This is a genomic window from Pseudoflavonifractor gallinarum, from assembly GCF_014982855.1.
GTDB lineage: Bacteria > Bacillota > Clostridia > Oscillospirales > Oscillospiraceae > Pseudoflavonifractor_A > Pseudoflavonifractor_A gallinarum.
Window position 1 is genome coordinate 229,226 of the sequence record NZ_JADCKF010000001.1, and the last position, 111,283, is coordinate 340,508.

Sequence of the window (111,283 nt, forward strand, 5' to 3'; positions counted from 1 at the left end):
CACCAGGCCGTGCCGCCCGATCATGCCCAGCCCAGCCAGGCGGGCGGCCTCCCGCTCCGGGAGGGGGGAGTTGTCCGCACCGGGCACAAAACGATACGATCCGTATTTTTCCTCCAGCATATGACAGATTGTGGTCAGTGCCTCGGTAATCACCAGATGGTAATCCCGCCCCCGGGCGTAGAGGGAGAGATTGCCCGGCGTCCGCCCGGCGTAGTACGGGAAAGCGGCCACCAGAACGCTTTGAGCGCCGGGACACAGGTTTTCTGCCCGGTCCCGCGCCTCCCGGCTCATGGCGGGGAGCAGCCGCTCATAGGCCACATGGCCCCAGCCCGCCGCACCGGCCGCCGCAAAGGCGGCGCTCAGCTCAGCCCCGGTCATAGCGGTCCAGCACCTGCTGGGCCAGCAGGCCGTCCGGGACGCAGGGCTCCGGGCCGTTGCGCCGCTTTTGCAGGTGCTCGCAGCCCTTTCCGGCCAGGACCACCACCGCCGGGGTATGGCAGTTCAGGATGGCCCGGGAGATGGCCTCCCCCCGGTCGGGGATGACCTCCCCCACCTTGCCGAAGGGGGTGAGATAGCGCTGGATGTCGGCGCAGATGTCGGTGACCTCCTCGGGGCCGGGATCGTCCTCGGTGAGCAGGATACGGTCGGCCAGGGCTCCGGCGGCCGTCCCCATGCCCTCCCGGCGGTCGATGCCTTTGCCGCCGGTGCAGCCGAAGAGGACGGTGAGCTCCCGCCCCGGATACTCGGTCCGGGCGGAGCGGAGGAGGTACTCCAGACTCATGCCGTTGTGGGCATAGTCCACGATGACCGAGACCTGCCCGTCTGCCGAGACATAGTGCTCCATCCGGCCGGGCACGGCGGCCTGGCGGAGACCCTGCTCCACCGCCTCCATGGGGATGTCGTAGGCCTCGGCCACCGCCACGGCGGCCAGAGCGTTCTCCACATTGAAGAGGCCGGGCATGCCCAGGGTGAGCTCCCCCTCGTACCGGGGAGTGCGCACGTGGAAGCGGATGGTGTGGCCCACCTTGCGCACGTCGCCGGCATAGACGTCGGCGTCAGCGGAGCGCTGGGAGAAGGTCACCACCCGCTGGCAGACGGAGGCGGCCTCCTGCACGTCCGCGGCGTGGTCACAGTCCAGGTTGATACAGGCGGTACGGGCCTGCCGGAAGATGAGAAGTTTGGAGGCAAAATAGTCCGCCCAATCGGGGTGCTCCACCGGGGAGATGTGGTCCTCACCGATGTTGAGGAACACCGCGCAGGCCAGATCCACCCCGATGACCCGGCCGTATTTGAGGGCCTGGCTGGAGAACTCCATGGTCACATACTCGCTCCCGGCGGTCACCGCGTTGAGGAGGTGCCGCTGGAGATCCAGAGGCTCCGGAGTGGTGAGCTTGGCGGGGCGGCGCTCCAGCCCGTCGTCGGTGACGATGGTGGAGAGGATGGCGCTCTCCCGCAGGCCCTGCCCGGTCCGCCAGGCGTCCACAATGGATTTGATATAGTAGGCCGTGGTGGTCTTGCCCTTGGTACCGGTGATCCCGGTGATGGTAAGGCGGCCGGAGGGATGGCCGTGGGAGTGGTCGGCCAGCAGGCCCATGGCGGTGCGGATGTCCCGGACCAGAATGCAGGGGACATCTCCCCCCTCCTCATAGGGGCGCTCGCTCACATAGGCAAAGGCCCCGCGCTGTATGGCGTCGGCCAGATATTGTCCCTTGAAGGCCGCACCCTTGCAGAGAAAGAGGGTGCCTGGAATCACCTTCTGGGAGTCGCAGGAGACCAGTTCCACCGTGCGCTCCAGAACGGTGGGAAGAGGCGCGTCGCCGGCCAGCAGGCCGTGCTGAAGAAGAAGCTGATAGTAATCGCCCAGCGGAAGGCGGGGTCGTTGCATATCGGTCACCACCCGTGTAGATTCGGTATCTGTATATCTTAGCATACCCACCGGCAAAAGAAAAGGCGAAGCCGTCCCGGCTCCGCCTGTTATATCAGTCGATTTTGTAGCCCACGCCCCACACCGTCTTGATGAAACGGGGATTGCGGGAGGGCTCCCCCATCTTCTCCCGAAGGCGGCGGATGTGGACCATGACCGTGTTGTTCCGGTCCAGATACTTCTCCTTCCAGACCGACTCAAAGAGTTTTTCCGCTGAGATGACTTGTCCCCGGTTCTCACAGAGCATCCAAAGGATGTCAAACTCGATGGGGGTGAGCACCAGAGGCTGGTCGTAGAGCCAGCACTCATGGGTGGAGCGGTTGATGACCAGACCGTTGAAGTCGATGACCTCCCCGGCGCTCTTGTCGGTCTCGTTGTAACGGGTATAGCGCCGGAGCTGGGCCTTGACCCGGGCGATGAGCTCCAGGGGGTTAAAGGGCTTGGTGATGTAGTCGTCCGCGCCGATGGTCAGCCCGGTGATCTTGTCCGAGTCCTCCACCTTGGCCGTGAGCATGAGCACGGGGAAATGGTGTTCCTTGCGGATCTCGCTGCAAAGGGTAAAGCCGGAGATATCGGGGAGCATCACGTCCAGAATAGCCAGATCCAGGGGGACGGAGCGCACCACCTCCAGCGCGGCGGTGCCGCTGCCGCATTTGTGGATGGTAAAGCCCTCGCTCTGGAGATAGACCTCCACCAGATCGGCAATCTCCGGCTCGTCGTCCACCACCAGAATATGGGTTTCCATGGGCACTCCCCCTTCTCAGAAATCGTATCGACATTATACCCGTCTGCCGGGACACAAGTCAAGAAGTGGGGGGAAACGTAAGAAAAAGTTAATGGTAGAGCAGAGCCAGACCCAAAAGAAACACCACCAGTCCGGGCAGGATCCGTTCTGCCTGCCGGGGTGTGCGGAGCAGGCCCAAAAGCAGCATGACCGCCCCCACCGGCAGCAGCGCCAGGGGAAGCAGTGCAAAAAAGAGGACCGCAAAGGGCAGGCCTACCGCCACAAGGACCAGACCGATCAGGGCCAGAAGAAAGAGGGCCGCCGTACATAGTGTGAGTGTCAACATCGCTATCGCTCCTTTCTCGGGTTGGGTCCAGTATACCGCGCAAGCCTGAAAGGGCGGTAAAGAAAGGATTAAAAAAGTCTAAAACCGGAACATGCGTGTCAGAGTCCGGTTTAATGGACTGTAGGAGGCGTATGCTAAAGACAACTTCTCAGAACAGAAAGGGGCGTCTCCTGATGTATTACGAATTTCGATGGGTCTGCGGACATGTGGAGGTATATGACCATGCCGGGCGATTCTGTTTCTCGGCGGACAGTGAACAGGAGGCGCGGGAGGAGCTGTCTGACGCGGCGTAATGGGCGGAAGCTCTGCCGCTTGCGGGGGAAGAAAAAAAGGCCTATAATGGACCCCGCCGGGCCAACCGGCAGACAACAGAACGACCGAGTTAATATGGGGCGGAAGGAGCGATATGCGATGAAGCTGATGGTGTTGGAACCTCTGGGGATTGAGCAGGAAAAGCTGCTGGACATGGTAGAAAAAGCGGTGGACGGCCGGATGGAGGTCGTGGCCTACGATACCCGTGCGGAGGACGTGCCCACCCTGATCGAGCGGTCCAGAGAGGCCGACGCGGTGATCCTGTCCAATTTTCCATACCGCAGGGAGGTCATGGAGCACTGCCCCAACCTGAAATACATCAATGTGGCCTTTACCGGTGTGGACCATGTGGATCTCGCCTATTGCCGGGAGCGGGGGATCACCGTGTCCAACTGTGCCGGCTATTCGACGGTGGCCGTGGCGGACCTGGTGTTCGGTATGGTGATCGCGCTGGGCCGGAACCTGGGCGCCTGTGACGAGGTGGTCCGCCGGGGCGGGACCAAGAACGGACTGGTGGGCTTTGAGCTGGAGGGAAAGAAGTTCGGCGTGGTCGGCCTGGGTGCCATCGGCAGCCGGGTGGCCGCCATCGCCAACGCCTTTGGCTGTGAGGTATACGGCTACAACCGCTCCCCCAAGACACTGCCGGGGGTCAAACAGGTGGATCTGGATACCCTGCTGTCCGAGTGCGACATCGTCTCCCTCCACGTCCCGGCTACAGAGGAGACAAAAGGACTGATGGACGCCGAGCGCATCGGCCGGATGAAATCCAACGCGCTGCTGATCAATACCGCCCGGGGAAGCGTGGTGGACTCCCAGGCCCTGGCCGACGCCCTGAACGAGGGACGCATTGCCGGCGCGGGCATCGATGTGTTTGAGATGGAGCCGCCGGTACCCGAGGATCATCCCCTCCTGCGCGCCAGACATGTGCTGGCCACGCCCCATGTGGCCTTTGCCACCGGGCAGTCTATGGAGAAGCGGGCCGCCCTGGTCTGTGAAAACCTGCGGGCCTGGCTGGCCGGCAGCCCCATTCATGTGGTCTGCTGAGAAAATCAAATGGACCGGCGCGGCTCAGAGGGCCACGCCGGTCCATGTCAAATCATGGGCTTGGATGGGGAACAGATACGATCAGGCGCGCTTGGAGGAGGCCAGTGCCTTGCCGTTTCGGTCGGTCATGGTATCCAGAGAGGTCTGGATGGAGTGGGCGGCATAGCCGGAGGAACGGCTGAACTGCCCCCAGGCCAGCCAGCTGCCAAAGACCCAGACGAGCAGCTCTTTGAGCAGCTCACCCAGGCCATAGCGGGCGGACCAGAGCTCCAGCAGCTGTGCGGGGGCGGAGAGGCCCTGCGCCGCATAGGCACAGTGCCCCAGTCCCAGGAGCAGGGTGGCGGCCAGGGAGAAGAGGGCGGCGGTCACCAGCGGGGCGTGGCGGTCCATCCGCCCATGCAGAAGCTTATACCCCTGGAAAGCGCACAGCGGCGGGATGGCATAGGCCAGCAGAAAGACCCGGTCCAGGAGCACAATGGTGAATATGGACGGGATCAGTCCGACCAGAGTGCCGAGAAGAGCGCCGATCAAGCCGAGAGCACGGCTCCCGGAGGCGCGTACCGGACGGAGCGTCTTTTCCGCCTTGCGCAGACAGGCGCGATGGACGGGACCAAAGCCAAAGTCCTGTACTTTGGCCAGGGCGTCACAGCTCGCTTTCTGGCAGAGGGGACAGGTATCGGGGACTGGGATGCGGTCCGCCTGGAGGGCCTTGGCCATGTGCTCCACGGCCCCGGCAAAATCAGGACTTTCACTCTGCTCCCGGGTGGGCTTGTAGGTGAGACTGTATGTGCCGGAAGAGACCACGCCGATGGTCCAGCCCTGGCCCAGAGTCTCCCGCAGAGATTTCAGCCGATCGGTGGATAAAATGCCGTTGATCCGAAAGAAAAAGCACACGGCGCCCCGGCCGTGGGAGGCCAGTGCGGCCTCAAAGGGATACCGGCGGCAGGCGCCGTAGATCCGGTTGTCCCGGAGCAGATAACCGCCCTCCCGCGCAAAGGCGGAAAAGGCGGCGGTAAGTGAACTGGTTGCAGCAGACATGACAGATTCGCTCCCTTGCATTCGAGTAAAAATCATTGTATCATAAACAAAGGTAAAAAACACTAGACGCCCCCGTATGATTTTTGACAAGAGAGGTCGGAGAACATGTATTTTGACACTCATGCCCATTATGACAGCGATGCGTTTGACGCCGACCGTCACCAGGTCCTGGAGGGCCTTGCAGAGCGGGGGGTAGAGCTGGTGGTCAATCCGGGCTGTGATCTGGAGACATCTCGCTTTGCGGTGGAGTTGGCGGAGCGCTATCCCTTCCTCTACGCCGCGGTGGGGTACCACCCGGAAAATCTGGAGGGGGTCTCCCTGGCGGATCTGGATGCCATCCGCACCCTGGCGGCCCATCCCCGGGTGAAGGCCATCGGCGAGATCGGACTGGACTACTACTGGGTGAAGGACCCGGAGGGACGGGCCAAGGAGCGGGAGTTCTATGACGCGCAGCTCTCCCTGGCGGAGGAGCTGGACCTCCCCGCCATCGTACACGACCGGGACGCCCACCAGGACTGCCTGGATATTGCCCGGGCCCACCCCAATGCCCGGGGCGTGTTCCACTGCTATGCGGGCAGCGTGGAGGAGGCCAAGATCCTGGTCCGGATGGGGTGGATGCTCTCCTTCACCGGGAACATCACCTTTAAAAAGGCCCGGCGTGCGCTGGAGGTGCTGGAGTGGCTGCCTCTGGAGCACATCATGCTGGAGACCGACGCGCCCTATATGACGCCGGAGCCCTTCCGGGGGCGGCGGTGCGACTCGGGCTACCTCTACCGCATGGCGGAGACCGTGGCCCAGATCAAGGGTTTGAGCACCGAAGAAGTGGCCCGCATCACAACGGAAAACGGAAGACGCTTTTTCCGTCTCGAGGCATAAGAGGCACCATGACGGCCCCAGGGGCCGGATCGAAGGGAGTTAATCTGTATGATGACCATATCTTATGAATATGAAGGCGCGCTCTACGTCAACCTTACCAACCGCTGCGACTGCGCCTGTGTCTTCTGCCTGCGCCACAACGGGCACAAGGGGAGCATCTACGCCGACGACCTGTGGCTGGAGCACGAGCCCACCCGGGAGGAGGCTCTGGATGACCTGCGGAAACGGGATCTCCCCTCCTATCGGGAGCTGGTATTCTGCGGCTTTGGAGAGCCCATGTTCCGCACCGACGATATCCTGTGGCTGGTGGACCGGCTGAAGGAGGAGGTCCCCGGACTTCCCCCGGTGCGCATCAACACGAATGGACATGCCAACCTGATCCAGGGCCGGGATGTGACGGCGGATCTGGCGGGGCGGATCGACACGGTATCCATCTCCCTCAACGGCTCCACGGCGGAGGAGTACTGTGCCGTGACCCAGCCCAAGGATGGAGTGCAGGGCTGGGAGGCCATGCTGGACTTCACCCGCCGGGCTACGGCGTATGTGCCCCATGTAGTCATGACCATTGTGGATAAGGACAAGACGCCGGAGGAGATCCAGCGCTGCCGCACGCTGGCCGAGAGTCTGGGCGCCCGGCTCCGGGTCAGAGCGTACATCCCTGAGTAAGGGTATACCGCCATATTTTGGCGTTTTAAAGTGGGAAAAGCACTACCTTTTTCGGGGAAAAGCTGATATAATGATAGTTGTATCATGCCACGCGTGTGTGTGAATGGAACGAATCATACGTACATACAAGAGAAGAAAGAGGATATGTCAGCCGCACGCTTTGTCCCAAAGTAAGGGAGGAACGTCACATGAAACAGCCAGCCGCCGTACCGAAACGGATGTCTGTCTCGGTCTCTATGCTGGGCGGTTTCGGTATAGAGGTAGATGGAAATCTCCTGACCGATGAGATCAATCGCTCGCAGAAACCTTGGAATGTCCTTTGCTATCTGATCATACACCGGGATCGGAATGTATCCCAGTCGGAGCTGATCGAACTGTTCTGGCCGGAAGAGAACAGCTCCAATCCCGTCAATGCGCTGAAAACCCTGCTCTACCGGGTTCGTGCCATGCTCGAGCCCCTGTTTCCCAGCGATATGCCCCCGATCCTGTCCCAGCGCGGCTCTTACTCCTGGAACCGGGAGATCGAGTGCGTGGTGGACGCCGACCGCTTTGAAGAACTGTGCCTGCGCGCCCAGGAGAAAGACCGGAGCGATGAGGAGCGGATGGCCTGTTACCGGGAGGCTGCCGAACTGTACAAAGGGGATTTCCTGCCCAAGCAGGAAAACCATATGTGGGTGATCCCCCTGTCCACCCACTACCACGCCCTTTTTGTCCGGGCGGTGAAGGAGTATGCCGCCCTTCTGGAAAAGCACGAGCAGTTTGAAGAGATGACCGCCCTGTGCAGCCGTGCCAGCGAGCTGGATCCCCTGGACGAGGGGCTTCACATCCTGGTGGTGCGCTCTCTGGTGAAGCAGGGACGGGATGCCGCCGCGCTGGAGCGCTATGAGATGGCCACCGATCTGCTCTACCGGAGTTTGGGCGTCACGCCCTCGGCCGAGCTGCGGGATCTCTATACCGCCATTATGGACACGGAAAAGAGCCTGGAGACCGATCTGGCGGTCATTCAGCAGAGCCTGAAGGAGACTGCCATCCGTCCCGGTGCCTTTGTGTGCGAATACGGCTTCTTCCGGGAGGCCTACCGTCTGGAGGCCCGCCGGGCTGCCCGCAACGGGACCTGCGTCCATCTGGCGCTTCTGACGGTCTCTCTGCCTGGAGGCGGAATGCCGGAACTGGGGGCGCTCAACAACACGATGGATCAGCTTCTTGCCATCCTCACCAATGGCCTGCGGCGGGGGGACGTGGTCTCCCGGTACAGCGGGGCACAGTATGTCGTGATGCTGCCTGCGGCCAATTTTGAGGATTCCACCATGGTTATGGAGCGGATCGTCGCTGCCTTCTACCGGCAGCACCGGCGCAGCTTCCTCAAGATCTCCTACCGCATCCGGGAGCTGGAGATGGCGTGAGCGAAAAAGGAGCCGGGTTTTCCATGAAACAACGCAAACTCTGGGCGGTGCTCTGTTTTGCCGCCGCCGCTGTGCTGCTGGTGCTGGCCGGCGCTGCTGTGTGGAAAAGCAGCCGGCCGGCCCCACTGCCCACACCGCGGTATACGGCACAGTCCCAGCCCACTCCGGAGGTCCTCCCCTCCCCCTCTGCCACACCCATGCCCTGGCCGGAGGCGGATGACGGGGGACTCCCTCAGGATAAAGTATTTGTCAGCGAAAAGCGCAAGGCCTATGTGAGCGGCAGTATGCGCCTGGTGATTCCAAAGCTTGATGTGGACGTCCCGGTCCTGGACGGTGTGGACGAGCAGACCCTTCTCCAGGGGGAGGGCCTGTATGATTATGCCCAGATGCCGGATGAGGTTGGGGGCAATGTGTCCATTGCGGGTCATCGGAACTGGGTGCGCAACGGCCAGATCACGGACGACGTTCCCTTTTACTACCTGCACACCATCGGGCCGGGCGACTGCCTCTATCTGGTGGATGAGACGCACATCTACCAGTATGTCTGGGATCAGACCAAGATCATTGAGCCGGATGACTGGAGCGTTATTTACTGCCAGGGCTTTTCCTGCCTGACCCTGACCACCTGTACGCCCATTGGCGTGGCGGACCACCGCTATGTGGTGCGCGCCCGGCAGGTGGATATCCTGCCCTATGACGAAAACTACGATTTCCCCGCCTGGCTGGACATCGGCACGGCGGACCCTTCCCCTATTCCAACTGAGGAGGTAACACCTTGAATCTACCCATCAAAAAGCGCGTTGGTGCCGCAGTTCTCGCCCTGGTGTTGACGGCGGGCGTTGCCGGCACGGTATTTCAGACCTGGGCGGAGGCTTCCAACATTCCGTCCAAGACCGTTATGCAGAGCGGCGTCACCGTCCTCTCCAACGCGAAAGCCGCCGTGGATACGTCCAATCTGAGCGAGGGATTTATCCAGGTCAAGTACACAGGCGGAAAAAATGTCCGCATCAAAGTGCAGATCACCAAGAGCGGCGGCACGACCTATACCTATAACCTGAACAATACCGGCAGCTATGAGACCTTTCCTCTGACCGAGGGAGACGGAAGCTACACCGTCAAGGTGTTTGAGAACACCTCCGGCACGAAGTATGCCCAGGCGTACAGCACCAGCGTCTCTCTGAAGCTGCGCAACCAGTTTCTGCCCTTCCTCTACCCCAACCAGTATGTGAACTTTACGGAAAAGAGCACCACGGTGGCCAAGGGAAAAGAGATCGTGCAGAATGCCGGCGCCACCGATGATCTGGCCAAGGTAAGCGCGATCTTCAACTGGGTGACCAGCAACTTCAGCTACGACTACGATCTGGCGGCCAATCCGCCCACGGGCTATCTGCCCGATGTGGATAAGGTGCTGGCTGCGCGCAAGGGTATCTGCTTTGACTATGCGGCGGTCATGGCCACCATGCTCCGCTCTCAGGATATCCCCTGCAAGCTGGTCGTGGGCTATGCGGGCAAGATCTACCACGCCTGGATCGACGTCTATGTGGAGGGCGTGGGCTGGATCAAGAATGCCATCTACTTTGACGGCAAGAGCTGGACCATGATGGACCCCACCTTTGTCTCCACCGGCAAGGGGAGCGCCTCCATCATGAAGTACGTGACCACCCCCAGCAATTATTCCCAGAAATACGCCTATTAAAGGAGCGGAAAGGGAGCGAAAAGAATGAAAAAGACGGCAAAGCCCCAGGTGCTTGGCCCGGATGAGCTCTCTGTATTCTGTTATGAGCTCTCTCTGATGGTCCAGGCCGGCATCGGCTCGGAGGAGAGTGTGGGCATCCTGGCCCAGGACGCCCGATCCCCCCGTGAGAAGGAACTGCTGGAGCGGATGCACGCCGTTCTGCTGGAAGGACGTGCGCTCTCCGCGGCGCTGGAGGAGACCGGAGTATTCCCCCACTATATGCTGCGCATGGTGGAGATCGGGCAGGCCTCCGGCCGGCTGGACCAGGTGCTCTCGGCCCTCTCCGCGTACTACCGCCGGGAGGCGGATACTCAGCAGTCCCTCCGGCGGGCCATCGCCTATCCGGCGGCCATGGCGGTGCTCATCGCGGTGGTTTTTCTGGCCCTGGTATCCCGGGTACTGCCCGTGTTCCAGCAGGTATTCAGCCAGCTGGGTGTGAGTCTGTCCCCCGTTGCCCGGGGTCTGATGACCTTTGGCGCGGTGAGTAAATATGTGGCTGCCGCCTTTGCGGTGGTGCTGGTGGCTGCTGCGGTGTGGGTGCTCTGGATGTTTCGCACCGCCAAGGGGCAGGCTGCCCTGAGCCGTCTGCTCTCCGGTACCGCGCCCTATCGGGCGGTGGACCGCAGCCGCTTTGCCTCTGCCATGGCGCTGATGCTCTCCAGTGGTCTCCCGCTGGATGAGGCCATGGACCGCTCCTGTGACCTGTTGGACGGAACGGGGATCGCCCCCGCCCTGAAGGATTGCCGGGACCGGATGGCGGCAGGGACGGCCTTTGCTGACGCGGTGGAGAGCTGCGGGCTCTTTACCGGTCTTCAGGCGGGGCTTCTGAGTGCCGGTTTCCGGGCCGGCGTGTCCGAGCAGGCCATGGAAGAGCTCTCCCGCCGCTGTCAGGCTGACGCCGATGAGCGGCTCTCGCTGCTCCTCAGCCGCTTTGAGTATGGCCTGGTCATCATCCTCTGTCTGGCGGTGGGACTGGTGCTCCTGTCCGTGATGCTGCCCCTGCTGGGCGTGCTCTCCGCCATCGGCGGTTGATAAAGACCGTTTTTGGGAGGTGTTTTTTTGTTCCAGTCCAGACATACCATGCGCCGGGCCCTGCCCCTGGTGCTGTTGGTCGTTGTACTGCCTGTATTTCTCTTTGCTGCGGCGGGAGGACTGGGCGGAAAGGCAGACCAGGAGAGCCTGGTCATGACAGAACGTGCGGTCCGGCGTGCGGCAGTCCAGTGCTATGCGCTGGAGGGAAGCTACCCGGCCAGTCTGGCCGATCTGGAGGAGCGCTATGGCGTATCCATTGATGAGAGCCGGATCTTTGTGGACTATCAGTACATCGCCTCCAACCTGATGCCCGACATCACGGTTTTGCCCGCGGCAGGGCAGGGGGATCCCGTTCTGGAATGAGCGGGCGGCCCATTTTGGAAGGAGCGTGACCAGTTATGAAACTCTCAAGTGAAGGGCGCGGACTGCGTTCCGCTCTGGTCGTGGTGTTGTGCGCCCTCTTTTTTATCCTGGCCATGGGGATCACCCTGCTGGGCAGCGGAGTCTATCGGGACGTGGTAGCGGTCTCCGACGGGAACGAGACGGAGCGCACGGCACTGTCCTATCTGATCAATCAGGTTCGCCGGTCCTGGAGTGTGGGGGTAGGCTCCTTTGAGTACCTGCCAGCCCTGGAGCTGACCGATTCCGGCGAGAGCGACTACCACACGGTCCTGTATGTCTATGACGGACAGCTGCGGGAGCTCTACGCCGAGAAGGACAGCGGCATGAAGGCCGAGGACGGCGTAGCCATTCTGCCTCTGGATCGTATGGAGTTGACGCTGGAGGGAGATCTTCTCACCATCACCGTGACGGCGGAGGATGGCGAGGTCTGTTCCGCCAGCGTCACGTCCCGGATGGGCGTGAACACGGTACCCGGCGGGGAGGTGTTGGGATGAGTTACGGACCGAAAAAAGCCAACCTCTTTCTCATCGAGCTGGTGTGCAATCTCTTGATCTTCGCCCTGTGCGCGGCGGTCTGCGTGGGTCTTCTGGTCCATGCCCGCCGTATCAGCCAGGAGAGCACGCGTCTCACCCAGGCGGTCTATCTCGCCCAATCCATCGCCGAGGAGTGGAAGGCCACCGGGGAGGAGCCCGCGCAGCGCAGGGAAGAGGACAATGGATTTAGTGCCCAGTGCGCGGTGCGTGGGAACGAGTTGGATATCGCCATCTATCAAGACGATATCCAGGTTTATGAGCTGGAAGGGGTGACCTACCTTGGATAGACGGCAGGAATCTCCCTTTGGAGTGGGGATCATCACCATCATTACGGTGCTGCTGGTGCTCACTCTGTCTATTTTTGCGGCACTGACTTTGACGACCGCCAAGGCGGACCTGGCCCTCTCGGAGATCAATGCAGAGACGGTGCAGTCCTACTATGCTGCCGACCGGGAGGCAGCCCAGCGGTATGCCGCCTTTGCCTCCGGGAATGAGACCGAGCTGGACGAGTGGATCCCCATGGAGGGGAATCAGTCTCTTCACATCACGCTGGGACGCATTCCGTCGGGCGCGATGGAGGGCGGCGTTACCATTGAACACTGGGAAGTGGTGGCCAGCGGGCCCGACGAGAGTGAGATCCAAGACCAGTGGAACCTGTGGGATGGCGGCCTGGGCGAGTGAACCGGCCCCACCCGCTGAAAGAAGGAAAAAGCATGACCATTCTGGAGATCCTGGAGGGGGCCGTGGCCCGCTCTGCCTCAGATATTCTCATCATTGCCGGTATGCCGGCAGCCTATAAGATCCATGGCCTGATCCGGCGAGAGGGGGAACGCCTCCTCCCCCCTGACATTCAGGCCCTGGTGGAAGAGCTCTACCACCTGGCGGGAGAGCGGGATATGAAGCGCCTGCTGGAGGTGGGGGACGATGATTTCTCCTTTGCCGTGCGGGGCCTTTCCCGCTTCCGGGTCAACGCCCTCAAGCAGCGCGGCTCCCTGGGACTGGTGATCCGAGTGGTCTCCTTTGCGCTGCCTGACCGGGAGGCCATGGGAATCCCGGACAATGTGATGGCCTTTTCCCGCTACACCCGGGGTATGGTGCTCTTCACTGGCCCGGCGGGCAGCGGCAAGACCACCACACTGGCCTGTCTGGTGGACGCAGTCAACTCCACCCGCAACAGCCACATTATCACCATTGAAGACCCCATTGAATACCTCCACCACCACAAGGAGAGCGTGGTGACCCAGCGGGAGCTGTCCACCGACACGGCATCCTACGATGCCGCGCTGCGGGCCGCCCTGCGGGAGGCCCCCGATATCATCCTTCTGGGCGAGATGCGGGACGCCGACACCATCCGGGCGGCGGTCACCGCCGCCGAGACCGGCCATCTGGTCATCTCCACGCTGCACACGGTGGGGGCGTCCAGTACGATTGACCGGATCGTGGATTCCTTCCCGCCGGAGCAGCAGCAGCAGATCCGCACCCAGCTGTCCATGGTGCTGGAAGGCGTGGTCTCACAGCAGCTGGTGCCCACCGTGGATGGGGGGCTGACCCCGGCCTTTGAGGTGATGGTGGTCAACAGCGCCATCCGCAATATGATCCGGGAGTCCAAGGCCCATCAGATCGACAATGTGATCTCCCAGGGTGCGGCGGAGGGCATGGTCTCCATGGACCAGAGCCTGCTGCGCCTGGTGCAGAATGGACGCATCAGCCAAGAGGAGGCCCTGCGCCACAGCATCAACAGCGAATGGATGCAAAAACGGCTTGCCGCAGTACGGTGAGGAGGAGAAGCTATGCCGGCAAATATGAACCACTATGACGCAGCCATCCGGATCTGTGTGGATCAGGTGACGGACGGGCGTATCTGCGGCCGGGTCGTGAGCCGCCGCCTGCTGCGTCCCTTTTCCTTTTCCGATATCGGCGGACTTCTGCTCCAGCTGGAGGAAGTGCTTGATACACAGAATTTTCCTCAGGCCTTTGAGCGCACCCGTACCTTCTGCCCCGGACGGGGAGAGGGGTGCAGCGACTTGGTCGCCAAAGATCTGAACAGCGGCATGTCCCGGGAAGAGGTGGAGGCCGCCCGGGGCGAATCAGCCACCTTTCAGCTGTATGTCATCACCCGGCGGAATACCACCTGGCAGGGATTTCTGGACTGGCTGGATGGGACGCCGCGGCAGGAGTATGCCAGCGTACTGGAGCTCATCAAATGTGTGGATGAACGGTTGAGCGGAAAAGCGTAATAGAGAGCAGCCCGCCGGGCCCGGTTTTTCCGGGTGCCCGGCGGGATTTTTGCAGCCAGAAAAGAAAAAGTGTGCGACCAAGTTCCCGATGAAGCGGCGTAATTTGACAAATGTCGCGGTTGACGGTCGTGGAATTGGGGGAAATGTGTGGAAAAATGGCAGTTCCGTGGGAAAATTGCGAACGATTTTTCTTTCCGTGCCGTAGGAAATACAATATAATTGCATTGGAAGTGATCTGATATAAGGAGGGGAAGGCGCAAGATGAGGGAATTGTACGTCGGGCAGCGCACTGAGGAGGGTGAGGACGGTCAAAAGTACTGCTTCGACTATTACATCTTGGTGGACCAAATGTGTGTGAGTGATGGGTTCGCCTGTGAAAGCTACGGCGTAAAGATCGCGGCTGCGGATGGAAGTGAGGGAGCACAGCTCCCCCATGTCACCGTAAGCGTTTCCCGCATTGATGAATTAATGGAACTCCTGCTGCGCAACACGGTAACTCCTTCCACCCTGCGAGATGTGGTCCTGGATTGGCTCGCATAAGCATGGATACCGGAGGCCGGATCGATGATCCGGCCTCCGGTATTTTTATGGAAACAGGGTGTGCAAAGGGAAAGAAGCAAGGTTGACAGTTGATGGGAAAACGGGGTAAAATGTCAACATATGTGTGGGCGTTGTGCCCAAAAGAGGCAAGGAGGAAACGGATGTGAAAGAGAGAGAGACCTTTGCGTCCCGGCTGGGCTTTGTGCTCATCTCAGCCGGGTGCGCCATTGGCCTGGGAAATGTGTGGCGCTTCCCCTATATTGTGGGACAGTATGGCGGCGCAGCCTTTGTGCTGATCTACCTGGCCTTCCTGGTGGTGATGGGTCTGCCCATCATGGCCATGGAGTTTGCGGTGGGGCGAGCCAGCCGGAAGAGTGTGATCGTCTCCTTCCAGCAGCTGGAGCCCAAGGGCAGCAAGTGGCACTGGTACGGCTGGTTCGGTATGGCGGGCAACTACCTGCTCATGATGTTCTATACCACCATTGCCGGCTGGCTTCTGCTGTACTTCTGCAAGATGGTGCTGGGTCGCTTTGAGGGTCTGGATACCGCCGGTGTGGCGGATGCCTATGGACAGATGGTGGCCACCCCTGGTATCCAGCTGCTCTTTATGGCCATTGTGGTGGTGCTGGGCATGCTGGTGTGCAGCCGGGGACTGCAAAATGGCGTGGAGAAGATCAACAAGGCCATGATGCTCTGCCTGCTGGCGCTCTTGGTGGTGCTGGCGGTGCGCGCCGTCACCCTTCCTGGGGCGATAGAGGGCCTGAAGTTCTATCTGGTGCCCAATTTCCACAACCTGATGTACGACGGCGAGGGGAACTTCCGCCTGTTCCGTGCCATCTATGACGCTATGGGTCAGGCCTTCTTTACCCTGAGCCTGGGCATCGGCGCCATGGCCATCTTCGGCAGCTACATCGGCAAGGAGCGCCGCCTGTTCGGCGAGGCCATCAGCGTGGGTATCCTGGATACCTGTGTGGCCTTCATCTCGGGTCTGATCATCTTCCCCTCGGCCTTTGCCTTCGGGGTGCAGCCCGACGCGGGCCCCAATCTGATCTTTGTCACCCTACCCAATGTCTTTAACGCCATGCCCGGCGGCCGGCTGTGGGGCGCCATGTTCTTTGTGTTCCTCTTCTTTGCGGCCCTCTCCACCGTGACGGCGGTCTTTGAGAACATTCTGGCCTGCTGGATGGACAAGTGGGCCATTTCCCGGCGCAAGGCGGTGCTGGCCAACCTGGTGCTCATCTTCCTGCTGAGCCTGCCCTGCCTGCTGGGCAACAACCTGTGGAGCGGCGTGAAGGTGCTGGGCATGGGAATCATGGACCTGGAGGATTTCCTGGTCAGCAACAATCTGCTGCCTCTGGGCTCGGTGGTCTATCTGCTCTTCTGCTGTGTCTCCGACAAATACGGCTGGGGCTATGAGAACTTCCTGAAGGAGGCCAACCAGGGTGAGGGCGCCCGCTTCCCCGGAAAGCTGCGCGTTTACTTTACCTTTGTCCTTCCTGTGATCGTGCTCATCATCTTCTTCATGGGCTACTGGGATAAGTTTGCCCCCAAGGGCTGATTGCCTGTATCCCCGGAAATAGGGATTGACAGAAGGTTTCGTTCGTCCTACAATAAAACACGCAAGGGAGCTCCCGCGAGGGGGCTGAGAGGAGGGGCGAGTCCCTCGACCTTACCTGATGTGGGTAATGCCAACGTAGGGACGCGGCACAGACTTCGTGCGGTTCTCCTTCGTACGGAGGAGCATAGAGAAACGCTTGAGGCGGGATGTCCCAACTGGGACATCCCGCCTTTTTTGGTCTGCCCCACAGAAATCCAAACGAAAAAAGGAGAGGCAAGCAGATGAGACGAGTTTTGACTATCGCGGGCAGTGATTCCAGCGGCGGCGCCGGGATCCAGGCCGACCTGAAGACTATGACCTGCCTGGGGGTGTATGGCATGAGCGCCATCACCGCCCTGACGGCCCAGAATACCACCGGCGTGCGGGAGGTATTGGAGGCGACCCCGGCTTTTGTGGGCGCACAGCTGGACTGCGTGTTTGAGGATATCCGGCCCGATGCGGTAAAGATCGGCATGGTCTCCAACGCCGACATCATCCGCGTCATTGCCGCCAAGCTGCGGGAATACCGGGCAGAGCGTATTGTGGTGGACCCGGTGATGGTGGCCACCAGCGGCAGCGCGCTCATGCAGGACACTGCCCTCACTGCGCTGATGGAGGAGCTCTTCCCCCTGGCGGCGGTGATCACGCCCAATCTCCCCGAGACCCAGCGGCTGTGCGGCTTTGCGGTGGAGAGCGAAGCGGACATGCTCCGTGCCGCCCGCACCATTGGAGAGCGGCTCCCCGGGGGCGTACTGGTCAAGGGCGGCCATCGGAGCGATACGGCGGACGATCTCCTCTGGTGGAAGGGCGAGGCCATCTGGTTCCGCTCCCCCCGGGTGGACAATCCCAACAACCACGGCTCGGGCTGCACCCTCTCCTCCGCCATCGCCTCCTTCTTGGCCCTGGGGGAGGAGCTGCCCGAGGCAGTGCGGAAGGGCAAGACCTATATTACCGCCGCCATGGAGGCCCAGCTGGATCTGGGCCAGGGCAGCGGCCCGCTCAAGCACAACTACGCCATTGCAGAAGGAGGAAGCGTACAATGAACGCAAGCATTGCCATTCAGGTCCTGCCCAAGGTGATGGAGCAGGAGGAGACCCGGCGGATCGTGGACGAGGTCATCGCCTATCTGGCCTCCACAGGGCTGCACTATGTGGTGGGGCCCTTCGAGACCACGCTGGAGGGCGATCTGGAGGAGCTTCTGGACATCGTCAAACAGTGCTGCCGCATCTGCGTGGAAGCCGGTGCCCCCAGCGTGATGAGCTATGTGAAGATCAGCTATAAGCCCGACGGCGTGTGGACCATCGACGACAAGACGGGCAAATATCAGAATCGTTGAGGAGGCTGCCGAAATGAAAGTGACTGCGGATACCCATACCATGACCCGTGCCAACAGCCTTTCCGTGCGCCGGATGGTACTGGCCGCCATGCTGGCGGGCCTGGGCTTTGTACTCTCCACCTTTGTCTACTTCCCCTCCATGGCGCCCTTCCAGCACTTCTGCAACATCCTGGGCGCGGTGTTCCTGGGACCCTGGTACGGCTTTGCGGCGGCCCTGCTCACGGGACTGCTGCGGATGCTCACCGGGCGGACCATCCAGGCGGTGGTGGGCGCCGTGTTCGGCGCGTTCCTCTCGGGGCTGCTCTATCAGAAGACCCAGAAGCTGTGGATGGGCTATGTGGGTGAGGTCATCGGCACCGGCTTTATCAGCGCCATGGTGGCCTATCCCCTGATGAAGCAGTTCTACGGACTGGACGCCCAGTCCCCCTTCTTCTACATCCCGGCTTACCTGCCCTCCTCCGCTGTGGGCGGCTTGATGGGCTGCGCCGTTATCCTGCTCCTCAAGCGTTCCGGTGCACTGGATCGGATGCTGGAGCAGCTCAAGCGCTGAGGTGAAGCATGGAGAGAACGGAACTTGCCTCCTGCCTGGGGGCGGTGCGGGAGCGTACCCCCTTGGTCCAGTGCATTACCAATTTTGTGACCGTCAACGACTGCGCCAATATCCTGCTGGCCGCCGGCGGCTCTCCCACCATGGCCCACGACATCCGTGAGGTGGAGGAGGCCGTAGCGGGGGTCCAGGCCCTGGTCCTGAACCTGGGCGCCATCGGGGATGTGGAGGCCATGCTCCTGGCCGGAAAGCGGGCCAACCAGCTGGGCATCCCGGTGGTGCTGGACCCGGTGGCGGCGGGGGTCACCTCCCTGCGGCGGGAGGCCTGCCGCCGCCTCCTCGCCGAGCTGCGCTTCACCGTGATCCGGGGCAATGCCTCCGAGATCCGCGCCCTGGCCCTGGGCGCAGAGGGCGGGAGCGGCGTGGATGTGTCGGCCGGCGACGCGGTCACCGAGGAGAATCTCTCCCGGGGCGTGGAGCTGTGCCGCCGTCTGGCGGAGTCTACGGGGGCGGTGACCGCCCTCTCGGGCCAGGTGGACATCCTGTCCGACGGAACACAGACCGTTCTGATCCGGGGCGGCGTGCCCACCATGAGCCGGGTGACGGGGAGCGGGTGTATGCTCACCGCCCTGCTGGGGGCTTTCTGCGGGGCCAACCCGGAGCGCCCGCTGGCGGCAGCGGCTGCCGCCGTGGCCGCCATGGATCTGGCGGGAGAGAGGGCCGAGGCCCGCCGCCTCCAAAACGGCACCGGAAACGCCACCTTCCGCACCGATCTGATCGACGCGGTGTTCAATCTGACCGAGGACGAACTGAGAGAAGGAGTACGCTATGAAATTTACCAGGGATGAGATCCGCAGCGCCATGCTGCTCTATGCCGTGACCGACCGGAGCTGGCTGGGGGAGCGCACCCTCCCCGAGATGACCGAGGAGGTGCTGCGCAGCGGCGCCACTTTCCTTCAGGTCCGGGAGAAGGGGATGGACCACGACGCCTTTTTGGCTGAGGCCGAGATCCTCAAAGAGCAGGCCGGGCGCTATCACGTGCCCTTTGTGGTCAACGACTCCATTGAAGTGGCCCTGGAGTGCGATGCCGACGGCGTCCATGTGGGCCAGAGCGACATCGTAGGCAAGGATGTGCGCGCCATGATCGGCCCGGATAAGATCCTGGGCATCTCGGCCAACACGGTGGAGACCGCCCTGGCCGCCCAGCAGGCGGGGGCCGACTACATCGGCGTGGGCGCGGTCTTCGGTACCACCACCAAGAAGGACGCCAAGAGCCTGACGGTGGAGGCGCTGCGGGCCATCTGCGACGCGGTGGACATCCCCGTGGTGGCCATCGGCGGCATCAGCGCGGACAACCTCCTCCAGCTCCAGGGGAGCGGGGTGGATGGCGTGGCCGTGGTCTCCGCCATCTTTGCCCAGCCTGATCCCGGCGCGGCCACCGCCCATCTGCGCACCCTGGCCGAGGAGCTGGTGGCGGACCATGGATAAGGGCTTTTGCATTTTCGACATGGACGGCACCCTGGTGGACTCCATGGGATACTGGCGGCGATTGGGCCGGGATTATCTGGAACAGCGGGGCGTATCTCCCACGGCGGAGCAGCTGGCCCCCATCGGCCCCATGACCATGCTGGAGTCGGCCGCCTATTTTATGGAGACCTTCCACATCCCGGGCCCACCTGCGGCCATTGTGGAGGAGATGCACGCCGTCATGGAAGACCACTACCGCCGGGACATCCCACTCAAGGGGGGCGTGAAGGCATATCTGGAGGGACTCCGGGACCGGGGGGTCCGCCTCTGTGTGGCCACCGCCACGGCTGAGCCCCTCTCCCACGCCTGCCTGGAACGGCTGGAGGTGGACGGATGCTTTGACTTCCTCCTCAGCTGCGAGACCCTGGGGGTGGGAAAGTCCCGACCGGACATCTATCTGGAGGCCGCCCGCCGTCTGGGGGCGGCGCCGGGCGAGATCGCCGTCTTTGAGGATGCGCTCTACGCCGTACGCACCGCCCGGGAGGCGGGATTTTACGTGGTGGGCGTGGCCGAGGAGGCCTACGCCGGGGACTGGCCCCAGGTGTGCGCCCTCGCCCATGAGACCATCACCGATTGGAGGAACTGCGTTCTATGACTGTGACCCAGCGTCTTTATGAGGCCGCCCGACCCATTTGGGAGGCCTGCCATGCCCATCCCTTTGTCACCGGGATCGGGGACGGCACCCTGGAGGTGGAAAAATTCCGGTACTTCCTGCTCCAGGACTATCTGTACCTCTTTGATTACGCCCGCGTCTTTGCCTGGGGCGTGGTAAAGGCCCGCAGCCCCGAGCTGATGCGCTTTTTTTCGGCCAACGTGGACGCCATCCTGGGGGGCGAGATGAAGATCCACCGGGCCTACATGGCCCGCCTGGGCATCACGGAGGAGCAGGTCTTCGCGGTGCGTCCCGCTCTGCCCAACCTCTCCTACACCAATTACATGCTCTCGGCTGCTGCCGCGGGCGGTCCGGCAGAGATCGTGGCCGCCATTCTGGCCTGCTCCTGGAGCTATGCGGAGATCGGAACACGTCTGGCCGCACGGCCCGGCGCGCTGGAGCATCCCTTCTACGGTGAGTGGGTCCAGGGTTATTCCTCGGAGGAGTATCAGGAGACCAACCGCGCCCTGGTGGAGCGGATGGACGCCCTGGCAGCAGGGTGCAGTGAGGAGGAGTACCGCCGGCTGGAGGAGATCTTTGTGGCGTGCAGCCGGTATGAGCTGGGCTTCTGGGAGATGGCATGGAAACTGGAAGCATGAGCGCGCTGGCCTTTGAGGAGGTCTCCTACCAGTACCCCAGCGAGGATTTTGACATCATCGACCGACTCTCCTTTCAGGTGGAGCCCGGTTCTTTCCACTGCATCATCGGGGCCAGCGGCTGCGGAAAGAGCACCATTTTCCGTATGACCAACGGTCTGCTTGCCCCCAAGGGTGGGACCATCCGGGTAGACGGCACGCCCATTGCCGGACGCAAGGGCTACTGCGGCTATATGCCCCAGAAGGACCTGCTCTTCCCCTGGCGGAGCGTGGGGGAGAATGTGGCCCTTCCTCTGGAGATCCAGGGCGGGTACAGCCGGAAGGAGCGGCGGGAGCGGGCGGAGGAGGCACTGGCCGATGTGGGCCTGCCCGGCTGCGGGGATAAGATGCCCCAGGAGCTCTCCGGGGGGATGCGCCAGCGGGCCGCCTTCGCCCGCACCATGCTCACGGGCAGCGATCTACTCCTTCTGGACGAGCCCTTCTCGGCTCTGGACTTCCTGACCCGCATCTCCATGCAGGAGTGGCTCCTGGACCAGTGGCGGCGGCACCACAAGACCATCCTCTTTATTACCCACGATGTGGAGGAGGCCCTCTTTCTCTCCCAGAGCGTGCTGGTGGTGGAGTCCACCCCCATCCGTGCCCTGACCGAGATCCCGGTGCCCGCCTCCGATCCCCGGGACCGGTCCTGCCTGAAGGACCCGGCCATGGTGGAGCTGAAAGAGCAGCTCATTGCGCTGCTGAGAAAGCAGGTGGCGGTATGAAACGTGCGTGCAGGACCAATCTCCCGGCCCTGATCTTTCTCTTTGCCCTGCTGTTGCTGTGGCAGGCGGGGGCCATGGGACTGGATGCGGCCTATATCCTCCCCTCTCCCGTTCAGATCCTCCAGACGCTGTGGGAGCTGCGGGGCCCCCTCTTTACGGTCCATCTGCCCGCCACCATAGGAGTGACCGCCATCGGCCTTGCCATCTCCCTGGTGCTGGGCCTGGCTCTGGCGGTGGCCATGGACGCCAGCGCCCTGGTGCGCCGGATGCTCTATCCCCTGGTGGTGATCTCCCAGACTATCCCCACCACCGCCATTGCCCCCCTCTTCGTGCTGTGGTTCGGGTATGGGATCTGGAGCAAGGTGCTGGTGACGGTGCTCATCACCTTTTTCCCCATCACCATCACGGTGTATGACGGCCTGCGCTCGGCCCAGACCGAGATGGCCGAGCTTCTCCTCACCTACGGGGCCACCCGGCGGGATATCTTTCTGCGCATCAAGGTGCCCTGTGCCCTGCCCTACTTCTTCTCCGCAGTGAAGATGGCTGTGCCCATGAGCGTCATCGGCGCGGCCATCGGCGAGTGGCTGGGAGCCAAGAGCGGGCTGGGCTATTTCTCCCGGCGGATGATGACCCAGCTCAACGGCGCGGGAGTCTTTGCCCCCATCGTGCTGCTCTCCCTGGCCGCCATGCTGGCGGTGGGGGTGGTGGCTCTGCTGGAAAAGAAGATCGTCCGCTGGCGAGGCGAATCCTGAGACACAGAAAGGAAATGGAACCATGAGACGACGCAAACTGGCCCTGGGCCTGAGCGCCCTGCTGCTGTGGAGCGGCACGGGCTGCGGGGCCCAGGGAGAGACTCCCGCCCCCTCTGCCGGCGGGGAAGAACTGGAGACCGTGGATGTAGTGCTGGACTGGTACCCCAACGCGGTCCACGCCTTCCTCTATGAGGCGGAGGAAAAGGGATATTTTGCCCAGGAGGGCCTGCAGGTGAACATCCTCTTCCCCTCCAACACCAGCGACCCTCTCACCATGACGGCGGCAGGCAAGGCCGACATCGGTTTTTACTATCAGGAAGACACCATCATCGCCAAGGCCAACGAGGACGTGCCTGTGAAGGTGCTGGGCGCGGTGGTGCAGGAGCCGGTGGCCGTGGTCTGCTCCCTGGCGGAGCAGGGGATCCACAGCGCCTCCGATCTGGTGGGTAAGACCATCGGCTACTCGGGCACCCGCTTCGGCGAGGTGGCGGTGGAGCAGATGCTCCAGAGCGTGGGGGCGTCCCTGGATGACGTGGAGATGATCGACGTGGGCTTCGATCTGATGAGCGCCATGACCACCGGCAATGTGGACGCCACCTATGGGTGCTTCCTCAACCACGAGATCCCCGCCCTGGAGGAGCAGGGCTTCCCCATGGATGTGATGAAGGTCACCGACTACGGGGTGCCAAACTACTACTCCCTGATGCTGGTCACCGGAGAGAAACAGCTGGAGGAGAAGCGGGACACCTACACCCGCTTCCTGCGGGCCTGCGAGAAGGGCTTTGCCGACATGCAGGCCGACCCGGAGGAGGCTCTCCAGCTGCTGCTGGCCAATCAGGACGAGGAGAACTTCCCCCTCACCGAGTCGGTGGAGCGCAAGAGCTTTGATGTGCTTCTGCCCCTGATGGACCGGGAGGGCGGCGCCTTCCTTTCCCAGGACGAGGCGGTCTGGCAGGAGAACATCGACTGGCTCCAGTCGGTGGGCATGATCCAGGAGGGCTTTGACCCGGCGGAGGTCATGGTGGACCTCCTGGGCGAATAGGAGCGGCCATGGACGAGCGGGAAAAGCAAACGCTTCTCCGTCTGGCCCTGACCGGGGCGGAGGAGGTCCTCCCACGGCAGCTTGCTCTCCTGGGTGAACTGTGTGCTCAGGACAGCGGCACCGGACTGGAGGCAGGAAACGAGGCGGTGCGGCAGCTTCTGCGCCCCCTGCTGGAGGAGCTGGGGGCACAGATCGAGGAGGTTCCGGCCCCCGGCCTTGGAAAGCATCTGGTGGCCCGGGTGCGGCCGGAGGGACCGGTCCAGGGGCGTGTCCTTCTGGCGGCCCATCTGGACACGGTGTTCGGACTGGGCGCGGCGGCGGAATACCCCTTCCATGTGGAGGGGGAGTGGGCCTGGGGCCTGGGCGCGGGAGACTGCAAGAGCGGGGTGCTCATCTCCCTGTTCGGCGCCCTGATCCTGCAAAAGGCGGGGCTGCTCCCGCCCTGGGAATTGACATACCTCTTTACCTGTGATGAGGAGACCGGTTCTCAATCCGGCCGGGAGCTCTACCGCCGGGAGGCGGAGGGAGCCGACTGTGCCCTGGTCTTTGAGGGGGGACGGGAGCGGGAGGGACAGCCCTGCTTTGTCACCGGCCGCCGGGGCGTGATCCTGGGCTCCATCCAGGTGGAGGGCCGGGAGGCCCACGCCGGGAAGGCCTATCTGGAGGGGCGCAGCGCGGTGCTGGAGCTGGCCCATCAGATCATCCGGCTCTATGGGTTCAACGACCTGGAGCGGGGGATCTATTTCAATGTGGCCCCCATCTCAGGCGGCCGCCCCAACGGTGTGGTGGCCGGAGAGGCCCGGGGAGAGTTCTGCTGTGCGGGCATTCCGGAGAACCGGGATTTTGCCGCCATCCAGGAAAAGCTGGATGCCATGGCGGGACAGGTCACGGTAGATGGGTGCCGGGTGAAGGTGGAGTACCGCACTCTCTTCCCCGCCATGGAGCCGGGGGAGGCCAACCACCGGGCCTGGACGCTCCTGGAGGAGCCCTGCCGCCTTCTGGGTCTCACCGCTCGGGAGATCAGCGATCCCTCCGCCACCGACGGGGCCTACCTGAGCACCTTCGGGGTGCCCACGGTGGACGCCCTCTCCGCCCTGGCCGAGGATATCCACACCACCCGGGAGCGGGTGTCCATCCCATCCATCCGCCAGCGCACCGCCCTGTGCGCGCTGACCCTGGGGCTGCTGCCCCGGCAGAAGGGGGCGCTCCGGAACCCCTGCGCGTAGAAATAGAGGGAAAACAGAATATATTCGCAAAAATGATTGACAATACAAAGAGGCATTGATATACTATTAGAGCCGCTTTGACTGGGTTTGCAAGCGGAAGCGGGGTCCCCCCTCTTCCCGCCCCTGAGAGCGAGTCCGTTATGAAGGAGTGAAATCAGAATGCAGGCAATCATTGTGACCGGCGGCAAGCAGTACAAGGTGGCGGAGGGCGATACCATTTTCGTCGAGAAGCTGCCCAACGAGGCTGGCGACGCCATCGTGTTTGATCAGGTCCTGGCTGTCATCGACGGCGAGAAGGCTACTTTCGGCACCCCCGTGGTGGCTGGCGCCAAGGTGGACGCTTCCGTGGTGAAGAACGGCAAGGGCAAGAAGATCATGGTCTTCAAGTACAAGCCCAAGAAGGGCTATCACAAGCGCCAGGGTCATCGTCAGCCCTACACCAAGGTGACCATCGGCAAGATCTCCGTGTAATCCGGATATGACTACCATATCCTTTCGCATGGAAGGCGACCGCGTGGTGGGCTTTACCGCCCAGGGCCACAGCGGCTACGCTGAAGCGGGAAGCGACATCGTCTGCGCGGCGGTGACCAGCGCCATCCGCATGACAGAGTGCGCCGTCAACGACGTACTCGGTCTGGAGGCCTCGGTCAAGGTCCGGGAGGACAGCGTTTCCCTTAGGCTCCCCGGCGGCCTGAGCCAGAGCAACGAGAGCACCTGTCAGACCCTTCTGACAGCGCTGATGCTCTACCTCACCGAGCTGCACGAGGAGTATCCGCAACACATTCTCGTGGTGGAGGAGGACTGACCTTCTCCATCGCGCATCATCGACACACATGTCTGGAGGTGTACGACAATGCTGAAAATCGGTCTTCAGTTCTTCGCCCACAAGAAGGGCGTCGGCTCCACCCGTAACGGCCGTGATTCCGAGTCCAAGCGTCTCGGCGTCAAGCGCGGCGACGGTCAGTTCGTTCTGGCTGGCAACATCCTCGTCCGTCAGCGCGGCACCCACATCCACCCCGGCGTCAATGTGGGCAAGGGCAGCGACGATACTCTGTTCGCTCTGAAGGACGGCAAGGTCAAGTTCGAGCGTCTGGGTAAGGATCGCAAGCAGGTCTCCATCGTGGAGATCGCCCAGTAACAATCGGGTATGAGAGAGCCTCGGACGGAAACCGTTCGGGGCTCTTTTTGTAAGATAGGACCGTGGGCGCACAATGTGCGCCCCTACCGAAGAGAAACCGTGTAGGGGCGGACATTGTCCGCCCACTGATAGAACAGGAGGATTTTACGATGCCTCAATTTATTGATACCGCGAAGATCACCGTCCGCTCCGGCAACGGCGGAAACGGCGCGGTGGCCTTCCACCGGGAGAAGTATGTGGCGGCCGGCGGACCCGACGGCGGCGACGGCGGCCGGGGCGGCAACATCATCCTTCAGGTGGACGGGCATATGTCCACGCTGATGGACTTCCGCTACAAGAGAAAGTACAGCGCCGGAAACGGCATGGACGGCTCCGGCAAGCGCTGCACCGGCAAGGACGGCGAGGACCTCATCATCAAGGTCCCCCGCGGCACCGTGGTCCGGGACGCTGAGACCCGGGAGATCATCTGCGATATGTCCGGGGACGAGCCCTTTGTGCTGGCCCGGGGCGGCAAGGGCGGCTGGGGCAACAAGCATTTTGCCACCCCCACCCGCCAGGTGCCCAACTTTGCCAAGGCGGGCCTGCCCGGTCAGACCCGGGACGTGATTCTGGAGCTCAAGCTCCTGGCCGATGTGGGCCTGGTGGGATTCCCCAACGTGGGCAAGTCCACCCTCCTCTCGGTGGTGTCCAAGGCCCAGCCCAAGATCGCCAACTACCACTTTACCACCCTCTTCCCCAACCTGGGCGTGGTGTATGTGGACGAGGGGGTGTCCTTCATCCTGGCCGACATCCCCGGTATCATCGAGGGCGCCAGTGAGGGCGCCGGCCTGGGCCATGATTTCCTGCGGCATGTGGACCGCTGCCGCCTGCTCATCCACGTGGTGGATGTATCGGGCAGCGAGGGCCGTGATCCGGTGGCCGACTTTGAGGCCATCCAGACCGAGCTCCAGGAGTACTCCCCCGAGCTGGCCTCCCGCCGGATGATCGTGGCGGGCAACAAGGTGGACATCGCCGCCGACCGTACCGGCCTGGAGGCCCTCAAGGCCCATGTGGAGGGGCTGGGCATGCCCTTCTTTGAGATCTCGGCGGCCGCCCACCAGGGCACCCGGGAGCTGATGTTCGCCGCAGCCAAGGAGCTGCAGGACCTGCCCCCCATTACGGTCTATGAGCCCACCTATGTGGAGCGGCCCACCCAGGTGGATACCAGCGCGCCGCTGGACATCCGCCATGAGGACGACACCTGGATCGTGGAGGGCCCCTGGCTCCAGCGCCTGATGGCCAACACCAACTTTGGGGACTTCGAATCCAGAAGCTGGTTTGACAAGATGCTCCGCCAGTCTGGCCTCTATGACCGGCTGGAGGAGATGGGGATTCAGGACGGGGATATCGTCTCCCTCTACAACCTGGAATTTGAATATCAGAAATAAAAAACGGAGCCGGGCGGCATTTGCCGCCCGGCTCCATCTATGACAGGTCCGTATCTGGGGAAAGATTACTTCATGGAGTTCTCGTAGGCCTGGATCATCTTTTTGACCATCTGGCCGCCCACGGAACCGGCCTCACGGCTGGTCAGGTCGCCATTATAGCCCTGCTTCAGGTTGACGCCGACTTCGGAAGCGGCCTCCATCTTGAACTTGTTGAGGGCCTCGCGGGCATTGGGGACAGAAGGCTGATTAGAATTGGTAGACATAACATGCATCTCCTTACGTGTTGTTTGTTTGGATTGAGAATCCGAACATAGCTTTGCCCCGAAGGCGATTTCTATGTGTTTTTCGTGATTGCTAATTCATAGTAAAACTGGAAACAGCCTCAAGCCGTCACTAATTGCTTTCATTTGGACGCGTAGCATAAAAAGCGTTTCTATGGGGCATGTTTTTGGTATAGTTATAAAGAGAAGGGTTCAGACTCTTTTTGTTTTTGAAGAAAATTGTTTTGATTTTACAGGGGTATGATGCTATAATATTTTAGCATTGAGATGGGCGGCCTTTCGGCCGCCGGGAACATGACATAATGATGGGTCCGGGCGCAATTCGTCCGGCCGTTTTACTGCCGGGTCCTCCCGGACTGGAGAATAGAAGGTGCGGTCTTGACAAAGTATGTGATTCACGGCGGGAAACCGCTTTTTGGTGAGATTTCCATCAGCGGCGCGAAGAACGCGGCCGTTGCCATTATCCCGGCCACCCTGCTGGTGGACGGCGTCTGCCGGATCGAGAATATCCCGCAGATCAGCGACGTTACGCTGATCCTGAATATCCTTCAGGATCTGGGCGCCGATGTGCGCACCGTCAACCGGACGACGGTGGACATTGATTGCAGCCATATCCACAATTCCAAGGTCCCGGAGGAGCTGGCCCGCAAGATCCGGGCCTCTTACTACCTGATCGGGGCCCTCCTCAGCCGCTTCGGCAGCGCGGAGGTTCCCCCGCCGGGCGGATGTGATCTGGGCGGCCGTCCCATCGACCAGCATATCAAGGGCTTTGTGGCCATGGGGGCCGATGTGGACGTAAAGGGCGGCTATATCCACGCCAAGGCCAAGGGCGGCCGGCTGACCGGTACCACTGTCTATATGGATATCGTCTCGGTGGGCGCCACCATGAACATCATGCTGGCGGCTACTCTGGCCGAGGGCCTGACGGTCATTGAAAATGCCGCCAAGGAGCCCCACATCGTGGACCTGGCCAACTTCCTCAACTCCATGGGCGCCGACATCATGGGCGCCGGTACCGACGTCATCAAGATCCGCGGCGTGGAGCGTCTGGGCGGCGGGATGTACTCCATCATCCCCGACCAGATCGAGGCGGGCACCTATATGGCCGCCGTGGCGGCCGCGGGCGGTGAGGTTCTCATTAAGAACGTCATCCCCAAGCATCTGGAGTGCATCACCGCTAAGCTGGTAGAGATGGGCGTGGACGTGGAGGAGCGGGACGACGCAGTGCTGGTCCGCCGCACCGGCAAGCTGACCCGTACCAACGTCAAGACCCTGCCCTATCCGGGCTTCCCCACCGACATGCAGCCCCAGATTGCCGCAGTGCTCTGCCTGGCCCAGGGGACCAGCGTGGTCACCGAGGGCGTGTGGGACAACCGTTACCGCTATGTGGACGAGTTCCGCCGTATGGGCGCACAGATCCAGGTGGACGGCAAGATCGCGGTCATCGAGGGTGTGGAGAAGCTCACCGGAGCCCGGCTGCGCGCCTGTGACCTGCGGGCGGGTGCCGCCATGATCATCACCGCTCTGGCGGCCCAGGGCACCTCTGAGATCAGCAACATCCACCACATTGAGCGGGGCTATGAGGACATTGTCCGCAAGCTCTCCGGGGTGGGCGCGGATATCCGCGTGGTGATCACTCCCGATGAGGAGCAGAGCGAGGCCACTGCGGGCTGACCGGCCTTTTTCCAACGAGAATGCTGACGCACTGAGGGGCGGCGGATTTCCGCCGCCCCTTTTTTCGGATTTTGGACCATAGAAAGTAGGAGCGATTTTTTTGCTGACACTGACGACACTGGCCAGCGGCTCCAGCGGCAACTGCACGCTGGTCTCGGATGGCACAACCCATATCCTTGTGGACGCAGGGATCTCGGCCCGGCGAATCACAACGGCCCTCAAAGGGCTGGGGATCGATCCCGGGAGTCTGTCCGGCGTGCTGGTCACCCATGAGCACTCCGACCACATCTGCGGCCTGACCACGCTGGCCAAACAGCTCTCCTTCCCTGTCTATGCCAGCCACGGCACGGCGGGGGCGCTGTGCTGCCGCATCCCCACATTGGAGGCCCGGATGCACGCCTTTACCCCGGGGGTATCCTTTGAGGTGGGCGGCGTGGCCGTGGAGACCTTTGCCACCCCCCACGACACGGCTCAGAGCAATGGCTATGCCCTCTCGGCGGGCGGGCGGAAGGCGGCAGTGGTCACCGACCTGGGCTGTCCCACCGAGGAGGTGCGCCGGGGGATCAAGGGCAGCCACCTGCTGGTGGCTGAGACCAACCACGAGGTGGAGTGGGTACAGTCGGGCCCCTATCCCTATTTTCTGAAAGCACGGGTGCTGGGTGAGCGGGGCCACCTGTCCAACCAGGCGGGCGCCGAGCTCATCTGTTCCGCCGTGCGGGAGGGAGCAAATACCATACTGCTGGCCCACCTCTCCAAGGAGAACAACACCCCTGCCCGGGCCTATGAGACGGTCTCGGCCGCGCTGGAGCGGCAGGGGGCGGCCGTGGGCCGGGATGTGCGGCTGGAAGTGGCCCCCCGGGCCGAAGTGGGACAGACCTATGTGGTCTGAGTACATACTGTGCCAAGAGGAGAAGAGAACATGCTGAGTGTGCACCTCATCTGTGTGGGGAAATTGAAGGAAAAATTCTACCTGGAGGCCTGCGCCGAGTATGTCAAGCGCCTGTCCGGGTACTGTAAGCTCCAGGTGGTGGAATTACCCGAGGAGCGCCTGCCCCAGAACCCCTCCCAGGGACAGATCGACGCCGCGCTGGAAAAGGAGGCCGACGCCATTCGCGCCAAGCTCCCCCCCAGCGCCAGCCTGGTTGCCCTGTGCGTGGAGGGAAAGCTCCGCTCCAGCGAGGAGGTGGCCCGGCTTCTGGCCGACTGGAGCCAGAACAGCGCCAAGCATCTGGTCTTTCTCATCGGCGGCTCCTATGGCCTGCATCCCTCCATCAAGGCCCAGGCGTGGGTCAAGCTCTCCATGTCACCCATGACCTTCCCCCATCACCTGGCCCGGGTCATGCTGCTGGAGCAGATCTACCGCGGCTTCAAGATCAATGAGGGGTCCAGCTATCATAAATAAGGACCTTTCTGGAGAAAGTCCTAAAATTCGGCTGGAATTTGCGGCCTTTTTGCGCTATAATAACCATGTCAGAGCCCGTCTATACTTGTGAATCAATGGATTGGAGGTCCTTCCCATGTCCTATCGTGAACGATATGAGCAGTGGCTGAACAGCCCCGCCCTCTCCCAGGAGGAGAAGGCTGAGCTCCAGAGCATTGCCAATGATGAAAAAGAGATCGAGTCCCGCTTCTTTGCCCCCCTGGAATTCGGCACCGCCGGCCTGCGGGGCACCATGTGCGTGGGCCTGCATCAGATGAATATCCACGTGATCCGCCACGCCACCCAGGCCTTTGCCGAGGTCATCCTGGCCGAGGGGAGCGAGGCCGTGGAGCGTGGCGTAGCAGTGTGCTTTGACTGCCGCAACCACTCCCAGGAGTTTGCCCGGGAGACCGCCTGCGTCATGGCGGGCAACGGCATCAAGGTGCGCCTGTTCGAGTCCCTGCGCCCCACCCCGGAGCTGTCCTTCGCGGTGCGGGAGTACGGCTGCATTGCCGGCGTGAACGTCACGGCCAGCCACAACCCCAAGGAGTACAACGGCTATAAGGTCTACTGGGCCGACGGCGCCCAGCTGCCCCCCCACCACGCCGCGGCCATTGCGAAAAAGATGGAGGAGCTGGATCTCTTCACCTCCATCCGGCGCATGGACTACGATGAGGCGGTGGCCAAGGGCATGATCACCCTGATGGGAGAGGAGACCGACGAGAAATTCCTCGCCAATGTCATGGGCCAGATGAACGACAAGGCCGCCGTGGAGAAGGTGGCGGACACCTTCAAGATGGTCTACACCCCCTTCCATGGGACAGGCTACAAGCTCATTCCCGAGACGCTGCGCCGTCTGGGCATGAAGCATGTGCTCTGCGTACCGGAGCAGATGGTGGTGGACGGAAACTTCCCCACCGTGGTCTCCCCCAACCCGGAGAATCCCGAGGGATTCTACCTGGCGGTGGAGCTGGCCAAGAAGGAAGGCGCCGACTTTATCCTGGGCTCCGACCCCGACGCCGACCGGGTGGGCATCATGGTCCGCAACGACCAGGGCGAGTATATCGTCATCTCCGGCAACCAGACCGGCGTGCTGCTGCTGGATTACCTCATCGGGGCCCGGAAGCGCGCGGGTACGCTGCCCGCCAATGCGGTGGCCCTCAAGACCATCGTCACTACCGAGATGGCACGCAAGGTGGCCGAGACCAACGGCGTGAAGTGCTTTGATACCTTTACCGGTTTCAAGTTCATGGCCGAGAAGAAGAACAAGCTGGAGGCCTCCGGCGAGGGGAAGGTCATCTTCTCCTACGAGGAGAGCTACGGCTATATGCTGGGCGACTATGTCCGGGACAAGGACGCTGTCACCGCCGCCCTGCTCCTCACCGAGATGGCGGCCTGGTACGCCGGACAGGGCATGACCCTGTACGACGCCCTCCAGAAATGCTTTGAGAAGTACGGCTATTACGGGGAGAAGACCCTCAACCTGGTCATGCCCGGCCTGGACGGCCTGAAGAAGATGGCTGACCTGATGGCCGGCCTGCGGGAGCATCCCCCGGTGGAGATCGCCGGTGTGGCCGTGGAGCAGCAGAAGGACTACAAGGACGGCAGCGTGGTCCGGGTCTCCGACGGTGCCAAGAGCACCATGGAGCTCTCCGGTTCCAACGTGCTGCGCTATGAGATGGCCGACGGCACCAGCATCATCGTCCGTCCCTCCGGCACCGAGCCCAAGGTCAAGGTCTATATCCTGGCCAACGGCGCGGACAAGGCCGTGTGTGACGAGAAGGTGGCCAAGTATGCCGCCTGGGCCGAGAGCCTGAAGGGCTAAGAGTCACAGAAACAAAGGGACCCGGGGCAGAAGTATCGCTTCTGCCCCGGGTCCTTCCCTGTGTGTTCAGCCCATGCTGATGCCCATGCGGCGGGCCACCTCCAGCATGCCGTGGCTCTCTGGGACCAGGCGGCTCTTGCCAGCCACATCCTTGAGCTTATTTTCACCCACATGGTTGTTTTTCATGGCGATGGTAATGCCGTAGTTTTCGTCCTCCACCATTTTGGCGGCGTAGGAGCCGAACTGAGTGGCCAGCACCCGGTCATAGGGGGAGGGAGTGCCGCCCCGCTGCATGTGTCCGGGGACGCAGACCCGGGTCTCAAACCCGGTCAGCTCCTCGATCTGCTTGGCGATGCGGTTGGTGGCGGTGGTATAGCCCGCCTCTGCCCGCTTGGCCGCGCGCTCCTTTTTCTTCATGCGGGCCTCGCAGGCATCCATAGCGCCCTCGGCCACGGCCAGAATGGAAAAGGTCTTTCCCTGAGCGGCCCGGCGCTCGATGGCGGCGCAGACATTTTCGATGGTATAGGGCAGCTCGGGAATGAGGATGATATCCGCGCCGCCGGCGATGCCGGCATAGAGGGTGAGCCAGCCGGCCTTGTTGCCCATCAGCTCCACCACCATGCAGCGGCTGTGGCTGCCGGCGGTGGTGTGCACCCGGTCGATGGCCTCAGTGGCGATGTCCACCGCGGAGTGGAACCCGAAGGTGACGTCGGTGCCGTAGATGTCATTGTCGATGGTCTTGGGGAGGCCGATGATGTTGAGCCCCTCCTCCGCCAGGAGGTTGGCGGTCTTGTGGGTGCCGTTTCCGCCCAGGCAGAGCAGACAGTCCAGCTTCATCTCCTGATAGTGCTGCTTCATGGCGGCGACCTTGTCCACCTGGTCCTCCCCCACCACCCGCATGAGCTTGAAGGGGGTGCGCCGGGTGCCCAGGATGGTGCCGCCCACGGTGAGGATGCCCGAGAACTCCCGGGGCTCCATGACCCGCCAGTCTCCATGGATCAGGCCGTGATAGCCGTTTGCAATGCCGATGATCTCCACCTGATCTCCCATGCGCTGGTAGAGCGCTTTGGCAACACCCCGCAGTGTGGCGTTGAGACCCGGACAGTCCCCGCCGGAGGTGAGGATACCCACTCGTTTTTTCATTGGCTGTATGCCTCCTTTTCTGTATCGCTCCATCCGCTTTTCTTCAGCATAGGAGTCTGGTCGTTTCCTGTCAAGCCCCGAAGGGGGATTATGGCGGGAAATGCACGGAAATCCCCGGCTTTAGTTGCATAAAATCGCCTTATATGTTACAATTAAAAAATTGCAGGAATGCAAATGAGCCGGGGGAGAAACCTTCCCTGTGATTTGAGGTCGCGCCGGGAAAACGGCGTTCCGGACGTGTGTGCCGATGGATGGGGACCTTGAATCGGGCACAGCGAAAGGAAGGAACGTATTATGATGGAAATCAACGGCGAACAGGTGGAAGGCCTGTCCAACTATGCCGACCTCGGGCTCTCCGAGGCCGTAATGAAGGCCATTGAGAAGAAGGGCTATGTGCAGGCCACACAGGTGCAGTCGGGCGCTATCCCCTACTTCATGCAGTGGAGAGACGTGATCGCCAAGGCCCCCACGGGAACGGGCAAGACCTTTGCCTTCGGCATTCCCATGGTGGAGCATATCGACCCGGAATCCACCGATGTGCAGGGACTGATCCTGGCCCCCACCCGGGAGCTGGCCATTCAGATCCAGGATGAGCTGCGGGATCTGTGTGCCTTCAAGGAGGGCGTGCGGGTGGCCTGCCTCTACGGCGGACAGCCCATTGAAAAGCAGATCACCCAGCTCAAGAAGCGGCCCCAGATCGTGGTGGCCACTCCGGGCCGACTCATGGACCATATGAAGCGGCGCACCGTGCGGCTGGACAAGGTGGAGACCGTGGTGCTGGATGAGGCCGACCGGATGCTGGACATGGGCTTTGTGCGGGATGTGACCCGCATCCTGGATCAGATCAAGCACCGGAAGAATATGGGCATGTTCTCGGCCACCATCTCCCGAGAGGTCATGGACATCTCTTGGGTCTACCAGCGCGACCCGGTGGAGATCACCGTCCGCCCGGTGGAGGACTCCAAGCCCGACATCCAGCAGTACCGGATCGATCTGGACAACCGGGAGCAGAAGCTGGATACCATCGCCGCTCTCATTACCCACGGCGGGTATGAGCGGGCCATCGCCTTCTGCAATACCAAGAACATGACCGACCGCCTGGCGGGGCTTCTGAAGATGCGCGGGATCTCCTGTGAGGCCATCCACGGGGACATTCAGCAGCGGGTGCGGGAGCGTACCCTGGACAAGTTCAAGAAGGGCGAGCTGCGGGTACTGGTGGCCACCGATGTGGCGGCCCGGGGACTGGACATCGACGATGTGGATGCGGTCTTTAACTATGATGTGCCCGATGAGATGGAGAATTATACACACCGCATCGGCCGGACCGGCCGCGCCAAGCGCCACGGAGTGGCCTATACCTTTGTGGCCAACATCACCGAGGGGATCCGGATGGACAGTATTGTCAGCAATACCAAGGCCGAGATCCAGCGCCTGCGCTATGACCAGGACGGATGCCTGATGCTGGTGGAGGAAAAGGCGTAAGCCGCCTTTCGAGGAAGCAGAGCTGCCCGCGGCGATGCCGCGGGCACAGCCATTTTGCTTAGGATTCCGAATTACGGAAAAAGATTTGCTTTTTCAGAGATTTTACCGCTTTGTGTCAACTTCTATGAAGAAATTCTTTACACCGTTCGGCGTTCTGTGGTAAAATACCAAATAGCTAGAACTCCAAGTTTACTTTTCAATATATTCCACGAAGCGGAGGTCTTTTTATGCAACTGCATCAGGTTAAGGAGGTCCTCAATGCCATTGTTCTCTGTGGAGAGGACCGGTTAGATCAGGAGGTCGTTTCTGCCTGCGGAAGCGACTTTCTCAGCGATGTGCTGGCCTTTGTCCATAACCAAAATCTGCTGCTGACCGGTCTGGTCAACCCGCAGGTGGTGCGTACGGCAGAGATGACGGACATCAAGTGCATCGTTTTTGTCCGGGGCAAGCGCCCGGATGAGGACATTATTCAGATGGCGCAGGAGCGTGGCATTGTGGTCATGACCTGCGGCGAGCGTATGTACAGCGCCTGCGGGCTGCTTTACAGCAATGGATTAAGGGGGAATTAGATCCGATGGAACCTGTTAAATTGGTATACCCTGTGGAGGGAGGCGACTTCATCGAGGCTGGTGAGGCTTCCAGCAAGATGAAGATGACGTTGAAGAAGCTGGGCCTTCCGTCCGATGTCATCCGCAAGGCAGCGATCTGCATGTATGAGGGTGAGATCAACATGGTCATCCACGCCAACGGCGGGCGCGCCGAGGTGGAGGTTACGCTGGACCAGATCGTCCTGAAAATGATCGACGAGGGTCCGGGCATCCCCGACGTGGCAAAGGCCATGGAGGAGGGGTATTCCACCGCCGGCCCCGAGGTGCGCAGTCTGGGCTTTGGCGCCGGTATGGGCCTGCCCAATATGAAGCGCTACTCTGACGAGATGAACATTGAGACCGAGGTGGGCAAAGGGACCGTGGTCACCATGAAGCTCAAGATCGGATGATGCCTGCGTGGAACCTGGAGTTGATACTGCGATGAAGCACTCTGTTGTCCTGGACCGGAACCGCTGCCGGGGCTGCACGACCTGCATCAAGAACTGCCCGACCGAGGCCATCCGGGTCCGGCGGGGAAAGGCTCTGATCTTGTCGGACCGGTGTATCGATTGTGGGCGCTGCATCCAGGTGTGCCCCCACCGCGCCATTAAATCGGTGAGCGATAATTTGGAGCGGCTGCGTGACTACCGTTACTGTGTAGCAATCCCGGAACCTGCCCTCTATGGTCAGTTTCAGCACATGTGGGACATCGACCTGGTGCTGAACGGACTGAAAAAAATCGGTTTTCATAAAGTGTTTGAGGCCGCCAAAGCAGCGGAGCTGCTGGCGGAATACACCTCCCGCCGGGGGACGGAGGAAAAAAGCCCCGTGCCCCTGATCTCGGCCAACTGTCCCACCATCCTGCGGCTGATCCGCATCCGTTTCCCGCGGCTCATTGAGCACATTGACCCCCTCATCCTGCCCATGGAGCTGGCGGCCACCCTGGCCCGCCGGGAGGCGGAGAAGGAAACGGGACTGCCGCCGGAGGAAATCGGGGTCTTTGCCATCGTCCCCTGTCCGGCCAAGGCCACGGCCTGCCACCGGCCGGAGGGACTGGAGTCCCCGGTGCTGGACGGCGCTTTTGCGATCCGTGACATCTATATCCCGCTGCTGCGGGCCATGGAGCTGCTGGAAGAGCCGGAGCCTATGCTCTCGGCCGGTGCAACCGGAATCGGCGTGGCCATCTGCAGCGGGGAATGTCATGCGCGGGGGTCCAATAAGTATCTGGCGGTGGATGGAATTGAGAATTCCATCCAGATGCTGGAGGAGATTGAAGACGGCCGCCAGCCCGAGGTGGAGTTCATCGAGCTTTCGGCCTGTACCCAGGGGTGTGTGGGCGGCTGTCTGACTGTGGAGAACCCATATGCCGCCCGTATGCGGATCCGCCGGATGATGAAGCAGCAGCCGGTGGACCGATGTGTCCAGCCTTTGAGTCAGGAGGAGGAGAAGGATCTGCAATTCAGCCGGATCCTTCAGTATAGTCCTGCCTTCCGTCTGGATGAAGACCGGGCGGAGGCCATGGCCAAGCACCTGCGGATCGAGGCGCTGGAGTCCCGCCTGCCGGGACTGCACTGCGGCTCCTGCGGCGCACCCAACTGCCATGCCTTTGCGGAGGATGTGGTGCTGGGGCGGGCCTCTCTGGACGACTGCATTTTCCGGGTACGGGAGCGTATGCGGGATGTGGCAGGACCGGGCGGGACGGATGTCTATCTCCCTCCCCCCTTCCGGCAGAAAAAGGCGGAAACAGAATAAAGGCAAAAAAGGCGCTTACCCAACTGGGTAAGCGCCTTTTTGATTAACCGATACCGCCCATGGCAATACCGCAGATCACAACTACGGCGGAAACCAGGACGTAGAAATAGCCGATGACCGGGAAGGAACGGCCCAGCGGCTTCAAACGGCCGCGGTTGAGCTCCTCCCGCAGGGGCTCGATCCCCAGCAGGAAATAGATGAACACCGCGCACAGTACTGCGCCAAAGGGGGAGATATAGATGGTGACCACATCCAGCCAAGAGCCCATCTTGGGCAGGGACTCCAGGAAGACCGATACGCCGAAGACGATGACCGAGATGGTGATCACAGCGGCGGTACGGGAGAAGTGCAGCCGGTTGGACAGGGCCTCGCTGCACGCCTCCATCATGTTCACCAGAGAGGTGATTCCGGCAAAAAAGACCGAGATGAAGAAGATGATGGCAAAGAGCTGTCCGGCGGGCATCTTCTGAAAGACCTGGGGCAGGGTGACGAACATGAGGGAGGGGCCGCTGGTGGGGTCGATGCCGAAGGCAAAGACCGCGGGAAGGATGGCAAAGCCGGCCAGCAGCGCGGCAATGGTATCCAGAATAGCGGTGTAGCCCGAGTGCTTGATGATGTCCTCATCCTTGCGCATATAGCTGCCGTAGATCAGCATTCCGGCTCCGTTGATGGACAGGGAGAAAAAGGCCTGTCCCATGGCGTAGATCCAGGTCTTGGGATTGGCCAGATAGCTCCAGTCCGGCTTGAGGAGGTAGGCATATCCGCCTGCCGAGCCGGGCAGGAAGAAGACCCGGATCGCGATGATGACAAAGAGGACGAAGAAGGTGGGCATCATGAATTTGCTGATCTTCTCAATACCGCCCTCGACGCCCAGGATCAGGATGAGCGCGGTGAGAGCCACGGCGATGATGTGCCAGGGGACCGAGCCGAAGTCCACGGCTAGGGTGTCGAAATAGGCCTGGGCGTCTCCCTGCAGAACCGAGCCGGTGATAGCCCCGGCGCAGTAGCGCAGGACCCAGCCCACGACCACCGAGTAGCCGATGGCGATGCCCAGCACACCGGCCAGCGGCATGATACCGATGATGGAGCCGCCCCGCAGTCCCCGGCGCTTGAGGATATAGTCGAAGGAGCCGGAGGTACCGGTGCCGGTCAGACGGCCCAGAGCAAACTCGGCGGACAGGCCCGCATAGCTGAACAGGGCCACGAACAGGAAATAGGGGATGAGAAAGGCGCCGCCGCCATATTGGCCCACGCGGTAGGGGAAGAGCCAGATGTTCCCCATGCCCACGGCGGAGCCTACCGCCGCCAGCACGAAGCCGACGGAGCTGGTAAACTGGCCGGATTTTGTCTGTTTACTCATGAGTGAAAGCCTCCTGGGAAGTGTTTGGGGTCCAAAGCTCGGTCAGGGCGTGGACAGTCTTGCCCTGACTGCCTGTGACGGTGCGGGCGGTAAAGAGCACGTTGAGCACCGCCTCTTCCGCACATTCGGCCACAGCCTGGAAGGGAAGGTCCATGGAGTCCTCCCGGAAGGCAGAGACCGTGCGGATTTTTTCCTCCGCGCGGGGATCGTAGGCGTTGGCGGTGGAGAAGGCCAAAAAGACCTCCCCGCTACCGTGGCCGATGTAGGAGCCCAGCCGGGCCAACCCCACACTGACCCGCTTGGCGACCCGCTCCAGCTGGCGGGCATCCAGGGGAAGATCGGTGGCCACGATGGCGATGCAGGAACCCTGGTCCTCGGTCTGGCCCACGCGCAGGCGCTCCTCCAGCTGGGGGCCGATATGCTCCCCCGCGATGGTCAGATCCCGCAGGTTGCCGTGGTTGGCCAGGACCAGGACGCCCAGGGTATAGGTCTTTCCATCCACCTCCAGGCAGCGGGAGGCGGTGCCGATCCCGCCCTTGAGATCGTGGCAGACCATGCCCTTGCCTGCGCCCACGTCGCCCTCGGCAAAGTCGGCCCCGGCGGCCTCCATGGCCGCAAAGACCTCCTTCTCCCCCACGGCCCGGTGCAGGATGTCATTGAGGGTGGAATCGTTGCACTCACACACCACCGGATTGAGCGAGCGCATGGACACCCCCTCGCGGTCACAGCGGCGGACCATGTACTCCACCAGCGCATCGTGGACCAGGCCCACGTTGAGGGTATTGGTCAGGGCAATGGGAGATTCCAGGGTGCCCAGCTCCTGGATCTGCATAAGTCCCGCGCTCTTTCCAAAGCCGTTGAGGACAAAGGCGGCGGCGGGCAACTTGTGGACAAAGGGATTTTCCGGACAGGGAAAGAGGACGGTCACCCCCGTCTTATGGGCGGGCGTATCCACCGTACAGTGCCCCACCGTGACGCCGGGCACATCGGTGATGCGGTTGTGGGGGCCCTTGGGAAGCGAGCCCACACACAGGCCGTAGTCGGCCGCACGGAGCTGATGCAAGGTCGGTTCCTCCTTTGGTAAAGCAAATGGGGTGTTGCCTCCCCTATTATCCCGGAAAGGATGCGGAAAGTCAATCGAAGATTTTAGCAGCGCAAAACATAAATACATAGGTGTGCTACTGTGTAAAAGTGCTGTGGAAAGAGGGATTGGGCTTTCCATTGCTTTTTCTCCCACAGATAGGGTAAAATGGGGACGTATCCGATGGAGAAATTTAAAGGCTTCTTAAAAGACTTCCGTTCCGTCTCTTAAAAAAGGGGCGGTATACTACAATCAGGAGAAAGGAACTGCGCCATGTATAACATTCTCATCTGCGATGACGACCGCGACATCGTCTCGGCCCTGGATATTTATCTGACCAGCGAGGGATATGCCACCGTAAAGGCCTATGATGGACTGGAGGCTCTGGAGATGGTGAAGGAGCATGACATCCATCTGATTCTCATGGACGTTATGATGCCCAATCTAGACGGCATCCGGGCCACCGCCAAGCTGCGGGAGAGCACGAATATCCCCATCATCCTCCTCACCGCCAAGAGCGAGGATACGGATAAGATCCTGGGCCTCAACATCGGCGCCGATGACTATATCACCAAGCCCTTCAATCCGGTGGAGGTCATCGCCCGGGTCAAGAGCCAGCTGCGGCGGTACACGACCTTGGGGGGACGCAGCAAGGTGGCGGAGGACAACAGCGCCGTTTTTTCCAACGGCGGCATTACGATGGACGATAATGCCAAGTCGGTCACCGTGGATGGGGAACGGGTCTCCCTCACCCCCATCGAGTACAACATCCTTCTTCTGCTGATGAAGCACCCCGGGCGGGTCTTTTCCACCGGGCAGATCTATGAACAGGTGTGGAACGACCCCTCGCTGGGCTCGGAGAACACGGTGGCGGTACACATCCGGCACCTGCGCGAGAAGGTAGAGATCGACCCGGCCAACCCACGGTACATCAAAGTGGTGTGGGGACTGGGCTATAAAATGGAAAAAATCTAAACGTGAACGGGAGGGGCGCCCATGGGGGCAAAGCATAACAGAGGATTTCGGAAGGGCTGTGCCGCTGCACTGTGTATCGTGTGCGGCGCACTGGCCTTCTGGTCCAGTATTTTGCTGGTGTCCCGGTGGGACGATCTGTGGTCCGCCGGTGATTTTTATCAGAGCGGCAGCCTGTATAGCGCCCTGTGGCCCTACCGGGCAACGGTGGAGCAGGGCATGATGCTGCGCCTTCGGGAGACCTGGGGACAGGACCTGGAATATCTGGAAGAGCTCCAGCTGCAGCAGATCGAGAAAAAGCTCCGGGCGGAGCAGACCAACTACCGCTTCCGGGTACGGCTGGACGACGGGACCATCCTGTGGAGCAATCTGGATCAGGAGCAGACCCTGGACGATCTGGCCAGACAGGATACCTACTCCTTTACGGTGACCCAGGGGGATGAGCTGTACAATGAGGATCAAAGCCGCTGGGACAATACCGACAGTTATGAGATCCTCCAGGTTTGGACCGGAGAAAAGTATGTGGAATTCAGTCCCGTGGTCCCGGCAGACGCAGCCGGAGCGGGACAATATGGTTATTCCTACGACACAGACATGGAGCGGTGGATCTGGACCGAGGACCAGGACAGCCGCGTCCACACCGCGAGCCTGGTGGTGGAGAGCGGTGTGACCGATCCCCTGACCGTGCGGGACTCCATCTGGACGGCGAAGGAGAATTATGACGGGATCCAGAACTGGCTGGGACCGGTCACGGTGCTGTGTCTCATCTCCCTGACACTGACCCTGGTGGGGCTGGTGTGGCTCTGGAGGAGCATCGCATTCTGTTCCGAGGAAAGTCAAATGCTGCCCCTCTCCTGGCAGGACAGGATCCCCTATGAGCTCTACCTGTTGGGGGCGAGCTTCCTTTTCTGCATCCCGCAGGCGGCGGGAGATCCCATCACCACCAACATCAACCAGCACGGGCTTTCTCTCCGGGCGGTCATTGGCCTGGGCGTGCTGACCATGGCCGAAGTGGGCCTGGTTTTGGCGGCGCTTATGAGCACCATGAAGCGGTGGAAAAACGGGATTCTGCTGCGCAATACCCTGTGCTGGCATCTGTGCGCCAGGGTGGGGCATTTCTTCCGGGAGGTAACGCTCCACTGGCCCATCACCCGGCGGGCCGTGTGGATTTTCCTGCTCTATTTGGTGGGCACTGTGCTGACCGGAGCGACCATCATTCTGATTCCGGTCTATCAGGGACTGGTGCTCTGGGGCATCTGCCGGTGGGTGCGCCAGTGGAAGGAGATCCGGAGCGCGGCGGAGGAGATCGTCAGCGGAGGCAGCGAGGTGCAGATCGACACCAGGGGGATGTACCGGGACCTGAAAGAGCACGCCCAACAGCTCAACGCCCTGGGGGTCTCCATCACCCATGCGGTGGAGGAACGGCTGCGGAGCGAGCGGTTCAAGGCCGAGCTTATCACCAATGTCTCCCACGACCTCAAGACCCCGCTCACCTCCATCATCAACTATGTGGATCTGCTCAAAAAGGTGGGGATCACCGAGCCCAAGGCCCTGGAGTACCTGGAGGTGCTGGACCGGAAGTCCCAGCGGCTGAAAAAGCTGACGGAGGACCTAGTGGAGGCGTCCAAGGCCTCCACGGGGACACTGCCCGTGTCGCTGGAGCGGCTGGACTTTGGACAGCTGGTGCAGCAGGCCATGGGAGAATATGAGGAGAAATTTGCCCAGGCCGGATTGACCCCTGTACTGGACCAGGGCGATGGCAGCCGGGTCATTCTGGCCGACGGCCGCCACCTGTGGCGGGTCATTGACAATCTGCTGGGGAACTGCTGTAAATATGCCCTGAGCGGCACCCGGGTCTACCTGGATTTGTCGGCACGGGATGGGCGGGTATTTCTGACGGTGAAGAATATTTCCCGGGCAGCCCTCAATCTCCCGCCGGAACAGCTGATGGAGCGGTTTGTGCGGGGCGACACCGCCCGCAGTACGGAGGGCTCCGGACTGGGACTCTCCATTGCACGGAGCCTGACGGAGCTTCAGGGCGGTTCCTTCCGGCTGGATATTGACGGCGATCTCTTCAAAGCGGAGGTCTCGCTGCCGGCCGCGCCGGAGGAGCCCCTTTCCCCGCCGGAACAGAGTGGGGAATCCGAGATGCTTTTGTGAGGCATCAGAGATTCTTTATCTCCTTTTTATCCAATTTTAAGACAGGACGAACGATCCTTTAACGCTCGTCTGGTATCTTAGAGACAAGGAAAACGGTGCGGAAGGGCGGATGTGTCCCTGCACCCTATGGAAGGAGAGCAAGCTCATGGAAAAGAAGCTCTATCGGACAGAGGGCCGGGAGGCCCTGCTGTTTGGCGTGTGCGGCGGCATTGCCGAGTATTTTAACTTGGACCCCACCCTGGTACGGGTGGTGATGGTACTGCTGATGTGGTTCAAGGGGGCGGCGCTGATCCTCTATCTCATTGCGGCGTTCCTCCTGCCCCGTAAAAGCACCCTCTACCCGGGAAGCTGAGCGGGAGGAATTTGGATCCAAATCAAATACGGCTGCCAGCATTTTTGGATGGATATGCCAAGGCCCCCGCTCCGTTAGGAGCGGGGGCCAAATTTTTTGCAGAACAGTGTGCTTCTTTATCCGGAGGTAACGGTGCGGACAATGCTCTGGGTCTCCTCTTCCGTAAAGAGCTGGAATTTTACGGAGGCGGCCAGGAAAAGCGATTCACTCTCCAGACTCATGTATTCCGACTTGGTGGCGCCCCAGGACATTTCCACCCGCTCATGGGCCCAATTTTCAAAGTCATAGATCGTTTTTCCGGTGGTCAGGTCAAACAGGAATACATAGGTATCCGTGACCAGGGCGCCCAGGGAGTTGGCGGCCTGAAGCGTTACTTTGACCACATAGTAATCATGGTTCAGGCTGAGAATATTTCCGCTGGGCTTGGTCCGATCGGGCAGATTGGCATAGTAGGCAACACGGTCATAGGGACCATAGCGCATCTCCACCACGTTCATCGTGCTGGGGAATTTCAGACGGTCATAGATATACTGAAGAGATATGGTGCCGAAGGAAATGGGATCCGCCTGTACCGGTTCTTCCGGCGTCTCCGGCTCGGGATTTGGGGTGGGAACGGGAGTGGCGAGAAGTGCGTCCAGATTTTTGATCTGGCTTTCCGCACCGGTACGCAGATCGGAGACCGGCTCGGTGGAGACACGCTCATAGCGGCGATATGTGGGAGAGACATAGGCCATGTCTACCAAAACCAGATACCCCTCCTCCAAATTGAGTTCCGATACATAGTCGCTGATCCGCCCAGTAAGGCGTTTGGCGTCACCGCTGCCCCGCCAGTCCACAAAATCATTGGTAAAGATACCCCACTGCGCATAGGCGGCGGCCGAGGCATTCGGATTGGTGAAGGTGGCCTTCTCTTCTGTGGTTACCCGGCCGCGGCTATACAGATCATAGCCGGTTTTAGGGACGGTGTAATCTATGCCGCTGTAATTTTCGTGATAGAAAATGCGGATGGACTCTTCTCCGTCAAAGATCAGCTCCCGGTATTCCACGTAGTCGGAATCGGGGTCCCGCTCCTCATAGCGCCAAACACCCTGCAGGGCCTGCGGTGTGAGCTTGAAGTCCAGCGTGAAGGATGTGCGCATGGAAGGGTCGGCCATGAGCGTGACGATCGTGGCCGCCTCGGCGCGCTGGATTGAGCTTTCCGGCGCAAAGGTCCCGTAGCGGTCTTTTCCTTTGATGATGCCGACATTGTAGAGGCGATAGACGGCGTCGGCATAGCTGTCCGCAGCGGAGACATCGGGGATGGAAGTAATGTCATTGATGGGGGCGAGGGCAGATTCCGGCAGCGCAGCGGCCAGAATGGATGCAAATTGGGCGCGGGTCGCATTTGCATTGTAGTCGGAATAGGTGCCGGCAGTCAGGATCCCATTCTGAATGGCATAGTCAATATAAGGCTGATACCAGGTGGCTCCGTTTGAGAATACGGCCTGGTCCGCATAGTAAATACTATGAAGACGACAGGCCAGGGCAATGGCCTGGGCAAGACTCACATTTCCGGAGGGCGTAAACGTGGTTGCACTGCTGCCGTAGAGCAGGCCAAATTCACAGGCAGAGCGTACACTTTCGGCGTACCACGCATCGGACGATACGTCTGTGAATTGTCCGCTGGTATAGGGAATGGTACGTTTAAAATTGGACAGGCTTCCCTCCGCGGCCAGTGCGGTTGCGGGGAAAAGAGAGAGACACAGGGCACCGGCGAGTATGGATGCCCAAATGGATGAGGCGCCTTTTTTTCATAGAAAAATACCTCCTTCTAAATTTATTTCATTATATTGAATGGAGGACTTCGATACAATATGCAGGCTGCATAGTGGTGTGCTTAAAACAATACCGGGACAGTCGACCACGCTGTGCCGGGTATCATAGACTGCCAAGAGGTGATATGGTGTGGAAAATCCGATCCTTGCCCGGCTGGAGCGGCTGGGGGCAAAGCCCTCTCCCCTGTGGCTGTGGACGCTGCTGGTCTTACAGGAGGGGGAGCGTTACCCCCTGCCGTTCTGGAACGAGGCCCTCTCCCGGGCCGTGGGGCGAAAGGTCTTTTGCCCCTCCTACCGGGCGTTGGAACGCCGCCTGGAGGAAGCCCTCCGCAGCTGCGATTGACATAAGAGGCGGAATAGGGTACAATGATTGTACAAAATGTACAAGGAGGCGGGGTATGAAACTGACGTTTTTTGGCGCGGCCAAGGCGGTGACCGGAAGCTGCCACTGCGTGGAGTGCGGCGGAAAGAAAATTCTGGTGGACTGCGGACTCCAGCAGGGACGAGACGAGCGGGATAACCGGGAGCTGGACTTTAACGCCGGCTATATCGACGATGTCATTGTGACCCATGCCCACATCGACCACTCCGGGCGGATCCCGCTGCTGGTCAAACAGGGTTTTACGGGAAATATCTACTGCACCCGCCTGACCGGAGAGCTGCTCTCCATCATGCTGCGGGACTCGGCCCATATCCAGGAGAGCGACGCCCAGTGGCAGAATCAGAAGGGTAAGCGCGCGGGCAAGGAGTTGGTGGAGCCCCTCTATACCGTGGCGGACGCCGAAGCGGCCCTCTCCCACGTGGTGACCTGTGAGTACGGGGATGTGCTGGAGATCGAGCCGGGCGTCAAGGTGCGCTTTACCGATGCCGGGCACCTGCTGGGCTCCTCCAGCGCAGAGGTGTGGCTTACCGAGGAAGATGAGACACGGAAGATCGTCTTCTCGGGCGACATCGGAAACCGGGACCAGCCCATCATTCGGGATCCCCAGTATATCCGGGAGGCCGACTATGTCCTCACGGAATCCACCTATGGCGACCGCAACCACGATATGGAGGAGGACCCCGAGTATACCGAGCGGCTGGCCGCGATCATTGACGAGACACTGGGCCAGGGGGGCAATGTGATCATTCCCTCCTTTGCCGTGGGCCGCACTCAGGAGCTGCTCTATTTCATCCGGGAGATGAAGGAGCAGCACATGGTGAAATCGGTCCCCAATTTCCCGGTCTACGTGGATTCTCCGCTGGCCGGTGAGGCCACCAAGATCTTCTCCGGAGACCTGCACGGCTATCTGGATGAAGAGGCCATTGAGGCCCTGCGGGGCGGGGCCCTCTTCCGCTTCCCGGGACTCAACATTACGGAGACCAGTGAGGAGTCCAAAAATCTGAACCTGGATCAGACCCCCAAGGTCATCATTTCGGCCTCCGGCATGTGCGACGCCGGCCGGATCCGCCACCACCTCAAGCACAACCTGTGGAGAAAAGAGTGTACCGTGGTCTTCGTGGGCTATCAGGGCGAGGGCACCCTGGGACGCCGCCTGCTGGACGGGGTAAAGTCGGTCAAGCTCTTCGGCGAAGAGATCGCCGTCAAGGCCCGCATCGTCAACTTCCACGGCCTCTCCTCCCACGCCGACCGGGACGGCCTGCTGCGGTGGATCGGCGCCTTTGAGCCCAAGCCGAAAGAGGTCTTTGTGGTCCACGGCGACAAGGATGTCACCGAGATCTATGCCCAGACTCTGCGGGAGCGGGGCTTCTCGGCCCACTCGGCCAACTATGAGGAGGTCTATGATCTGCTGACCGGGCGGATCGTGGCGCCCGGCATCGTGCTGGAGTCCAAGCCGGTCTATGTGGCGGACTCGGCCTCCCCGGCCTATCGCCGTCTGGAGGAGACGGGCCGCCGCCTGATGGAGGTCATCGCCCACAACCGGGGCGGCGCCAACAAGGATCTGGCCAAATTTGCCGACCAGCTCCGCGCCCTCATCGACAAGTGGGATCGCTGAGCATACACGGGAACAACAGAAGACCGGCCCCCGCTCCTTGAAGGAGCGGGGGCCGGTCTTGTTCATTTAGAGAGAGGCACTTGCCTGAGCCAGGAAGTCAGAGACCTGGGCGGCGGTGTCCAGAGCCATGGCCTGTTCCGCGGTCCGGAGGGCGTCCGGACCGTTCCAATCGGCGATCTGCTTGCGGGCGGCCAGGATGGACGAGGGGCTGACGCTGAACTCGTCCAGACCAAAGGCCAGGAGCAGCGGGATCATGCGGGGGTCGGCGGCGGCCTCGCCGCACATACCCACCGGGATTCCGGCGGCCTTTCCCGCGGCAATGACCGAGCGAATGCTGCGCAGGACGGCCGGGTGGTAGCAGGTGTAGAGCTTTTCCACCTTGGCGTTGCCCCGGTCCACGGCGATGGTGTACTGGGTCAGGTCGTTGGTACCGATGGAGAAGAAGCCAGCCTCCCGGGCCAGCAAGTCGGCGATGAGTGCCGCGGCCGGCGTCTCCACCATGATGCCCAAAGAGATGTGGGGGTCAAAGGCCAAACCCTCGGCGGAGAGCTGAGTCTTGCACTCCTCCAGAAGCGCCCGGGCGCCCCGGACCTCCTCCACCCCGGAGACCAGGGGGAGCATGATCTTGATATTCCCGTGCCGGGCGCCGGCCCGGAGCAGGGCCCGCAGCTGCACCCGGTAGAGGTCGGGGCGGTCCAGACAGTAGCGGATGGCCCGGTGGCCCAGGAAGGGGTTCTCCTCCCGCTCCATCTCCAGATAGGCGATGCCCTTGTCGCCGCCCACATCCAGCGTGCGGATGATGACCTCTTTCCCCGCCATGAGGTCGGAGACCTGGGCGTAGGCCTGGTACTGCTCCTCCTCATCGGGCAGGGCGGTGCGGTCCATGAAGAGAAACTCGGTCCGGAAGAGTCCGATCCCCTCGGCGCCCGCCTCGGCGGCCGCTTTCGCGTCGGCTACGCTGCCGATGTTGGCGTAGAGGTCCACATGCCGGCCGTCGGCGGTGCGGGTATCCCGGTCCCGATAGACCTGGAGCAGAGCCCGCTCTTCCAGCCACTTGTCCCGGCGGGCCTGGAAGGCAGCAAGGGTGGCCTCGTCCGGGCAGAGGAGCGCGGCGCCCTCGGTGCCGTCCACTGCCACGGTCATACCGTCCTGGACGGCGTCCAGCAGACCGGGCACGCCCAGTACCGCGGGGACCTCCAGGGCCCGGGCCAGGATGGCCGAATGGCTGGTCTGTCCGCCCACCTCGGTGAGGATGGCGCATACATGCTCCTTGGAGAGGCTCACCGTCATGGAGGGGGTCAGATCGTGGACCACCAGAACGGTGCCCTCGGGCAGGGCGGCCAGATCCACGCTCTCGGCGTGGAGCAGGATACCCAGCATCCGGGTGCGGATGTCGCCGATATCGGCGGCGCGCTGGCGCATGAGCTCGTCCTCTACCCCGGAAAACATGGCGATAAAGGTCTGGCAGACGGTGTCCAGGGCCTCCTCGGCGCACTTGCCGGCGTCGATGGCCTCTTCCATCTGGGAGAGCATGAAGGGGTCTTCCAGCATCATGATCTGACCGGTGAGGATGGCCGCCTCGGCCTCCCCCAAGCGGTTGGTTATGTCATCGGCCATGGCCTGGGTGCGCTGGGTAAAGAGGTCTGCCGCCGCGCGCAGCCGGGCCTTTTCCTGCTCCGCCCCGGAAAAGGGAACGGAGGTATAGTCCAGATTCTGCTCCCGCACGCAGACCGCTGTGCCGATTCCAATGCCTGCGGAGGCGCCCACACCGTGTAACGTCATAGTCATGTTCCTTTCTCCCGGCTGATCGGGCTCTTATTCGCCCAGGCCGGACTCCACCAGCGCCACGGCGGCCTTGAGGCAGTCGGCCTCGTTGGAGCCGTTGCAGCAGATCTCGATCTCGGTGCCCTGCTTGATGCAGGCGGCCATCAGGTTCATGATGCTGCGGGCGTTGATCTCGCGGCCGTTGGCGATCACGGTGACATCACAGCCAAAGGGGGTGATGGTCTTGACAAAGAGCTGCGCGGGACGCATGTGCATGCCCATGGGGTTGATGATTGTAGTCTTGGCGGATACCATAATCAGATCTTCCTTTCTTCATAAACACAGGGTTGGTATGGATGGTTAGGGGCTCTTCTGTCCCCGGATCATCCGGGGACAGAAGAGGTGGATTTACGCTTTTTTGCGCTTGAGGATGGCCAGCAGCAGCATGCCCACCAGGGAGCCAACAGCCAGGGCCACAAAATAGCCCAGCACATTGTGCATGACCGGGAATACGAACAGTCCGCCGTGGGGCGCGGGGGAGGCGCAGCCCAGAAGCATGGACAGCGCGCCGGCCACGCCGGAACCCAGGATGCAGGCGGGCAGGACCCGGAGCGGGTCACTGGCGGCAAAGGGAATGGCACCCTCTGTGATAAAGCACAGGCCCATGATATAGTTGACCGGGCCGGACTTGCGCTCCTCGGGGGTAAAGCGGTTGCCGAAGAAGGTGGTGGCCAGAGCGATGGCGATGGGCGGGACCATGCCGCCGATCATCACAGCTGCCATCACACCGGAGCCTCCCGCGGCGATGTCCGCAGTGGCCAGGGTGGAGGTGCCGAAGAGGTAGGCAGCCTTATTGAAGGGGCCGCCCATATCAATGGCCATCATGGCCGCTACCACAAAGCCGAGGACCACACGGCTGCCCTCGTTCATGGAGGCCAGGCCGGCGTAGAGGGCGTTGTTCAGCATGCCCACAAAGGGATTGACCACACACATGAAGAGGCCGATGATCAGCAGACCTACCACTGGATAGATGAGGACGGGCTTGATGCCCTCCAGGGCCCGGGGAAGCCGGTCGCAGAGCTTGCGCAGCCCCAGCATCAGATAGCCCGCGGCAAAGCCGGCGATGAGGGCGCCCAGGAATCCGGCGGAAATGGAGCCGCCGCCGGGCTGCAGGAAGGTGGCGCCCGATACGGCCAGCGAACCGCCCACAAAGCCCACCATCAGACCGGGCCGGTCGGCAATGGCCATGGCGATATAGCCGGCCAGAATGGGCAGCATGAAGTTGAAGGCAACTCCGCCGATGTTCTTGAACCAGGCGGCCAGCGGGGTGTTCGTACCGAAGTTGGCGTAGTCGATGGAGGGATCGTCCAGCAGGAAGGCCAGGGCGATGAGAATGCCGCCGCCGATGACAAAGGGCAGCATATGGGACACGCCGTTCATGAGCTGCTTATAGAGCTTGCGGCCCAGGCTCTCCCGGATCTCCTCCTGGGCGACGGCGCCGGTGTGGTGGTAGATGGGGGCGTCGGGTGCCTTTCGGATGAGCTCCTCCGGGTGGTGGATGCCCTCTGCCACGGGTACCCGGAGAACATGCTTGCCGTCAAAGCGGCTCAGGTCCACCTCTTTGTCCGCGGCGATGATGACCGCATCCGCCCCGGCGATCTCGTCCCGGGTCAGGATGTTTTTGGCTCCGCCGGAGCCCTGGGTCTCCGCCTTGAGGGGAATGCCGATCTCGGACCCTTTTTTCTCCAGCGCTTCGGCGGCCATATAGGTGTGTGCGATGCCGGTGGGGCAGGCGGTGACCGCCACGATGCGGTAGCCCTGCTCCTGCGCCTGCTCCGGAGCCGATGCGGGAGCGGGTACCTCATCGGGATACTTCTCGGCCTCCTGTTGGTCGATGCAGGCCAGGAATTCCGTCACATCCCCGGCGGAGAGCAGGCGCTGACAGAAGGTCTCGTCCATCAGCATGACCATCAGCCGGGAGAGGATCTCCAGGTGGGTGTCTCCCCCGTCCTTGGGGGCCGCGATCATAAAGAAGAGGGTGGAGGGCTGGCCATCCGGGGCGTCATAATCCACGCCGCCGGGAACGGTGATGGCCGCGAGGCCGGGCCGCTTGACCGCGGCGCTCTTGGCATGGGGAACGGCGATCCCGCAGCCGATGGCTGTGGTGCTCTGTTCTTCCCGGGCCAGAATGTCCTTTTTATAGAGGGCCTGGTCGGTCAGATTGCCCGCCTTGCTGTGCAGGGCCACCAGCAGGTCCACTGCGGCGGCCTTATCGGCAGGCGACGCGTTGAGCTGAATGCTCTCGGCGCGCAGAAGGTCGGTGATGCGCATGACTCTTATCCTTTCAAATCAGGTTTGAAGAAACAATGCTCAGAGGGTACGGAGGACGGCCTCGACCGCGTCCCGGGAGGCAAGACCGTCGGAGAAGGCGGTGGCCCCGCCGGCGGCCGTCCCAAGGCGCAGGGCGGACTCATATTGGCCCGAATCAAGCCATCCGGCCAGGAAACCGGCGACCATGGAGTCACCCGCTCCCACGGAGTTGCGTACGGTGCCCCGGGCTGCCGGGGCCTGGTGGAAGCGGCCGGTCTCATCCAGAAGGATGGCCCCATCCCCTGCCATGGAGACCAGCACATTTCGGGCGCCCCGCTCCTGAAGTTTGGCGGCGCAGGCGCGGACCTCGTCCAGTGTCTCCAGGGTCTGTCCGAACATACCGCCCAGCTCCAGTCGATTGGGCTTGATGAGGAAGGGACGGTATTTGAGCACGTTGGCCAGCAGATCGCCCTCGGCGTCGACGACGGCCGAGATGCCCCGGCCATCCAGCCGTTCCAGAATGCGCTCGTAGATATCACTGGGCAGGGAGGCGGGAATGGAACCGGCCAGTACCAGAATATCCCCGCCGGTCAGCGCATCGAGCTTGCGGAACAGGGCCTCCAGCGCCTCCGGGGGAATGGCGGGTCCCCGGCCGTTGAGCTCGGTCTCCTCCCCCGCCTTGATCTTGACATTGATCCGGGTGAATCCCTCCGGCAGGTGGATAAAGTCTGTGCGTACTCCTGCGGCGGAGAGGCCGGCCTCAATGGCCCGGCCGGTAAACCCGGCCAGAAAACCCAGAGCGACGCTCTCCGTTCCCAAATTGCCCAAGACGGTGGAGACATTGATGCCTTTGCCGCCGAACTGGATCAGCTCCTGGCTGGCGCGGTTGATGCTTCCCGGCTCCAGACGGTCCATGCGGACCACATAGTCGATGGCCGGATTAAAGGTGACGGTGTAGATCATAGGTGCGTTTCTCCTACTTCCTTGATGACGGCATGGGCGCGGAAGCTCTCGTCGGGCAGCGTGTCGGTGATGATACAGACCTGGCTGAGAGGACGGACGGTCACCGCCGTCACCTTGCCGAATTTGCTGGAGTCGGCCAGCACATAGGTGAGGTAGGCCTGCTCTGCCGCCCGGGTCTTGACTGCGGCCTCCTCCGCGTCGGGGGTGGTGCATCCCTGCCGGAGGGCAATGCCGTTGATCCCCAGAAAGGCCTTGGTGAAGTTGTAGCGCTCCAGTGCGGCAATGGCCTCCGCGCCCACGATGGCCTCGGTGCCCAGCTTGAGCCTGCCGCCCACCATGTAGACCTTGCGGCCCAGCTCGCTCAGACGGCGGGCACAGGCGATGCTGGTGGTGACAAAGGTGGCGCCGGACTGGCCCAGACAGTTGGCCATGGCCAGGGTGGTTGTGCCCGCGTCCAGAAAGACAAAGTCGTCGTCGTACACCAGCGAGGCGGCGTACCGTCCGATGGACGCCTTTTCCTCAATGTGGAGCAGAGACTTGGTGGAGAGATCCGGCTCTTCCGGGTCAAACTGTCCTCCCACCGCGACGGCCCCGCCGTGGACCTTGCTCACCTTGCCCTGCCGGTCCAGCAGGTTCAGATCCCGCCGGATCGTGGCCTCAGAGGCCCCGGTGGCCTCACAGAGCTGGGCCACCGTAGCGGCGCCCCGCTGCTCCACTGCGGCGACAATGGCGGCCAACCGCTCTTCCGCCAACATAGCAGACCCTCCTTTTTGATGTGAAATGATTTGTTTTTATTGCTTGATGCTATTATAGCACAATTACAATCAATTTCAATCTTAAACAATCATTTTCAGTCAGTAAAGGCGCCAAAAATCAGAGGGTATTTTTGTGCAAAGCGGTGGTTCTCCTGCTATCATCCCCGAAAAGAGCCGCCTCCATGCCCGCCGCCCCCCAAAACCCCGCTCTTTTCCTCTGGAAAGCGGCGTGGTATGATAAGATAGAAAGGATCGCGTGCCGGGAGAGGAGAGAAAGCATGAAGGACGGAAATTTACCGGTGCGATTGCGATGGAGTGAGGGGGTCAAGCTCTTTCGGAGCCGCTGGAAGGGCGCCAGACCCACCGTATTCTTTTTTATCGCGCTGTTTTTGATGATCACGGTCTGCTTTGGCAGCGCCTATGCCATGGCAGTGTCTGGAACGACCACCCTGTTTCAGGTGCGCCGCAACCGGGAACATACACTGGGCGACTATGTCCGCCTGTTTTTCATGTGCATGCTGCTGTGCGTATTGGCCATGGTGGCCACCAGGAGCGGATGGCTGTGTGTACTGCTGAATCTCAGTGTGCCCTTTCTGCTGGTCTTTTTTCAGAGCAGCCAGTTTGCCCCCAAGGGGTATATCGGCTATGCCATGACCTTTGTATTTTTGGAGCTCCGGCCGCCTGCGCCGGAGGAGATGGAGACGCAACTTTTGGCGGTGGCGGCCTGTACGGCGGCCCTCATTCTGGCCCTGGCGGGCTATGGCTGGTGGCGGGGCCGGACGGAAAAAAAGCGGGACAGTGTAGGAGAGAGTTTGGACCGCCTGGCCGCTCTGCTCAAGCGCATGGCGGAGGAAGGCGGGAGCGACGAGGTGCGCAAGGAGCTGTATGGGTTGGAACAGAGCTTCCACCGCATGGGCTACCGCAACCACCGCCTCCCGGGATCCTCCGATCCCCAAAAACTCTTTTACAATATGTTTGCGATCTTGTTCCAGCGGGCAGTCTACCTGGTGTCCGACGCGGCCTGGCAGGAGGAGGTCCTTCCCCCGGAGCGGCGGGAGGCGCTGGAGGGCTTGGCCGGGCTGGTCCGGGCCGTGCGTGCGGCCCAGACCGCGGAGGAGCGTGCCGCGGTGGCGGAACAGATCCAGGCCATGCTGGCCGATACCCCTCTGCCCGAGGGGCGCCTGCGCATTTTTTACCGGAGCTTTCTCCACCGCATGCTCCTCCTGCTCCGCCACTGGGGGGAGGTCCGACCGGTCCGGCACCCGCTCTGGCGGGGAGGGGGCGGAAGAGAGCTGTGGCGCCGCCTGCGGGAGCGCCTCTCCCTGGAGCGGTTTGAGATGCGCTTTGCCCTGCGGCTTTCGGTGGTGCTGACGGTGAGTTGTACCATCAGCCTCCTGTGGGACTTTGAACACACCTACTGGTTCCCCCTCCATGCGTTTCTTCTGATTCAGCCCAGCTATGAGGAGAGCGCCCACCGGATGGTCACCCGGCCCATCGGCACGGCCCTGGGCTGTCTGCTGGTCTTTGTGGTCTATCCCCTTCTGCCCGGTGTGCCCGGCGTCTTTGTCTTTTCCTTTGTGATGATCTCCCTTATGTACTGCTGCACCCCCGGGACCTGGGTCCACCCCATCTTCTCCACGGCCTTTGCGGTGACCATGGCCTCCCTGACCATGGAGGACACCGTGGCCATCGGTCTGCGGATCTTCTATCTGCTGCTGGCGGTGCTGCTGGTGCTGGTGATCAACCGTTTCTTTGTCCCCACCCGGCGGGAGAAGCAGTTCCGCAGCAATCTCCACACACTGACGCATCTCCACGCCACCTACTGGGATATGGTCTCACAGGGACTGGGCGGGCGGGTAGACCCGGCCTTCTCCAGTGAGATTCTGACCGAGTTCCACCTGGTCTACGACGCGGCCATGGGCTACGTCCTTACACTGCCCCAGGGGGAGGAGCGGACAGAGGCCAGTACGCTTCTGCTCACGCTGTGGAATATGTTCTCAGAGCTGGAGCAGGTACACTATCTCCTCCAGGCGGGAGCTATCCCGCCGGAGCAGGGGCCGGGGCTGAACCGGCTGGCCCGTACCCTCTGTGTGGAAATGGACCGGCCGGGGCCGCCGCTGGACGCCATCTCGCTGGAGGCGGGAATGGAGGAGGGCGACCTGGGCTATGTACTGGGCCGCTATCTCGCCAGTGCCCACGGCCTCTCCCGGCAGCTGGCCGGAGTAGAACAGGCGGCCAGAAAGCGGGAATAAGAAAAAAGGTCTCTGCACTTGCGTTCTGTGCAGAGACCTTTTTTGTACGATGGGATGGTTGAAAAGCGGGACCGCCGGTCAGCGGGCGCGCAGCTGCCAGAAGGCCACCGCGCTGGCGGCCGCCACATTCAGGGAGTCCACCCCGTGAGCCATGGGAATACGGACGGTGTAGTCACAGTGGGCAATGGTCTCGGCGGCCAGGCCGTCCCCCTCGGTACCCAGAATGATGGCCAGACGTTCCTCCGCCATGAGCGCGGGGTCCTCAATGCTCACGGACCGGTCACTCAGGGCCATGGCGGCGGTGCGGAAGCCAAGCGCCTTCAGACGCTCCAAACCGGGGTGGGGCCAGTGGGTGTGGTCGCTGCCGATGTACGTCCAGGGGACCTGAAAGACCGTGCCCATGCTCACCCGGGCGGCCCGGCGGCAGAGGGGGTCGCAGCAGGTGGGGGTGAGCAGCACCGCGTCCATGTGGAGCGCGGCGGCAGAGCGGAAAATGGCGCCGATGTTGGTGCTGTCCACGATCCCCTCCAGCACGGCGATCCGGCGGGCGTCGGCGCACAGGGTTTCCACCTCCGCCTGCCGGGGACGGCGCATGGCGCACAGGATTCCCCGCGTGAGGGTGTAGCCGGTCAGCTGGGCCAGCACCTCCCGGTCGGCGGTATACACCGGGATCTGGGGACAGCGCTCCAGAAGTTCCTGCCCCTGTCCGGTGAGATGGCGCCGCTCCATAAGGAGGGCGAGGGGCTCACACCCGCCGTCCAGGGCCCGCCGGATGACCTTGGGGCTCTCCGCAATGAAGACGCCCTGCTCCGGCTCCAACCGGTTGCGCAGCTGGGCCTCGGTGAGGTGGGCAAAGACCGCCAGTTCCGGTGCACTGAGATCGGTTATCTCGATAATATGGGACATAGGGGTTCTCCTTCCCCGCTCAGCCGCCCGGGGCGGTGAAGCGATCAGATATTGGGCATTTTTGCGGTGGGCATCATAAGGACTTTGCCGGTGCCGCGGTAGACGTTGACCAGACCTTCCCCGGAGGCGGCCGAACCGATCAGGCTCTTTCCGGAGCGCTCCACCGTAAAGTCGAGGCTGCCGCTCCAGGCAATGGCATAGTTGCCGTCGATCTTGAGAACGTCGTTCTGGAGGGTGATCTCAACCAGCTCCTCCCGGGGGCAATCAGACTCGATACAGAAGGTGCCGCTTCCATTGAGGCTCAGGTTAAAGAGGCCTTCCCCACCGGCCACCGCCGAGGAGAAGTTGGAGCGCATGACAGCCTTGTGCTTGAGGTTGCTGTCACAGGCCAGGAAGAGACCGTCGTCCAGCACCACGCTGCCGCCCCAGTCGGCGCAGTCCAGCAGAATAAGATATTTATAGGTGGGCTCCAGGACCAAAAGACCATCGCCGGTATACTCAGGTTTGATAGTGGATTCGCCGCTGGCCTTGCCGCGCATGGCCTTTCCCAGCAGATCGGTCACGCCTTTGATGCCGGTGGTAGCATTCACATTGCCCAGCATCCACTGCATGGCGCCAGCCTGGATGGTGACATTAGCCTTGCTCAGATCACATACCAGCTGGCGTTTTTTCACATTCATCTGGGCGCAGTAATAGGCCTGCATGGCGGAATTGGGGGTTACGCTCAGGTCCCGCTGATACTCGATGACCTGGAAAGGGCCCAGTGCCGAGAGGACGGCAACGTCGTCGTTATCCAAAAAATTAGAGATTTGATACATCGTACTGCCTCCATTCGTCCATGATGATGGTAGTATTGTTTCCATGGGGTCAGACTCATTATAGGCAAGGCTGCGGGATTGTGCAAGTAGAAGCCGGGGAGCGGAGCGAGAATCTGTCCGGCTATACTGCAATCATACGCAACACTTTTTCGCACGGACCAATAAAAAGTCCGGCTTATGATAACACTTTTGATAGGCGGGATATTGTGCCAGAATATCTGCCCCGGGCAGCGGCTCCAGCATTTGCTCCAGCTGAAAACCGGCGGTCGAAAGGGCGTTGACGATGTCGGAAAAGGTGCGGTGGTATTTGATGACACCGTCCACGATCCAGGTGGTGGTCCGAATACCGGGAATGCCGTAATCGCTCAAATTATAGTGGTTGATGGTTCCGTCCTCATTCTGGGACCAGCGCGGACCCTTCCGCAGGGCCGTCGTAAAGGGATGCTCCTGGGAGAAGAGAAAGATTCCACCGTCGGCCAACAGCCGGTGGATCTGAGCGAGCAGCTGGTCAAAATCCTCCACATAATGTACAGCGAGGGAACTGAACACCACGTCAAACGTGCCATCCAGAGCGGAGAGGTCGCTCATACTCATGCGGACAAAGGAGATGCGTTCAGCGTTATTTTCCGCCTTTGCAATCTGGAGCATTTTTTCGGAGAGGTCCAGACCCGTCACATGAGACGCGCCCAGATGCAGAAATTCCCTGCAATTCTCCCCGTAACCGCAGCCCAGGTCCAGGACCCGCTTGCCGGACAGGTTTGGGCAGAGGGAAAAGAGCGCCGGTTTTTCCACAAGGTGATTGGCAGCGGATGGCTGCTCCCGCAACTTCCGGTAACCCTCAAAAAAGACCTCATTATCATAGATGTTCTGATCGTGCATGGCGGGAACCCCATCCTTTCTGTAAGAGAATAAAAAAGCCGGAGCAAGCGATACAAAGCTTGCTCCGACGTGGCACCCCTGGCGCGACTCGAACGCACTACATTCCGCTTAGGAGGCGGACCCTCTATCCTGGTGAGGTACAGGGGCGAATCGATCGGGATCTACCGATCACGATTTGTATTTTAACCGAAACGTAGGGGCCTGTCAACGGCGAAGCGCCCCGCCGATTTGAGAGGGAATCCTGCTCCAGGACAAAAAGCGCACGTATGAACCCCAGGTTTTGACACACGCATTGGGAAAATAGCTGAAAGAGGGCTCTAAACGTAAAAAAAGTTGCTTTTCCACCGGGCATAGCCTATAATATTCTCTGCTGATTGGGCGGCAGTGCAGAGGAGACCGGAATGTGAGCGGTCGATCCGGTGCTGCCGCAGCCGCCGAACATGGCACGGCCGCAGGAGCTCCCTCCCTGCGGGACGCCGGACCATGTGCCGGAGCGGGCGATCCGGACCGGGCGGCGCTAGTTTTTCGAGGGAGAGGTCATAAACCAACTTGTTTTAAGAGGTGCTTACCGTGCAGAATACCAAACTGAGAAACGTAGCCATTATCGCGCACGTCGACCATGGCAAGACCACCCTGGTGGACGAGATGCTCAAGCAGGGCGGCATTTACCGTGAAAACCAGGCCACGGTGGACCGTGTCATGGACTCCGGCGACCTGGAGCGCGAGCGCGGCATTACCATCCTGGCCAAGAACACCGCCGTGCACTATAAAGATGTCAAGATCAACATCGTGGATACCCCGGGCCATGCCGACTTCGGCGGCGAGGTGGAGCGTATCCTGAAGATGGTCAACGGCGTTATCCTGCTGGTGGACGCCGCCGAGGGCCCCATGCCTCAGACCCGCTTCGTGCTCTCCAAGGCCCTGGAGCTTGGTCACAAGGTCATCGTGGTGGTCAACAAGATCGACCGCCCCGACCAGCGCATCCATGAGGTCATGGACGAGGTGCTGGAGCTGCTGCTGGACCTGAACGCCACCGACGAGCAGTTTGAGTCCCCCACCCTGTTCTGCTCCGGACGTCAGGGCACCGCCTCCTACTCCCCCGATGTGCCCGGCACGGACCTCACTCCCCTCTTTGAGACCATCGTGGACTATATCCCCGCGCCCCAGGCCGATGTGGATGCTCCCTTCCAGATGCTGGTCTCCTCCATCGACTACAACGAGTTCGTGGGCCGCATCGCCATCGGCCGCATCGAGCGGGGCACCATTAAGCAGAACCAGGAGATCGCGGTGTGCAACTTCCACACCCCCGACGAGCCTGCCAAGAAGGCTAAGGCGGTCTCTCTCTACGAGTTTGACGGTCTGGGCAAGGTGCCGGTGACCGAGTCCTCCGCCGGCAATATCATTGCCATGAGCGGCATCGGCGACATCACCATCGGCGACACCATCTGTGCCCCCGACGCGGTGGAGCCCATGGAGTTCGTGCAGATCTCCGCCCCCACCATCGAGATGACCTTCTCGGTCAACGACTCCCCCTTCGCCGGCCGTGAGGGCAAGTTCGTCACCTCCCGTCAGCTGCGGGAGCGCCTCTTCCGGGAGACCCTGAAGGACGTCTCCCTCCGGGTCACCGAGACCGAGAACACCGACTCCTTCAACGTGGCCGGCCGCGGCGAGATGTCCCTGTCCATCCTGATCGAGACCATGCGCCGTGAGGGCTATGAGTTCCAGGTCTCTCCCCCCCGCGTGCTCTACCAGGAGATCGACGGCAAGAAGTGCGAGCCCATTGAGCGCCTGGTGGTGGATGTGCCTGCTGACTCCGTGGGCGCCGTTATGGAGAAGATCGGCTCCCGTAAGGGTGAGATCCTGGAGATGAACCCGGTGGGCGAGCGGATGAAGCTGGAGTTCCTGGTTCCCGCCCGTGGCCTGTTTGGCTACCGCAACGAGTTCCTGACCGACACCAAGGGCGAGGGCATCATGGCCTCGGTCTTTGAGTGCTACGCCCCCTACAAGGGCGACATCGCCCGCCGTGCCACTGGCTCCCTGGTGGCCTTCGAGACCGGCGAGGCGGTGACCTACGGCCTCTTCAACGCCCAGGAGCGCGGCTCCCTCTTCATCGGGCCCGGTACCCCGGTCTACGCCGGCATGGTGGTGGGCGAGACGCCCAAGCAGGAGGATATCTCGGTCAACATCTGCAAGAAGAAGCAGCTGACCAACATGCGCGCCTCCGGCTCGGATGAAGCCCTGCGTCTGACCACGCCCCGCCAGATGTCTCTGGAGCAGTGCCTGGAGTTCCTCAGCGACGACGAGCTGCTGGAGGTCACGCCTGAGAACCTGCGCCTGCGCAAGCGCATCCTCAGCCACGCTGACCGTATGAAGGCCCTGAAGGGGAATAAGTAAGTCTGTATGCTGTGACAGGGGGCAGCCCGGAAGGGCTGCCCCCTGTTTTTATGTCCGGCGCAACTTGCGCAGGAAGGTATCCCAGGATTCCACATGCAGTTTGGGAAGCTGGATCTCATTCTGATAGCGCAGGGCGCCCTCCTTCTCGTCGTCCACGGTCCGTCCGCCGATGATGATATAGTAGATACTCAGCTCCTTGCAGGGATCCACCCGAAGATGTCCATATGGCCCCAAAAGGGCGTTGTGCGGACGTGCGCCACCCTCCACCTGGCTGCGCAGTGCATGCATCCGGTCGTGAAAGTCCCGGTGGTGCTGGATGATATGGTACTGGCGCTCCTGGAGCTGTGTGCGGGCAATGTCGATCTGGTGGTTAAATTTCCGATAGCCGCTTTGGGTGGCCAGGGGAAAATCCGCCCCCTTTATTTCAATCAGCGTGACCTTCATCCAGGAGCAGCCGGAAAAGACGGCAAAATCCACCCGCCCACCGTCCCCGATGGGCAGCTCGGAGAAGGCGATATACTCGTCTTCCGGATGGGCGTAGACTTCCGACAACAGAGAGAGATCCCGCTTGATCAGACGGGCAAGCTCCTGCTCCCCTGCGCCCATCTGTACAAGGTGCTCCAGCTCGGCCTTTGTCACCCGGTTTTCCCACAGCTCCAGACGCCGCCGGGTAATCTCAGGCGGCTCCGGACAGCCCAGACGGCGGTCCGGGTCGATCTGGGCCTGGGCCCGCAGTACCTCAGTATAGAGGCGCTTGTCCTGTTTCAGACGGGTGGAAAACTCCCTTTTTACACATCCCAGAGTTTGGAGCAGCTCTGCCGCAGGCGCTTTCCGCCAATGGTCTATCTCCCAGGGACAGTCGGGATCAATCTCCCAAAAGGCATCGGAGGAGAACCAGTGCGCCGGCTCATGGAGGAATACCCGGCTTCCGGGCAGGAGGTGACCGACCTCTTTGAGTCGCTCCACCAGGGATTGGGTTGCGTTCTGTATAGAGGTAGAGGTGTTTTCCCGCTCCAAATCGGTGAGCACCACACAGCATTCCTGCTGCGTATTCAGGAAGAGACGTACCCGGCAAATGCCGTCCTTGAAGTGTCCGGTGGGATACCGGAAGATAAAATCACTCAATTTCATGGTTTCTTATTTTCTCCGGCCAATAATGTGCGGCGTATTTTTGCAGCTGACGTATGCAGGTTTGATATTTCTCCTGATCAAATACCAGACAGCGGCGGATCTCCGGCTCCTGGTAGCCCTCCGACAGAAAACTGGCCAGCCGGCGGCAGTCAGGCGGAAGGCCCCGGAGAAACTCCCGCCAGAGCAGGCCATCCTCCGGACTTTTGCAGAGCGGGCTCCGGAGGCACTCATATCCTGAGAGCCACCCTCCCCCGTCCGGGGCAAAAAGAGCGTCCAGTGACCGGCAGGTTACCGGCCGCTGCCGGGTTTCGGCCCGTCGTAATTCAACCAGGGCATCCTTGACCAGACAGAGACTGCGCGCCCAGGGGAGGCGTTTTTTCCTCCAGTAGGGATTTGTCTGGCGGAAGGTCAGATAGGCGGCCCACCCCTCCTGGATGCAGTCCTCCGGATCCAGGCCCTTGGTCCCATACAATTGACAGGTCATCCGAATAAATTCGGCCACGCCTGGATCATAATACCTTTCCTTCATCCTGGCTCCCCGCCGGACCGGACCGACGCTTTGTGCGGCTGCCCTGCTTTTTGGCTACCTCAGCCGGGTGAGGTGGGGGGTCTCCGGCAACACAGTTCCCCACCCAGGCCAGATTTTCCTCATCCCACTCCATATGGTAAGAGACAGGGAAGGAGAAACCCATGGCCTCCAGACTGCAATAGAGCTCGTCTACCTTTGTATGGCATGCTTTTTGGGGAAATGCGACCGGGTGAGACTGCTTTGCCGCCAAATAAAGGGATTTTCCATCCGATGACAAAAAAACCGTGGCCTTTCGATCGGGGAATTTTTCGAGAATGGTTCGCGTGAGGGAAAGCCGTCCGAAGGGAGTTACTTTTGCGAGCTCTCCCATAGTATTGGGGCGGATTTGTATAAGACTGTCCCAATGAATCTGTGCCATGGAGCTCCTCCTTCTTTTTGTAAGACTTGGAATACGTTCATTCCAAGTCCCTATTATATGCTTTCAGATATTCTTTTTCTACAAATTATGGAACAATTATACCCGATTCGACCAATCGGACATCCAGGCTGCGGAAGAGGCGGCTGTGCGGAAGAAGCCGTTCAATCGGGAAAAAGAGAAAGGGTGCTTTTACAAATGGATCTTCAGATTCGTACCGTTACACCTGCCGACCTGGATGCGGTCTGTCAGGTGGAAAACGCCGGTTTTCCGCCGGCAGAGGCGGCCACCCGCGCGGCCTTCCAGTACCGGATCGCCGCCTTCCCGGAGTGGTTTTTGGTGGCCGAGGAACAGGGACGCGTGGTGGGACTGCTCAATGGTCCGGCCACCCGGGAACGCTTTATCTGCGATGCCATCTACGAGCCGGGCGGAGCGGACGGCGAGGGGGAGACCATGGCCATTCTGGGCCTGGCCGTCCTGCCGGAGTACCGCCGGAACGGGGTGGCCGCCCAACTGATGAAAGCCTATCTCGCCAAAGCCCGGCAGGCCGGAAAGCGCCGTGTGGTGCTCACCTGCAAGGAAAAATTGATCCACTACTATGAGCGATTCGGCTTTTCCAACTGCGGTGTGTCCCAGTCGGTCCACGGCGGCGCTGTATGGTATGATATGGAGTGTATCCTGGCCTGAACCGGCCCGGAGAGCACGAAAATGGAGCGTCCATCCCGGACGCTCCATTTTTTATACCCTGGATTCTAGTGAAAAATTTCCCTTGACATTTGGCCGTCCACTGTCTAAAATACGCTTAAATCATTTTAATTAAATTTTTTTAACTAAAATGCAAAAAACGACAACAGGCGACCCTGTCGCAGAAGGAGTTTCTTTATGTTTGAAAAAGTGCGTGATATCATCGTTGCCAACCTGAGCTGTGATCCCGAGAGCGTGACCATGGAGGCCAGCCTGACCGAGGACCTGGAGCTGGATTCCCTGGACGCGGTGGATCTGAACGCCGCTCTGGAGGAGGAGCTGGGTGTGGCCATGCCCGACGAGGTCCTCAAGGACGTGCAGACCGTGGGCGACATTGTCCGCTACCTGGAAGAGCACGCCTAAGCCATGGATTTCAAAGAGATTTGCGCGCTGATGGAGCGTTTTGAGGCCAGCTCCATTCAGCATTTCGAGCTGGAGCAGAAGGATTTCCGCCTGGCGCTGGATAAAGCCCTGCCTGCGGTGCCCGCGGTCATTCCCGCCCCTGTGCCGGGTGCGGTGATTCCGGCGGCTCCGGCCCCCGCTGCTCCTGCCCCGGCCGCCCCGGCTCCGGCCCCGGAAGCCGAGGGGAGCTTTATCAAGGCTCCTCTGGTGGGTACCTTCTATGCCGCCTCCTCCCCCGACGCCGCTCCCTTTGCCCCTGTGGGCACGGCGGTCAAGAAGGGGCAGACCGTGTGCATCCTGGAGGCCATGAAGATGATGAGCGAGGTCCCCGCCCCCGCCGACGGCATCATCGCCGAGGTGCTGGTGTCGGACGGAGAGCTGGTGGGCTTTGACCAGCCCCTCTTCCGCCTCAAGTAAGGAGAGAACCATGTTCAAGCGCGTTTTGATCGCCAACCGTGGCGAGATTGCGGTGCGGGTCATCCGCGCCTGTCAGGAGCTGGGCGTGGAGACCGTGGCGGTGTACTCCACCGCCGACGCCGATTCCCTCCACGTCCAGCTGGCCACCCGCGCGGTCTGCGTGGGACCGGCCCGGGCGGCGGAGAGCTATCTCAACCTCCCCGCCCTTCTCACCGCCGCCACCGAGAGCGGCTGCGACGCCGTGCATCCCGGATACGGCTTTCTGTCGGAGAACGCCGAGTTTGCCGACCTGTGCGCCAAGTGCGGCCTGACCTTCATCGGGCCCAGCGGCGACATCATCCGGCAGATGGGCAACAAGTCGGCGGCCCGGGCCCTCATGCAGGCCCACCAGGTCCCTGTGGTGCCCGGATCGGACGGTCCCGTGCCCGATGCCCAGACTGCCCTGGACCTGGCCGGGACCATCGGCTATCCGGTCCTCCTCAAGGCCAGCGCCGGCGGCGGCGGCCGGGGAATGCGCCGGGTGGACGCTCCGGAGGACCTGGAGCGGCTCTTCCACGAGGCCAAAAGTGAGGCCGAGGCCTGCTTTGGCAACGGCGAGCTCTATCTGGAAAAGCTCATTCTCAACCCCCGCCACATTGAATTTCAGATCCTGGCCGATACCCAGGGGCATGTCATCCACCTGGGGGAGCGAGACTGCTCCATCCAGCGCAAGAACCAGAAGCTGGTGGAGGAATCTCCCTCCAAGGCCCTGACCCCGGAGCTCCGGGAGGCCATGGGCGCGGCCGCCGTGGCCGCGGCGAAAGCCGCCGGCTATGTGAATGCCGGCACCATCGAGTTCGTGCTGGATCAGGAGGGACACTTCTATTTCATCGAGATGAATACCCGCATCCAGGTGGAGCATCCGGTCACCGAGCTGGTCTCCGGCCTGGATCTGGTGAAGGAGCAGCTGCGCATCGCCGCGGGGCTCCCCCTCTCGGTGGAGCAGGACGAGGTGGTCCTCCGGGGCCACGCCATCGAGTGCCGCATCAACGCCGAGGATTTCCGCCACGGCTTCCGTCCCTGTCCGGGCCGGACCGGCTTCCTCCATCTGCCCGGAGGCCCCGGCGTGCGGGTGGACACCCTGCTCTATAACGGCTATGAGGTCAGTCCCTTCTATGACTCCCTGGTGGCCAAGCTCATTGTCCACGCCCCCACCCGGCTGGAGACCATCCGCCGGATGCGCCGGGCGCTGGCCGAGCTGGTCATCGAGGGCTATCCCACCACCGCCGACTTTGCCCACCTGCTGCTCCACCACCCCGATTTTGTCCGGGGCCAGTACGACACGGGATTTCTGGCCGGACACATGGACGAGATCCTCTCGTGGGACTGCGGCGGGGCATCCAACTAAGGTATAAGGAGGCGAGCAAGCCTTGAATCACCTCTTTCGTGCCCGCCGGGAGCGGCTCATGCAGCTCCAGCAGCAGCGGGGACTGCGGGAAAAGGCCGCAGTCAAGCGCCCGGAGGCCGCGGTCTTTGAGAAATGTCCCGCCTGCGGGGCGGCCATCTCCAAGCGGGACCTGGTCCGGGCCCTGTATGTGTGCCCCCAGTGCGGCCATCACCACAAAATCGGTGCCTATCTGCGCCTGTCCATGCTCCTGGACCCCCACACCTTCCAGGAGCTGGACGAGCGCTTTTCCATGCCCAATGTGCTGAACTTCCCCGGCTATGATGAGAAGCTGGCCCAGCTCCGGCGTACCACCGGCCTCACGGAGGGAGTGGTCACGGCCAAGGGCAAGGTCAACGGCCGCCCCATCATCGCCGCCGTACTGGATAGCCAGTTCCTCATGGGAAGCATGGGGGTGGCCGTAGGCGAGAAGATCACCCGGGCAGTGGAACTGGCCCGGAAGCAGCGCCTTCCGCTGGTCATCTTCTCGGCCAGCGGCGGCGCCCGGATGCAGGAGGGGATCCTCTCCCTCATGCAGATGGCCAAGACCAGCGCTGCGCTGGAGAAGTTCTCCCAGTCCGGCGGACTCTACATCTCGGTCTTTACCCACCCCACCACCGGCGGGGTGACAGCCTCCTTTGCCTCGCTGGGAGACTATACCCTGGCCGAGCCGGGGGCCCTCATCGGCTTTGCCGGGCCCCGGGTCATTGAGCAGACCATCGGCCAGAAGCTCCCCGAGGGCTTCCAGCGGGCCGAATATCTGGAGGAGCACGGCTTTGTGGATCAGATCGTCCCCCGGGCCCAGATGCGGGAGACCATCTCCCTCCTCCTCACACTCCACGAGAAGGGAGGCAAGCTCCGTGATTAAAGAAGTGGAAGCCAAGATGGCGGTCATGGACCAGGAGCTCGCCGCTCTGGGAGATGCGGCGGACGCCGCCTCCCAGATCCGCCGTTCCCAGCTTCTCCGGGACAAGGAGGAGCTTCTCCAGGCCTGCCGGGACTGTACCCCCGAGGACCGGGTCTACCTGGCCCGCCACACCGGGCGTCCGGGGACCGCGGATTTCATCCAGGCCCTCTTTACCGACTTTTTTGAGTGCAAGGGGGACCGGCTGTGCCGGGAGGACCCCAGCATTCTGGGCGGCGTGGCCCTCTACCACGGCCTTCCGGTCACCGTTCTGGGCCACCGGAAGGGAAAAAATCTGGAGGAAAACATGGCCTGCAACTTCGGCATGCCCTCCCCGGAGGGCTACCGCAAGGCCCAGCGGCTCATGAAGCAGGCGGAAAAGTTCGGCCGTCCCATCATCACCTTTGTGGACACCCCCGGCGCCTACCCCGGCCTGGAAGCCGAGGCCCACGGCCAGGGAGAGGCCATCGCCTCCAGCCTGGCCCTGATGTCCGCCCTGGAGGTGCCGGTGATCACTGTGGTCATCGGCGAGGGCGGGAGCGGCGGCGCCCTGGCGCTGGCCGTGGCCAACCGGGTGCTCATGCTGGAGAACGCGGTCTACTCCGTGCTCTCCCCCGAGGGTTTTGCCTCCATCCTCTGGAAGGACTCCAGCCGTGCGGGCGAGGCCGCCGGGATCATGAAGCTCACCGCCGCCGACCTCCATGGGCTGGGCGTGGCCGACGAGGTCATCCCCGAGCCCCTGGGCGGCGCTCATCTGGAGCCGGAGAGCGTGTACCGCGCGGTGGACCGGGCCATCCACACCCATCTGGCCCAGCTGCTCAAGCTGCGCTCTCCTGCTGCCCACCGCTATCAGAAATTCCGTGAAATGGGCCTCAACGCCCGAAAGGAGGCCCTATGAGAGGACTGCGTTTTGTATCCATCGCCCGGTATGTGCCGGAGAAGGTCGTGACCAATGACGATCTCAGCCGCATCGTGGATACCAACGACGAGTGGATCCGCACCCGCACCGGCATCGGCGAGCGGCATTTTTCCGAGGGGGAGACCGCGGTAGACCTCTGCGTCGGAGCGGCCCGTCTGGCCCTGGAGCGCGCCGGCATTGCGCCGGAGGAGCTGGCCGGATGCATCGTGGCCACCTGCACCCCCGACCACGCCTCTCCCTCCAACGCCTGCCTGGTGCAGGCCGCGCTGGGACTGCCCGAGAACATCCCCTGTTATGACATCAGCGCCGGGTGTACCGGCTTCCTCTACGGTCTGGAGACCGTCCGGGGCATGCTGGCCCTGGAGGAGAAGAAAAAGTACGCCCTTCTCATTGGCTGTGACCAGCTCAGCCGGGTCATCGACATGACCGACCGGAGCACCTGCGTTCTCTTCGGAGACGGCGCGGGCGCGGCGGTGCTGACGCTGGAGGACCGGCTCTGGCACGCCGACCTGGGCAGCCGGGGCAACGCCGAGGTGCTCTGGCTCAACGGTCCCGGCCCCGAGACCACCTATATCCACATGGACGGCCCCGGCGTCTACCGCTTCGCGGTGGATGCCCTGCCCTCCTGTGCCCGTACACTGCTGGACAAGAGCGGCCTGACCCTGGACGACATCGACTGGATCGTCCCCCACCAGGCCAACCGCCGCATCATTGAGACGGCGGCCAAGCGTCTTCACGCCCCGCTGGAGAAGTTTTATCAGAATATGGAGCGCTACGGCAATACCTCCGCCGCCTCCGTTCCCATCGCGCTGGACGAGATGGTGGAACAGGGACTGCTCAAGCGGGGACAGAAGGTGCTGGCCGTGGCCTTTGGCGCGGGCCTCACCTGGGGCGGCGCCCTGTTCGAGTGGTAAGGGCTGTCTCTCCCACTCCGAAAGGAAGGTTTACATGAAACTCAACGAGATCCTGGGGACCGAGTTCCCCTTTATCCAGGGCGGCATGGCCAACATCGCAACCGGCGGATTTGCCGCTGCCGTTTCCAACGCGGGCGCCCTGGGCCTCATCGGCGCGGGCGGCATGAGCCCGGAGTCCTTCCGGGAGAACATCCATCTGTGCCGCACCCTGACCGATAAGCCCTTCGGCGTAAACATCATGCTCATGCATCCCCAGGCCGACGAACTGGCCCGGATCGCCGCCGAGGAGAAGGTGGCGGTCATCACCACCGGCGCGGGCAGCCCCGGTCCCTATGTCTCCATGTGGAAGGAGTCGGGGGCCAAGGTCTTCCCCGTAGTCTCCGCGGTCTCTCTGGCCAAGATGATGGCCAAGGCCGGGGTGGACGGCGTCATTGCCGAGGGCACCGAGAGCGGCGGCCATGTGGGTGAGACCACCACCATGGCCCTGGTCCCCCAGGTGTGCGACGCGGTGGACATCCCCGTGATCGCCGCCGGCGGCATTGCCGACGGCCGTCAGCTGCTGGCCGCCTATGCCCTGGGCGCCTGCGGCGCACAGCTGGGCACCTGTCTGCTGGTGAGCGAGGAGTGCCCCATCCACGAGAACTACAAGCAGGCGGTCATTGCCGCCAAGGATCGCTCCACCGTGGTCACCGGCCGCTCGGTGGGCGCCCCGGTCCGGGTCATCAAGAACCAGATGACCAAGGACTACCTGGCCCGGGAGAAGGCTGGCGCCGACAAGATGGAGCTGGAGCACTTTACCCTGGGAAGCCTGCGCCGGGCCGTCTTTGACGGCGACACCCGCACCGGCAGCCTCATGGCCGGACAGGTGGCCGGTATGGTCCACAGCATCCGCCCCCTGCGCGCCATCTTTGAGGAGCTCCAGGCCCAGTCTGAGGCCTGCCTGCGGGCGCTGAACCAGTCCAGATAACCGGGACGGCACCCGTCCCAGATCAATGAACGAGGAGCGCACTATGAAACTCGCCTTTTTATACGCCGGCCAGGGCGCCCAGCATGTGGGCATGGGCCGGGATTTCTACGAGCAGTTCCCCCTGTTCCGGGACGTGTTTGACGCCGCACCCGTGGACTTTGACCTGAAAAAGCTCTGCTTTGAGGGCCCGGAGGAGCAGCTCTCCGATACCCGATACACCCAGCCCTGCATGGTGGCCTTTGCCGCCGGCGTGACGGGGCTGCTCTACCAGGCGGGCATCCACCCCGCCATGGCCGCCGGGCTGAGCCTGGGGGAGTACTCTGCCCTCACTGCCGCCGGCGTGTTCGACCCCAAGACCGCCATTGAGCTGGTGGCCTTCCGGGGCAAGGCCATGGCCGAGGCTGTCACCGGCCGTCCCTGCGGCATGGCCGCGGTGCTTCATCTGGAGCGGGAAAAGCTCCAGGCCGCCTGTGACGCCGCCTCCGCGCTGGGGGTGGCCGAGATCGCCAACTACAACTGCCCCGGGCAGCTGGTCATCGCCGGGGACGCCGCGGCAGTGGAGAAAGCCGGGGAGCTGGCCAAGGAGGCGGGCGCCCGCCGGGTGGTCCCCCTGAAGGTGAGCGGTCCCTTCCACACCTCCCTCATGGCCCCCGCCGGGGATGCCCTGCGGGAGAAATTCCAGACCGTATCCTTCCACGCCATGTCCTTCCCCGTCCTCTTCAACTGCAAGGGAGATGTGCTGGGCGAGGGGGACACCATCCCGGGTCTGCTGGAGCGCCAGGTCCAGAGCAGCGTTTATCTGGAGGACACCATCCGCCGCATGGCCGAGCACGGGGTGGACACCTTCGTGGAGATCGGTCCGGGCAAGACTCTCTCGGGCTTTGTCCGCAAGACGGTCAAGGATGTGACCACCTATTCCATTGACACCGTGGAGGACCTGAACGGGGTCCTTGCCGCGCTGAAAGGAGCATAACGATGAATCTCACCGGAAAGAACGCCCTGGTCACCGGCGGCAGCCGTGGCATCGGCCGGGCCGTGTGCCTGGAGCTGGCCCGTCAGGGGGCCAATGTGGCAGTCAACTATGCCGGAAACGCCCAGGCCGCCGAGGAAGTGGCCGCCGCCTGCCGCGCGCTGGGGGTGGAGTCCTTTGCTGTCCAGGCCGACGTGGCCGATGCCGCGGCAGTGGACGCCATGGTGAAGCAGGTCATCGAGACCTTTGGTTCCCTCCACATCCTGGTCAACAACGCGGGCATCACGAAAGACAAGCTGGCCCTCCAGATGAAGGAGGAGGAGTTTGACGCCGTGGTAGACACCAACCTGAAGGGCGCCTTCCTCTGCATGAAGGCGGCCTACCGGCCCATGATGAAGCAACGCTACGGGCGCATCATCAACCTCTCCAGCGTGGTGGGCCTGCGGGGCAATCCCGGCCAGGCCAACTATGCCGCCAGCAAGGCCGGACTCATCGGCATGAGCAAGTCCATCGCCAAGGAGCTGGCCAGCCGCAACGTCACCGTAAATCTGGTGGCTCCCGGCTTTATCGACACCGATATGACTGCCGTGCTGCCCGAGGCCGCGCGGGAGGCTCTCCTGAAATCCATCCCCATGGGCCGCCTGGGACAGAGCGAGGACGTGGCCCGGGCCGTGGCTTTCTTTGCCGCCGAGGAGGCGGGATATATCACCGGCCAGGTCCTCTGTGTAGACGGCGGCATGGCGGTATAAGCTCTCCGAAAGGAAGGAACAGTATGGAAAAACGACGCGTTGTCATCACCGGCATGGGCGCCATCACACCCATCGGCAAGACAGCCGAGGAGTCCTGGGTCGCGGCCAAGGCCGGTGTGTGCGGAATCGATACCATCCAGCAGTACGACACCTCCAAGATGAAGGTCAAGGTGGCCGGAGAGGTCAAGGATTTTCAGGCGGAGGACTATCTGGAGCGCCGGGAGGCCCGGCGTATGGACCGGTTCACCCAGTTTGCCATGGTGGCCGCCGCCCAGGCGATGGAACAGAGCGGCCTTGACCTGGAGCAGGAGGACGCCGCCCGCTGCGGCGTGGCAGTCTCCAGCGGTATCGGCGGCATGACCACCATCCAGAACGAGTGCCTCAAGGGGGCGGAGAAGGGCTTTGACCGGGTCTCCCCCTTCTTTATCCCCATGATCATCCCCAACATCGCCGCGGGACAGATCGCCATCAAGTACGGCCTTCAGGGCATGTGCACCTGCCCTGTGGCAGCCTGCGCCGGCGGCAGCAACGCGGTGGGCGACGCCTTCCGCCACATTCGGGACGGCTATGCCGAGGTCATGGTCTGCGGCGGCGCCGAGTCCACCATCGCGGAAATCGGCATGGGCGGCTTCACCAGCCTCCACGCCGTCACCACCGTATCCGATCCGGCCCGTGCCTCCATCCCCTTTGACGCCGAGCGCTCCGGCTTCGTCATGGGCGAGGGCGCCGGCATCCTGGTGCTGGAGGAGTACGAGCATGCCAAGGCCCGCGGCGCCAAGATCCTGGGCGAGATCGTGGGCTACGGTGTCAACTGTGATGCCCATCACATCACCGCTCCCTGCCCCGACGGCGCGGGTGCGGCCGCCTGCATGAAGCTGGCCCTTCAGGACGCGGGCATCGCCCCGGAGGAAGTGGACTACATCAACGCCCACGGCACCTCCACCCCCCTCAACGACTCCGGCGAGACCCAGGCTGTCAAGTCCGCCTTCGGCGAGCACGCCTACAAGCTGATGATGAGCTCCACCAAGTCCATGACCGGCCATTTGCTGGGCGCCAGCGGCGCGGTGGCCGCCATCTTCTCGGTGCTGGCCCTGCGGGATCAGTTTGCGCCCCCCACCATCCACTATCAGGTCCCCGATCCCGCCTGTGATCTGGACATCGTGCCCAATGAGGGCCGCAGCGCCACCATCCGGCACGCCATGGTCAACGCCTTTGGCTTCGGCGGACACAACGCCAGCCTCATCTTCAAGCGTCTGGAGGAGTAAGACATGGAACTGGACATCAAGGAGATCATGGAGATCCTGCCCCACCGTCCCCCCTTCCTGCTGGTGGACCGGATCGTGGAGTGCGAGCCCGGCAAGTCGGCCAAGGGCATCAAGTGCGTGAGCATGAACGAGCCCTTCTTCCCCGGCCACTTCCCTGGTCAGCCCATCATGCCCGGGGTGCTCATCCTGGAGGCCCTGGCCCAGACCGGCGCGGTGGCCGCGCTGAGCCTGCCCGAGAACCGGGGCAAGCTGGCCGTGTTCGGCGGGGTCAAGAACTGCCGCTTTAAAAAGCCGGTCACGCCCGGAGATGTGCTGGAGCTCTCCTGTGAGCTGGTGGAGCAGCGGGGCCCCATCGGCTACGGAAAGGCCGTGGCCCGGGTGGGCGGAAAGATCGCCGCCCAGGCTGAGCTGACCTTTGTGATCCAGTGACATCCGGTTGCCTCCGCGGCGGAAGTTTGGTAGAATAGAGACAATTATGGGAACGAGTGCGGAGGAAGGGTTTATGCTGGATCAGACATTCAACAGCGTGTATACCAAATTCAAGCTCCATTTTTATAAGGCGGTGTTTTCCCGTTTTCAGGACCGGGAGGCCAGTCTCACCACAGTGGAGACCTTCTGCATGGAGATCATCATGGCGCTGGGCCGGCCGACCATCAATGAGTTTGCCCGGTTTGTCAACATCTCGCCGCCCAATGCGGCCTATAAGGTCAACAGCCTGATTCAAAAGGGGTATGTCCGCAAGGAGCAGTCGCCGGAGGACAAGCGGGAGTATCACCTCACCGTGACCCAGAAGTACATCGACTACTACAACATCAGCTATGGCTATCTGACCACGGTGATGGAGCGCATCAAGCACCGCTTCCCCGCCGAGGATGCCAAGCGGCTGGAGGAAATGCTCCGCATTATCTCCTCCGAGCTGATGCCTGAGATCTCTCTCCCCGCCGAGTCCCCTGTCCCCTGACCGAATCCTTACGCCCGGCCGCCGGAATCCCCGGCGGCCGGGCGTTTTTCACGCACCGCCCTCTCCCTCCCGGCATATGGTGAGTTGGAATGAATTTACCGAAACGGAGGGTCTTTTCTATGGGTGCAACGCCACGGATTCAATTCTATCTGGGAGCCAATTCCCCACAGGGGTTTTATTCCATCTATGACCAGCTGCTCGCCCCCGGGCCAGTGGAGGACTATTTTCTCCTCAAGGGCGGGCCGGGCTGTGGAAAATCCACCCTGATGCGGCGGGTGGGAAAGGCCATGGAGGAGCACGGCCTGGGCGTGGAGTATATCCAGTGCTCCGGCGATCCCGATTCTCTGGACGCCGTACATATCCCGGCACTCCACGCCGCGGTGGTGGACGCCACCGCGCCCCATGTCATCGAGCCCACCTGTCCCGGCGCAGTGGAGCGGTACGTGAACCTGGGTGAGTGCTATGATACTCCCGCCCTCAAAGCCATCCGGGAGGAGCTGACCGGGTGCATGGAGGGCTATCCGGAGTGCTACCGCCGGGCCTACCGCTGCCTGGCCGCCGCCGCCCAGATCGAGGCCGATCGCCGCGCCCTGCTCCTCACTCCAGCGGTGGAGGCCCGGATGGTCAAGCGGGCCAGGGGCATCCTCTCCCGGGAGTGCAAGCGGACCGGCAAGGAGCCCGGCCAGGCCAAATATCGCTTCCTGGACGCCATCTCTTGCAAGGGCGTGCAGTGCAACTTTGAAACAGCCGAGGGGCTGTGCCGCCGAATCTATGAGCTGTGCGACAGCTGGGGGCTTGCCCATCCCCTTCTGGCCTACCTGGCGGCGGGCGCCCGGGCGGCGGGGTACGACGTGATCCTCTGCCCCGACCCCATGGACCCGGAGCGGCTGCGCCATGTGCTCATCCCCGCGCTGTCGCTGGGGTTTGTGTCCAGCACGCCCACCCTGCCCTACCCGGGCAAGCGGCCCTACCGCCGCCTGCGCATCGACGCCATGGCCGACCAGGAGCAGCTGCGGCGGAACAAGGGACGGCTGCGCTTCTCCCGCAAGATGTCGGCCGCCCTGGTGGACGAGGCGGTGGAGGCCATGGCCCAGGCCAAAGCCATGCACGACGCGCTGGAGGCCCTCTATAACCCCCATGTGGACTTTGACCGGGTCCACGCCCAGGCGGACGCCATCGCCGCGGAACTGCTGGAGCGGGCCTGAACGAAAAAAGACCGTACGGAGATGCTGCTCCGTACGGTCTTTTGTGTCAGGACTGGATGCGGCCGGCATACCAGCCGGTGACGCCGTCTTTCTTGGCCAGATAACCCCGGGAGGTGGTGCGCACGATGGAGAGTACATCCCCCGGCTCCACCGGGAGGCGGTAGTCGGTGGAATCCTCACACCGGGTCACGCCCCCCTTTTCATAGAGATACTCGGTGAGGATGTCCAGTACCCGGCCGCTGGCCAGGTGGCGGCAGCGGGAGAACTCCTCCCCCCACTCCAGCACCTCCACTGGGTTTTCGTGCCAGCGGATGTTGATGGAGCCGGTGGAGGCCTCCTGACGGTCCAGAGCCACGGCGGTGGGAAAACCGTCATAGCTCTGCCAGGAGAAGTCCTCCGACTCCCCATCCGGGATGATGAGGGCGTTGAGCTGTCCGTCCCATTTGAGCTGACAGCCGCCGTCGATGCTGATGATGTGCCGCTCCGGCAGGATGATGGGGGCCGCCGAGGGGATACTGGGGTCATAGAGGGTGACTGGCCAGTGGCCCACCACCACCCAGCGGTGGAAGGACAGGCCCAGGCTCAGGAAATTGTCATTTTTCATACACCGCCAGGCGGTAAGCTGTTCCAGCCGGTCCTCCCGGTACACCCCGCCGTGGACAAAGAGGAAACGGTCACTCAGCAGGATGGTGGGCAGGGAGCGAAGAAAGGCCAGTTCCGGGGCAAAGCGCTCCTGGATGACGGCGCGCAGATTGGGAAAGTCCGCCGGGCTCTCCAGCGGCACCCCTACCTCCCGGGCCATCTGGGTGAGGACACACTTCTCTCCCCAGCCAAAGACATAGCTGTTGTAAAACTCCGGCGGGATGTCAGGGGTCTGGTCCACAAAGTGGAAGGTCAGATTGTCGCAGTTGCCGCAGAGCATATGGACCTCATAGTGCTCACGCAGGGACATGACATAGCGCAGAGTGGCCAGACTGTCCACGCCCTTCTCCAGCACGTCCCCCAGGAGGATGAGGATGTCGTCCGCACAGAAGCCCACCTGCCGGAGCAGGGCCTTGAAAAAGGTGAGGTTGCCGTGTATATCGCTGATGACCAGTACCCGGCGCCCCGCCGGTAGCTGGATATGTTCTACCTTAGCCAGTTCCATGGTGTTTCCTCGTCTGATCGTTGAAATGAAAGCGTTTTATCTATTCTAGCACAGTTTTTTCCCGGTGCAAAGCGGGGGTCCTGGGTAGAAAAATGAAAAAAATAGAAAATGCTGTCTCAAAAAGGCAGGCTCATCCGTTATAATAGCAGGGAAAATATCTGCGTTCTACACTGAGAAGTTTAAAACGCGGAGTGAGGAGAGGATAACATGCTGTCCCTTTGTCTGTCGCTGCTGGAGAGCGATGGGGACCGGGCGCTTTTCCGGGAGTTCCACGGCCGGTATGAGCGCAGACTTTACGCCGTGGCCCTGGGTCTGCTGAGGGACCCGCGGCGGGCGGAGGACGCCGTGCAGGAGGCTATGGTCCATATCGCCGGACACTTCGACCAGTTCAAAAAAATTTTTGAGGAAGATTGTCTCAAAATCGGTCCCTGGGCCGTTATCATAGTGAAACACGCCGCGCTGGATCTGCTGCGGCAGGAGGAACGGCTTGCTGCCCTGCCGGAACACTGGGAGGCCCAGGCCGCCGAGACCGCGGAGAGCGAGGACGGTTACCGCCGTCTGGTGGAGCTCATCCGTTCCATGCCGGACCGGGACCGAGAGGTGCTGGAGCTGCGCTTCGTGCGGGAGTGGGAGATCCGGGACATTGCCCGCCGCCTGTCCATCAGCGAGACCACCGCCCGCAAGCGGGTGGACCGGGCCCGCGCCCGGTTGGTGGCGGTACTGCGGAGGGAGGGATATGAGCATGGGAAGTGAGTGGGATGAGCGGCTGCGGGCTGCCCTTCTGGAGGCGGCCCGGCTGGACGGGGAGGCGGATTTTGCCGCCCTGTCCGGGGAGCCGGACTTTTCCCAGGACTACCTGCGGGAGCGCGAACGACTCCTGCGCGATCCGTTCCGCTATGCCAGGCGGCGCTCCAGGTTTGGGTATAAGGCCGTTCTGTGGTATGCGGCCTGCGCGCTGGTGACCCTGTGTCTGTCTGCCGCGCTGGTCCTGGCCACGAATCCGGCGGCCCGGGCCTGGGTGGTGCGGATGTGGAGCACCTGGCGCCCGGAATATACGGAGTATCAATTTCAGGGGGACGGAACAGAACCTGCCCCGCTGGGCGTCTGGCGGCCTACCTATGTGCCGGAGGGGTATGAGGAATGGGGGAAAGATGAAACAGGTTCTCTGCGTTCTATTGATTATGTTAATGATAAAGACTATTTTCTCTCTTTAACCTATATGCCGTTATCTAATGAAGGAAATATCCTGTTGGATAATGAACACAATGTATTCCATCGAGTTACCATTCATGGATTGCCCGCCGATCTATATACAGGAATTGAAGAAGATGACCCAAGCACAGTTATTTGGGCCGATGAGGAGGCGGGGATGGTTTTTTCCCTCAGAGGGGTTTTAAGTGAAGAGGAGCTGCTCTATATGGCGGAGAGCATTGCGCCTACGTCCTGAGCTTTGTTCCGGTCTCCCGATACGGGGGCCGGAACCTTTTTTAAAAATTTTTTGTAAAAACGAAAAAAGGGTGTCTCAAATCATGGGGCTGGTACGTTAATAGGGCAGAGAAGTATACAGGGGGCTGGTGGTCAGATCAAAAGTTGGTATCCTGAAAAGCTGGATACCTCTATAAAAGTGGGCATTTTTTTGATAAATATATAAAATTTTAAATAAAATTCAATAAAAAGTTGACAAATAGAAAAAGAAGATTATAATGAGCAATAGGGAGAATATCCTAAATTTTCAAGAAAGAGGCGATTCCAATGAAGATAATAAAACGCGTGTGCGCTCTGGCCCTGGCGCTGATGATGTTGTGTTCAGCGGGGGCGCTGGCGGCGGAAGAACGATGGGACAGCCGGGCAGAGGTATCTCCTTCCCTGACACGCAGCGGAAGTACACTGACCTGTGAGCTCCATGTCGTTGCAATGAGTCCATCGGATAAAATTTCCGCCAACATCTCTTTGGCGAAGCAGCGTGCTAACGGCGGCTGGGAGGTACTGGACTACTGGACCGGAGAAGAGGCCACTGGGAAACTCTATTTTGAGGAGACCTATACAAGCACCGAAGTGACCGGCGGCACCTACCGGCTGAGCTATACCGTCACCGTCACCAGTTCCAAGGGGAGCGACGTGATTGAAGGGGAGAAAGAATCAAGCCTATAAACATCAGAATGGAATGGAGAAGGAGTATTTATTATGAAAAAGGCAAAAAAGTATCTGGGCATTCTTTGTGGGGCTGCCATTATGTGTTCCATCTTAGTACCTTCATGTGCCGTTGCTCAACCCACAAAGGAAACGCCGCGAGAAACGGAAGATAAGATAGGAACTGAAGAGATTCAGCCGAGATGGGAAGAGTGTACAGAATGTACAGATGGGAAAGTATATAAGACAAAGACAGTGTATACGGGTTGGATTCGTGTCCGTACAAACCCTTGCATACACGGCGGTGAGGAGCACGGAGATTTGGATCATAGAGAAGAAAGAAAAAGAATTGAGACCTATCAGTGCGTTAATTGTAAACAGGGTTATGATAAAACCTACACAGAAGCCCGTGTATGGTGCGAATTTTTCAATGACTATGTCAATGCCATAGATTAAAGTGGAGAAACGGGAGAAAGACAAATGAAACAAGCCGCCTGGCACTGCTGGGCGGCGGCTCCCTTTTAAAAGGAGATTTTAACGATGAAAACAGGATGGAAGCGGGCGGCAGCAGGTTTCGGCGCTGCGGCTATGTAAAGAATTCGGCCAGCCAGATGGAGGACCAGGTGGACCAGTTTATCTCCCTGCTGAACCAGAAGCAGATGACCTTTGAAGCAATGTGGGAGAATGTGACCGTCGTCCTGCCTGAGCGGGCCAACAATCTGAACGAGGAGATCGCCTTTGTCCGCAGTGGATGGGAGGCATTATAAGCGGTTGTCCTGTATACGGTTTTGTGTCCGGGTCCCGGGCTCCCGATTTTGGGGGCCGGGACCTTATAAAATGAAAAATAAGTTGACTGCTTTTTGTGGAAAAACTACAATAAACAGGGAGAGAACGTTGGGAATATTCGGCGGTAAGGATGGGGTTTCGTGTTCTACGATATGTTTTCCAGAGCGAAACTGAATGTGGAGCTGAACGAAAAAGAATGTGGAGTCCCGCCGTTCGGCGCGGCGGAAAAGAAGGCCTTGCGTCAGGCGAAACAGGCGGAGGAGGCGTTTCGGCGGTCAAAAGGTTATCCACCCAATACGTTCTGGGGAAAAGTGAAAGCGCTGTTTTTGCGGCGCGGCTAATGGACGCATCCAGGTACGGGGGTGAACCGATATGAAAGGGGCCATGTGGAGTACCCGGCGTGGATGGGTTCTTCTGGCCGTCGGGCTTCTTTTGGCGGGCACGCTGCTGTTTGGGCTGGTGTGCTGGGAACAGGACCATGGGAAGGCGATTTTCTTCGACTCCTCCTATGAGCAGGTCATTCCCCTGACCTGGGAGACAGGAGAGCTGACCGGAAGAGAGATCATTTCCGCCTTTTATGACCATGAGACACGGACCTATGAGGTGCGCCTCCGGCTCCCCGGCCGGGACGGCAATGTCTACTGGCCTTTTGGTGCAGAGGAACATCCGATTCTGACGGTGGATGACCGACAGGTGGAGGATTATTTGACCGTCCCCCATACGACCATCTGGGGAAAGGACGTGTATCTTCTCTTCTCCGACGTGGAGTTGGCCCCGGAGGCGGTCATCACGTTGGGAGAGGCCCGCTGCGCCCTCCGCCCGGCGCAGGAAGAATGAAGCATAGAAAACGAGCCGCCCGGCATTGCCGGGCGGCTCTTCTGTTTATCCATATCTTATTTTCCCAGACGCTCCGCAATGACACGGGCCACCTTGACGCCGGAGGCGCCGGCCTGGGCCAGGCCGCGGGTGACACCTGCGCCGTCGCCGATGGCGAAGAAACGGGGCAGCGCGGTCTCCAGCTCGCCGGAGAGGGCCAGGCGGGAGGAGTAGAATTTGACCTCCGCGCCGTAGAGGAGAGTGTCGTAGTTGGCGGTACCGGGGGCGATCTTGTCCAGCTGGTAGATCATCTCAATGATGTCGTCCAGCTGCCGCTTGGGCAGGGCCAGGCTCAGGTCGCCGGGAACGGCGGCGGTGAGGGTGGGCCGGACAAAGGACTTGCTCAGGCGGTGCTCGTTGGTACGGATGCCCGCCACCAGGTCGCCGAAGCGCTGCACCAGCACGCCGCCGGCCAGCATGTTGGACAGGGAGGCGATGTGCTTGCCGTAGCGGTAAGGCTCGTTAAAGGGCTGGGTAAAGCGGTTGGAGACCAGCAGGGCGAAGTTGGTGTTCTCACTGCGCAGCTTGGGGTCGGAGTAGGAGTGGCCGTTGACCGTGTTGATGCCCTCCACGTTCTCGGCCACCACATGGCCGTAGGGGTTCATGCAGAAGGTGCGCACCTGGTCGCCGTACTGCTTGGTGCGGTAGACCAGCTTAGACTCATACACCACATCGGTGATGTGCTCAAAGACCTTGGCGGGGAGCTCCACCCGTACGCCGATGTCCACCTGGTTGTTGATGAGCTCGATCCCCAGGCCCTTGCACTGGTTGGCAAACCACTCCGCGCCGGAACGGCCGGGGGCGGCGATGAGCCAGGTGCAGTCCACCTCGTCTCCCTTGTCGGTAATGAGGCGGTAGCCCTCTTCCCCGCGGTTCTCGATGGTGGTGACGGCGGTGTGGAAGCGGTACTCCACGTGCTCCTTCACGGTCTCATAGATGCTCTGGAGGATTTTTAGGTTGTTCTCGGTGCCCAGGTGCTTGCAGCGGGCCTGGAGGAGATGGAGGTCATGCTCCAGGGCGCGCTTCTCCAGCGCACGGGCCTCGGGAGTGGTGGTAGAAAAGACCTCGGTGGTGGCGCCGTGCTGGACGTTGATGGTATCCACATAGTCGATGAGGTCCATGACCTCTTTCCCGTCCATAAAGTCGGTGAGCCAGCCGCCAAAAGCGGTGGTAAAGTTATACTTGCCGTCGGAGAAGGCGCCCGCACCGCCAAAACCGCACATGGTATCGCAGATCTTGCAGTGAATGCACTCCTTCACTTTGCCCGCCACGATGGGGCAGCTGCGGGTGTAGATATCGGCGCCCTGATCCAGGGTGACCACCTTGAGCGCGGGGTGGCGGCGCATCAGCTCGTACCCGGCGAAGATTCCGGCCTCGCCGCAGCCGATGATGGCTACATCGTATCTTGTGTTCATGTGCGTTCGTTCCCTTTTCTCAAATTTCCGGAGAGCTGTACATACTCTTTCAATTTGCTATTATAACAAAAAATGAGAGAAATGACAAGAGGAAACCAGAGGCCTGTATGAACTATGCGGTGGCCTCGGTGGTGAGCTCAATACCGGTGTAATACCAGGTCAGAATCTCCTCATAGGTCTTCCCCTCCTTGGCCATGGCATTGGCCCCGTACTGGCTCATGCCCACGCCGTGGCCGTAGCCGGTGACCGAGAAGGTGATGGTATCCGCCGTTGTGGAGATGGTAAAGCTGGTGGAACGCAGTGCGAAGAGGGTGCGCATCTCATTTCCCGAGGTGGAGACTCCGCCCACGGAGATGGATTCCACCCCTCCGGCGGAGTTGAGCTGGGGCGCGCCGAACCAGGAGGACGGGTCCCCCTCCAGCACGGCGTCCGGATGAGCGGCGAGAAAGTTCGTCTTGAAGTCGGCGGCACTGACCTCCACGGTGGAGTGGTAATTGGGCACCTCCTCCCCCTCGGGGGACTCCACACTGGTGAGATAGGGGACGGAATTGCCCCAGACCTCCACGGCGTCCACGGTTTTTCCGGCGGCCGAGGAGAAGAAGACCGCGTCAATGAGCTGTCCATTGTACTTGGCCACCACGCCGTCCGTTCCGGCCACGGCGGCGCGGATCTTGGCGGTGTAGACGTCGGCGTTTTCGCCCCAGTTGGAGGCGGCCTGTTCGGGCTCGATATAGGCCTGACAGCAGGTATGGTCGGTACACACGTCGGCATCCGGATGGGCCTGGGAGGGGTGTTCCATCTTCCGCATAGCGTAAGTACGGGCCGCAACAGCCTGGGCCTTGAGGGCCTCCAGCTCAAAGGAGGCGGGCATCTCAGCGGCCACCACATTCCAGAGATAATCTCCCATGGACATGGTGCTCACCGTCCCGTCGGAGAGCTGGACCTGGATCTGCGTCCCGGTGTCCAGCTCCCCGGAGGGGACGGGGGATACCGCCGTGTGGTCCAGGGGAAGAGAGCCGTCCTCCTCCTGGGACTGGAGGGGGTCCCCCCGGAGCAGCAGAAGGGGAAGCAGGAAAAAGAGCAGGAGCAATATGAGGGCTGTGGCCGCCACTTGTTTCATAGGTAGACCTCCGTCGCAGTTAGGTAGTGTGGAAATGCGTTGACTGTCTTACTTTAGTGTGATAAAATAAACAAACATACTTGCGCAAAGGAGCATAGAACCATGGAGGGAAAAAAGGACAATGGCATGGACTTTGTTACCAGTCTATGCGAGGAATACCGGGCCCATAACTACATTGACCCGTCCTACTATGAGCGCTGGGGGGTCAAGCGGGGCCTGCGCAATGCCGACGGCACCGGCGTTCTGGCGGGCGTGACCCAGATCGGCAATGTTCTGGGCTACTATGTGCAGGATGGTGAGCGCTATCCCATGGATGGCAAGCTCATCTACCGGGGCATCAATGTGGAGGAGCTCATCGACGGCTTTATGCGGGAGGGCCGCTTCGGGTTTGAGGAGACGGCCTATCTTCTCCTGTTCGGGGCGCTGCCTGACCGGACGCGGCTGGAGGAGTTCAAGCAGGCTCTGAGCGACAATCATACCCTGCCCAAAATGTTTACCGAGGACATGATCCTCAAGGCGCCCAGCCCGGATGTGATGAATAAGCTGGCCCGCTCGGTGCTGGCCCTCTATTCCTACGACGACAATCCCGACGATCTCTCCCTGGCCAATCAGCTGCGGCAGGCCATCCAGCTCATCGCCCGGGTACCGGTCATCGTGGCCCACGCCTTTGCTGTGAAGCGGCACTACTACAATGACGAGAGCCTCTATCTCCACCGGCCCCAGCCCGGGCTGAGCGTGGCGGAGAACTTCCTCTACTCGGTGCGCCATGACAACCGCTTTACCGAGCAGGAGGCCCGCCTGCTGGACCTGTGCATGGTGCTCCACGCTGAGCACGGCGGCGGCAACAACTCGGCCTTTGCCTGCCGGGTACTCTCCTCCTCCGGGACCGACATGTACTCGGCGGTGGCGGCGGCAGTAGGCTCCCTGAAGGGCCCCCGCCACGGCGGCGCCAACAAGAAGGTCATGGAGATGTTCCGGTATATCGAGTCCGATGTGAAAGACTGGAAAGACGACGAGGAGGTCAAGGATTACCTGGGAAAGATCCTGCGCAAAGAGACGGGAGACCGCTCCGGCCTCATTTACGGGATGGGACACGCCATCTACACCCTGTCCGATCCCCGCGCCGTGCTCCTCAAGAAATTTGCCCGGGAGCTGGCCGAGACCAAGGGTATGCTGGATGAGTTCCAGCTCTTCGAGGCGGTGGAGCGCCTGACCCCGTCGGTGCTGGCCGATGTGAAGGGAGACAAAAAAGTGGTATGCGCCAACATCGATCTCTACTCCGGCTTTGTCTATAAGATGATGGGCATCCCGGAAGAGCTCTACACGCCCCTCTTTGCGATGGCACGTGTGGTAGGCTGGTGTGCCCACCGGCTGGAAGAAGTGGGCGGCAGCGCCAACCGGATCATCCGTCCCGCCTACAAGGCGGTGGCTCCTCTGCGCCCCTTTGTCCCGCTGGACCAGCGGTAATTTGGGCTGCAAAACACTTCGGATACACTGCGGCGGGCCATTCGGCCCGCCGCTTTTCTGCCGTTATGCCTGGGTGGAAGGGGCATCGTAGAGGGGAAGTGTGATCACAAAGCTGGTAAAACGGCCGTTGGACTCGGCCCGGATGGTCCCGCCGTGGCGCTCCACGATCTCCTTGGCGATGGCCAGACCCAGCCCCGCGCCACCTGTCCGGGTGGAACGGGCGGCGTCCAGCCGGTAAAATTTCTGGAAAATATTTGCTAGCTCCCCCTCCGGGATCTCCAGCCCCTCGTTGGAGATGTGGATCTCCACCTGTTGGCCGTCCCGCAGGGCAGAGATGCGGACCTCCCCGCCGGGGGTGCTGTAATTGACCGCGTTGCGCAGGACGTTGTCAAAAACCCGGACAAGCTTGTCCGGATCACCGAGCACCACAAGGTGGTGCTCGATCTCCGTTGTGCACCGGAGTTCTTTCTCCGCGAAAATGGGGTAAAATTCATCGGCGATCTGCTCCAGGAGCATGGTGAGCTGAATGGGGACCATGGAGTCGGGGTCGGCCCCCAGATCCATGCGGGTGATGTCAAAGAATTCCCCCAGCAGCTCCTCCAGCCGCTGGGCCTTTTCCAGGGCGATACCGGTGAATTTGCTCCGCTGCTCCGGGGTCAGATGGGGATCGTCGTGGAGCAGGGTGAGGTAGCCCACCACGGAGGTCAGGGGAGTCTTGAGATCGTGGGCCAGAAAGGAGATCAGATCCTGCCGGCGCTGTTCCACCGCTTTGGCACAGGCCTCCCGGGCCTGAAGCTGCTGCCGGATGGCGTTGAGGTCCTTCTCCAGGGGAGCGAGCTCCTTGGGAAGGGAGACCTCCTGGTCGGAGAGGTCGGCGATCCGGGCCGTGGCGGAGCGGATTTGGTCCAGCCAGCGGGTAAAGCGTCCCATGGCCAGATAAAAAGCCACAAGCATCAATAAAAACAGGAAGAGCATGACCCACTCCCGCTTATAATTGCGGATGTACAGCTGATATGCGTCCAGAGATGCGGCGGTGCTCTGCCCAAACAGGTGGGTGGCGATCCAGACAAAGAGCTGGGCAAAGGGGTCCTGGAGAAAGCCGTCGATCAGCACATCCTCCAGAAAGAGCCCTACGGCGCTGGCCACAGCGGCGCCCGCCACCACCACCAGCAGCATACGAAGTTTCAGACGGGTATAGCGCTGTTCTGACATGGGAGACCTCCTATTTCAACATGCGCCTGAGTAACAGCCTTTATTATAAAACGGGGAGGGGAAACTGGCAAGGGAGAGCCCACCCCGAGTCCTTCCACAAAAAAGTGCGCTACCCCGTGCTTTTTGTGGGAGAATATGATATACTTATAAACTCGAGGATATTTCCATAGACATAGGCTGGAATGCTTCGGAAAGGAGCCTGACATGCAGAAAAAAATCGTATATCCTGCGCTGGCGGTCCTTCTGGGCGGCGTGGGCTTTGCGCTGCGCCGCTGGGAGCTGGCCACCGCCTTTGAGGAGACAGGGCTTGTGACGCCCGGCATGCCGTCCACGCTGGCCCTGATCGCCCTTTCGGCCATAGTAGGGATCCTGTGCGCACTGCTGGGATGGAGCCGGCGCAACGTCGATTATGGGGATTATGACACGGCCTTTGCCGCCAAGGACTGTTCGCTCTTTATGGGGGCGGTGGTCCTCTCGGCTTTCTTCCTGCTGGGGGCGGCGGCACTGAAACTGACGGGAATCCCCACGGCCTACCGTGAGGCAGCCGCTCTGGCCGCCCAGGGCAGCGGAGGAAATCCGGCGATGACCATGCTGCTGCCCATTCTGATGGCGGCGCTGAGCGCGGCGGCGGGGATCTGTGTCCTGGTGACCGGCCGCAACGCTTACCGGGGGGAGCCCACGGGGAAATACAGCTCCCTGGTGCTCATGCCCGCTTATCTGTGCTGTGTGTGGCTCATCGCGGCCTATCAGAACCGGGCTGCCGACCCGGTGATCCAGGACTATATCTATGAGCTGCTGGCCATCATCTGCGTCCTGCTGTCGGTATATTATCTCTCCAGTTTTGCCTTTGAGACTTCCAAGGCAGGCCGGGCCCTGTGCTTTTCCCTGCTGGCAGTCTATTTTTCCATGACCACGCTGGCCGACGCCCATGACTGGGCCACGATGGCGCTGTATGGATTCGGCATTCTCTACCCCTTGACCATGTCTGCCGTCCTCCTCTCCAAGACGGGAAAGCCCCGGGAGAAGAAGGGCGCGGGTGATACAGAAGAAACGGAGGAGACCCCCAATGAAGGATAAGAACACATTTTATATCACGACCCCGATCTACTATCCGTCGGACAAGCTTCACATCGGCCACACCTACTGCACCGTGGCCACCGACGCCATGGCCCGCTATAAGCGCCTCCAGGGCTACGATGTGATGTTCCTCACCGGAACCGATGAGCACGGCCAGAAGATCGAGGACAAGGCCAAGGAGGCCGGTGTCTCCCCCAAGGAATTCGTGGACAACATCGTGGAGGGGCCCCGCGGCGTACTGGACCTGTGGAAGCTGATGAACATCTCCAACGACCGCTTCATCCGCACCACCGACGGCTATCACGAGCAGGCCGTGCAGAAGATCTTCAAAAAGCTCTATGAGCAGGGGGACATCTATAAGGGCAAGTATGAGGGCAAGTACTGCAAGCCCTGCGAGTCCTTCTGGACCGAGACCCAGCTGGTGGACGGCAAGTGCCCCGACTGCGGCCGCGAGGTGGTGGACGCCCAGGAGGAGGCCTATTTCTTCCGCCTGTCCAAGTATGCCGACCGCATTCTGGACCTGCTGGAGAACACGGACTTCCTGGAGCCCCGCAGCCGTGTCAATGAGATGGTGAACAACTTCATCAAGCCCGGTCTGGAGGACCTGTGCGTCTCCCGCACCTCCTTCTCCTGGGGCGTGCCGGTGGACTTTGATCCGGGCCATGTGGTCTATGTGTGGATCGACGCCCTCTCCAACTACATCACCGCCCTGGGCTTTGACAACGACGCCCACCAGGACTATGAGAAGTACTGGCCCGCCGATGTCCACTTTGTGGGCAAGGAGATCGTCCGCTTCCACTCCATCATCTGGCCCGCCATCCTCATGGCGCTGGGTGAGCCCCTGCCCAAGAAGGTCTACGGCCACGGCTGGCTCCTGCTGGACGGCGGCAAGATGAGCAAGTCCAAGGGCAATGTGGTGGACCCCTACCTGCTGGCCGAGCGCTACGGAGTGGACGCCCTGCGCTTCTTCCTGCTGCGGACCTTCCCCTTCGGCACCGACGGCAACTTCTCCAACGAGTCCCTCATCAACACCATCAATGTGGACCTGGCCAACGACCTGGGCAACCTCCTCAGCCGCACCGTGTCCATGGTGGGCAAGTACTTTGAGAATGGTCAGCTCCCCGAGGAGCAGACCGGCGACGCCCTGGACGACGAGATCGTCTCCATGGCCTCCACGCTGCGGGACCGGTACGAGCAGGCCATGGAGCGCTATGCCTTCCAGGATGCCCTGGCTGAGGTCTTCAAGCTCATCGCCCGGGCCAACAAGTATATTGACGAGACCGCGCCCTGGGTGCTGGCCAAGGACGAGGCCAACCGGCCCCGCCTGGCCCGGGTCATGTATAACCTGCTGGAGTGCCTGCGCATTTCCGGTGTGCTCCTCAGCCCCTTCATGCCCGACTCCTGCACCAAGCTCTTTGGGCAGATCGGCGCCTGCGCCGAATGCACCACCTGGGAGAGTGCCGGCAAGTGGGGCTCCCTCCCCGCAAATGTGCGGGTGGAGCGGGGCGAGAACCTCTTCCCCCGCATCGACATCCAGAAGGAGCTGGCCGAGCTGGAGAAGGCCGCGGAGGAGGCCAAGCGTGCCGCACTGCCCCCGCTGGAGACTGAGCCCCTGCTGGAGGAGACGGTGGACTTTGACAGCTTCTGCAAGAACGACCTGCGGGTGGTCAAGGTAAAGGACTGCCAGGCGGTGAAGAAGAGCAACAAGCTCCTCAAGTTCACGCTGGACGACGGCACCGGCACCGACCGGCAGATCCTCTCCGGCATCGCCATGTGGTACAAGCCCGAGGAGCTCATCGGGAAGACCCTGGCCGCCATCGTGAATCTGCCGCCCCGCAAGATGATGGGCCAGGAGAGTCAGGGTATGCTGCTCTCCGCCGTCCACACCGAGCGCGGTGAGGAGCGCCTGAACCTCATCATGCTGGACGACAAGATCCCCGCCGGCGCCAAGCTGTGCTGATCGAGATGACCATATCACAAGAAAACCCCCGCCCCGGAAATCCCGGGGCGGGGGTTTTGTATCGCTGCGAACCGTGCGGAAGGTTATCTGCCGCGCATGGTCAGGATCTCGTCCAGCAGGGCGTGGGCCACCTGGTCCTTGGAGAGCAGGGGCAGGGCCTTCTCTCCCTCCTGCGAGAGCAGGGTGACCCGGTTGGTGGAGCCGCCGAATCCGGCTCCCTCCTCTTTGAGGTTGTTGGCCACGATCAGATCCAGGTGCTTCTTGACCAGCTTTTTGCGGGAGTTTTCCACCATGTCGCGGGTCTCCATGGAAAAGCCGCAGAGGAACTGACCGGGGGCCTTGTGCTCTCCCAGCCAGCCCAGGATGTCCTGGGTGCGCTCCAGCGCCAGGTTGAGATCGCTGCCGTCCGCCGACTTTTTGATCTTGTCTCCGGACACGACCGCAGGGCGGTAGTCGGCCACGGCGGCAGCCTTGATGATGATGTCCTGAGTGCCGGCGCGGAGGGTGACCGCCTCAAACATCTCCTGGGCCGAGGTGATGTCCACCGTCTCCACATAGGCCGGGGGCTTCAGCGCGGTGGGGCCGGAGACCAGCGTGACCTGGGCGCCCCGGGCGGCGGCGGCCCGGGCAATGGCATAGCCCATGGTGCCGGTGGAGTGGTTGGTGAGGTAGCGCACCGGGTCCAGACTCTCCCGGGTGGGGCCGGCGGTGACCAGCAGACGCAGGCCCTCCATATCTCTGGGGTGGACCAGCGCGTGGAGGACACTCTCCAGCAGGTCCTCAGGCTCGGGCATCTTCCCAAGGCCCACCGCGCCGCAGGCCAGACGGCCGGCTGCGGGGGTAAGGACCTCCCAGCCATAGCGGCGCAGAGTCTCCAGATTGTCCTGGGTCACCGGGTTTTCATACATCCGGGTGTTCATGGCCGGAGCGGCAATTTTGGGACAGTCGCAGGCCAGCACGGTGGTGGTGAGCATGTCGTCGGCAATGCCGTGGGCCAGCTTGGCCAGTACATTGGCGGTGGCGGGAGCGATGAGGACCAGGTCGGCCTGGTCAGCCAGAGCCACATGCTCCACCTGATAGGTGTGGTTGCGGTCAAAGGTGTCGGTGACGGTGCGGTTGCCCGTCAGATGCTCAAAGGTCAGCGGGCCAATGAACTCCGTGGCGTTCTTCGTCATGATGACATGTACGTTGCAGTGCTGCTTGACCAGGGCGGAGGCCAGGGCCGCGGCCTTATAGCAGGCGATGCCGCCCGTGACGCCCAGCAGCACGGTTTTTCCTTTCAGCATGGGAATTCCTCGATTCTGCCCGGGAGGGCCATTCTTCCCGGATAGTATAGCAAATGCCGGGCAAAGTGTAAACGGTCTGGTATAAATTTGGGCAGATTCCTTGCATTTTGCCTCTGGATTGGCTATAATGGGAACCGCCTTGGGCCAAAACGATCCGCTGTACCCGACATGGGACGGCAGGAGAGAACAGAGGAGCCCCGGGCACAACAAAATTTGCGCTGTATCTCCCCAGGAGGAGAACGGCAGCAGGAGGTTTTACAATTGAATGTACGTATGCAAGCAGCTCCCAACCGCACGGCCCGCAGTGCAGCGGTGAGGGACATGGTGGTACTCGCCCTGTTTACCGCCATCGTCCTGCTCATGGCCGCAACCCCCATCGGGCTCATCGACCTGCCTCTCATCAAGGCCACCATTCTCCATGTCCCGGTCATCATCGGGGCCATTGTACTGGGGCCCCGGCAGGGCGCCTTCCTGGGCGCCGTGTTTGGCCTGACCAGCCTGGTGAAGAATACCATGGTGCCCGGCGTGCTGTCCTTTGCGTTTTCGCCCCTCATTCCGGTGCCCGGTACCCAGCACGGAAGCGTGTGGGCCCTTTTTATCTCCATGGTGCCCCGGATGCTCATCGGGCCTGTGGCCTGGGGCGTCTATACCCTGCTGCATAAGCTGCTGGGCCGCAAGGCGGGGGCGCGCACCGTGGAGGCGGCGGTGGCCGCGGTAGCGGGCGCCTTTACCAATACCATCCTGGTCATGGGTACCATCGGTCTGGTGTTCCGTCAGGCCTATGCCACGGCCTACAATCTGCCGGTCAATGAAGTGATCGGCGTCATCATGGGCGTGGTGGCCGTCAACGGTGTGCCTGAGGCGGTGGCTGCCGCCGTACTGGTGCCCGCCGTGGCGCTGCCCCTGCAGAAGGCCCTGAAGCGGGATACGATGTAAGAGAGAAGGAGAACGGGATACATGATCTTGGCACTGGATGTGGGCAATACCAATACGGTGGTCGGCGGCTTTGAAGGAAGCACCCTCCGCTTTAGTCTGCGGATGCAGAGCGACCGAAACAAGACGGTGGACGAATACGTCCTCCTGCTCCGGGGGCTGCTGGCGGAGAAAGAGGTGGATCTCTCCGGCGTGGAGGGCGGAATCATCTCCAGCGTGGTGCCGGAGCTCCGCTATGTGCTGGGCAAGGCCATGGAACGCCTGACCGGCAAGACCTTCCTGGTGGTGAGCAACCGTCTGGACCTGGGCGGCATCCAGATCAAGATGGACATTCCCGGGCAGGTGGGCGCCGATCTGCTGGTGGATGCGGCGGCCGCCCTCTCCCTCTATCAGCCCCCGCTGGTCATCTTTGATATGGGAACGGCCACCACCATGTCGGTGCTGGACCGGGAGGGCAGCTACATCGGCGGTGTGATCATTCCCGGGCTGCGCCTCTCGATGGACGCCCTCTCCGGGCGGGCCGCACAGCTCCCCTTCATCAATCTGGAGGAGCCGCCCGAGCACCTCATCGGCAAAAACACCGTGGACTGCATGAAGGCAGGCGCCATTTACTCCAACGCCGCCATGCTGGACGGACTGGTGGACCGGGTGGAGGAAGAGCTGGGCGAGAAGGTGACCGTGGTGGCCACCGGCGGCCTGATGGGCGTGGTGCTCCCCTTCTGCAAGCATGGGATCCACTATGACGAGAACCTGCTCCTGATCGGTCTTTTGAAGCTCTACGAGCGCAATTCCTGACGATACGAAAAAGTCCGGCGCCGCATATGCGGCGCCGGACTTTTTTATTCCTGGGGAGTCTATCTCACAGAGTAGGCTCGGGCGGGAGCTCCTCCGGTGCGGCGGAAGTGACCTCCCGGGAGAGCAGGGTGCGGTAGCTCAGCTCGATTCCCAGCGCGCCCAGAGGGGCGGTGACCAGGATGGCGATGACCGCCACGGTGAGCACGATTTCCCCGCAGCCCAGACCCATGGCCAGCGGCACGCCCCCAATGGCGGCCTGGACCGTGGCCTTGGGCAGGTAGGAGAGAATACAGAAGAGCTTCTCACGGAGCGAGAAGCCGGACCCCAGCAGGCACACACAGACCCCCACCGCCCGGAAGCACAGGGCGCCCAGAACGGTGATCACCGCCATAGCGCCGGCCGCGGCGGCATAGCGGACGTCCACCTCGGCGCCCACCAGGACGAACAGGATGACCTCGGCTCCCACCCAGAGGGTGGAAAAAGCGCCCGAGAGGGCCTTGGCGCACGCCTTGGAACGGCGCTGGAGGCCGATGCCGGTCCCCATGACAGCCAGAAGGCCGGAGAAGGGGATGAGCCCTTCCAGTCGATTTTCGCCCTCTACCAGCAGGAAGGCCAGGGACAGCAGGAGCAGCACCTGCACCGGCAGGCGCAGGGCGGGGCGGTCCAGCCAGCGGGCCAGCCCCGTGCCAAGCGCCAGTCCGGCGGCCAGCCCCAACACGATGGAGACCGGCACGGAGAGGAGCGCGACGGGGGAGAAGCTACCGCCCTGTGCCATGCCGGTAAAGGCGGTGAAGAGCACGATGACGAAGACATCATCCACCGAAGCGCCGGCCAGAATCAGCTGGGGGATGCTCTTTTCTGCGCCCCAGCCCTCGTCCATCAGGCGGATCATCCGGGGAACGATGACCGCCGGGGATACGGCGGCTACCACTGCGCCCATGATGGCGGCGTCCAGCGTAGAGATGCCCAGCAGCCGGGGAGCCAGCAGCACCATGCCGAAGATCTCAAAGCAGGCGGGGACAAAGCACATGAGAAGGGCGGGACGGCCCACCCGTTTCAGATCGGCCAGATCCAGGGAGAGGCCCGCCCGGGTGAGAATGATGATGAGGGCCAGCTGCCGCAGATCGGCAGAAATGGAGAGCATAGAGGAGGAGAGCAGGTTCAGCTGGGAGGGCCCCAGCAGGATGCCCACCAGGAGCATGCCCAGCAGACCGGGCAGGTGGAGCTTCTGGGCCACGGCCGAGCCGAAGAACCCCAGAAGCAGGATGAGCGCGAGACTTGTCAGCATGAGAATACCGTCCTTTCCAGAATTTGGAGCGCAAAAAAGGCTGATGCCTCCTGCGCTTGGCAGAAGTCATCAGCCGTAATGGCGGTTTTACCCGACGGGCGGGCCAGGGAGAACTTCATTCCCTCGGTGTGTCAGTATACTCCCGAACGGGGCGGCTGTCAAGCCCTCCAGCCGTAGAGACACAGCCCCGGCTTGATGTGGGGAAAGTGGAGGATCTCCTCCAGGGTGAAGCCGCATTTCTCAGCCAGACGGCGGGAGGCGGTGTTTTCTTCCACAATGAATCCCGCCAGTGTGGAAAAGCCCAGTTCCAGCGCCTGTGCCTGGAGGGCGCGCACGGCGGCCGCGCCATATCCCTGTCCCCAGGCGTCCCGGGCCAGGAAGAGGGAGACCGAGCGGCGGGTGTCCTCATGGTCTCCCAGTTTGAGGGCGGCCACCCCCGCGGAGCGGCCGCTCACAGCGTCCACAATGCGCCAGGCCAGGTTGCCCCCCGTGGTGTAGGACTGGGCCAGCTCGTCCCCCTGGGCGGGATCGGTGAGGGGAGAGAAGCGCATGTACCGGGCCACCTGGGGATCGGAGCCCAGCTCATAGAAGTAGGGCCCGTCGGCCGGGGTGAGGGGCTCCAGACGGATGGCAGGACTCATCTCCGGCCCTCCCCGCTTCCACTCCGGCACAGACGGCGGAAAGCGGCCGGCTCTTTGGCGGAGAAGGTGCGCTCCTCGCCGGTGCGGGGGTCCACCAGGGTGAGTTCATGGGCGTGGAGGCACAGACGGCCCAGCGGGCGGCTCTGGGCCCCATACTGCCGGTCTCCGGCGATGGGATGGCCCAGGTCGGACATGTGGACGCGGATCTGGTTCTTGCGGCCGGTCTCCAGATCCACCTCCAAAAGGGCATAGCCGCCCCCGGAGCAGAGGACCCGGTAGCGGGTGATGGCCTCCTTGGCGTCCCGCCCCGGCGCGCCGGAGTAGACCAGATGGGTGCGGGTCTCCCGCAGATAGGAGCGGATGCGTCCCTCGGACTCGTCGGGCACCCCCTCCACCAGGGCACGGTAGCCACGGCGGCGGACCCGGCCCTCCCAGTCCTCCTGGAAGGCCAGCTTGGTCTCCTCGTTTTTGGCAAAGAGCACCACGCCGGAGGTGTCCCGGTCCAGGCGGTGGACGATAAAGACCCGGCCGTTCTTCTCCTTTTCCCGCATGTAGTCGGTGAGGATGTGGTAGGCGGTGCGGATCTTTTCCTTCTCGTTGGCGATGGTGAGGAGTCCGGCGGGCTTGTCAATGACGATGATGTCCTTGTCCTCATAGAGCACCGGGAAGGGGAGGGCAGGAACCTCCTCCCGGGCCTGCTTGGGGGCGAGACTCACCCGGTCGCCGGGAGCCAGAGGGTGGTCAAAGCGGGTGAATACCTTTCCGTTCACCCGGAACTGTCCGGAGGAGAGCATGGATTTGATGTTGTTGCGGGACTTGCCCTTCACATGGGAGAGCAGGAAGGGGAGCAGGACGCCGTCCTCCTCCACGGTCCAGGTTAGGGGCGCGGATTGTTTTGGTTCTCTCACAGCTGAGTCTCCTTTTCATAATCTTCCCGCTGGTAGACGCGGGTGTAGACCTGGACGCCCCAGGCCTGTCCGTTGCGGATGTGGAAGCGGCAGCGGCCCACTACCTGACCCTCCTCATCCAGCTGCTGGAACCAGGTGCCGCCGCACCAGAGCAGCCGGCGCTTGGTTCCATCCTGGTCCACCGAGAGTGCTCCGTCCTGGCAGGAGACCGTCCAGTGGACCGGCACTCCCTCATGGCAGACATAGTGCCCGGTGAGGAGCTCCGGCTGGGAGAAGGTCCCGCCGGCGGGGTGGAGCCAGCGGTGGTCGGCCTCCAGCGGCCGGTCGGTCACCGCGTTGTAGAGGGCCCACAGGAGGTCGGTCACATCCACCTCACCCTGGTTGCACAGCACCGCAAAGCCATAGTTCTCCCCTTGCAGGTAGCCGCCCTCGGAGGAGACCCCGTGGAGGCCGCCTGAGTGCTCGCAGTACACATGCCCGTCCAGAAGGCGCTTGTTGAGGCCCAGGCAGTAGAAGGCCTTCTCCTGGGTGGGGAAGGCCGGTCCGGCCAGCTTCTCCACCGCCCCGGCGGGGAGGCACTGCACCCCGTCCAACACGCCGCTGTTGGAGAGGCACTGATAATACCGGGCCATGTCGTGGGCAGTGGAGCGGGCGCAGGCGCTCCCCCGGAAGGGAGGCAGGGCGGACCACACCTCATCCCAGTAGAGCTGTCCCTCGTCATCCAGGTCAAAGAGGGCGGAGATGTTTCCCTTGGCCAGGACCTTGGCCTCCTCGCCCGCGATGTCCATCACCGAGCGCTCCATGCCCAGGGGGCGGAAGACCCGCTCCTGCAAAAACTGCTCCAGCGGGATGCCGGCGGCCTGATCCACCACATAGGAGAGGATGGCATAGCCCTCGTTGGAGTAGCTCATGATCTCGCCCGGCGCGCCTAGGGTGGGGTAGCGGCCCTGGGCGATGTAGTCGATGACCTCCTGGATGGTGGACATGGTATTGGGGGCCGAGGCCTGAAGGGTGCGGGCCCATTTGCTGTCGCGGCCGGGGGTATTCATGGCAATGGACCACTCCAGCGGCTCCATGGGGGGGATGCCGGAGGTGTGCATGGCCAGGTGCCGGAGGGTCACCTCATCCCGGGCGTTGCCGGGCACCTGGAAGGTGGGAAAATAGCGGACCACCGGGTCCTCCAGAGAGAGCTTCCCCTCCTCCTCCAGTATGGCCAAGGCCAGGGCAGTCATGGATTTGCTCATGGAGGCCACGCCGAAGATGGTGTCGCCGTCCACGGGGAGGAGACCCGCTCCGTCCCGGTGGCCGTAACCCTTGGAGAAGAGTACGCCCTCCGGTCCGCGGATACAGACCGCCACACCGGGGAGCTTGCGCTCAGCGATTTTTTCTTCCAGAAAACGGTCCAATGCCTCTGTGTTCCACTTCATGTCAATCAGGCCCCTTTCCTCGGCGGATAAAAGAAAATGTCCCAGAACCGTGTGGTCCTGGGACATTCATGGTGGAGACTACTGGACTCGAACCAGTGACCTCCTGCGTGTGAAGCAGGCGCTCTAACCAGCTGAGCTAAGCCTCCAATTGGCGGGAGCGATTCCTCTCCCGTCGTGGTGACGCGTACGGGAATCGAACCCGTGTTACCGCCGTGAAAGGGCGGTGTCTTAACCGCTTGACCAACGCGCCAAGCGAAGGTCTGAAACAGACCTGTGGTAGCGGTACCTGGATTCGAACCGGGGACACTGCGGGTATGAACCGCATGCTCTAGCCAACTGAGCTATACCGCCTTTTCAGCAGCCCCTCGAAACAGGGCAGGACTTAGTATAGACGAAAACCTTCCATTTGTCAACTGGTTTTTTCAAAAAACTTTGGATTTTTTTTACCCGCTCCGGACCAGCCTGTGCCGGCCCGGAGCAGATCCGTTTAGGGGAGGGGAACGGAGAAGGATTGGATCCCCATATAACCGGGGGCAATCTCATATTTCTCAAAAAAGAGGACCGGATTTCCGTCGGCATCCAGATAGAAGGCCTGGTCATCGGTCACGCCGGAGAAGCCGCCCTGATCCTGGGTGAAATAGACCGCATCCTCCTCTGCGGTGCGGCGGGCCATCTCGTCGCGGATCACTTGGTCACACCGTTCCTTCCAGTCAGGGCCCAGAAGACCGGGAAGGGTGAGCTCGGTCCCGGTAGTCAGATCCAGGTTGTAGGTATAGATCTCCGTATAGGCACTGGCCAGGGTTTCCGTCTTGTAGATCACGAAGGACAGATACTGCTGGTTGGAGCATTTTACCTCATAGTCCACATCGATGATAATGGGGGTAAAATCCTCGGCCCGGCCTCCGGTGTCCACAAAGGCGTCCCGGGCCTCCCGGGCACGCTCCTCCGCCTCCTCCAGGACCTGGTCAATGCGGGTGCGGATCTCAGTGTTGATGCGCTGTTCCAGATCGGTATTGCCGGTGTCGGTCAGTGCGGGGAGACGGACATCGATGAGATGTTCCCGGTCGTTGATCTGATACTGCTCCACCGTGACGATCCGGGCCAGGTCTCCCAGAACAGGGAGAGAGGACACGGCGCTGGCAAAGGCAGGACTGCCGTTGACCAGCAGGCAGAAGCAGGCGCAGGCGGCCAGACCGGCGCCCCATCCCCTCCGAAGGGTCCAGCGGCGCAGATACCGGCGATTGCCCCGGCGTACCGCAGACTCCGTCGCAAAGGAGAGGTCTTCCGGGATCTCAATGGCCTCGTAGCGCTCCTTGGCTTCCTTCCAATGCTCATGCATCAATATCATCCTCCTCGGTCCATTCTTTCAGATGTTTGAGTCCCTTGTAGAGCCGGGACTTGACCGTGTTGAGATTTGCACCGGTGACCCGGGCGATCTCCTCCAGCTTCAGATCTTCAAAAAAGCGCAGGCGGATGACCGTCCGCTCCTTTTCGCTGAGCTTTTCTATGGCGTCGTAAAGATCCAGCCGGGCACCGGGATCGCATTCGGGTGCGGCTTCCTGTTCCAACTGATCCTCCAGCGGGACCAACCGTTTCCCCTGACGGAACCAGGTGATGCTCTCATTGACCAGAATGCGGTAGAACCAGGTTTTGACATAGGCGGGCTCCCGCAGGGAGTCGGCCTTGCTGAGGGCTTTGACGATACTCTCCTGTACCACGTCCAATGCGGCATCCCGATCCTTGACATAGCTGTAGGCCAGACGGTAGAAGTCGGCCTGATGGGACAGGATATACTCGGTGAGAACGGCGCGGCGATCCAAAGCGGAACTCATGGCGCTCCCTCCTTCCCGCTATCGAAGGCTACGGTGTGGGTCTGGAGGTAGGAGAGCCATTTCTCATAGGCGTTGGGGAAGAGATGGATCCCATCGCTGCTCTCCTGGGCGGGCAGCGTACCGGATGCATCGGCAAACTGGGACCAGATATCCAGCAGAAAGAGCTCCTTCTGCTGGGCCAGAAGCTGAAGCTTCTGATTATAAGCAGTGATTTTTGCGTTGGTGAAAATGCCCTCATTCGATTTCCGGCTGGTCACCGGGAGCAGGGTCTGAAGATAGATCTGGGCCTGTGGCTGGAGCTGCCGGATCTGATCGATCAGCTGGGCATACTGGAGGTAAAACCCCTCCGGACTGCGCCAGCCCAGATCGTTGAGACCAAGGCCCAGATAGAGCTTGGAAAAGCGCTGCTCCTGAAGGGCCTCCAACGCGCTCAGGCGCTTCCCATGGATGGGAAGGAAGGCTTTGCTCCGGGCCGTCTGGAGGTTCATGCCCCGATAGGCCAGGCGGCCGGCCGGCCGCACCTTGGTATAGAGAAGCAGACCCTCGGTCCGGGAATCTCCCAGAAAGGCGGCATCGGAAAACCAGTCCAGAGAAACAGCCTGGGAGGCCGGTACCGGCACGGCATAGTCATAGGCGGGGGGCGCAGGGGTGGCCGTGGGGGAAGGGACCGGCGGGAGTGTGGCAGGCGGGGCCGAAGCAGTCGGCGGGGCGGAAAGGGAGGGCGAGGGGGCCGCCGCAGGAGTTGGCCGGCTGTCATATGGGGGAGAAGGGTGGGAGGCCGCAGCGGCCAGCGTGCGGGAAACCACCGCAAAACTCCCGGCAAGGGTCAGAAAAAAGGCGCACAAAGCCAACGCCCCCAGGCATCTGGGTGCGTACGAGCGATATGTGTGACCTCTGCGCGGCATTTTCTACTTCCCTTCTGGTTTTGTGTAACTATCGATTAGACGCGGGGAGTGGGGAAAAAGTTTGCTGCAATTTCCTGTGTCCACTCTTGCAAGGTGGGGTGCTGTGGGTTATAATGCGTTAGTATATTAAATCGAGAAACGTAGGATGGTATCCCGTGTCCCGATGGATAAAAGGAGATGTTCGTATGGAAAAGACCGTCATCCCGGCGGGCTATGCTCCCTGCCTCAACCTGTATGATACCCAGAAGGCCATCGGCCTTCTCAAGCGCTTTTTTGAGGACGCACTGGGAGGCGCGCTCAATCTGATGCGGGTCTCCGCCCCACTGTTTGTCGAGGCGGCCACCGGCCTGAACGACGACCTGAACGGTGTGGAGCGGGCCGTCACCTTTGACATCCCCTCCGCGGGCCGGGACGCCCAGGTGGTCCACTCTCTGGCCAAGTGGAAGCGTATGGCCCTCTACCGGTATCAGTTCTCGGTGGGAGAGGGACTCTACACCGACATGAACGCCATCCGGCGGGACGAAGAGCTGGATAACCTGCACTCGGTCTATGTGGATCAGTGGGACTGGGAGAAGGTCATCGCCCCCCGGGACCGGAACGTGGAGTATCTGAAGCAGACCGTACGCACCATCGTCAAGGCCATGTGTGAGACCCAGACCACCCTGCGCTCGGTCTACCCCCGGCTCACTGCGCTGCCTGCCCTGTGCCCGGAGGTGAGCTTTGTCACCACCCAGGAGCTGGAGGACCGCTGGCCCAATCTCTCCCCCAAGGAGCGGGAGAACGCCTGGGTGAAGGATCATCCCACCACCTTCCTCATGCAGATCGGCGGCGCGCTCAAGTCGGGTAAGCCCCACGACGGCCGTGCTCCCGACTATGACGACTGGAACCTCAACGGCGACATTCTGCTGTGGAACCCGGTGCTGCAGAAGGCCTTTGAGGTCTCCTCCATGGGCATCCGGGTGAGCCCCGAGGTGCTGGACCAGCAGCTCACCACCGCCGGCTGCGATGAGCGGCGCTCCCTCACTTTCCACAAGCTCCTGCTGGAGGGCAAGCTTCCTCTGACCATCGGCGGCGGCATTGGCCAGTCCCGTCTGTGCATGCTGCTCCTGGGCAAGGCCCATATCGGCGAGGTGCAGGCGAGTGTGTGGGACGGAGAGACCATCGCGGCGTGCCAGGACGCGGGGGTCATCCTGCTGTAAAGCCGGGATGGGCCTTGCCCAGACCAAGTGTTTTGCCTTGGCAAAACCTTGCCGCAGGGGCGATTCACTCGCCACGAGGAAGGAAAATGGGACCCCGCCCGGCATGAATGCCGGGCGGGAACAAGGCCCATATCGGCGAGGTGCAGGCGAGCGTGTGGGACGGAGAGACCATCGCGGCGTGCCAGGACGCGGGGGTTATCCTGCTATAAATTTCTCAAAAATGCAAGCATTTTTGAGAGGGGGATGCAGGCCGCGGCGCGCACTCGCTTGCGCTCGCACACTTGCGGCCTGAGAGGAGTGTTTCCCGACGTACACGCCGCCGGAAAACACGATTGGACCCTCTTCCGCCGTCTGCGGACGGCGGAACTCTGCGAGGCTCTTGCAGCATAAATCACAGAAATACACTTTATTGACAGACTGCGGCGCGGCCCATGGGCCGCGCCAATCTTTTTTATGCCATATCCCGGCGGAACACGTGGATGCGGAAGCCGGCGCGGACCTCCAGCTGGGACAGCGCGCGGAGCCGCTCCACCCCGGCCTTTGGGGTCTTCCAGCAGTAGGGAGTCATCTGGAAAAGGGCCTGGAGATCCTCCGGATTTTCGATATGGAGCATGGTCTCCACCGGGACCACCTCCAGGAGCTGAAAGCCCTCATAGGGGATGGTCTCATCCGGGTTGGGGTAGGGCGTGTCGTAGAGGACCTCCTTGAGCTCCCACAGGTGCTCCGGAGCGGGCACCACATAGAGGAACACGCCGCCGGGCTTCAGGACCCGGTGGAACTCCTCCGCGGCCAGAGGGGAAAAGCAGTTGACCAGCAAATGGGCGCAGCCGTCCGGCACCGGCAGGCGGTAGGCGGAGCCTACGGCGAATTCGGTCTCACGGTCCCGCTTGGCGGCCCACCGGAGGGCAAATTTGGAGATGTCGATCCCGGCCACTGCGGGGGAACGGCCCGCCTCCCGCAGGGCCTGGGCGATCCCGGCAGTGTAGTACCCCTCCCCACAGCCCGAGTCCACCACGGCGCAGGGGGCTGGGGCGTAGCGGAGGGCCAGCTCCTCCAGGGCGGTGCGCAGCGGCTGGTAGTATCCCGCCGAGAGAAAACGGTTGCGGGCGGCCACCATGGCCTTGTCATCTCCGGGGGTCTTGGAGTGCATTTGGTTGGGGGGCAGGAGATGGACATAGCCTTCCTTGGAAATGTCGTAGCTGTGTCCGTTGGGACAGGTATAGGTACGCTCCCCACGGGTGAGGGGAGCGGAGCAGATGGGGCAGCGGAACAGGCTCATAGAGGGGCCTCCTTATCAGAGAACAGAATGGATAACAGGGAGTTTTTATTTATTATAGCAGAATATGAGTTGCAGTGTAAAAAGAAAGACGTTTTTCGGATAAGCAGATCCTATCCGGAAGCGCGATGCTAGATGGGGAATTAGACAAATATAGAAGAGTCTGCGGGAGAAAAAATGTCAGAAACGGAAAATAATATAAATTCACATAAAACTTTAATAATGTAACCGACTTGTAACCGCTGTGTGCCATACTTCAAACGTCCGGCCAGCCATACCTGGGAGGCGGCCGGGGATCAATTGACAAAAGGAGAGAAACGCAATGAAGAAACGGACACTCAAGCGGGCTGCGGCCCTGACTCTGGCTGTGGCGGTCATGGCGCCTGCCGCATCTGCCCTGAGCTGGAAGGATGGAGCCCCCGCCAACTATAATTTCACCTATGGAGGGGACAACGGCGGAATTGCCAGTGTGAAGGCATCCGACACCAATGGGACTTACAACGGCGAGATCAAGGCTGGCGAGACCATTACCACCCAGACCGGTACCATCGTGTGGCGGGACAGCTACACCAATGTGACCACCTTCACCGTCACCACCGAGCCCGGCTATGAGTTGGTGGGCCTGAGCGGCACCAATGTGGAGAACGAGTTCGAGTATGATGAGGACAGCAATGCCTACACCTTCTCCTTCACTGATAAGGGCGCCGAGGCCTGGTGCTATGGGAAGGATGTCTCCTTCGATCTGGTGACTGACAAGACCATGTATACGATCACCTTCGCGAATGAGGATGGAAACGAGCTGGGCTTCATCACCGCCGCGCTGGACGAGCCGCTGTTCACCAGCATTGTTCCCGAAAAAGAGGGGTATACCTTCAGCCGCTGGATGCTGAATGAAACAACTGCGATGCCCGATACATTCACTGCTGATATGCTGAAGTATGCCGATGAGAACAAGAATATCACGGTGACCCCTGAGTTTACGGTGAATGAATATCCTGTTACCATTAACTACTATGTGAACAACAACAATGGAGTCAATGGCGGCACGCTGGAGAGCAAAACTGACAATGTAATGGTCCCCTATGGCACGACCATCAACGAGGCGTGGCTGGCGGAGAATAACCGTCTGAGCGGCTACAAGATGATCGGCGGCGACCATGACGTAACCGTCGGCGTGGATGGCGCTGCGATTGACCTGGTCAAAAAGGAAGCGGTTTTTGAAGAAGACCATGCCTATTTTACCTATGAGAGCAAGGATGACGGGGTGCTCTCTGTCACTTATGGAATCGAGGACAAGCGCGAGGGCGTAAATGTCGACGTGAACGAGACCATCCGGATGTCCTATAGTGATTATCTCTGGGGAGAAAAGACGATCACCTTTACGGTTCAGGTGGCGGACGGCAAGGCCCTGGTTCTGAACTGCTCTGACGGTTCCAACGAATTCACGGATAACGGAGACGGTACTTATACCTTTGCGTTCACCCGCGGTGGTACGATGATTAACAAGCCCACCGATCACATTACCTTTGCCCTTTCCACCGTGGAAAAGTAAAAACTGCTGCATTGGCCCGGAGGTTTTGCCTCCGGGCCTGTTTTTGCGCGGATGTGGAAAAGAACAGGGAAAGAACCGTCTCTTTCGTCCTTTTTTCTCTACCATTTTGGCATGGGATATGGTATCATAGACAAGATTATGATTACTTTTTGTGACAGATAAGGAGCGAAACAATGATCACCGTTTCTGATTTGACCCTTCAGTACAGCGGTCAGCCCCTGTTCAGCCATGTGGATCTTCAGTTCACCAAGGGGAACTGCTATGGCATCATCGGCGCCAACGGCGCGGGCAAGTCCACCTTCCTGAAGATCCTCTCCGGCGAGCTGGAGCCCACCAAGGGTGAGGTCTCCATCCTGCCCAAGACCCGCATGTCGGTCCTCAAGCAGAACCAGAACGCCTATGACGCCTACAATGTTATGGACACCGTCATCATGGGCAACCAGCGCCTCTATGACATCGGCAAGGAGAAGGAAGCCCTCTATGCCAAGGAGGAGATGACCGAGGAGGACGGCATCCGCGCCTGTGAGCTGGAGGAGGAGTATGCCGAGCTGGGCGGCTGGGAGGCCGAGAGCGACGCCTCCCGCATCCTCCAGGGACTGGGCATCGGCACCGAGCTCCACTACAACGACATGGCCACCCTGGACGCCCGCCTCAAGGTGAAGGTCCTGCTGGCCCAGGCGCTCTTCGGCAACCCCGACATCCTGCTGCTGGACGAGCCCACCAACAACCTGGACATCAACGCGGTCAACTGGCTGGAGGACTTCCTGCTGGACTTCGAGGGGACCGTCATCGTGGTCTCCCATGACCGCCACTTCCTCAACACCATCTGCACCCACATCGTGGACATCGATTACAACAAGATCAAGCTCTACGTGGGCAACTACGACTTCTGGTATGAGTCCTCCCAGCTGGTGCAGGCCCTCATCAAGAACCAGAACAAGCGCAATGAGGAGAAGATCAAGGAACTGCAGGACTTTATCGCCCGCTTCTCCGCCAACAAGTCCAAGTCCAAGCAGGCCACGGCCCGACGCAAGCTCCTGGACAAGCTCACCGTGGAGGAGATGCCCGCCTCTTCCCGCCGCTATCCCTGGGTGGCCTTCTCCCCCGAGCGGGAGGTGGGCAAGGACATCCTCTTTGTCACCGATGTGAGCAAGACCATCGACGGAGTGAAGGTGCTGGACAAGGTCTCCTTCATCGTGGGGCACGATGACAAGATCGCCTTCGTGGGCGACAATGAGAACGCCCACACCGCCCTCTTCAAGATCCTCACCGGCGAGATGGAGCCCGACGAGGGCACCGTGAAGTGGGGCCAGACCGCCACCTTCTCCTACTTCCCCAAGGACAACACCGCCTTCTTCGAGGGGCACGACGAGAACCTGGTGGAGTGGCTGCGGGAGTTTTCTCCCGACCCCCACGAGAGCTATCTGCGCGGCTTCCTGGGCCGGATGCTCTTCTCGGGCGACGACGTGTATAAGAGCGTGAAGGTCCTCTCGGGCGGCGAGAAGGTGCGGTGCATGCTCTCCAAGATGATGCTCTCTGGGGCCAATGTGCTGCTGCTGGACCAGCCCACCAACCACCTGGACCTGGAGTCCATCACCGCGGTCAACAACGGTCTGGAGGCGGTGAAGTGCAATGTGCTCTTCTCCTCCCACGACCACCAGCTGGTGCAGACCGTGGCCAACCGGATCTTTGACTTCACGGCCGAGGGCAAGCTCATCGACCGGAAGATGACCTATGACGAGTATCTGGAGAGCGTAAGCTCCAACGGATAAGGACACAGCGCCCGGCCCTTCCGGAGAGATGGGCCGGGCTTTTTCTCCAGGTAAAGTGAGTCGTGTTATGTGACGGAAAGCGGCATAATATGCGGGGAAAGCGCCCTTTGCTTTCCTGTGGAAAATGTGATAGAATAAAAGACAATACTCCGGAAGAAAGCGGGCAAGGAGGATACTCGATGGAGGAACTCAAGGAACTCAAAGCGCGGATGCAGGAGCAGCGGCCGGTGGACTGGGAGAGCTTTCCCGACATCGGACTGTATATGGATCAGGTGGTCTCCTATCTGCCCCGGCAGCTCATCCACTACGGGGATGGGGAACTGCTGACCTCCGCCATGGTAAACAACTACATCAAGGACGGCCTGCTTCCAAGGGCGGAGGGAAAGCGCTATTCCCGCACCCATCTGGGGTATCTGACTGCTATCTGTGTGCTCAAGCAGGTGCTCTCCGTGAAGGAGACCAACCGTCTCATCGCCGCGGGTACCGAGCGCAAGCGCACCACAGAGGAGCTCTATGCCTACTTCTGCCGGCAGCTGGACGCCGCGCTGAGTGAGACCGCCCAGAGCCTGCCCGAAGAGGGGGAGGAGGAAGACCTGCCCCGTCTGGCCCTGGATCTGGCCCTGCGCAGTTATGCGGATCGTCTGGCCTGTCAGCGGGTGCTGGACATCCTGGCCCAGCATACGCCGGAGCCGAAGCGGAGCAGCCGGAAGAAGGAACGCGCCGGGAAGTGAGCCTGCCCGGCGAAGAGGGCCATATATGGCCCATGATAAGGAGGGTTTTCCCATGAGCAACTATCGCATTGTCACCGATTCTGCCGCCGATATGAGCGCGGCCATGGTGGAGGAACTGGGTGTTACCGTTCTGCCCCTGTGTTTTACCATGGAAGAAAAAACCTATGAGGATCATCCGGACCGCCGGGCCATGCCCATTGAGGAGTTCTACCGCCGCCTGCGGGAGGGAAAGATGGCCACCACCTCTGCCGTGAACGTCTCCCAGTACATCGATGTGCTGGAGCCCATGCTGCAGGCAGGGGAGGATGTGCTGGTGCTGGCCTTCTCCTCGGGGCTTTCCACCACCTATAACTCCTCCGCCATTGCGGTGGCCGAGCTGCGGGAGAAGTACCCCGAGCGGAAGATCTTCACCGTGGACACCCTGTGTGCCTCCCTGGGACAGGGACTTCTGGTGTGGCAGGCCGTTGCCCTTCAGAAGGCGGGCAAGAGCCTGGAGGAGGTCCGGGACTGGGCCGAGGCCAACAAGCTCAAGCTCTGCCACTGGGTGGCGGTGGACGATCTGGCCCACCTGAAGCGGGGCGGCCGGATTTCCGCTACCACAGCCTTTGTGGGCGGAATGCTGAACATCAAGCCCATCATCCATGTGGACAACGAGGGCCACCTCATCAACGTGGGGAAGGTGCGCGGCCGCGGCGCCTCCCTCAAGTACCTGGTGGATGAGATGGGAAAGCGGATCACCGATCCCCAGGAGCAGGTCATCTTCATCAGCCACAGCGACTGCCTGGAGGACGCCAAAGTGGTGGGCGAGGAGGCCAAGCGCCGCTTTGGCGTGAAGGACGTGGTCTACAATCACATCGGCCCCGTCATTGGCGCCCACACCGGACCGGGTACGGTGGCACTCTTCTTTATGGGAACGGAGCGGTAATATGGAAGACATCAAGTGGCTGGAAGTGGCCATTGACACAACCACACAGGAGCTGGAGGATCTCTCCGCCCGGCTGACCATGAACGGCGTGACCGGGCTGGTCATCGAGGACGAGGCCGATTTCCAGCAGTTTTTGGAGAATAATCGCCAGTACTGGGACTATGTGGACGAGGAGCTCCAGGAGAAGATGCGGGGCGTGTGCCGCATCAAGTTCTATGTCTCGGATGATGCCGATGGGCGCAAGCAGCTCCAGAAGTGGATGGAGGGCATCGATAAGCCCTATACCACCACGGCACTGGGAGAGAATGACTGGGCCCACAGCTGGCAGAAGTACTATAAGCCCATGGAGGTGGGGGAGCGGCTCTACATCGTCCCCGAGTGGGAGCGGGAGGAGCCCGTCCCGGCGGGGAAGACCGCCCTCTATCTGAACCCCGGCCTCACCTTCGGCACCGGCTCCCACGCCTCCACCCAGCTCTGCCTGGGGGGTGTGGAGCGGTATGTGACCGACGGGTGCAAGGTGCTGGACCTGGGCTGCGGAAGCGGCATTCTGTCCATCGCGGCTCTTCGCCTGGGGGCGGAGCACGCGGTGGCGGTGGACATCGACCCCAAGGCGGTGGACGTGGCCTATGAGAATGCGGCCATGAACGACATTGGAAAGGACCGCTACCATGTGCTGGCGGGAGATGTGCTCACCGATGAGGGACTGGTGAACGAGCTGGCGGAGCAGAAGTACCAGGTGGTGCTGGCCAACATCGTGGCCGATGTCATCATTCCCCTCTCTGCCAAGGTGGACCGTTTTCTGGCGGAGGGCGGGACCTTCCTGTGCTCCGGCATCATCGACGTCCGTGCCCACGAGGTAGTGGAAGCGCTGGAGCGCAATGGCCTGACCATCGTGGACCGGTGGGAGAAAAAGGGCTGGGTTGCCCTGGCGGCCCGGTTCCAGTAACAAAAGACAGAGGCGGACGCAGCTGCGTCCGCCTCTTTGCGTCCGGGAAAAGCCTTTGCATCTTGGGCAAAAATCCCGTATAATGGGGAAAATAACGGGGGAAAGGGATGAGTCATATGCGGACCCACTGCTTTCGGCTGCGCCGGGGGGATGACCTGCGGCAGTCGTTGGAGCGCTATGTCAGAGAACAGCATATCCGGGCGGCGGTGGTGCTCTCCGCCGTGGGATGTGTGAACCGGGCGGTGATCCGGGATGCCTCCGGCGTAACCGTGCACACCCTGGAGGAGCATCTGGAGATCGTCTCCCTGATGGGGACCCTCTCGGAGGAGCGGACCCACCTGCATATTGCCCTGTCCCGGGAGGACCTCTCCACCGTGGGCGGGCACCTGAAGGACGGGTGCATCGTCAATACCACCGCAGAGGTGGTGCTGCTGGAACTGTCCGGCGTGGCCTTTGGGGCGGGCTATGACCCCGAGACCGGTTATGACGAGCTGGTCATCTCACATGGGGAGGAACCGAAATGATCCTGAATATCTTGGCTGTTGGCGACGTGGTGGGGGAAGCGGGGGTGGAATACCTGTCCCGCCGTCTGCGCGGCATGAAAAAAGACCATGAGATCCACTTCACGGTGGTCAACGGAGAAAATGCCTCGGGCGTGGGGATCCTGCCCCGGCAGGCCCAGGCCATCTTTGACGCGGGAGCCGATGTGATCACCCTGGGCAACCACACCTGGAACCGGCTCCAGATCGCCGACTATCTGGAGGAGAACCCCTACATCCTCCGCCCGGCCAACTACACCAACCGGGTGCCCGGCCGGGGGTGGGGCGTGTATGAGGGCCCCAGAGGCCTGCGGATCGGGGTGCTCAACCTCATCGGTCGGTGTGAGATGGACTGCAACTTTGACAATCCCTTTACCGTGGCGGAACGGTGGGTGAAGCGGGGGGAGGCCGACATCATTCTGGTGGACTTCCATGCGGAGGCCACCAGTGAGAAGGGGGCCATGGCCTGGTATCTGGACGGACAGGTCCAGGCAGTCTGGGGGACCCACACCCACGTACCCACCGCCGACACACAGATCCTGCCCAAGGGAACGGGCTTTGTCACCGACCTGGGTATGGCGGGGCCCATCCACAGCGTGCTGGGAATCCGGCCCAATCAGGCCATCAACCGCTTTTTGGGCGGGCTGCCCCAGCGGTTTGAGTCGGCGGAAGGGCCCTGTAAGATTGACGCGGTCCGTTTTTCCGTGGACACCGCCACCGGGCGCTGCACGGCGGTAGACCGGGTGGATGTCCGCTGAGTTTACGCAAGAGGGCAAAAAAATGCCTCCGCTCATACTGAGCGGAGGCATTTTTGCATATGACTTCAGGACACGTAAGGAATTGCTTACTTGTGGTCCACGCTGTACATATGAGCGATCAGATCCAGAACCTTGTTGGAGTAGCCGATCTCGTTGTCGTACCAGGACACGACCTTCACGAAGGTATCGGTCAGGGCGATGCCGGCGGTGGCGTCGAAGATGGAGGTGTGGGTGTCGCCCAGGAAGTCGGAGGAAACGACGGCGTCCTCGGTGTAACCCAGAACACCCTTCAGCTCGCCCTCGGAAGCCTTCTTCATGGCGGCGCAGATCTCCTCGTACTTGGCGGGCTTAGCCAGGTTGACGGTCAGGTCGACCACGGACACGTCCAGAGTGGGAACACGCATGGACATACCGGTCAGCTTGCCGTTGAGCTCGGGGATAACCTTGCCCACGGCCTTGGCAGCGCCGGTGGAGGAGGGGATGATGTTGCCGGAAGCAGCACGGCCGCCGCGCCAATCCTTCTTGGAGGGGCCGTCCACGGTCTTCTGAGTGGCGGTCACGGAGTGAACGGTGGTCATCAGGCCGTCGGTGATGCCCCAGTTGTCATGCAGCACCTTGGCGATGGGAGCCAGGCAGTTGGTGGTGCAGGAGGCATTGGAGACAAAGGTCATGCTGGAGTCATACTTGTCCTGGTTGACGCCCATGACGAACATGGGGGTGTCGTCCTTGGAGGGGGCGGACATGACGACGTGCTTGGCGCCGGCGTCGATGTGAGCCTGGGCCTTCTCCTTGGTCAGGAACAGGCCGGTGGACTCCACCACGTACTCCGCGCCGATCTCACCCCAGGGAATGTCCTTGGGATCCATGCAGGCGTAGAAGTTGACCTTCTTGCCGTTGACGGTGATGGAGGTCTCATCATACTCGATGGTGCCCTCAAACTTGCCGTGCATGGTGTCGTAACGCAGCATATAAGCCATGTAGTCAGGGCTCATAAAAGGATCGTTGATGCCAACGAATTCGATGTCAGAACGCTCGAGGCCGGCGCGGAACACGAGACGGCCGATGCGGCCGAAACCATTAATGCCAACTTTGATGCTCATGGGAATCTCTCCTTCACAAAGTGTAGTTGTTGTACCTTCGCGCATCCTTATTATATCCCACGCGGGGGGAAATGAAAAGGGCCAAACGTAAAAAACTGGTCATTGTCCATAAAAAGCCGTGGCGGTTTGACCAAAAGTGGGCGAAATTCGACACAAGTCGACTTTTAAGCTTGTTGTAGAAGCCAGTATTTGCTATACTGGCCGTGTGTATGGGGCTTATGCTGCCCTGTAATCCTAGTAGCGTGTTCGAAAGCACTTTCAGGCGTTGGCCGAGGGAGGTTTTAAATTGAGTAAGGATGCGGATGAGCTGGAGTGCTTCCTGGCAGAACAGCTTCGGGAACAGGTGGGGAACCTGATGGCAGCCTCTCAACTCCTGGCCCCGGTTATCCGGGAGCAGGAAAATCGGCACTATGACCAATATATGGCCATTTTGAATCAGAGCCTTTATCGACTGCTGCGCCTGGCCGAGCATGTAGACCTAGCCCAGCGGGAGCGGCGGGGCGACAAGCTGGAGTTTCATCCGGTCCTGCTGGAGCTGGAGCCCCTCTGCCGGGAGCTGTGCCAGAAGGTAACGGGGGCTGCTGCCCCGCTCCGCGTGGACTTTCAATGGGAGTGGGACGGCCGGGAGGCCGCCGTACTGGGGGATCCGCTGCTGCTGCGCCGGATGCTTCTGAATCTGATTGCCAACGCCCTGCATGCCGCCGGCAGCGGCGGCCAGGCCGGGCTGCGGCTTTGTACCGAGGGGCGAAGCGTGCGTCTGACCGTGTGGAACAGCGGGGGAGAAACTCCGCTGCCCGGATCCGAATCCATAGAGTCGGAGAGCAGCTGGAAGAAAGATTCCGGTGTCCAGACCCGGATGGGGGTGGAGCTGGCCCGGGAAGTGGTGGAGTGCCATCAAGGGACTCTGGTCTTTGAGCAGGGGGAGCGCCGTGGACTGCGGGCGGTCATCTCTCTGCCGGTGGCCAACGACACAGAGGCCACGGGGTTGCACACGCCCCGAATGGGCTACGATCCTACCGGCGGCTTTTCCCAGGTGCTGGTGGAGCTGTCCGATGTCCTGCCCTTTGAGGCCTATCTGCCGGAGGATGTGGAATAAAAGAAGAAATATCTGCTGTACGGAAGCAGTAGAAAGTGGAGCCGCCGGGCGATCCATTGGGATCGCCCGGCGGTTTTGCACACAAAGGGGTGAAAGGGTGGAAAAGATCCCGTCAGCAGAGGAACCAGAACCAGCGCAGCAGAAGCCGGTGCCACCAGGGGCGGGAGCGGTAGAGCCGCTCCGCTTCGGCGCTTGCCGCCTTCCGGGCCAGCCTGCACTCCTCCAACGTCACCCCGTCCCGGCTGAAGGCCGCCTTTTGGGCCAGTTCCTCCACCAGAGGAGGCAGCGTTCCGCCGTGGCGGGAGAGCCTGCGGGCATAGCGGTAGATGGATACCATGGCCCGGTGGGGGTCCTCCTGCCGGAGTCTGCGCCGCCGGAGGGTCCCTGTGATATAGCGGATCAGGATGGGGAGGAAACACACCGCGAGAAGGATTCCAACCGGGAGCAGCCAGCCGGGAAGAGACCCTGTCCCGCCGTCGTCCTGCGTCTGTGCGGGCGGGATGGAAGCGGTGGGCCGGGGAGTCTGCACCGGCGCGGCGCTTGGCTTGGGTGTGGGTGTGGGCTTGGGCGTGGCGCTGGGGGTGGAGACCGGCTCCTCGCTCTCGCCCTGACTCCAGGGGAGGGCGTCGCCCTGATAGCCGGGGGTCATCTCCACCGGATACCAGCCGTAGCCGGAGAGATAGATCTCCACCCAGGCGTGGGCGGCGCGGTCGGGTACGGAGTGGGAGCCGGGGGTTTTGACGTTGGTCACATAGCCGCTTACATACCGGGCCGGGATTCCCAGGGAGCGCAGCAGAAGGGTACCGGCAGAGGCGAAGTGCATACAATATCCCCGATGGCTCTCGTTGAGAAAATAGAGGGTAAAATCCTCGCCGTCCGGGACGGGCGGGGTCTCCAGGTCGTATTCGGCCAGCTCGGCCAGGTATTCCGCCACCAGTTCGGCCGCCAGCTGAGGGGCGCGGGTCGGGTCATAAGCAGAGTAAAAGGCGTAGCGGGAGGAGGACATCTGGGCCTGGAAGAGCCGGTCCGAGAGCGCATAGACGTGGGGGGAGAGGGCATAGAAGATGTCGTCGGGGACCTGGAGGTAGTGCTGCTGCACAAACGCCTGGTATTCCTGTTCGGCCAGGGCATCCTGCCACTCCAGCGGGGGTGCGGCGTCCGGTTCCAGCGCACCGGGCCGGAAATAGACCGTGTGCTTCCCCACCAGAGGGCTTCGGATTATGCCGGAATCATCCTGAAAGGAGGCCCCACGCAGCTCCTCCGGCCGGGAGAGGATCTGATAGGGGAAGTAGACACAGCCGCCGGGGGCGGATACCTGCTCCACTTCAAAGGCATAATAGGGAAGATCGGCCTCCGCCCGGGCGGGGAAATTGAGAGGATTGAGTCCCGAGGAGGTCCCGGTGGAGTCCACCACAGCCCCATCCGAGAGGAGGGAGGCATAGGCATCCTCCTCCAGGGGGGTCCAGCGGTTGTCCTGATAGAGGGCGGCACTGTATCCCCGCAGGTAGAGCTTTCCGGTATAGTCGGTGCGGATGCGCAGGACAGTATGGCCGTCGTAGCTCTGGGTTCCGGCGGCGGAGAGGTCCACCGTGGCGGTGGAACCGGCGGAAGAGAACAGAGAGCGGCCAAAGGGGCCGGTCCAGTTGAGGGAGAGGCTCAGGTCCCCCACGGTCTGAAAAAGAGTGTCCCGACCGTCCTCCACCCAGGCCGGGGGCTGATAGTCCGCCGCAGGAACAAGCAGGGTCAGAAGACTCAGGGTGATACCCACCAGAGGCAGCGCGGCCAGTGTGAGGCGCGCCGCCCTTCGGGGGTCCTCCCGGGCGCTGCGTGCGCTGAGGAGCAGTCCGCCCCAGCCGGTCAGCAGGAGCACCAGCCACAAGATGGGCGGGGTGCCCAGCGGAAGGGCGGGGATCAC

General features: G+C 61.5%; 116 protein-coding genes, 4 tRNA genes and 2 riboswitches (2 of these 122 cut by a window edge). Of the genes, 80 read left to right on the plus strand and 40 right to left on the minus strand.

All coding sequences use genetic code 11. The features are described 5' to 3' along the window. The 4 genes from INF37_RS01040 to INF37_RS01055 all read right to left on the minus strand — a co-directional run. Positions 1-378: the 5' end (the start) of an epoxyqueuosine reductase gene (locus tag INF37_RS01040; RefSeq protein WP_193535862.1), read on the minus strand. 462 nt of this gene lie to the left of the window's left edge; the window shows 378 of its 840 coding nt (coding positions 1-378); the start codon lies at positions 376-378; its stop codon lies beyond the left edge, outside the window. Continuing rightward, positions 365-1,885: a Mur ligase family protein gene (locus INF37_RS01045; protein ID WP_193535864.1), complete on the minus strand. Its 1,521-nt coding sequence runs from the start codon at positions 1,883-1,885 to the stop codon at positions 365-367. The genes INF37_RS01040 and INF37_RS01045 overlap by 14 nt, the downstream gene beginning before the upstream one ends. 94 nt (positions 1,886-1,979) lie before the next feature. Further along, a complete protein-coding gene (vanR, locus tag INF37_RS01050; RefSeq protein ID WP_186963128.1) occupies positions 1,980-2,669 on the minus strand; it encodes a VanR-ABDEGLN family response regulator transcription factor in 690 nt (229 codons plus the stop codon). 88 nt (positions 2,670-2,757) lie between these two features. After that, entirely contained in the window at positions 2,758-2,994 is a 237-nt protein-coding gene (locus tag INF37_RS01055) for a hypothetical protein (protein ID WP_101692375.1), read from the minus strand. Positions 2,995-3,405: 411 nt separating this feature from the next. Here INF37_RS01055 and INF37_RS01060 point away from each other — a divergent pair, with 411 nt between their 5' ends. Continuing rightward, on the plus strand, positions 3,406-4,350 hold the full coding sequence (locus tag INF37_RS01060; RefSeq protein ID WP_193535866.1) for an NAD(P)-dependent oxidoreductase: 945 nt from the start codon (positions 3,406-3,408) through the stop codon (positions 4,348-4,350). Between the two features lie 81 nt (positions 4,351-4,431). On the opposite strand, the gene INF37_RS01065 is transcribed toward INF37_RS01060, so the two are convergent. Next, on the minus strand, positions 4,432-5,388 hold the full coding sequence (locus tag INF37_RS01065; protein ID WP_193535868.1) for a hypothetical protein: 957 nt from the start codon (positions 5,386-5,388) through the stop codon (positions 4,432-4,434). Between the two features lie 105 nt (positions 5,389-5,493). Between INF37_RS01065 and INF37_RS01070 the strand changes: the two genes are divergently transcribed. From INF37_RS01070 to obgE, 29 genes are all read left to right on the plus strand, one after another. After that, positions 5,494-6,264: a TatD family hydrolase gene (locus INF37_RS01070; RefSeq protein ID WP_101692372.1), complete on the plus strand. Its 771-nt coding sequence runs from the start codon at positions 5,494-5,496 to the stop codon at positions 6,262-6,264. A 48-nt stretch (positions 6,265-6,312) separates the two neighbouring features. After that, positions 6,313-6,930, plus strand: a complete 618-nt coding sequence (locus INF37_RS01075) for a TatD family nuclease-associated radical SAM protein (RefSeq protein WP_193535870.1) — start codon at positions 6,313-6,315, stop codon at positions 6,928-6,930. Positions 6,931-7,118: 188 nt separating this feature from the next. Further along, positions 7,119-8,333, plus strand: coding sequence for a BTAD domain-containing putative transcriptional regulator (locus tag INF37_RS01080; protein ID WP_193535872.1), 1,215 nt, complete (start codon positions 7,119-7,121; stop codon positions 8,331-8,333). Positions 8,334-8,356: 23 nt separating this feature from the next. Then, on the plus strand, positions 8,357-9,112 hold the full coding sequence (locus tag INF37_RS01085) for a sortase (RefSeq protein WP_193535874.1): 756 nt from the start codon (positions 8,357-8,359) through the stop codon (positions 9,110-9,112). Next, complete coding sequence (locus INF37_RS01090; RefSeq protein WP_235964110.1) at positions 9,109-10,029, plus strand: transglutaminase-like domain-containing protein; 921 nt, start codon at positions 9,109-9,111, stop codon at positions 10,027-10,029. The genes INF37_RS01085 and INF37_RS01090 overlap by 4 nt, the downstream gene beginning before the upstream one ends. 24 nt (positions 10,030-10,053) lie before the next feature. After that, positions 10,054-11,100, plus strand: coding sequence for a type II secretion system F family protein (locus tag INF37_RS01095; RefSeq protein ID WP_193535876.1), 1,047 nt, complete (start codon positions 10,054-10,056; stop codon positions 11,098-11,100). 27 nt (positions 11,101-11,127) lie between these two features. Next, complete coding sequence (locus INF37_RS01100; RefSeq protein ID WP_193535878.1) at positions 11,128-11,463, plus strand: hypothetical protein; 336 nt, start codon at positions 11,128-11,130, stop codon at positions 11,461-11,463. 35 nt (positions 11,464-11,498) lie between these two features. After that, entirely contained in the window at positions 11,499-11,996 is a 498-nt protein-coding gene (locus INF37_RS01105; RefSeq protein WP_101692366.1) for a DUF4860 domain-containing protein, read from the plus strand. Beyond that, positions 11,993-12,322, plus strand: coding sequence for a type IV pilus modification PilV family protein (locus tag INF37_RS01110; RefSeq protein WP_186963122.1), 330 nt, complete (start codon positions 11,993-11,995; stop codon positions 12,320-12,322). Before INF37_RS01105 ends, INF37_RS01110 begins: the two co-directional genes overlap by 4 nt. Beyond that, positions 12,315-12,716: a hypothetical protein gene (locus tag INF37_RS01115; protein WP_145996844.1), complete on the plus strand. Its 402-nt coding sequence runs from the start codon at positions 12,315-12,317 to the stop codon at positions 12,714-12,716. The genes INF37_RS01110 and INF37_RS01115 overlap by 8 nt, the downstream gene beginning before the upstream one ends. 32 nt (positions 12,717-12,748) lie before the next feature. Further along, a complete protein-coding gene (locus INF37_RS01120) occupies positions 12,749-13,813 on the plus strand; it encodes a type IV pilus twitching motility protein PilT (protein WP_101692363.1) in 1,065 nt (354 codons plus the stop codon). A 12-nt stretch (positions 13,814-13,825) separates the two neighbouring features. Further along, positions 13,826-14,272 (plus strand): hypothetical protein, encoded by a 447-nt coding sequence (locus INF37_RS01125; RefSeq protein ID WP_193535880.1) that lies wholly within the window; start codon positions 13,826-13,828, stop codon positions 14,270-14,272. Between the two features lie 261 nt (positions 14,273-14,533). After that, the gene (locus INF37_RS01130) at positions 14,534-14,812 is read left to right on the plus strand and encodes a DUF6514 family protein (RefSeq protein ID WP_101692361.1); all 279 of its coding nucleotides are present in this window, start codon (positions 14,534-14,536) and stop codon (positions 14,810-14,812) included. 163 nt (positions 14,813-14,975) lie between these two features. After that, positions 14,976-16,370 carry a sodium-dependent transporter gene (locus INF37_RS01135; RefSeq protein WP_101692360.1) on the plus strand — a complete coding sequence of 465 codons (1,395 nt, stop codon included), beginning with the start codon at positions 14,976-14,978 and terminating at the stop codon, positions 16,368-16,370. 53 nt (positions 16,371-16,423) lie between these two features. Continuing rightward, a riboswitch (TPP riboswitch) is annotated at positions 16,424-16,530 on the plus strand. Positions 16,531-16,651: 121 nt separating this feature from the next. Continuing rightward, complete coding sequence (thiD, locus tag INF37_RS01140; protein ID WP_193535882.1) at positions 16,652-17,452, plus strand: bifunctional hydroxymethylpyrimidine kinase/phosphomethylpyrimidine kinase; 801 nt, start codon at positions 16,652-16,654, stop codon at positions 17,450-17,452. Further along, positions 17,449-17,745, plus strand: coding sequence for a thiamine-binding protein (locus INF37_RS01145; RefSeq protein ID WP_101692358.1), 297 nt, complete (start codon positions 17,449-17,451; stop codon positions 17,743-17,745). Before thiD ends, INF37_RS01145 begins: the two co-directional genes overlap by 4 nt. A gap of 13 nt (positions 17,746-17,758) precedes the next feature. Further along, entirely contained in the window at positions 17,759-18,295 is a 537-nt protein-coding gene (gene thiW / locus INF37_RS01150) for an energy coupling factor transporter S component ThiW (RefSeq protein ID WP_186963119.1), read from the plus strand. Between the two features lie 8 nt (positions 18,296-18,303). Then, a complete protein-coding gene (gene thiM, locus INF37_RS01155; protein WP_186963118.1) occupies positions 18,304-19,140 on the plus strand; it encodes a hydroxyethylthiazole kinase in 837 nt (278 codons plus the stop codon). Next, entirely contained in the window at positions 19,121-19,780 is a 660-nt protein-coding gene (thiE, locus tag INF37_RS01160; protein ID WP_193535884.1) for a thiamine phosphate synthase, read from the plus strand. Before thiM ends, thiE begins: the two co-directional genes overlap by 20 nt. Further along, on the plus strand, positions 19,773-20,414 hold the full coding sequence (locus tag INF37_RS01165; protein WP_193535886.1) for an HAD family hydrolase: 642 nt from the start codon (positions 19,773-19,775) through the stop codon (positions 20,412-20,414). Before thiE ends, INF37_RS01165 begins: the two co-directional genes overlap by 8 nt. After that, positions 20,411-21,070 carry a thiaminase II gene (gene tenA, locus INF37_RS01170; RefSeq protein WP_186963116.1) on the plus strand — a complete coding sequence of 220 codons (660 nt, stop codon included), beginning with the start codon at positions 20,411-20,413 and terminating at the stop codon, positions 21,068-21,070. The genes INF37_RS01165 and tenA overlap by 4 nt, the downstream gene beginning before the upstream one ends. After that, on the plus strand, positions 21,052-21,828 hold the full coding sequence (locus INF37_RS01175; RefSeq protein WP_235964112.1) for an ABC transporter ATP-binding protein: 777 nt from the start codon (positions 21,052-21,054) through the stop codon (positions 21,826-21,828). Before tenA ends, INF37_RS01175 begins: the two co-directional genes overlap by 19 nt. After that, entirely contained in the window at positions 21,825-22,580 is a 756-nt protein-coding gene (locus INF37_RS01180) for an ABC transporter permease (RefSeq protein ID WP_193535888.1), read from the plus strand. Before INF37_RS01175 ends, INF37_RS01180 begins: the two co-directional genes overlap by 4 nt. Positions 22,581-22,602: 22 nt before the next feature. Then, entirely contained in the window at positions 22,603-23,622 is a 1,020-nt protein-coding gene (locus INF37_RS01185; RefSeq protein ID WP_101692350.1) for an ABC transporter substrate-binding protein, read from the plus strand. Between the two features lie 8 nt (positions 23,623-23,630). Further along, a complete protein-coding gene (locus tag INF37_RS01190) occupies positions 23,631-24,848 on the plus strand; it encodes a M20/M25/M40 family metallo-hydrolase (RefSeq protein WP_193535890.1) in 1,218 nt (405 codons plus the stop codon). Positions 24,849-25,007: 159 nt separating this feature from the next. Beyond that, on the plus strand, positions 25,008-25,319 hold the full coding sequence (gene rplU / locus INF37_RS01195) for a 50S ribosomal protein L21 (protein WP_101692348.1): 312 nt from the start codon (positions 25,008-25,010) through the stop codon (positions 25,317-25,319). Positions 25,320-25,326: 7 nt separating this feature from the next. Then, a complete protein-coding gene (locus INF37_RS01200) occupies positions 25,327-25,653 on the plus strand; it encodes a ribosomal-processing cysteine protease Prp (protein WP_186963114.1) in 327 nt (108 codons plus the stop codon). 48 nt (positions 25,654-25,701) lie between these two features. Next, positions 25,702-25,986, plus strand: a complete 285-nt coding sequence (gene rpmA / locus INF37_RS01205; protein ID WP_101692346.1) for a 50S ribosomal protein L27 — start codon at positions 25,702-25,704, stop codon at positions 25,984-25,986. Between the two features lie 149 nt (positions 25,987-26,135). Beyond that, positions 26,136-27,413, plus strand: coding sequence for a GTPase ObgE (gene obgE / locus INF37_RS01210; protein WP_193535892.1), 1,278 nt, complete (start codon positions 26,136-26,138; stop codon positions 27,411-27,413). Positions 27,414-27,478: 65 nt separating this feature from the next. Here the strand turns inward: obgE and INF37_RS01215 are convergent, their stop codons facing one another. Next, a complete protein-coding gene (locus INF37_RS01215) occupies positions 27,479-27,676 on the minus strand; it encodes an alpha/beta-type small acid-soluble spore protein (RefSeq protein WP_101692344.1) in 198 nt (65 codons plus the stop codon). A 396-nt stretch (positions 27,677-28,072) separates the two neighbouring features. Here INF37_RS01215 and INF37_RS01220 point away from each other — a divergent pair, with 396 nt between their 5' ends. The 4 genes from INF37_RS01220 (at position 28,073) to INF37_RS01235 (ending at position 32,613) form a co-directional block, all read left to right on the plus strand. Continuing rightward, on the plus strand, positions 28,073-29,368 hold the full coding sequence (locus INF37_RS01220) for a UDP-N-acetylglucosamine 1-carboxyvinyltransferase (RefSeq protein ID WP_193535894.1): 1,296 nt from the start codon (positions 28,073-28,075) through the stop codon (positions 29,366-29,368). A gap of 100 nt (positions 29,369-29,468) precedes the next feature. Continuing rightward, positions 29,469-30,257 (plus strand): MBL fold metallo-hydrolase, encoded by a 789-nt coding sequence (locus INF37_RS01225; protein WP_186963113.1) that lies wholly within the window; start codon positions 29,469-29,471, stop codon positions 30,255-30,257. A gap of 30 nt (positions 30,258-30,287) precedes the next feature. Next, positions 30,288-30,770, plus strand: a complete 483-nt coding sequence (gene rlmH / locus INF37_RS01230; RefSeq protein ID WP_101692341.1) for a 23S rRNA (pseudouridine(1915)-N(3))-methyltransferase RlmH — start codon at positions 30,288-30,290, stop codon at positions 30,768-30,770. Positions 30,771-30,885: 115 nt separating this feature from the next. Further along, positions 30,886-32,613: a phospho-sugar mutase gene (locus INF37_RS01235; protein ID WP_101692340.1), complete on the plus strand. Its 1,728-nt coding sequence runs from the start codon at positions 30,886-30,888 to the stop codon at positions 32,611-32,613. A gap of 66 nt (positions 32,614-32,679) precedes the next feature. Here the strand turns inward: INF37_RS01235 and INF37_RS01240 are convergent, their stop codons facing one another. Further along, a complete protein-coding gene (locus tag INF37_RS01240; RefSeq protein ID WP_193535896.1) occupies positions 32,680-33,756 on the minus strand; it encodes a 6-phosphofructokinase in 1,077 nt (358 codons plus the stop codon). Between the two features lie 297 nt (positions 33,757-34,053). Here INF37_RS01240 and INF37_RS01245 point away from each other — a divergent pair, with 297 nt between their 5' ends. The 4 genes from INF37_RS01245 to INF37_RS01260 all read left to right on the plus strand — a co-directional run bounded on the left by INF37_RS01245 (position 34,054) and on the right by INF37_RS01260 (position 37,577). Next, entirely contained in the window at positions 34,054-35,238 is a 1,185-nt protein-coding gene (locus INF37_RS01245; protein WP_101692665.1) for a DEAD/DEAH box helicase, read from the plus strand. 227 nt (positions 35,239-35,465) lie between these two features. After that, a complete protein-coding gene (locus INF37_RS01250) occupies positions 35,466-35,807 on the plus strand; it encodes a DRTGG domain-containing protein (RefSeq protein ID WP_101692338.1) in 342 nt (113 codons plus the stop codon). Positions 35,808-35,812: 5 nt separating this feature from the next. After that, entirely contained in the window at positions 35,813-36,235 is a 423-nt protein-coding gene (locus INF37_RS01255) for an ATP-binding protein (protein ID WP_101692337.1), read from the plus strand. Between the two features lie 31 nt (positions 36,236-36,266). Beyond that, the gene (locus INF37_RS01260) at positions 36,267-37,577 is read left to right on the plus strand and encodes a [Fe-Fe] hydrogenase large subunit C-terminal domain-containing protein (RefSeq protein WP_193535898.1); all 1,311 of its coding nucleotides are present in this window, start codon (positions 36,267-36,269) and stop codon (positions 37,575-37,577) included. Between the two features lie 43 nt (positions 37,578-37,620). On the opposite strand, the gene INF37_RS01265 is transcribed toward INF37_RS01260, so the two are convergent. Then, positions 37,621-38,937 carry a sodium-dependent transporter gene (locus INF37_RS01265; protein WP_193535900.1) on the minus strand — a complete coding sequence of 439 codons (1,317 nt, stop codon included), beginning with the start codon at positions 38,935-38,937 and terminating at the stop codon, positions 37,621-37,623. Next, entirely contained in the window at positions 38,930-40,000 is a 1,071-nt protein-coding gene (locus tag INF37_RS01270; protein WP_235964116.1) for a DmpA family aminopeptidase, read from the minus strand. The genes INF37_RS01265 and INF37_RS01270 overlap by 8 nt, the downstream gene beginning before the upstream one ends. 291 nt (positions 40,001-40,291) lie before the next feature. On the opposite strand from INF37_RS01270, the gene INF37_RS01275 reads away from it, so the two are divergent. The 3 genes from INF37_RS01275 (at position 40,292) to INF37_RS01285 (ending at position 43,502) form a co-directional block, all read left to right on the plus strand. Next, positions 40,292-40,993 (plus strand): response regulator transcription factor, encoded by a 702-nt coding sequence (locus INF37_RS01275; protein ID WP_101692333.1) that lies wholly within the window; start codon positions 40,292-40,294, stop codon positions 40,991-40,993. Positions 40,994-41,014: 21 nt separating this feature from the next. Beyond that, entirely contained in the window at positions 41,015-43,150 is a 2,136-nt protein-coding gene (locus tag INF37_RS01280; RefSeq protein ID WP_193535902.1) for a sensor histidine kinase, read from the plus strand. Positions 43,151-43,295: 145 nt separating this feature from the next. Continuing rightward, the gene (locus tag INF37_RS01285; protein WP_101692331.1) at positions 43,296-43,502 is read left to right on the plus strand and encodes a PspC domain-containing protein; all 207 of its coding nucleotides are present in this window, start codon (positions 43,296-43,298) and stop codon (positions 43,500-43,502) included. A 116-nt stretch (positions 43,503-43,618) separates the two neighbouring features. Here the strand turns inward: INF37_RS01285 and INF37_RS01290 are convergent, their stop codons facing one another. Continuing rightward, a complete protein-coding gene (locus INF37_RS01290) occupies positions 43,619-45,274 on the minus strand; it encodes an S-layer homology domain-containing protein (RefSeq protein ID WP_328821005.1) in 1,656 nt (551 codons plus the stop codon). A 172-nt stretch (positions 45,275-45,446) separates the two neighbouring features. Between INF37_RS01290 and INF37_RS01300 the strand changes: the two genes are divergently transcribed. Both INF37_RS01300 and INF37_RS01305 read left to right on the plus strand, forming a co-directional pair. Further along, the gene (locus INF37_RS01300) at positions 45,447-45,659 is read left to right on the plus strand and encodes a hypothetical protein (RefSeq protein WP_193535906.1); all 213 of its coding nucleotides are present in this window, start codon (positions 45,447-45,449) and stop codon (positions 45,657-45,659) included. Positions 45,660-45,714: 55 nt separating this feature from the next. Continuing rightward, positions 45,715-47,313: an MBL fold metallo-hydrolase RNA specificity domain-containing protein gene (locus INF37_RS01305; protein ID WP_193535908.1), complete on the plus strand. Its 1,599-nt coding sequence runs from the start codon at positions 45,715-45,717 to the stop codon at positions 47,311-47,313. Between the two features lie 66 nt (positions 47,314-47,379). Here the strand turns inward: INF37_RS01305 and ptsP are convergent, their stop codons facing one another. The 5 genes from ptsP to INF37_RS01330 form a co-directional block, all read right to left on the minus strand. Then, positions 47,380-49,101 (minus strand): phosphoenolpyruvate--protein phosphotransferase, encoded by a 1,722-nt coding sequence (gene ptsP / locus INF37_RS01310; protein WP_328821001.1) that lies wholly within the window; start codon positions 49,099-49,101, stop codon positions 47,380-47,382. Between the two features lie 27 nt (positions 49,102-49,128). Next, positions 49,129-49,392: an HPr family phosphocarrier protein gene (locus INF37_RS01315; RefSeq protein WP_101692327.1), complete on the minus strand. Its 264-nt coding sequence runs from the start codon at positions 49,390-49,392 to the stop codon at positions 49,129-49,131. Positions 49,393-49,485: 93 nt separating this feature from the next. Continuing rightward, positions 49,486-51,408, minus strand: coding sequence for a PTS fructose transporter subunit IIABC (locus INF37_RS01320; protein WP_101692326.1), 1,923 nt, complete (start codon positions 51,406-51,408; stop codon positions 49,486-49,488). Between the two features lie 39 nt (positions 51,409-51,447). Then, positions 51,448-52,350, minus strand: coding sequence for a 1-phosphofructokinase (gene pfkB / locus INF37_RS01325; RefSeq protein WP_101692325.1), 903 nt, complete (start codon positions 52,348-52,350; stop codon positions 51,448-51,450). Further along, positions 52,347-53,105 (minus strand): DeoR/GlpR family DNA-binding transcription regulator, encoded by a 759-nt coding sequence (locus INF37_RS01330; protein WP_101692324.1) that lies wholly within the window; start codon positions 53,103-53,105, stop codon positions 52,347-52,349. The genes pfkB and INF37_RS01330 overlap by 4 nt, the downstream gene beginning before the upstream one ends. 278 nt (positions 53,106-53,383) lie before the next feature. Here INF37_RS01330 and INF37_RS01335 point away from each other — a divergent pair, with 278 nt between their 5' ends. Beyond that, entirely contained in the window at positions 53,384-55,357 is a 1,974-nt protein-coding gene (locus tag INF37_RS01335; protein ID WP_193535910.1) for an FUSC family protein, read from the plus strand. 78 nt (positions 55,358-55,435) lie between these two features. Here the strand turns inward: INF37_RS01335 and INF37_RS01340 are convergent, their stop codons facing one another. The 4 genes from INF37_RS01340 to INF37_RS01355 all read right to left on the minus strand — a co-directional run bounded on the left by INF37_RS01340 (position 55,436) and on the right by INF37_RS01355 (position 58,107). Further along, a complete protein-coding gene (locus tag INF37_RS01340) occupies positions 55,436-56,263 on the minus strand; it encodes a TrmH family RNA methyltransferase (RefSeq protein ID WP_101692322.1) in 828 nt (275 codons plus the stop codon). A gap of 44 nt (positions 56,264-56,307) precedes the next feature. Next, on the minus strand, positions 56,308-57,081 hold the full coding sequence (locus INF37_RS01345; RefSeq protein WP_186963103.1) for an AIM24 family protein: 774 nt from the start codon (positions 57,079-57,081) through the stop codon (positions 56,308-56,310). A gap of 132 nt (positions 57,082-57,213) precedes the next feature. Then, the gene (locus tag INF37_RS01350) at positions 57,214-57,960 is read right to left on the minus strand and encodes a class I SAM-dependent methyltransferase (protein ID WP_193535912.1); all 747 of its coding nucleotides are present in this window, start codon (positions 57,958-57,960) and stop codon (positions 57,214-57,216) included. Positions 57,961-58,030: 70 nt separating this feature from the next. Continuing rightward, positions 58,031-58,107: transfer RNA gene (locus INF37_RS01355), tRNA-Arg, on the minus strand. Positions 58,108-58,530: 423 nt separating this feature from the next. Here INF37_RS01355 and typA point away from each other — a divergent pair. Then, positions 58,531-60,354, plus strand: coding sequence for a translational GTPase TypA (typA, locus tag INF37_RS01360; protein WP_101692319.1), 1,824 nt, complete (start codon positions 58,531-58,533; stop codon positions 60,352-60,354). Between the two features lie 48 nt (positions 60,355-60,402). Here the strand turns inward: typA and INF37_RS01365 are convergent, their stop codons facing one another. From INF37_RS01365 to INF37_RS01375, 3 genes are read right to left on the minus strand one after another with little or no spacing between them, the layout of a single operon-like run. Further along, a complete protein-coding gene (locus tag INF37_RS01365) occupies positions 60,403-61,485 on the minus strand; it encodes a Shedu anti-phage system protein SduA domain-containing protein (protein ID WP_193535915.1) in 1,083 nt (360 codons plus the stop codon). Beyond that, a complete protein-coding gene (locus INF37_RS01370; RefSeq protein ID WP_193535917.1) occupies positions 61,472-62,014 on the minus strand; it encodes a hypothetical protein in 543 nt (180 codons plus the stop codon). Before INF37_RS01370 ends, INF37_RS01365 begins: the two co-directional genes overlap by 14 nt. Further along, a complete protein-coding gene (locus INF37_RS01375) occupies positions 61,995-62,432 on the minus strand; it encodes a hypothetical protein (protein ID WP_193535920.1) in 438 nt (145 codons plus the stop codon). The genes INF37_RS01370 and INF37_RS01375 overlap by 20 nt, the downstream gene beginning before the upstream one ends. A 195-nt stretch (positions 62,433-62,627) precedes the next feature. Here INF37_RS01375 and INF37_RS01380 point away from each other — a divergent pair, with 195 nt between their 5' ends. The 14 genes from INF37_RS01380 (at position 62,628) to INF37_RS01445 (ending at position 74,269) form a co-directional block, all read left to right on the plus strand. Then, complete coding sequence (locus INF37_RS01380; protein WP_193535922.1) at positions 62,628-63,116, plus strand: GNAT family N-acetyltransferase; 489 nt, start codon at positions 62,628-62,630, stop codon at positions 63,114-63,116. Between the two features lie 195 nt (positions 63,117-63,311). Then, positions 63,312-63,536, plus strand: a complete 225-nt coding sequence (acpP, locus tag INF37_RS01385; RefSeq protein WP_101692317.1) for an acyl carrier protein — start codon at positions 63,312-63,314, stop codon at positions 63,534-63,536. Between the two features lie 3 nt (positions 63,537-63,539). Next, positions 63,540-63,992: an acetyl-CoA carboxylase biotin carboxyl carrier protein gene (gene accB / locus INF37_RS01390; protein ID WP_186963100.1), complete on the plus strand. Its 453-nt coding sequence runs from the start codon at positions 63,540-63,542 to the stop codon at positions 63,990-63,992. A gap of 10 nt (positions 63,993-64,002) precedes the next feature. Continuing rightward, positions 64,003-65,379, plus strand: a complete 1,377-nt coding sequence (accC, locus tag INF37_RS01395; protein ID WP_193535924.1) for an acetyl-CoA carboxylase biotin carboxylase subunit — start codon at positions 64,003-64,005, stop codon at positions 65,377-65,379. Between the two features lie 22 nt (positions 65,380-65,401). Further along, positions 65,402-66,283, plus strand: a complete 882-nt coding sequence (gene accD, locus INF37_RS01400) for an acetyl-CoA carboxylase, carboxyltransferase subunit beta (protein ID WP_235964118.1) — start codon at positions 65,402-65,404, stop codon at positions 66,281-66,283. Beyond that, the gene (locus INF37_RS01405; protein WP_101692314.1) at positions 66,276-67,217 is read left to right on the plus strand and encodes an acetyl-CoA carboxylase carboxyltransferase subunit alpha; all 942 of its coding nucleotides are present in this window, start codon (positions 66,276-66,278) and stop codon (positions 67,215-67,217) included. Before accD ends, INF37_RS01405 begins: the two co-directional genes overlap by 8 nt. Continuing rightward, positions 67,214-68,152 carry a beta-ketoacyl-ACP synthase III gene (locus INF37_RS01410; RefSeq protein ID WP_101692313.1) on the plus strand — a complete coding sequence of 313 codons (939 nt, stop codon included), beginning with the start codon at positions 67,214-67,216 and terminating at the stop codon, positions 68,150-68,152. The genes INF37_RS01405 and INF37_RS01410 overlap by 4 nt, the downstream gene beginning before the upstream one ends. A gap of 34 nt (positions 68,153-68,186) precedes the next feature. Next, complete coding sequence (locus tag INF37_RS01415) at positions 68,187-69,119, plus strand: nitronate monooxygenase (RefSeq protein ID WP_101692312.1); 933 nt, start codon at positions 68,187-68,189, stop codon at positions 69,117-69,119. 43 nt (positions 69,120-69,162) lie between these two features. Beyond that, positions 69,163-70,092 (plus strand): ACP S-malonyltransferase, encoded by a 930-nt coding sequence (gene fabD, locus INF37_RS01420; RefSeq protein ID WP_101692311.1) that lies wholly within the window; start codon positions 69,163-69,165, stop codon positions 70,090-70,092. A gap of 2 nt (positions 70,093-70,094) precedes the next feature. Continuing rightward, on the plus strand, positions 70,095-70,838 hold the full coding sequence (fabG, locus tag INF37_RS01425; RefSeq protein WP_101692310.1) for a 3-oxoacyl-[acyl-carrier-protein] reductase: 744 nt from the start codon (positions 70,095-70,097) through the stop codon (positions 70,836-70,838). Positions 70,839-70,861: 23 nt separating this feature from the next. Beyond that, the gene (fabF, locus tag INF37_RS01430) at positions 70,862-72,103 is read left to right on the plus strand and encodes a beta-ketoacyl-ACP synthase II (RefSeq protein ID WP_193535927.1); all 1,242 of its coding nucleotides are present in this window, start codon (positions 70,862-70,864) and stop codon (positions 72,101-72,103) included. Between the two features lie 3 nt (positions 72,104-72,106). Further along, complete coding sequence (gene fabZ / locus INF37_RS01435; protein WP_101692308.1) at positions 72,107-72,532, plus strand: 3-hydroxyacyl-ACP dehydratase FabZ; 426 nt, start codon at positions 72,107-72,109, stop codon at positions 72,530-72,532. Positions 72,533-72,605: 73 nt separating this feature from the next. Next, entirely contained in the window at positions 72,606-73,064 is a 459-nt protein-coding gene (locus INF37_RS01440) for a MarR family winged helix-turn-helix transcriptional regulator (RefSeq protein ID WP_101692307.1), read from the plus strand. Positions 73,065-73,183: 119 nt separating this feature from the next. Beyond that, the gene (locus tag INF37_RS01445) at positions 73,184-74,269 is read left to right on the plus strand and encodes a hypothetical protein (RefSeq protein WP_235964120.1); all 1,086 of its coding nucleotides are present in this window, start codon (positions 73,184-73,186) and stop codon (positions 74,267-74,269) included. Between the two features lie 46 nt (positions 74,270-74,315). Here INF37_RS01445 and INF37_RS01450 read toward each other — a convergent pair whose 3' ends face one another. Then, a complete protein-coding gene (locus INF37_RS01450) occupies positions 74,316-75,416 on the minus strand; it encodes a metallophosphoesterase (RefSeq protein ID WP_193535929.1) in 1,101 nt (366 codons plus the stop codon). Between the two features lie 207 nt (positions 75,417-75,623). Here INF37_RS01450 and INF37_RS01455 point away from each other — a divergent pair, with 207 nt between their 5' ends. The 7 genes from INF37_RS01455 to INF37_RS01485 all read left to right on the plus strand — a co-directional run bounded on the left by INF37_RS01455 (position 75,624) and on the right by INF37_RS01485 (position 79,169). Then, positions 75,624-76,169 (plus strand): RNA polymerase sigma factor, encoded by a 546-nt coding sequence (locus INF37_RS01455; RefSeq protein ID WP_193535931.1) that lies wholly within the window; start codon positions 75,624-75,626, stop codon positions 76,167-76,169. Next, positions 76,153-76,863, plus strand: coding sequence for a DUF4367 domain-containing protein (locus tag INF37_RS01460; protein ID WP_193535933.1), 711 nt, complete (start codon positions 76,153-76,155; stop codon positions 76,861-76,863). Before INF37_RS01455 ends, INF37_RS01460 begins: the two co-directional genes overlap by 17 nt. A gap of 305 nt (positions 76,864-77,168) precedes the next feature. Next, entirely contained in the window at positions 77,169-77,567 is a 399-nt protein-coding gene (locus tag INF37_RS01465; RefSeq protein ID WP_193535935.1) for a hypothetical protein, read from the plus strand. A 33-nt stretch (positions 77,568-77,600) separates the two neighbouring features. Continuing rightward, positions 77,601-78,002, plus strand: a complete 402-nt coding sequence (locus INF37_RS01470) for a hypothetical protein (protein ID WP_186963092.1) — start codon at positions 77,601-77,603, stop codon at positions 78,000-78,002. A gap of 95 nt (positions 78,003-78,097) precedes the next feature. After that, on the plus strand, positions 78,098-78,313 hold the full coding sequence (locus INF37_RS01475) for a hypothetical protein (RefSeq protein ID WP_193535937.1): 216 nt from the start codon (positions 78,098-78,100) through the stop codon (positions 78,311-78,313). 159 nt (positions 78,314-78,472) lie between these two features. Next, positions 78,473-78,673, plus strand: coding sequence for a hypothetical protein (locus INF37_RS01480; RefSeq protein ID WP_193535940.1), 201 nt, complete (start codon positions 78,473-78,475; stop codon positions 78,671-78,673). A 31-nt stretch (positions 78,674-78,704) separates the two neighbouring features. Further along, positions 78,705-79,169 (plus strand): hypothetical protein, encoded by a 465-nt coding sequence (locus INF37_RS01485; protein WP_193535942.1) that lies wholly within the window; start codon positions 78,705-78,707, stop codon positions 79,167-79,169. Positions 79,170-79,225: 56 nt separating this feature from the next. On the opposite strand, the gene INF37_RS01490 is transcribed toward INF37_RS01485, so the two are convergent. Both INF37_RS01490 and spoIID read right to left on the minus strand, forming a co-directional pair. Then, positions 79,226-80,623 carry an NAD(P)/FAD-dependent oxidoreductase gene (locus INF37_RS01490; protein ID WP_101692299.1) on the minus strand — a complete coding sequence of 466 codons (1,398 nt, stop codon included), beginning with the start codon at positions 80,621-80,623 and terminating at the stop codon, positions 79,226-79,228. A 112-nt stretch (positions 80,624-80,735) separates the two neighbouring features. Continuing rightward, positions 80,736-81,743, minus strand: coding sequence for a stage II sporulation protein D (gene spoIID / locus INF37_RS01495; protein ID WP_193535944.1), 1,008 nt, complete (start codon positions 81,741-81,743; stop codon positions 80,736-80,738). Between the two features lie 102 nt (positions 81,744-81,845). Between spoIID and INF37_RS01500 the strand changes: the two genes are divergently transcribed. Then, positions 81,846-83,210, plus strand: a complete 1,365-nt coding sequence (locus INF37_RS01500; protein ID WP_186963086.1) for a citrate/2-methylcitrate synthase — start codon at positions 81,846-81,848, stop codon at positions 83,208-83,210. Between the two features lie 63 nt (positions 83,211-83,273). On the opposite strand, the gene INF37_RS01505 is transcribed toward INF37_RS01500, so the two are convergent. Beyond that, positions 83,274-84,422 (minus strand): sensor histidine kinase, encoded by a 1,149-nt coding sequence (locus INF37_RS01505; protein ID WP_235964121.1) that lies wholly within the window; start codon positions 84,420-84,422, stop codon positions 83,274-83,276. Between the two features lie 204 nt (positions 84,423-84,626). Here INF37_RS01505 and INF37_RS01510 point away from each other — a divergent pair, with 204 nt between their 5' ends. Both INF37_RS01510 and metG read left to right on the plus strand, forming a co-directional pair. Then, positions 84,627-85,499 (plus strand): hypothetical protein, encoded by an 873-nt coding sequence (locus INF37_RS01510; RefSeq protein WP_193535946.1) that lies wholly within the window; start codon positions 84,627-84,629, stop codon positions 85,497-85,499. Further along, positions 85,489-87,459 (plus strand): methionine--tRNA ligase, encoded by a 1,971-nt coding sequence (metG, locus tag INF37_RS01515; protein WP_101692295.1) that lies wholly within the window; start codon positions 85,489-85,491, stop codon positions 87,457-87,459. The genes INF37_RS01510 and metG overlap by 11 nt, the downstream gene beginning before the upstream one ends. A gap of 83 nt (positions 87,460-87,542) precedes the next feature. On the opposite strand, the gene coaBC is transcribed toward metG, so the two are convergent. Continuing rightward, positions 87,543-88,745, minus strand: a complete 1,203-nt coding sequence (gene coaBC, locus INF37_RS01520) for a bifunctional phosphopantothenoylcysteine decarboxylase/phosphopantothenate--cysteine ligase CoaBC (RefSeq protein WP_193535948.1) — start codon at positions 88,743-88,745, stop codon at positions 87,543-87,545. 261 nt (positions 88,746-89,006) lie between these two features. Between coaBC and INF37_RS01525 the strand changes: the two genes are divergently transcribed. Together INF37_RS01525 and INF37_RS01530 are read left to right on the plus strand one after the other, a co-directional pair. Beyond that, positions 89,007-89,681, plus strand: a complete 675-nt coding sequence (locus INF37_RS01525) for an ECF transporter S component (protein ID WP_235964123.1) — start codon at positions 89,007-89,009, stop codon at positions 89,679-89,681. A 21-nt stretch (positions 89,682-89,702) separates the two neighbouring features. Beyond that, positions 89,703-90,473 carry a type III pantothenate kinase gene (locus tag INF37_RS01530; RefSeq protein WP_193535950.1) on the plus strand — a complete coding sequence of 257 codons (771 nt, stop codon included), beginning with the start codon at positions 89,703-89,705 and terminating at the stop codon, positions 90,471-90,473. A 64-nt stretch (positions 90,474-90,537) separates the two neighbouring features. On the opposite strand, the gene INF37_RS01535 is transcribed toward INF37_RS01530, so the two are convergent. The 10 genes from INF37_RS01535 to INF37_RS01580 form a co-directional block, all read right to left on the minus strand. Next, a complete protein-coding gene (locus INF37_RS01535) occupies positions 90,538-91,761 on the minus strand; it encodes a cation:proton antiporter domain-containing protein (RefSeq protein ID WP_193535952.1) in 1,224 nt (407 codons plus the stop codon). A gap of 53 nt (positions 91,762-91,814) precedes the next feature. Further along, positions 91,815-91,893, minus strand: a riboswitch (Fluoride riboswitch). Between the two features lie 26 nt (positions 91,894-91,919). After that, positions 91,920-92,402, minus strand: a complete 483-nt coding sequence (locus INF37_RS01540; RefSeq protein WP_193535954.1) for a GNAT family N-acetyltransferase — start codon at positions 92,400-92,402, stop codon at positions 91,920-91,922. After that, positions 92,399-93,310, minus strand: coding sequence for an RluA family pseudouridine synthase (locus INF37_RS01545; RefSeq protein ID WP_193535956.1), 912 nt, complete (start codon positions 93,308-93,310; stop codon positions 92,399-92,401). Before INF37_RS01545 ends, INF37_RS01540 begins: the two co-directional genes overlap by 4 nt. Then, a complete protein-coding gene (locus tag INF37_RS01550; RefSeq protein WP_193535957.1) occupies positions 93,307-94,737 on the minus strand; it encodes a serine hydrolase domain-containing protein in 1,431 nt (476 codons plus the stop codon). The genes INF37_RS01545 and INF37_RS01550 overlap by 4 nt, the downstream gene beginning before the upstream one ends. A 69-nt stretch (positions 94,738-94,806) precedes the next feature. Next, positions 94,807-94,883: transfer RNA gene (locus INF37_RS01555), tRNA-Val, on the minus strand. A 29-nt stretch (positions 94,884-94,912) separates the two neighbouring features. Beyond that, positions 94,913-94,987: transfer RNA gene (locus INF37_RS01560), tRNA-Glu, on the minus strand. A gap of 24 nt (positions 94,988-95,011) precedes the next feature. After that, positions 95,012-95,088, minus strand: a tRNA-Met gene (locus tag INF37_RS01565). Positions 95,089-95,224: 136 nt separating this feature from the next. Beyond that, positions 95,225-96,076 carry a DUF3298 and DUF4163 domain-containing protein gene (locus INF37_RS01570; RefSeq protein WP_193535959.1) on the minus strand — a complete coding sequence of 284 codons (852 nt, stop codon included), beginning with the start codon at positions 96,074-96,076 and terminating at the stop codon, positions 95,225-95,227. Then, on the minus strand, positions 96,069-96,569 hold the full coding sequence (locus INF37_RS01575) for a sigma-70 family RNA polymerase sigma factor (RefSeq protein ID WP_193535961.1): 501 nt from the start codon (positions 96,567-96,569) through the stop codon (positions 96,069-96,071). Before INF37_RS01575 ends, INF37_RS01570 begins: the two co-directional genes overlap by 8 nt. Beyond that, positions 96,566-97,414, minus strand: a complete 849-nt coding sequence (locus INF37_RS01580) for a GDSL-type esterase/lipase family protein (RefSeq protein ID WP_193535963.1) — start codon at positions 97,412-97,414, stop codon at positions 96,566-96,568. Before INF37_RS01580 ends, INF37_RS01575 begins: the two co-directional genes overlap by 4 nt. A 245-nt stretch (positions 97,415-97,659) precedes the next feature. On the opposite strand from INF37_RS01580, the gene asnA reads away from it, so the two are divergent. Beyond that, complete coding sequence (gene asnA / locus INF37_RS01585; RefSeq protein WP_101692286.1) at positions 97,660-98,673, plus strand: aspartate--ammonia ligase; 1,014 nt, start codon at positions 97,660-97,662, stop codon at positions 98,671-98,673. A gap of 451 nt (positions 98,674-99,124) precedes the next feature. On the opposite strand, the gene INF37_RS01590 is transcribed toward asnA, so the two are convergent. Further along, the gene (locus INF37_RS01590; protein ID WP_193535965.1) at positions 99,125-99,952 is read right to left on the minus strand and encodes a putative RNA methyltransferase; all 828 of its coding nucleotides are present in this window, start codon (positions 99,950-99,952) and stop codon (positions 99,125-99,127) included. Between the two features lie 319 nt (positions 99,953-100,271). Between INF37_RS01590 and INF37_RS01595 the strand changes: the two genes are divergently transcribed. From INF37_RS01595 to INF37_RS01625, 7 genes are all read left to right on the plus strand, one after another. Further along, positions 100,272-101,501 carry a hypothetical protein gene (locus INF37_RS01595; RefSeq protein ID WP_193535966.1) on the plus strand — a complete coding sequence of 410 codons (1,230 nt, stop codon included), beginning with the start codon at positions 100,272-100,274 and terminating at the stop codon, positions 101,499-101,501. A gap of 173 nt (positions 101,502-101,674) precedes the next feature. Then, positions 101,675-103,273, plus strand: a complete 1,599-nt coding sequence (locus INF37_RS01600; RefSeq protein ID WP_101692283.1) for an ABC-F family ATP-binding cassette domain-containing protein — start codon at positions 101,675-101,677, stop codon at positions 103,271-103,273. Positions 103,274-103,452: 179 nt separating this feature from the next. Then, a complete protein-coding gene (locus tag INF37_RS01605) occupies positions 103,453-104,004 on the plus strand; it encodes a DUF1836 domain-containing protein (protein WP_193535968.1) in 552 nt (183 codons plus the stop codon). 52 nt (positions 104,005-104,056) lie between these two features. Next, positions 104,057-104,929, plus strand: a complete 873-nt coding sequence (locus INF37_RS01610; protein WP_193535970.1) for a DegV family protein — start codon at positions 104,057-104,059, stop codon at positions 104,927-104,929. 1 nt (position 104,930) lies between these two features. Further along, entirely contained in the window at positions 104,931-105,875 is a 945-nt protein-coding gene (prmA, locus tag INF37_RS01615; RefSeq protein ID WP_193535972.1) for a 50S ribosomal protein L11 methyltransferase, read from the plus strand. 107 nt (positions 105,876-105,982) lie between these two features. Continuing rightward, on the plus strand, positions 105,983-106,399 hold the full coding sequence (locus INF37_RS01620; RefSeq protein WP_235964125.1) for a PPC domain-containing DNA-binding protein: 417 nt from the start codon (positions 105,983-105,985) through the stop codon (positions 106,397-106,399). Then, a complete protein-coding gene (locus tag INF37_RS01625; RefSeq protein WP_101692277.1) occupies positions 106,396-107,172 on the plus strand; it encodes a TIGR00282 family metallophosphoesterase in 777 nt (258 codons plus the stop codon). Before INF37_RS01620 ends, INF37_RS01625 begins: the two co-directional genes overlap by 4 nt. 86 nt (positions 107,173-107,258) lie before the next feature. On the opposite strand, the gene gap is transcribed toward INF37_RS01625, so the two are convergent. Next, positions 107,259-108,272, minus strand: a complete 1,014-nt coding sequence (gene gap / locus INF37_RS01630) for a type I glyceraldehyde-3-phosphate dehydrogenase (protein WP_101692276.1) — start codon at positions 108,270-108,272, stop codon at positions 107,259-107,261. 286 nt (positions 108,273-108,558) lie between these two features. On the opposite strand from gap, the gene INF37_RS01635 reads away from it, so the two are divergent. Next, positions 108,559-109,368, plus strand: coding sequence for a sensor histidine kinase (locus INF37_RS01635; RefSeq protein ID WP_193535974.1), 810 nt, complete (start codon positions 108,559-108,561; stop codon positions 109,366-109,368). A gap of 112 nt (positions 109,369-109,480) precedes the next feature. Here INF37_RS01635 and INF37_RS01640 read toward each other — a convergent pair whose 3' ends face one another. After that, on the minus strand, positions 109,481-111,283 hold the 3' portion of the coding sequence (locus tag INF37_RS01640; RefSeq protein ID WP_193535976.1) for a transglutaminase-like domain-containing protein. The gene runs 492 nt beyond the window's last position; 1,803 of the gene's 2,295 nt are visible here — the last part of the coding sequence; its start codon lies off the right edge, out of view; its stop codon occupies positions 109,481-109,483.

Coding starts and splice junctions, on each gene's coding strand:
- INF37_RS01085 (WP_193535874.1), top strand. CDS start 8,357: ATGAAACAACGCAAACTCTGGGCGGTGCTCTGTTTTGCCGCCGCCGCT.
- INF37_RS01530 (WP_193535950.1), top strand. CDS start 89,703: ATGATCTTGGCACTGGATGTGGGCAATACCAATACGGTGGTCGGCGGC.
- INF37_RS01105 (WP_101692366.1), top strand. CDS start 11,499: ATGAAACTCTCAAGTGAAGGGCGCGGACTGCGTTCCGCTCTGGTCGTG.
- INF37_RS01235 (WP_101692340.1), top strand. CDS start 30,886: ATGTCCTATCGTGAACGATATGAGCAGTGGCTGAACAGCCCCGCCCTC.
- INF37_RS01590 (WP_193535965.1), bottom strand. CDS start 99,952: ATGAGCCTGTTCCGCTGCCCCATCTGCTCCGCTCCCCTCACCCGTGGG.
- INF37_RS01375 (WP_193535920.1), bottom strand. CDS start 62,432: ATGGCACAGATTCATTGGGACAGTCTTATACAAATCCGCCCCAATACT.
- accC (WP_193535924.1), top strand. CDS start 64,003: ATGTTCAAGCGCGTTTTGATCGCCAACCGTGGCGAGATTGCGGTGCGG.
- INF37_RS01165 (WP_193535886.1), top strand. CDS start 19,773: ATGGATAAGGGCTTTTGCATTTTCGACATGGACGGCACCCTGGTGGAC.
- INF37_RS01365 (WP_193535915.1), bottom strand. CDS start 61,485: ATGAAATTGAGTGATTTTATCTTCCGGTATCCCACCGGACACTTCAAG.
- INF37_RS01175 (WP_235964112.1), top strand. CDS start 21,052: ATGGAAACTGGAAGCATGAGCGCGCTGGCCTTTGAGGAGGTCTCCTAC.
- INF37_RS01130 (WP_101692361.1), top strand. CDS start 14,534: ATGAGGGAATTGTACGTCGGGCAGCGCACTGAGGAGGGTGAGGACGGT.
- INF37_RS01370 (WP_193535917.1), bottom strand. CDS start 62,014: ATGAAGGAAAGGTATTATGATCCAGGCGTGGCCGAATTTATTCGGATG.
- INF37_RS01510 (WP_193535946.1), top strand. CDS start 84,627: ATGCAGAAAAAAATCGTATATCCTGCGCTGGCGGTCCTTCTGGGCGGC.
- INF37_RS01625 (WP_101692277.1), top strand. CDS start 106,396: ATGATCCTGAATATCTTGGCTGTTGGCGACGTGGTGGGGGAAGCGGGG.
- INF37_RS01120 (WP_101692363.1), top strand. CDS start 12,749: ATGACCATTCTGGAGATCCTGGAGGGGGCCGTGGCCCGCTCTGCCTCA.
- pfkB (WP_101692325.1), bottom strand. CDS start 52,350: ATGATCTACACCGTCACCTTTAATCCGGCCATCGACTATGTGGTCCGC.
- INF37_RS01410 (WP_101692313.1), top strand. CDS start 67,214: ATGAGAGGACTGCGTTTTGTATCCATCGCCCGGTATGTGCCGGAGAAG.
- INF37_RS01340 (WP_101692322.1), bottom strand. CDS start 56,263: ATGTCCCATATTATCGAGATAACCGATCTCAGTGCACCGGAACTGGCG.
- INF37_RS01055 (WP_101692375.1), bottom strand. CDS start 2,994: ATGTTGACACTCACACTATGTACGGCGGCCCTCTTTCTTCTGGCCCTG.
- acpP (WP_101692317.1), top strand. CDS start 63,312: ATGTTTGAAAAAGTGCGTGATATCATCGTTGCCAACCTGAGCTGTGAT.
- INF37_RS01215 (WP_101692344.1), bottom strand. CDS start 27,676: ATGTCTACCAATTCTAATCAGCCTTCTGTCCCCAATGCCCGCGAGGCC.
- INF37_RS01575 (WP_193535961.1), bottom strand. CDS start 96,569: ATGAGTTCCGCTTTGGATCGCCGCGCCGTTCTCACCGAGTATATCCTG.
- INF37_RS01380 (WP_193535922.1), top strand. CDS start 62,628: ATGGATCTTCAGATTCGTACCGTTACACCTGCCGACCTGGATGCGGTC.
- INF37_RS01320 (WP_101692326.1), bottom strand. CDS start 51,408: ATGCGCATCACCGACCTTCTGCGCGCCGAGAGCATTCAGCTCAACGCG.
- metG (WP_101692295.1), top strand. CDS start 85,489: ATGAAGGATAAGAACACATTTTATATCACGACCCCGATCTACTATCCG.
- INF37_RS01095 (WP_193535876.1), top strand. CDS start 10,054: ATGAAAAAGACGGCAAAGCCCCAGGTGCTTGGCCCGGATGAGCTCTCT.
- rplU (WP_101692348.1), top strand. CDS start 25,008: ATGCAGGCAATCATTGTGACCGGCGGCAAGCAGTACAAGGTGGCGGAG.
- INF37_RS01450 (WP_193535929.1), bottom strand. CDS start 75,416: ATGGAACTGGCTAAGGTAGAACATATCCAGCTACCGGCGGGGCGCCGG.
- INF37_RS01610 (WP_193535970.1), top strand. CDS start 104,057: ATGAGCAACTATCGCATTGTCACCGATTCTGCCGCCGATATGAGCGCG.
- INF37_RS01180 (WP_193535888.1), top strand. CDS start 21,825: ATGAAACGTGCGTGCAGGACCAATCTCCCGGCCCTGATCTTTCTCTTT.
- fabG (WP_101692310.1), top strand. CDS start 70,095: ATGAATCTCACCGGAAAGAACGCCCTGGTCACCGGCGGCAGCCGTGGC.
- INF37_RS01350 (WP_193535912.1), bottom strand. CDS start 57,960: ATGCACGATCAGAACATCTATGATAATGAGGTCTTTTTTGAGGGTTAC.
- INF37_RS01260 (WP_193535898.1), top strand. CDS start 36,267: ATGAAGCACTCTGTTGTCCTGGACCGGAACCGCTGCCGGGGCTGCACG.
- INF37_RS01080 (WP_193535872.1), top strand. CDS start 7,119: ATGAAACAGCCAGCCGCCGTACCGAAACGGATGTCTGTCTCGGTCTCT.
- INF37_RS01485 (WP_193535942.1), top strand. CDS start 78,705: ATGAAAGGGGCCATGTGGAGTACCCGGCGTGGATGGGTTCTTCTGGCC.
- INF37_RS01125 (WP_193535880.1), top strand. CDS start 13,826: ATGCCGGCAAATATGAACCACTATGACGCAGCCATCCGGATCTGTGTG.
- INF37_RS01465 (WP_193535935.1), top strand. CDS start 77,169: ATGAAGATAATAAAACGCGTGTGCGCTCTGGCCCTGGCGCTGATGATG.
- INF37_RS01470 (WP_186963092.1), top strand. CDS start 77,601: ATGAAAAAGGCAAAAAAGTATCTGGGCATTCTTTGTGGGGCTGCCATT.
- INF37_RS01595 (WP_193535966.1), top strand. CDS start 100,272: ATGAAGAAACGGACACTCAAGCGGGCTGCGGCCCTGACTCTGGCTGTG.
- asnA (WP_101692286.1), top strand. CDS start 97,660: ATGGAAAAGACCGTCATCCCGGCGGGCTATGCTCCCTGCCTCAACCTG.
- thiD (WP_193535882.1), top strand. CDS start 16,652: ATGAGACGAGTTTTGACTATCGCGGGCAGTGATTCCAGCGGCGGCGCC.
- INF37_RS01185 (WP_101692350.1), top strand. CDS start 22,603: ATGAGACGACGCAAACTGGCCCTGGGCCTGAGCGCCCTGCTGCTGTGG.
- INF37_RS01315 (WP_101692327.1), bottom strand. CDS start 49,392: ATGGTATCCGCCAAGACTACAATCATCAACCCCATGGGCATGCACATG.
- INF37_RS01145 (WP_101692358.1), top strand. CDS start 17,449: ATGAACGCAAGCATTGCCATTCAGGTCCTGCCCAAGGTGATGGAGCAG.
- INF37_RS01475 (WP_193535937.1), top strand. CDS start 78,098: ATGGAAGCGGGCGGCAGCAGGTTTCGGCGCTGCGGCTATGTAAAGAAT.
- INF37_RS01505 (WP_235964121.1), bottom strand. CDS start 84,422: ATGTCAGAACAGCGCTATACCCGTCTGAAACTTCGTATGCTGCTGGTG.
- rpmA (WP_101692346.1), top strand. CDS start 25,702: ATGCTGAAAATCGGTCTTCAGTTCTTCGCCCACAAGAAGGGCGTCGGC.
- thiE (WP_193535884.1), top strand. CDS start 19,121: ATGAAATTTACCAGGGATGAGATCCGCAGCGCCATGCTGCTCTATGCC.
- fabF (WP_193535927.1), top strand. CDS start 70,862: ATGGAAAAACGACGCGTTGTCATCACCGGCATGGGCGCCATCACACCC.
- INF37_RS01250 (WP_101692338.1), top strand. CDS start 35,466: ATGCAACTGCATCAGGTTAAGGAGGTCCTCAATGCCATTGTTCTCTGT.
- INF37_RS01440 (WP_101692307.1), top strand. CDS start 72,606: ATGCTGGATCAGACATTCAACAGCGTGTATACCAAATTCAAGCTCCAT.
- ptsP (WP_328821001.1), bottom strand. CDS start 49,101: ATGACTATGACGTTACACGGTGTGGGCGCCTCCGCAGGCATTGGAATC.
- thiM (WP_186963118.1), top strand. CDS start 18,304: ATGGAGAGAACGGAACTTGCCTCCTGCCTGGGGGCGGTGCGGGAGCGT.
- INF37_RS01460 (WP_193535933.1), top strand. CDS start 76,153: ATGAGCATGGGAAGTGAGTGGGATGAGCGGCTGCGGGCTGCCCTTCTG.
- tenA (WP_186963116.1), top strand. CDS start 20,411: ATGACTGTGACCCAGCGTCTTTATGAGGCCGCCCGACCCATTTGGGAG.
- INF37_RS01415 (WP_101692312.1), top strand. CDS start 68,187: ATGAAACTCAACGAGATCCTGGGGACCGAGTTCCCCTTTATCCAGGGC.
- INF37_RS01060 (WP_193535866.1), top strand. CDS start 3,406: ATGAAGCTGATGGTGTTGGAACCTCTGGGGATTGAGCAGGAAAAGCTG.
- INF37_RS01605 (WP_193535968.1), top strand. CDS start 103,453: ATGGAGGAACTCAAGGAACTCAAAGCGCGGATGCAGGAGCAGCGGCCG.
- INF37_RS01535 (WP_193535952.1), bottom strand. CDS start 91,761: ATGCTGACAAGTCTCGCGCTCATCCTGCTTCTGGGGTTCTTCGGCTCG.
- INF37_RS01445 (WP_235964120.1), top strand. CDS start 73,184: ATGGGTGCAACGCCACGGATTCAATTCTATCTGGGAGCCAATTCCCCA.
- INF37_RS01550 (WP_193535957.1), bottom strand. CDS start 94,737: ATGAAGTGGAACACAGAGGCATTGGACCGTTTTCTGGAAGAAAAAATC.
- prmA (WP_193535972.1), top strand. CDS start 104,931: ATGGAAGACATCAAGTGGCTGGAAGTGGCCATTGACACAACCACACAG.
- INF37_RS01335 (WP_193535910.1), top strand. CDS start 53,384: ATGAAGGACGGAAATTTACCGGTGCGATTGCGATGGAGTGAGGGGGTC.
- INF37_RS01600 (WP_101692283.1), top strand. CDS start 101,675: ATGATCACCGTTTCTGATTTGACCCTTCAGTACAGCGGTCAGCCCCTG.
- INF37_RS01255 (WP_101692337.1), top strand. CDS start 35,813: ATGGAACCTGTTAAATTGGTATACCCTGTGGAGGGAGGCGACTTCATC.
- INF37_RS01330 (WP_101692324.1), bottom strand. CDS start 53,105: ATGTTGGCGGAAGAGCGGTTGGCCGCCATTGTCGCCGCAGTGGAGCAG.
- fabZ (WP_101692308.1), top strand. CDS start 72,107: ATGGAACTGGACATCAAGGAGATCATGGAGATCCTGCCCCACCGTCCC.
- fabD (WP_101692311.1), top strand. CDS start 69,163: ATGAAACTCGCCTTTTTATACGCCGGCCAGGGCGCCCAGCATGTGGGC.
- spoIID (WP_193535944.1), bottom strand. CDS start 81,743: ATGAAACAAGTGGCGGCCACAGCCCTCATATTGCTCCTGCTCTTTTTC.
- INF37_RS01570 (WP_193535959.1), bottom strand. CDS start 96,076: ATGCATGAGCATTGGAAGGAAGCCAAGGAGCGCTACGAGGCCATTGAG.
- INF37_RS01070 (WP_101692372.1), top strand. CDS start 5,494: ATGTATTTTGACACTCATGCCCATTATGACAGCGATGCGTTTGACGCC.
- INF37_RS01240 (WP_193535896.1), bottom strand. CDS start 33,756: ATGAAAAAACGAGTGGGTATCCTCACCTCCGGCGGGGACTGTCCGGGT.
- INF37_RS01620 (WP_235964125.1), top strand. CDS start 105,983: ATGAGTCATATGCGGACCCACTGCTTTCGGCTGCGCCGGGGGGATGAC.
- INF37_RS01190 (WP_193535890.1), top strand. CDS start 23,631: ATGGACGAGCGGGAAAAGCAAACGCTTCTCCGTCTGGCCCTGACCGGG.
- INF37_RS01075 (WP_193535870.1), top strand. CDS start 6,313: ATGATGACCATATCTTATGAATATGAAGGCGCGCTCTACGTCAACCTT.
- INF37_RS01045 (WP_193535864.1), bottom strand. CDS start 1,885: ATGCAACGACCCCGCCTTCCGCTGGGCGATTACTATCAGCTTCTTCTT.
- INF37_RS01540 (WP_193535954.1), bottom strand. CDS start 92,402: ATGAGTCCTGCCATCCGTCTGGAGCCCCTCACCCCGGCCGACGGGCCC.
- INF37_RS01280 (WP_193535902.1), top strand. CDS start 41,015: ATGGGGGCAAAGCATAACAGAGGATTTCGGAAGGGCTGTGCCGCTGCA.
- INF37_RS01305 (WP_193535908.1), top strand. CDS start 45,715: ATGAAACTGACGTTTTTTGGCGCGGCCAAGGCGGTGACCGGAAGCTGC.
- INF37_RS01275 (WP_101692333.1), top strand. CDS start 40,292: ATGTATAACATTCTCATCTGCGATGACGACCGCGACATCGTCTCGGCC.
- INF37_RS01245 (WP_101692665.1), top strand. CDS start 34,054: ATGGAAATCAACGGCGAACAGGTGGAAGGCCTGTCCAACTATGCCGAC.
- INF37_RS01500 (WP_186963086.1), top strand. CDS start 81,846: ATGGAGGGAAAAAAGGACAATGGCATGGACTTTGTTACCAGTCTATGC.
- INF37_RS01065 (WP_193535868.1), bottom strand. CDS start 5,388: ATGTCTGCTGCAACCAGTTCACTTACCGCCGCCTTTTCCGCCTTTGCG.
- accB (WP_186963100.1), top strand. CDS start 63,540: ATGGATTTCAAAGAGATTTGCGCGCTGATGGAGCGTTTTGAGGCCAGC.
- INF37_RS01265 (WP_193535900.1), bottom strand. CDS start 38,937: ATGAGTAAACAGACAAAATCCGGCCAGTTTACCAGCTCCGTCGGCTTC.
- vanR (WP_186963128.1), bottom strand. CDS start 2,669: ATGGAAACCCATATTCTGGTGGTGGACGACGAGCCGGAGATTGCCGAT.
- INF37_RS01455 (WP_193535931.1), top strand. CDS start 75,624: ATGCTGTCCCTTTGTCTGTCGCTGCTGGAGAGCGATGGGGACCGGGCG.
- gap (WP_101692276.1), bottom strand. CDS start 108,272: ATGAGCATCAAAGTTGGCATTAATGGTTTCGGCCGCATCGGCCGTCTC.
- obgE (WP_193535892.1), top strand. CDS start 26,136: ATGCCTCAATTTATTGATACCGCGAAGATCACCGTCCGCTCCGGCAAC.
- INF37_RS01285 (WP_101692331.1), top strand. CDS start 43,296: ATGGAAAAGAAGCTCTATCGGACAGAGGGCCGGGAGGCCCTGCTGTTT.
- rlmH (WP_101692341.1), top strand. CDS start 30,288: ATGCTGAGTGTGCACCTCATCTGTGTGGGGAAATTGAAGGAAAAATTC.
- INF37_RS01490 (WP_101692299.1), bottom strand. CDS start 80,623: ATGAACACAAGATACGATGTAGCCATCATCGGCTGCGGCGAGGCCGGA.
- INF37_RS01200 (WP_186963114.1), top strand. CDS start 25,327: ATGACTACCATATCCTTTCGCATGGAAGGCGACCGCGTGGTGGGCTTT.
- INF37_RS01345 (WP_186963103.1), bottom strand. CDS start 57,081: ATGTATCAAATCTCTAATTTTTTGGATAACGACGACGTTGCCGTCCTC.
- coaBC (WP_193535948.1), bottom strand. CDS start 88,745: ATGCTGAAAGGAAAAACCGTGCTGCTGGGCGTCACGGGCGGCATCGCC.
- INF37_RS01110 (WP_186963122.1), top strand. CDS start 11,993: ATGAGTTACGGACCGAAAAAAGCCAACCTCTTTCTCATCGAGCTGGTG.
- thiW (WP_186963119.1), top strand. CDS start 17,759: ATGAAAGTGACTGCGGATACCCATACCATGACCCGTGCCAACAGCCTT.